The organism is Candidatus Nitrospira nitrificans (assembly GCF_001458775.1).
Classification (GTDB): domain Bacteria; phylum Nitrospirota; class Nitrospiria; order Nitrospirales; family Nitrospiraceae; genus Nitrospira_D; species Nitrospira_D nitrificans.
This window is the reverse complement of sequence record NZ_CZPZ01000002.1, coordinates 56,493-158,411: the sequence shown is the minus strand read 5'-3', so window position 1 is coordinate 158,411 and position 101,919 is coordinate 56,493. Positions and strand designations below refer to the sequence as shown.

The 101,919-nt window shown below is 57.6% G+C and carries 105 protein-coding genes and 2 pseudogenes (1 of these 107 cut by a window edge); 28 read left to right on the top strand and 79 right to left on the bottom strand.

What is annotated here, in order from left to right; genetic code table 11:
• The first annotated feature begins 85 nt into the window (after positions 1–85).
• Positions 86–1,363: an IS256 family transposase gene (locus tag COMA2_RS02940; protein ID WP_175304358.1), complete on the top strand. Its 1,278-nt coding sequence runs from the start codon at positions 86–88 to the stop codon at positions 1,361–1,363.
• A gap of 452 nt (positions 1,364–1,815) precedes the next feature.
• Here COMA2_RS02940 and COMA2_RS02935 read toward each other — a convergent pair whose 3' ends face one another.
• The 13 genes from COMA2_RS02935 to COMA2_RS02880 form a co-directional block, all read right to left on the bottom strand.
• Positions 1,816–2,460: a DNA-3-methyladenine glycosylase family protein gene (locus tag COMA2_RS02935; RefSeq protein WP_090894493.1), complete on the bottom strand. Its 645-nt coding sequence runs from the start codon at positions 2,458–2,460 to the stop codon at positions 1,816–1,818.
• Positions 2,460–3,410 (bottom strand): NmrA/HSCARG family protein, encoded by a 951-nt coding sequence (locus COMA2_RS02930; protein ID WP_090894491.1) that lies wholly within the window; start codon positions 3,408–3,410, stop codon positions 2,460–2,462. Before COMA2_RS02930 ends, COMA2_RS02935 begins: the two co-directional genes overlap by 1 nt.
• Positions 3,411–3,479: 69 nt before the next feature.
• Positions 3,480–4,211: a glucose 1-dehydrogenase gene (locus COMA2_RS02925; RefSeq protein ID WP_090894489.1), complete on the bottom strand. Its 732-nt coding sequence runs from the start codon at positions 4,209–4,211 to the stop codon at positions 3,480–3,482.
• A gap of 317 nt (positions 4,212–4,528) precedes the next feature.
• Positions 4,529–5,125: a nitroreductase family protein gene (locus COMA2_RS02920; RefSeq protein ID WP_090894487.1), complete on the bottom strand. Its 597-nt coding sequence runs from the start codon at positions 5,123–5,125 to the stop codon at positions 4,529–4,531.
• Between the two features lie 5 nt (positions 5,126–5,130).
• The gene (locus COMA2_RS02915) at positions 5,131–6,561 is read right to left on the bottom strand and encodes an efflux transporter outer membrane subunit (RefSeq protein ID WP_090894486.1); all 1,431 of its coding nucleotides are present in this window, start codon (positions 6,559–6,561) and stop codon (positions 5,131–5,133) included.
• Positions 6,561–9,812, bottom strand: coding sequence for a multidrug efflux RND transporter permease subunit (locus tag COMA2_RS02910; protein WP_090894484.1), 3,252 nt, complete (start codon positions 9,810–9,812; stop codon positions 6,561–6,563). The genes COMA2_RS02915 and COMA2_RS02910 overlap by 1 nt, the downstream gene beginning before the upstream one ends.
• Complete coding sequence (locus tag COMA2_RS02905) at positions 9,809–11,053, bottom strand: efflux RND transporter periplasmic adaptor subunit (protein WP_090894482.1); 1,245 nt, start codon at positions 11,051–11,053, stop codon at positions 9,809–9,811. The genes COMA2_RS02910 and COMA2_RS02905 overlap by 4 nt, the downstream gene beginning before the upstream one ends.
• A 181-nt stretch (positions 11,054–11,234) precedes the next feature.
• Entirely contained in the window at positions 11,235–11,540 is a 306-nt protein-coding gene (locus tag COMA2_RS02900; RefSeq protein ID WP_090894480.1) for an STAS domain-containing protein, read from the bottom strand.
• Between the two features lie 10 nt (positions 11,541–11,550).
• On the bottom strand, positions 11,551–11,790 hold the full coding sequence (locus COMA2_RS02895) for a hypothetical protein (RefSeq protein ID WP_090894478.1): 240 nt from the start codon (positions 11,788–11,790) through the stop codon (positions 11,551–11,553).
• A gap of 204 nt (positions 11,791–11,994) precedes the next feature.
• Positions 11,995–12,528, bottom strand: a complete 534-nt coding sequence (locus COMA2_RS02890; protein ID WP_090894477.1) for a hypothetical protein — start codon at positions 12,526–12,528, stop codon at positions 11,995–11,997.
• Between the two features lie 223 nt (positions 12,529–12,751).
• Positions 12,752–13,237 (bottom strand): DoxX family protein, encoded by a 486-nt coding sequence (locus tag COMA2_RS02885; protein WP_090894475.1) that lies wholly within the window; start codon positions 13,235–13,237, stop codon positions 12,752–12,754.
• 10 nt (positions 13,238–13,247) lie between these two features.
• Positions 13,248–13,388, bottom strand: coding sequence for a hypothetical protein (locus COMA2_RS20015; RefSeq protein ID WP_175304357.1), 141 nt, complete (start codon positions 13,386–13,388; stop codon positions 13,248–13,250).
• Between the two features lie 269 nt (positions 13,389–13,657).
• On the bottom strand, positions 13,658–13,990 hold the full coding sequence (locus tag COMA2_RS02880) for a winged helix-turn-helix transcriptional regulator (protein WP_090894473.1): 333 nt from the start codon (positions 13,988–13,990) through the stop codon (positions 13,658–13,660).
• 106 nt (positions 13,991–14,096) lie between these two features.
• Here COMA2_RS02880 and COMA2_RS02875 point away from each other — a divergent pair, with 106 nt between their 5' ends.
• Positions 14,097–14,975: a pirin family protein gene (locus COMA2_RS02875; protein ID WP_090894471.1), complete on the top strand. Its 879-nt coding sequence runs from the start codon at positions 14,097–14,099 to the stop codon at positions 14,973–14,975.
• A 358-nt stretch (positions 14,976–15,333) separates the two neighbouring features.
• Here the strand turns inward: COMA2_RS02875 and COMA2_RS02870 are convergent, their stop codons facing one another.
• The 8 genes and pseudogenes from COMA2_RS02870 to COMA2_RS02835 form a co-directional block, all read right to left on the bottom strand.
• Positions 15,334–16,248 carry a hypothetical protein gene (locus COMA2_RS02870; RefSeq protein WP_090894469.1) on the bottom strand — a complete coding sequence of 305 codons (915 nt, stop codon included), beginning with the start codon at positions 16,246–16,248 and terminating at the stop codon, positions 15,334–15,336.
• 157 nt (positions 16,249–16,405) lie between these two features.
• A pseudogene (locus COMA2_RS21230) lies at positions 16,406–17,317 on the bottom strand (IS30 family transposase).
• 301 nt (positions 17,318–17,618) lie between these two features.
• Complete coding sequence (locus COMA2_RS02860; protein ID WP_090894467.1) at positions 17,619–18,761, bottom strand: ABC transporter permease; 1,143 nt, start codon at positions 18,759–18,761, stop codon at positions 17,619–17,621.
• Positions 18,758–19,699 carry an ABC transporter ATP-binding protein gene (locus COMA2_RS02855; protein WP_090894465.1) on the bottom strand — a complete coding sequence of 314 codons (942 nt, stop codon included), beginning with the start codon at positions 19,697–19,699 and terminating at the stop codon, positions 18,758–18,760. Before COMA2_RS02855 ends, COMA2_RS02860 begins: the two co-directional genes overlap by 4 nt.
• Entirely contained in the window at positions 19,696–20,670 is a 975-nt protein-coding gene (locus COMA2_RS02850) for an HlyD family secretion protein (protein ID WP_090894524.1), read from the bottom strand. The genes COMA2_RS02855 and COMA2_RS02850 overlap by 4 nt, the downstream gene beginning before the upstream one ends.
• A 216-nt stretch (positions 20,671–20,886) precedes the next feature.
• Positions 20,887–21,516: a TetR/AcrR family transcriptional regulator gene (locus COMA2_RS02845; RefSeq protein WP_090894463.1), complete on the bottom strand. Its 630-nt coding sequence runs from the start codon at positions 21,514–21,516 to the stop codon at positions 20,887–20,889.
• Positions 21,517–21,717: 201 nt separating this feature from the next.
• Positions 21,718–23,256: a sigma-54-dependent Fis family transcriptional regulator gene (locus tag COMA2_RS02840; RefSeq protein WP_090894461.1), complete on the bottom strand. Its 1,539-nt coding sequence runs from the start codon at positions 23,254–23,256 to the stop codon at positions 21,718–21,720.
• A gap of 199 nt (positions 23,257–23,455) precedes the next feature.
• On the bottom strand, positions 23,456–23,692 hold the full coding sequence (locus COMA2_RS02835) for a CDGSH iron-sulfur domain-containing protein (protein WP_090894522.1): 237 nt from the start codon (positions 23,690–23,692) through the stop codon (positions 23,456–23,458).
• 248 nt (positions 23,693–23,940) lie between these two features.
• Here COMA2_RS02835 and COMA2_RS02830 point away from each other — a divergent pair, with 248 nt between their 5' ends.
• Positions 23,941–25,641, top strand: a complete 1,701-nt coding sequence (locus COMA2_RS02830) for a cation:proton antiporter (RefSeq protein ID WP_175304356.1) — start codon at positions 23,941–23,943, stop codon at positions 25,639–25,641.
• Positions 25,642–25,709: 68 nt separating this feature from the next.
• Here the strand turns inward: COMA2_RS02830 and COMA2_RS02825 are convergent, their stop codons facing one another.
• The 17 genes from COMA2_RS02825 to COMA2_RS02745 all read right to left on the bottom strand — a co-directional run bounded on the left by COMA2_RS02825 (position 25,710) and on the right by COMA2_RS02745 (position 40,337).
• A complete protein-coding gene (locus COMA2_RS02825; RefSeq protein WP_090894458.1) occupies positions 25,710–26,399 on the bottom strand; it encodes an HAD family hydrolase in 690 nt (229 codons plus the stop codon).
• Between the two features lie 81 nt (positions 26,400–26,480).
• Positions 26,481–26,927 (bottom strand): VOC family protein, encoded by a 447-nt coding sequence (locus COMA2_RS02820; RefSeq protein ID WP_090894456.1) that lies wholly within the window; start codon positions 26,925–26,927, stop codon positions 26,481–26,483.
• Positions 26,924–27,514 (bottom strand): histidine phosphatase family protein, encoded by a 591-nt coding sequence (locus COMA2_RS02815; protein ID WP_090894454.1) that lies wholly within the window; start codon positions 27,512–27,514, stop codon positions 26,924–26,926. Before COMA2_RS02815 ends, COMA2_RS02820 begins: the two co-directional genes overlap by 4 nt.
• Before the next feature lie 265 nt (positions 27,515–27,779).
• Complete coding sequence (locus COMA2_RS02810) at positions 27,780–29,615, bottom strand: glycoside hydrolase family 15 protein (RefSeq protein ID WP_090894452.1); 1,836 nt, start codon at positions 29,613–29,615, stop codon at positions 27,780–27,782.
• 13 nt (positions 29,616–29,628) lie between these two features.
• Positions 29,629–31,665 (bottom strand): FAD-dependent oxidoreductase, encoded by a 2,037-nt coding sequence (locus COMA2_RS02805; RefSeq protein ID WP_175304355.1) that lies wholly within the window; start codon positions 31,663–31,665, stop codon positions 29,629–29,631.
• Positions 31,666–31,769: 104 nt separating this feature from the next.
• Positions 31,770–32,858: a Kelch repeat-containing protein gene (locus tag COMA2_RS02800; RefSeq protein ID WP_139076991.1), complete on the bottom strand. Its 1,089-nt coding sequence runs from the start codon at positions 32,856–32,858 to the stop codon at positions 31,770–31,772.
• A 39-nt stretch (positions 32,859–32,897) separates the two neighbouring features.
• The gene (locus tag COMA2_RS02795) at positions 32,898–33,284 is read right to left on the bottom strand and encodes a DoxX family protein (RefSeq protein ID WP_090894446.1); all 387 of its coding nucleotides are present in this window, start codon (positions 33,282–33,284) and stop codon (positions 32,898–32,900) included.
• A 33-nt stretch (positions 33,285–33,317) separates the two neighbouring features.
• Positions 33,318–33,722 (bottom strand): hypothetical protein, encoded by a 405-nt coding sequence (locus COMA2_RS02790; protein ID WP_090894444.1) that lies wholly within the window; start codon positions 33,720–33,722, stop codon positions 33,318–33,320.
• Between the two features lie 372 nt (positions 33,723–34,094).
• Positions 34,095–34,679, bottom strand: a complete 585-nt coding sequence (locus tag COMA2_RS02785; RefSeq protein WP_090894443.1) for a sugar O-acetyltransferase — start codon at positions 34,677–34,679, stop codon at positions 34,095–34,097.
• A 228-nt stretch (positions 34,680–34,907) separates the two neighbouring features.
• The gene (locus COMA2_RS02780) at positions 34,908–35,630 is read right to left on the bottom strand and encodes a type 1 glutamine amidotransferase domain-containing protein (protein WP_090894441.1); all 723 of its coding nucleotides are present in this window, start codon (positions 35,628–35,630) and stop codon (positions 34,908–34,910) included.
• A 31-nt stretch (positions 35,631–35,661) separates the two neighbouring features.
• The gene (locus tag COMA2_RS02775; RefSeq protein WP_245630832.1) at positions 35,662–36,126 is read right to left on the bottom strand and encodes a DUF5069 domain-containing protein; all 465 of its coding nucleotides are present in this window, start codon (positions 36,124–36,126) and stop codon (positions 35,662–35,664) included.
• A gap of 379 nt (positions 36,127–36,505) precedes the next feature.
• Positions 36,506–36,874 (bottom strand): ester cyclase, encoded by a 369-nt coding sequence (locus tag COMA2_RS02770; RefSeq protein ID WP_090894439.1) that lies wholly within the window; start codon positions 36,872–36,874, stop codon positions 36,506–36,508.
• Positions 36,871–37,305, bottom strand: coding sequence for a VOC family protein (locus tag COMA2_RS02765; protein WP_090894438.1), 435 nt, complete (start codon positions 37,303–37,305; stop codon positions 36,871–36,873). Before COMA2_RS02765 ends, COMA2_RS02770 begins: the two co-directional genes overlap by 4 nt.
• 95 nt (positions 37,306–37,400) lie before the next feature.
• Positions 37,401–37,952, bottom strand: coding sequence for a GlcG/HbpS family heme-binding protein (locus COMA2_RS02760; protein WP_217490593.1), 552 nt, complete (start codon positions 37,950–37,952; stop codon positions 37,401–37,403).
• Positions 37,953–37,998: 46 nt separating this feature from the next.
• Positions 37,999–38,676 carry an ankyrin repeat domain-containing protein gene (locus COMA2_RS02755; protein ID WP_245630831.1) on the bottom strand — a complete coding sequence of 226 codons (678 nt, stop codon included), beginning with the start codon at positions 38,674–38,676 and terminating at the stop codon, positions 37,999–38,001.
• A gap of 58 nt (positions 38,677–38,734) precedes the next feature.
• Positions 38,735–39,400, bottom strand: coding sequence for a DsbA family oxidoreductase (locus tag COMA2_RS02750; RefSeq protein ID WP_175304354.1), 666 nt, complete (start codon positions 39,398–39,400; stop codon positions 38,735–38,737).
• Between the two features lie 79 nt (positions 39,401–39,479).
• Positions 39,480–40,337 (bottom strand): NmrA family NAD(P)-binding protein, encoded by an 858-nt coding sequence (locus COMA2_RS02745; RefSeq protein ID WP_090894432.1) that lies wholly within the window; start codon positions 40,335–40,337, stop codon positions 39,480–39,482.
• 573 nt (positions 40,338–40,910) lie between these two features.
• Between COMA2_RS02745 and COMA2_RS02740 the strand changes: the two genes are divergently transcribed.
• Positions 40,911–41,333, top strand: coding sequence for a hypothetical protein (locus COMA2_RS02740; protein ID WP_217490592.1), 423 nt, complete (start codon positions 40,911–40,913; stop codon positions 41,331–41,333).
• Here the strand turns inward: COMA2_RS02740 and COMA2_RS02735 are convergent.
• From COMA2_RS02735 to COMA2_RS02705, 7 genes are all read right to left on the bottom strand, one after another.
• Positions 41,323–42,555, bottom strand: coding sequence for a DNA-methyltransferase (locus COMA2_RS02735; RefSeq protein ID WP_090894431.1), 1,233 nt, complete (start codon positions 42,553–42,555; stop codon positions 41,323–41,325). The two genes, COMA2_RS02740 and COMA2_RS02735, sit on opposite strands and share 11 nt — an antisense overlap.
• Positions 42,556–42,607: 52 nt before the next feature.
• A complete protein-coding gene (locus COMA2_RS02730) occupies positions 42,608–43,042 on the bottom strand; it encodes a hypothetical protein (protein WP_090894429.1) in 435 nt (144 codons plus the stop codon).
• 373 nt (positions 43,043–43,415) lie between these two features.
• Complete coding sequence (locus tag COMA2_RS02725) at positions 43,416–43,850, bottom strand: glycine zipper family protein (protein WP_090894428.1); 435 nt, start codon at positions 43,848–43,850, stop codon at positions 43,416–43,418.
• Positions 43,847–44,173: a DUF167 domain-containing protein gene (locus tag COMA2_RS02720; protein WP_217490591.1), complete on the bottom strand. Its 327-nt coding sequence runs from the start codon at positions 44,171–44,173 to the stop codon at positions 43,847–43,849. Before COMA2_RS02720 ends, COMA2_RS02725 begins: the two co-directional genes overlap by 4 nt.
• A gap of 14 nt (positions 44,174–44,187) precedes the next feature.
• Positions 44,188–45,003 carry a CbbQ/NirQ/NorQ/GpvN family protein gene (locus tag COMA2_RS02715; protein ID WP_090894426.1) on the bottom strand — a complete coding sequence of 272 codons (816 nt, stop codon included), beginning with the start codon at positions 45,001–45,003 and terminating at the stop codon, positions 44,188–44,190.
• A gap of 123 nt (positions 45,004–45,126) precedes the next feature.
• Positions 45,127–47,439: a PAS domain S-box protein gene (locus tag COMA2_RS02710; RefSeq protein ID WP_090894424.1), complete on the bottom strand. Its 2,313-nt coding sequence runs from the start codon at positions 47,437–47,439 to the stop codon at positions 45,127–45,129.
• A complete protein-coding gene (locus COMA2_RS02705; protein ID WP_175304353.1) occupies positions 47,436–48,926 on the bottom strand; it encodes a phosphatidylglycerol lysyltransferase domain-containing protein in 1,491 nt (496 codons plus the stop codon). Before COMA2_RS02705 ends, COMA2_RS02710 begins: the two co-directional genes overlap by 4 nt.
• 162 nt (positions 48,927–49,088) lie before the next feature.
• Here COMA2_RS02705 and COMA2_RS21005 point away from each other — a divergent pair, with 162 nt between their 5' ends.
• From COMA2_RS21005 to COMA2_RS02655, 10 genes are all read left to right on the top strand, one after another.
• Entirely contained in the window at positions 49,089–49,241 is a 153-nt protein-coding gene (locus COMA2_RS21005) for a type II toxin-antitoxin system VapB family antitoxin (RefSeq protein WP_407919003.1), read from the top strand.
• A 254-nt stretch (positions 49,242–49,495) separates the two neighbouring features.
• Positions 49,496–50,971: an ATP-grasp domain-containing protein gene (locus COMA2_RS02695; protein WP_090894421.1), complete on the top strand. Its 1,476-nt coding sequence runs from the start codon at positions 49,496–49,498 to the stop codon at positions 50,969–50,971.
• A 275-nt stretch (positions 50,972–51,246) separates the two neighbouring features.
• Positions 51,247–51,579: a glutathione S-transferase N-terminal domain-containing protein gene (locus tag COMA2_RS02690; RefSeq protein ID WP_217490590.1), complete on the top strand. Its 333-nt coding sequence runs from the start codon at positions 51,247–51,249 to the stop codon at positions 51,577–51,579.
• Positions 51,580–51,599: 20 nt separating this feature from the next.
• Positions 51,600–52,793, top strand: coding sequence for a KamA family radical SAM protein (locus COMA2_RS02685; protein WP_090894420.1), 1,194 nt, complete (start codon positions 51,600–51,602; stop codon positions 52,791–52,793).
• A complete protein-coding gene (locus COMA2_RS02680; RefSeq protein WP_090894418.1) occupies positions 52,790–53,947 on the top strand; it encodes a 2'-deoxycytidine 5'-triphosphate deaminase in 1,158 nt (385 codons plus the stop codon). The genes COMA2_RS02685 and COMA2_RS02680 overlap by 4 nt, the downstream gene beginning before the upstream one ends.
• Before the next feature lie 2 nt (positions 53,948–53,949).
• Positions 53,950–54,360, top strand: coding sequence for a hypothetical protein (locus tag COMA2_RS02675; protein ID WP_090894417.1), 411 nt, complete (start codon positions 53,950–53,952; stop codon positions 54,358–54,360).
• Positions 54,361–54,366: 6 nt separating this feature from the next.
• Positions 54,367–55,059: a TIGR04283 family arsenosugar biosynthesis glycosyltransferase gene (locus tag COMA2_RS02670; protein ID WP_090894415.1), complete on the top strand. Its 693-nt coding sequence runs from the start codon at positions 54,367–54,369 to the stop codon at positions 55,057–55,059.
• Positions 55,056–55,811 (top strand): TIGR04282 family arsenosugar biosynthesis glycosyltransferase, encoded by a 756-nt coding sequence (locus COMA2_RS02665; RefSeq protein WP_090894414.1) that lies wholly within the window; start codon positions 55,056–55,058, stop codon positions 55,809–55,811. Before COMA2_RS02670 ends, COMA2_RS02665 begins: the two co-directional genes overlap by 4 nt.
• A 34-nt stretch (positions 55,812–55,845) precedes the next feature.
• Positions 55,846–56,580 (top strand): SDR family NAD(P)-dependent oxidoreductase, encoded by a 735-nt coding sequence (locus COMA2_RS02660; protein WP_090894412.1) that lies wholly within the window; start codon positions 55,846–55,848, stop codon positions 56,578–56,580.
• A gap of 204 nt (positions 56,581–56,784) precedes the next feature.
• The gene (locus tag COMA2_RS02655; RefSeq protein ID WP_090894411.1) at positions 56,785–57,189 is read left to right on the top strand and encodes a hypothetical protein; all 405 of its coding nucleotides are present in this window, start codon (positions 56,785–56,787) and stop codon (positions 57,187–57,189) included.
• Between the two features lie 110 nt (positions 57,190–57,299).
• On the opposite strand, the gene COMA2_RS02650 is transcribed toward COMA2_RS02655, so the two are convergent.
• The 5 genes from COMA2_RS02650 to COMA2_RS02630 form a co-directional block, all read right to left on the bottom strand.
• Complete coding sequence (locus COMA2_RS02650) at positions 57,300–58,058, bottom strand: alpha/beta hydrolase (protein ID WP_245630828.1); 759 nt, start codon at positions 58,056–58,058, stop codon at positions 57,300–57,302.
• Between the two features lie 89 nt (positions 58,059–58,147).
• Entirely contained in the window at positions 58,148–58,378 is a 231-nt protein-coding gene (locus tag COMA2_RS21225) for a type II toxin-antitoxin system HicA family toxin (protein ID WP_090894408.1), read from the bottom strand.
• On the bottom strand, positions 58,375–58,650 hold the full coding sequence (locus COMA2_RS02640) for a type II toxin-antitoxin system HicB family antitoxin (RefSeq protein WP_245630826.1): 276 nt from the start codon (positions 58,648–58,650) through the stop codon (positions 58,375–58,377). The genes COMA2_RS21225 and COMA2_RS02640 overlap by 4 nt, the downstream gene beginning before the upstream one ends.
• 104 nt (positions 58,651–58,754) lie before the next feature.
• Complete coding sequence (locus tag COMA2_RS02635; RefSeq protein WP_245630824.1) at positions 58,755–60,662, bottom strand: Lnb N-terminal periplasmic domain-containing protein; 1,908 nt, start codon at positions 60,660–60,662, stop codon at positions 58,755–58,757.
• A gap of 56 nt (positions 60,663–60,718) precedes the next feature.
• A complete protein-coding gene (locus COMA2_RS02630) occupies positions 60,719–61,228 on the bottom strand; it encodes a DUF3015 domain-containing protein (protein WP_090894406.1) in 510 nt (169 codons plus the stop codon).
• Positions 61,229–61,931: 703 nt separating this feature from the next.
• Between COMA2_RS02630 and COMA2_RS02625 the strand changes: the two genes are divergently transcribed.
• Both COMA2_RS02625 and COMA2_RS02620 read left to right on the top strand, forming a co-directional pair.
• The gene (locus COMA2_RS02625) at positions 61,932–62,255 is read left to right on the top strand and encodes a TRL-like family protein (protein ID WP_217490589.1); all 324 of its coding nucleotides are present in this window, start codon (positions 61,932–61,934) and stop codon (positions 62,253–62,255) included.
• 164 nt (positions 62,256–62,419) lie between these two features.
• Positions 62,420–62,992, top strand: coding sequence for an outer membrane protein (locus tag COMA2_RS02620; RefSeq protein WP_217490588.1), 573 nt, complete (start codon positions 62,420–62,422; stop codon positions 62,990–62,992).
• Positions 62,993–63,243: 251 nt separating this feature from the next.
• On the opposite strand, the gene COMA2_RS02610 is transcribed toward COMA2_RS02620, so the two are convergent.
• From COMA2_RS02610 to COMA2_RS02495, 24 genes and pseudogenes are all read right to left on the bottom strand, one after another.
• A complete protein-coding gene (locus COMA2_RS02610) occupies positions 63,244–64,116 on the bottom strand; it encodes a hypothetical protein (protein ID WP_090894401.1) in 873 nt (290 codons plus the stop codon).
• A 118-nt stretch (positions 64,117–64,234) separates the two neighbouring features.
• Positions 64,235–64,654 (bottom strand): thiol-disulfide oxidoreductase DCC family protein, encoded by a 420-nt coding sequence (locus tag COMA2_RS02605; RefSeq protein ID WP_090894399.1) that lies wholly within the window; start codon positions 64,652–64,654, stop codon positions 64,235–64,237.
• 369 nt (positions 64,655–65,023) lie between these two features.
• Entirely contained in the window at positions 65,024–66,091 is a 1,068-nt protein-coding gene (locus COMA2_RS02600) for an SAM-dependent methyltransferase (RefSeq protein ID WP_175304351.1), read from the bottom strand.
• Entirely contained in the window at positions 66,088–66,525 is a 438-nt protein-coding gene (locus COMA2_RS02595; protein WP_090894395.1) for a hypothetical protein, read from the bottom strand. The genes COMA2_RS02600 and COMA2_RS02595 overlap by 4 nt, the downstream gene beginning before the upstream one ends.
• On the bottom strand, positions 66,522–67,349 hold the full coding sequence (locus COMA2_RS02590) for a tetratricopeptide repeat protein (protein ID WP_090894393.1): 828 nt from the start codon (positions 67,347–67,349) through the stop codon (positions 66,522–66,524). The genes COMA2_RS02595 and COMA2_RS02590 overlap by 4 nt, the downstream gene beginning before the upstream one ends.
• A complete protein-coding gene (locus COMA2_RS02585; RefSeq protein ID WP_090894391.1) occupies positions 67,346–67,948 on the bottom strand; it encodes an MBL fold metallo-hydrolase in 603 nt (200 codons plus the stop codon). The genes COMA2_RS02590 and COMA2_RS02585 overlap by 4 nt, the downstream gene beginning before the upstream one ends.
• A gap of 48 nt (positions 67,949–67,996) precedes the next feature.
• The gene (locus COMA2_RS02580) at positions 67,997–68,236 is read right to left on the bottom strand and encodes a hypothetical protein (RefSeq protein WP_090894389.1); all 240 of its coding nucleotides are present in this window, start codon (positions 68,234–68,236) and stop codon (positions 67,997–67,999) included.
• Between the two features lie 157 nt (positions 68,237–68,393).
• On the bottom strand, positions 68,394–68,924 hold the full coding sequence (locus COMA2_RS02575) for a peroxiredoxin family protein (RefSeq protein WP_090894387.1): 531 nt from the start codon (positions 68,922–68,924) through the stop codon (positions 68,394–68,396).
• Between the two features lie 146 nt (positions 68,925–69,070).
• Entirely contained in the window at positions 69,071–69,427 is a 357-nt protein-coding gene (locus COMA2_RS02570; RefSeq protein WP_090894384.1) for a PilZ domain-containing protein, read from the bottom strand.
• Positions 69,428–69,440: 13 nt separating this feature from the next.
• On the bottom strand, positions 69,441–70,871 hold the full coding sequence (gene purF, locus COMA2_RS02565; protein WP_090894382.1) for an amidophosphoribosyltransferase: 1,431 nt from the start codon (positions 70,869–70,871) through the stop codon (positions 69,441–69,443).
• Between the two features lie 21 nt (positions 70,872–70,892).
• A complete protein-coding gene (gene purL / locus COMA2_RS02560) occupies positions 70,893–73,130 on the bottom strand; it encodes a phosphoribosylformylglycinamidine synthase subunit PurL (protein WP_090894381.1) in 2,238 nt (745 codons plus the stop codon).
• Positions 73,131–73,294: 164 nt separating this feature from the next.
• Positions 73,295–73,633, bottom strand: coding sequence for an Ig-like domain-containing protein (locus tag COMA2_RS02555; protein WP_090894379.1), 339 nt, complete (start codon positions 73,631–73,633; stop codon positions 73,295–73,297).
• Between the two features lie 192 nt (positions 73,634–73,825).
• Positions 73,826–74,179, bottom strand: coding sequence for a HepT-like ribonuclease domain-containing protein (locus tag COMA2_RS02550; protein ID WP_090894376.1), 354 nt, complete (start codon positions 74,177–74,179; stop codon positions 73,826–73,828).
• Positions 74,176–74,463, bottom strand: a complete 288-nt coding sequence (locus COMA2_RS02545) for a nucleotidyltransferase family protein (RefSeq protein ID WP_090894374.1) — start codon at positions 74,461–74,463, stop codon at positions 74,176–74,178. Before COMA2_RS02545 ends, COMA2_RS02550 begins: the two co-directional genes overlap by 4 nt.
• Positions 74,464–74,906: 443 nt before the next feature.
• A complete protein-coding gene (gene purQ / locus COMA2_RS02540) occupies positions 74,907–75,617 on the bottom strand; it encodes a phosphoribosylformylglycinamidine synthase subunit PurQ (protein ID WP_090894373.1) in 711 nt (236 codons plus the stop codon).
• Positions 75,618–75,692: 75 nt separating this feature from the next.
• On the bottom strand, positions 75,693–75,932 hold the full coding sequence (purS, locus tag COMA2_RS02535; protein WP_090894370.1) for a phosphoribosylformylglycinamidine synthase subunit PurS: 240 nt from the start codon (positions 75,930–75,932) through the stop codon (positions 75,693–75,695).
• Positions 75,929–76,147: a hypothetical protein gene (locus COMA2_RS02530; RefSeq protein WP_090894368.1), complete on the bottom strand. Its 219-nt coding sequence runs from the start codon at positions 76,145–76,147 to the stop codon at positions 75,929–75,931. The genes purS and COMA2_RS02530 overlap by 4 nt, the downstream gene beginning before the upstream one ends.
• 252 nt (positions 76,148–76,399) lie before the next feature.
• The gene (purC, locus tag COMA2_RS02525; protein ID WP_090894366.1) at positions 76,400–77,104 is read right to left on the bottom strand and encodes a phosphoribosylaminoimidazolesuccinocarboxamide synthase; all 705 of its coding nucleotides are present in this window, start codon (positions 77,102–77,104) and stop codon (positions 76,400–76,402) included.
• Positions 77,105–77,126: 22 nt separating this feature from the next.
• The gene (locus COMA2_RS02520) at positions 77,127–77,924 is read right to left on the bottom strand and encodes a chlorite dismutase family protein (protein WP_090894365.1); all 798 of its coding nucleotides are present in this window, start codon (positions 77,922–77,924) and stop codon (positions 77,127–77,129) included.
• Entirely contained in the window at positions 77,921–79,261 is a 1,341-nt protein-coding gene (gene purB / locus COMA2_RS02515; RefSeq protein ID WP_090894363.1) for an adenylosuccinate lyase, read from the bottom strand. The genes COMA2_RS02520 and purB overlap by 4 nt, the downstream gene beginning before the upstream one ends.
• Positions 79,262–79,399: 138 nt before the next feature.
• Positions 79,400–79,855, bottom strand: a complete 456-nt coding sequence (gene nusB / locus COMA2_RS02510) for a transcription antitermination factor NusB (RefSeq protein ID WP_090894361.1) — start codon at positions 79,853–79,855, stop codon at positions 79,400–79,402.
• A 142-nt stretch (positions 79,856–79,997) separates the two neighbouring features.
• Positions 79,998–80,456 (bottom strand): annotated as a pseudogene (gene ribH, locus COMA2_RS02505) (6,7-dimethyl-8-ribityllumazine synthase); the annotation flags it as partial.
• 71 nt (positions 80,457–80,527) lie between these two features.
• A complete protein-coding gene (locus COMA2_RS02500) occupies positions 80,528–81,739 on the bottom strand; it encodes a bifunctional 3,4-dihydroxy-2-butanone-4-phosphate synthase/GTP cyclohydrolase II (protein WP_090894357.1) in 1,212 nt (403 codons plus the stop codon).
• Positions 81,740–81,813: 74 nt separating this feature from the next.
• The gene (locus COMA2_RS02495) at positions 81,814–83,016 is read right to left on the bottom strand and encodes an MFS transporter (protein ID WP_090894355.1); all 1,203 of its coding nucleotides are present in this window, start codon (positions 83,014–83,016) and stop codon (positions 81,814–81,816) included.
• Positions 83,017–83,209: 193 nt separating this feature from the next.
• On the opposite strand from COMA2_RS02495, the gene COMA2_RS02490 reads away from it, so the two are divergent.
• The 8 genes from COMA2_RS02490 to COMA2_RS02455 all read left to right on the top strand — a co-directional run bounded on the left by COMA2_RS02490 (position 83,210) and on the right by COMA2_RS02455 (position 88,527).
• Positions 83,210–84,214, top strand: a complete 1,005-nt coding sequence (locus tag COMA2_RS02490; RefSeq protein ID WP_090894353.1) for an RNA polymerase factor sigma-32 — start codon at positions 83,210–83,212, stop codon at positions 84,212–84,214.
• Between the two features lie 258 nt (positions 84,215–84,472).
• On the top strand, positions 84,473–84,772 hold the full coding sequence (locus COMA2_RS02485) for a GroES family chaperonin (RefSeq protein ID WP_090894351.1): 300 nt from the start codon (positions 84,473–84,475) through the stop codon (positions 84,770–84,772).
• Between the two features lie 94 nt (positions 84,773–84,866).
• Positions 84,867–86,513, top strand: a complete 1,647-nt coding sequence (gene groL / locus COMA2_RS02480; protein ID WP_090894350.1) for a chaperonin GroEL — start codon at positions 84,867–84,869, stop codon at positions 86,511–86,513.
• A 211-nt stretch (positions 86,514–86,724) separates the two neighbouring features.
• Positions 86,725–86,973, top strand: coding sequence for a hypothetical protein (locus COMA2_RS02475; protein WP_090894348.1), 249 nt, complete (start codon positions 86,725–86,727; stop codon positions 86,971–86,973).
• Positions 86,974–87,261, top strand: a complete 288-nt coding sequence (locus tag COMA2_RS21000; RefSeq protein WP_090894346.1) for a type II toxin-antitoxin system RelE family toxin — start codon at positions 86,974–86,976, stop codon at positions 87,259–87,261. It begins immediately after the preceding gene.
• A 150-nt stretch (positions 87,262–87,411) separates the two neighbouring features.
• Positions 87,412–87,570 carry a hypothetical protein gene (locus COMA2_RS20010; RefSeq protein ID WP_175304350.1) on the top strand — a complete coding sequence of 53 codons (159 nt, stop codon included), beginning with the start codon at positions 87,412–87,414 and terminating at the stop codon, positions 87,568–87,570.
• Positions 87,571–87,853: 283 nt separating this feature from the next.
• Complete coding sequence (locus COMA2_RS02460) at positions 87,854–88,087, top strand: hypothetical protein (protein WP_090894343.1); 234 nt, start codon at positions 87,854–87,856, stop codon at positions 88,085–88,087.
• Positions 88,084–88,527, top strand: coding sequence for a type II toxin-antitoxin system VapC family toxin (locus COMA2_RS02455; protein WP_090894341.1), 444 nt, complete (start codon positions 88,084–88,086; stop codon positions 88,525–88,527). Before COMA2_RS02460 ends, COMA2_RS02455 begins: the two co-directional genes overlap by 4 nt.
• A gap of 84 nt (positions 88,528–88,611) precedes the next feature.
• Here the strand turns inward: COMA2_RS02455 and COMA2_RS02450 are convergent, their stop codons facing one another.
• Positions 88,612–90,351 (bottom strand): [protein-PII] uridylyltransferase family protein, encoded by a 1,740-nt coding sequence (locus COMA2_RS02450; RefSeq protein ID WP_090894340.1) that lies wholly within the window; start codon positions 90,349–90,351, stop codon positions 88,612–88,614.
• A gap of 97 nt (positions 90,352–90,448) precedes the next feature.
• Between COMA2_RS02450 and COMA2_RS02445 the strand changes: the two genes are divergently transcribed.
• Positions 90,449–92,728 (top strand): [protein-PII] uridylyltransferase family protein, encoded by a 2,280-nt coding sequence (locus tag COMA2_RS02445; RefSeq protein ID WP_175304349.1) that lies wholly within the window; start codon positions 90,449–90,451, stop codon positions 92,726–92,728.
• 304 nt (positions 92,729–93,032) lie between these two features.
• Here COMA2_RS02445 and COMA2_RS02440 read toward each other — a convergent pair whose 3' ends face one another.
• Both COMA2_RS02440 and COMA2_RS02435 read right to left on the bottom strand, forming a co-directional pair.
• Positions 93,033–93,407, bottom strand: coding sequence for a hypothetical protein (locus tag COMA2_RS02440; RefSeq protein ID WP_139076989.1), 375 nt, complete (start codon positions 93,405–93,407; stop codon positions 93,033–93,035).
• Positions 93,408–93,802: 395 nt separating this feature from the next.
• Entirely contained in the window at positions 93,803–95,038 is a 1,236-nt protein-coding gene (locus COMA2_RS02435; protein ID WP_217490587.1) for a trypsin-like serine peptidase, read from the bottom strand.
• A 649-nt stretch (positions 95,039–95,687) separates the two neighbouring features.
• Between COMA2_RS02435 and COMA2_RS02430 the strand changes: the two genes are divergently transcribed.
• Entirely contained in the window at positions 95,688–97,232 is a 1,545-nt protein-coding gene (locus COMA2_RS02430; RefSeq protein ID WP_090894333.1) for an HDOD domain-containing protein, read from the top strand.
• Positions 97,233–97,400: 168 nt separating this feature from the next.
• Here COMA2_RS02430 and COMA2_RS02425 read toward each other — a convergent pair whose 3' ends face one another.
• Positions 97,401–98,258, bottom strand: a complete 858-nt coding sequence (locus tag COMA2_RS02425) for an HDOD domain-containing protein (RefSeq protein WP_090894331.1) — start codon at positions 98,256–98,258, stop codon at positions 97,401–97,403.
• A 153-nt stretch (positions 98,259–98,411) separates the two neighbouring features.
• On the bottom strand, positions 98,412–99,836 hold the full coding sequence (locus tag COMA2_RS02420; RefSeq protein ID WP_090894501.1) for a glycosyltransferase: 1,425 nt from the start codon (positions 99,834–99,836) through the stop codon (positions 98,412–98,414).
• Between the two features lie 57 nt (positions 99,837–99,893).
• Here COMA2_RS02420 and COMA2_RS02415 point away from each other — a divergent pair, with 57 nt between their 5' ends.
• Together COMA2_RS02415 and COMA2_RS02410 are read left to right on the top strand one after the other, a co-directional pair.
• A complete protein-coding gene (locus COMA2_RS02415) occupies positions 99,894–101,474 on the top strand; it encodes a hypothetical protein (RefSeq protein WP_139076987.1) in 1,581 nt (526 codons plus the stop codon).
• A gap of 1 nt (position 101,475) precedes the next feature.
• Positions 101,476–101,919: the 5' end (the start) of a tetratricopeptide repeat protein gene (locus COMA2_RS02410; RefSeq protein WP_090894327.1), read on the top strand. Its footprint extends 1,386 nt past the window's final position; 444 of the gene's 1,830 nt are visible here — the first part of the coding sequence; the start codon lies at positions 101,476–101,478; the stop codon falls past the right edge of the window.

The following is a 101,919-nucleotide window of genomic DNA, read 5'->3' as shown; positions in this document are numbered from 1 at the left end:
TGGAGTTATATTGAAGTCCGTTGAATTTTGAATGAGGGGCTCCTGCCGTGGAATACTCTACGGGCACACAGGAAAGGAGCCACCGATGAGGCGGGAGACCAGACAACGGAAACAGGTGTTGGCAGGATTGCGAGCGATGACGGGTGAGGACCGAATGCTGGGGACCCTGGTCCGTGTCATTCACTCCGGGAAACAAGCGTTGGATGCGGTGATGCTGGAGATGGGACGGATGGTGGGTGAGAGTATCATGCTGATGGAGCGCGAGGAGATCGCGGGACCGGACTACCATCCGACGGACCCTGCTCTTCAAAAGTGGGCGCATGAGGACGGCTCGATCTTCCTGGGAGACCAGAAGGTCAAGGTGACGCGCCCCCGCTTGCGGCACGTGACGCAGGGAGAGCTGACCCTGCAGTCCTATGCCCGGATGCGTGCGCCGGGGGCATTTTCGGAGGAACTGTTGGCGAAGATTCTCCGAGGCGTGTCGGCGCAGCGCTACGCGGACACCGTGATCGAGGCCGCAGGGGCGTTCGGCGTGTCCGCCTCCTCGGTCTCTCGCAAGCTCGTGGAGCTGACCGCGACGAAACTGAAGGCGTTCCAACAACGATCTCTGGCCGACGTCACGCCATTTGCCCTCTTCCTCGACACCATCCACCGAGGGGGCGAGGCGTTTCTCGTCGCCCTGGGGGTGGACCAGGGTGGGGAGAAGAAGGCCTTGGGGTTCTGGCAGGGCTCTTCAGAAAATCACGAGATCTGTGAGGCGCTGTTTGTGGACCTGGAGCGTCGCGGGCTGGTCCTCTCCCGCCGAATTCTGTTTGTCACCGATGGCGGCAGTGGGCTGATCAAGGCGCTTCGAGCCCGGTTCGGTAAGAAGCTGGTGCATCAACGCTGTGCTATTCACAAGAGCCGGAATCTACAGCGGCACCTGGCAAAGCCGTATCGGGCAGAGGCGCATCGGCGGCTGATGACGGCGTTGGAGCAGACCAGCTATGCCGACGCGAGGCGGATGCTGCAGGAGTTGGAGGCCTGGCTCCGAACCAAAAACGAATCAGCGGCCACATCGCTCCGGGAAGCCTTTGAGGAATTATTGACCCTGCATCGGCTGAAGGTGCCGCCCCTGCTGCGCAAGACGCTCATATCCACCAATCCAATCGAGAGCATGTTCTCGCTGGTCCGGCACAGTGAGCGGAACCTCAAGCGAATCCGCGGGAGTGTGATGCTTCAGCGGTGGCTGGGGACCGTGCTGCTCTGCTGTGAGCAGCGGTTCCGGAAGGTCAAGGGCTATGCCGAGATTACGCAGATCAGGGCCACAATTGAGACCGAGCAGACAGAGGCGGCCTCTGTGCCGAGCAAGAAGGCAGCCTGACAAGAGCCATAACCATGGAGCGACTCAGAACATTTTCAACGGACATCTTGATAATTCCTTTCAGTTTTTCTATCTCCGATAGAATTTGATCTTTATCCGCACCTTCCCATCTCCAATCCTTGGTACTTGCTGAATGCGACGATGGCTGACCATAGCCTGAGTTAGGCGACCACTCATTGTCGGTCACACTTGTAGAACCTGACTGTAGATACACTGCGAGTCGAAAGGGAAATTTTAGCTGCGGTTTCAATTCAAGCGCCCGCTGAATATCGGGACTTGTGACATGATGGGGTGCATCTTGGGCTAATTGCTGGCGAAGCGCTCCTCGGTCGAAACCTCTGGCTGAAACACATCCTGCCAGGATCAGCACAGCCACTACTATGAAGCCCCGCTTCAACATGTCTCCACCCTCCTCATGAATGATTAACGGCCATACCTTCGCATCCCCTGAATCACAACTGGGCAGGTTTGAAACTCTTTTTCTGATCTGCCGCACGCCAGAGGTACCAAGCGGCAGCCGTACGATACGGCTTCCATCTCTCGCCATACTGTAGCACTTGTTTAGGCGTGGGCATCGCCGGCCGTTGGTACGCAATACGGAATCCGTTGCGCAAGCCGAAATCATCGATCGGCAAGACATCGGGGCGACCCAATTGAAAGATCAGCAGCATCTCGGCCGTCCATCGTCCGATCCCTCGGACTTCGATCAGCCGATCAACGATCGCGTCATCGGCCAATTGCCTGATCAGACGGTTTGTCGGCACCGTCCCGTCCAGGGTCTTTGCAGCCAGATCGCGAAGCGCCAAAATCTTCGGCCGGGAGAATCCGGCTTTCCTGACCGATCTCATGTTCATGGCGAGCAGATCATCCGGGCGGGGAAACCTCCGGCCTGGAAAGAGCGCGATGAAGCGTTGAAGGATGCACTCCGCGGCTCTATCATGGAGTTGTTGATAGGCGATCGCTCGGACCAATGACTCGAACGGCGAACGGCGTATCTTCGGAATCAACGTGCAGGGACCGATTTCCTCGATCAACCGACGCATGACCGGATCGACTTCGGAAAGATAGCCGGTCGGGTCGGAATCGAAGGGACTCATCAAGTCAACGGAATACGGCTCTTGTTCTGCGCAAGCCAAACGTCGAACGTCTGCAATGCCGGATTCAAGCTCTTCGCGACGGCGGGATTGCGCGCCCCGCAAAACTCGCCGTTGAAGTCGCGCTTGAATTGAAACATGTTGCCGAGATCCTCGGCGCCCGTGAACCCAAATGCTCGGTACTGCTCCGGAGTTACGGCATTATAGCGAACCGCCTGACCAAATGCCTTGGTCATCTCCGCCGCCATTTCCTCGCCGGTCAAATGTTCGCCGGCGATCCCGACCGTCTTTCCGATGTGCTCCTGACGTCTCTTGAAAATTCCGAAGGCGCACTTCCCAATGTCCTCGACCGCGATGCCGGGCAACTTTTTGTCTCCCATCGGCAATGTAAACAGGAGCGTGCCATCCGGTCCCTGCTTCGGTCCCATGCCGAAAGAAATCATATTGTCCCAATAAAAGGACGTGAGCAGAAAGGTCACGGGAAGGCCCAGCTTGGTGAACTCCCGTTCAACTTCGCCCTTCGCGTCAAAATGCGGAACTTTGTACTTGCCCATCAACGTCGGCATACGGTTGTCCGACAACGGCACCCATTTGCGTGTATCTTCCAACGTCGACCAAATCACATGTCGCACGCCGGTCTCCTTCGCCGCCTCGGCCTGGTTCTTCGCCTGTGCATATTCTTTCTCCGGCGAGAGGTGTTCCCAAAAATTGGTCAGACAGAAGACGCCGTAGGCGCCGGCGAACGCGCGCTTCAGGCCGGCCACATCATCCAGGTCGGCGGACATCACTTCAGCGCCAAGCTGAGCAAGAGCCTTGGCTTTGTCGGAATTCACGTCTCTCGTCAAAGCTCGTGCCGAAAAGCCGCTGCCCTGATCGTTGGCGATCGCCCGCACGAGTCCTCCGCCCTGCGCTCCGGTCGCGCCCACGACGGCAATGATCTTTCTGTCGGCCATAGAACCCCCCTCATAAGCAGATGTTCAAACGGGCGCTGCGTTTCACGCTTCACGTGTTTCAAAATGTTGCTACATGACGATGCCGCCGCCGACCTGGATCGTCTGCCCCGTAAGCCACCGTGCCTCTTCGCTCACGATGAACGCCACAACGTCGGCTATGTCTTTAGGCACACCGAGCCGTTTCATCGGCGTCAGTTGAATCCCGATCTGCCGATATTCTTCCGTCATCATCCCGGTCTCGGTGAAACCCGGCGAGACGGTATTCACCGTGATTCCCTTCGGAGCCAGTTCTTGAGCCAACCCCTTGGTGTATTGCTCGAGCGCCGCCTTGCTCCCGAGATAGGCCGTGGCTCCGGGAAAATGGAGATGCGTCCCACCGGTTGAGATGTTCACGATACGTCCCCCGTCTTTGAGCATCTTTGAGGCTTCCTGCATGGCAAAGTACGGCCCTTTCGCATTAAGGGCGATGACGCCGTCGAAATCCTCTTCCGTCGTCTCTTCCAGCGGCTTCGGCATGAACTTGCCCGCATTGTTCACGAGAATGTCCAGCCTGTTGAATTGTCTCACGGTGTCGATCACAAGACGGCGCGCGTCCGTCACCTGACTCATGTCGGCTTGGACCGCCAACGCCTTGCCGCCTTTCGCTTGAATGCCCACCACGACCTGTTGAGCTTTTTCCGAACTTTTTGAATAGTTCACCACGACGATGGCGCCCTCGTCCGCCAATCGTTCCGCAATCGCTCGACCGATTCCGTTGGAGGCCCCGGTCACAATCGCCACTTTTCCGCTCAACGATTTCATCGGCAAGACTCCTCTGCTCGACTCATGACAGCGCTATCAGGGGGTTGAACAAGTCCGCCGGCGGCGTTCCCCGCCTTGCCGAAGCGGCTTCGCAAGGCAGGTCGCATCGCTTAGAGGTTCATCATACGGTCCACCCGTCGCCTGTATGAACAGGCGATGAGTGGACCGTATGAAAACTATCTAGGATTCGCCTCTTCGCTCGCTGCGGCCTTGCCGGACGGATTCTTTGACCAGCCTGCGAGCTTTTCCACTGTGATCCGAGATCACTCTAACAGAGTGCCATGCTTGAGCCGCTGAAATTGTTTTCCAACAACTCGTTAGGGGATGGGTGTCCCCCACCGGCCGAAAAATGTCGACTCTCCGATCGGCCGGCGACTTCGAGGCCGCAATTCGCGTTCCCGCAGCCGCTCCGGAAGAACGGCTGGATCACCTGGATAGCCGACGGCGATCATGGCAACCGGCTCGTAGCCCGAAGGAATCTTAAGATCGACACGCGCCTTTTCCACGTCAAAGCCGGCCATCTGATGGGCGACCAGCCCGCTTGCCGTTGCTTGCAGCACGAGATTCTCCACGGCCAATCCCGTATCGTGAAAGGCATGCCGGTTCGGCTTTCCGTCATCCTCGAAATTGAGGCTCGCGATCGAGAGTATCAGCACCGGCGCGCGGATGACCCAGACCCGGTTCCCCTCCGCCAGGCAATCAAACAGCCGCTTCCACTCCATTTCGTGGTCCCGTTTCGTCGCGACGATAAATCGCCAAGGCTGTTCATTGTTCGAAGAAGGCGCCCAGCGGGCCGCTTCGAAAAGGGACCACAGCATGTGAGACTCCACCGGCCTTTCATCGAACGCGCGGGGACTCCACCGACGAAGGAGCAGGTCATGGATCGGAAATTGAGTCTGCGCCGGTTTGTCCATGGTCCCTACCCTTTCTTGCCGGCTTCGGCTGATTGCATGTCGGGCGACCAGCCACCTCCCAGCGCTTTGTACAGTTGGACGACCGATGCCAAGAGAAACCGGCGCGTACTGGTCCAGGCGAGCTCCGCCTCGAACAGGCTTCGTCGGGCCACGAGCACGTCCAGATAGTTCGCCAGCCCGCCCTTGTAGCGGAGTTCCGCCAGCTTCAGGGCCGACTGCAAGGCGGTCACTTGTTGCTGTTGCGCGTCGCTCTGGAGGCGAGCCGTCCGAACGGCGACAAGCGAGTCTTCGACTTCGCGAAACGCCGTCAACACCGCTTGCCTGTACTGGGCCAACGCTTGTTTGCTCTGAGCTTCTATCGCTTCTTGCTGGAAGCCCAGGATTTGGGCATTGAACAGCGGAGCGGCGAGGCCTGCGCCGAACACACCGAAGGAGGAGGCCTCGGTGAAGATCAAGGACAGTTCGGGATGAGCCAGACCGGCCAACCCGGTCAACGTGATGCGGGGGAAGCGTTCGGCCTTGGCGGCCCCGATACGGGCGGTGACCGCAGCCAACTGTTGCTCCGCGACCAGCAGATCTGGCCGCCGCTGCAACAACTCGGAGGGCAAGCCCGCCGGAACGTCCGGGGGAATGATTTGCTTGTCCAACGAACGCCCGCGCGCGACGGCAAACGGTTTACGACCCAGCAATATGCTCAAGTGATTCTCGGCTTGAACCATCTGCCGATGGAGTTCCGCCGTTCGTGCCGCGGCATTGGCTCGTTCCGCTTCAAACTGATCCGCATCCAGTTTCGATGTCATACCTTGACGCAGACGCGCCTGGGCGATCCGCACCGACTCTTCCCACGACTGCAACGTTCGCTCGGCAATATCGAGCTGCACGTCGAACTGGAGCAGATTGAAATAGGCTTCGGCGACCGCGCTGACCAGCTGAATCGTCACCGCTCGGCGGTTCTCTTCCCTCGACAATAGGTCGGCGCGAGCGGCTTCGTTGGTGCGCCGGACGCGCCCCCACAGATCCACTTCCCACGACAGGTTGCCCAACAAGTAATAGTTGAACGGGCTGGCAAAGCCGGGAAACAAAAACACGGCGCTGCGACCGGCGGGCGCGTTCGCGGCTGCCGTGATTTGCGGCAAATAGTCGGTTTGGGCTATGAGGGCCCTCGCTCGAAATTCATCGACGGTCGCGACGGCGCGTTGCAGGTCGTTATTTTCCTCGAGGGCCGACCGAATGAGCTGCTGCAACTGTTCATCTTGCAGGAGATCCCACCAGGGTAAGTTGGCCACCGAGGGGAGATCCGCCGGCCCTTCCGCCATGCGAAACCGATCCTCCACCTCCGTCGGTGGCCGCCGGTAGTCCGGCCCCACGGTGCAGGAAGTGACGATGGCGCCGAGCACCAGCAGTGCCACGCAACGAAAGATCGAGAACGACCGCATCAATGCTCTCCGTCCGTTAAAGTACCGGCGTATTCTTGACGAGCCCGCCCGGGCGGCCTCTCCGACGACTCGGTTCGTTCCGTCACCGGAGCCCATCGCTCGCTGACCTTTCGCAACGTGACGAAGAACAGCGGCACAAAAAAGATCGCCAGAAATGTCGCCGTCAGCATACCGCCTAATACACCGGTTCCGATGGATTGACGACTGGCCGCCCCCGCGCCGTTGGCGATCGCCAGCGGCAACACGCCGCCGATGAAAGCCATGGAGGTCATGATGATCGCGCGAAACCGCAACCGCGCGGCTTCCCGCGCCGCCTGCCGGAGCGGCATGCCCTCGCTTCGGCGGTGATTGGCGAATTCAACGATCAGGATGGCGTTTTTGGCGGCCAATCCGATCAGCGTCACCAAGCCGATCTGAAAATAAATATCATTCGTCATTCCTCGCAACCACACAGTGGACATGGCGCCGAAGACTCCGAAAGGCACCGCGAGGATGACGGCAAGCGGCACGGTCCAACTTTCGAATTGCGCCGCGAGCACGAGAAAGACCATCAACAGGCCGAACCCAAACGCCAATCCGGACTGCCCGCCGACCTTCGCTTCCTGGTAAGAAATGCCGCTCCATTCCAGGGTGTAGCCCTGCGGAACCAACACCTCTTGCGCCGTGCGTTGAAGCGCTTCGAGGGCCTGACCGGAACTGTAGCCGGGGGCCGCGGCTCCCAGCACCCAGGCGGTATTGAAACCGTTGAAATGCGTCACCGGATCGGGACCGCTCCTGAATTCCGTATCAACGACCGTATCGAGGGGGATCATCATATCCCCCAAGCCCGTGCCTCCGAGAGCCGGCGCGCTTCTGCCGCCGAGCGCCGCGGCGGCCGGGCTCAGCGAGCGCACATAGACGTTCCCGATGTCGTCGGGGCTCGACCGGAACTCGGCCTCGGCCTCCGTCTGAACGCGATAGACTCGGCCGAACTTGAGGAAATCGTTGATATAGAAATTACCGAAGTAGGCTTGCATCGTGTCGAAGATCTCGGAAATCGGCACCCCCAGCGCCTTCGCCCGCTCACGGTTGACATGGGCGAATAGCCTGGGCGCGGTGACGCGGAAATTGGAGCCGATCCCGGCGATCGCGGGATTCTCCTTGGCCTTTGCGACGAATTGCTGAGTCACCGCGGCCAATTTCGGGAAATCTCCCCCGCTCGGATCCTGGACTTGCAGCGAAAATCCGCCCGTCGCGCCGATCCCGCGAATCGGAGGGGCGTTGAACGCGAGAATCAAGGCCTCCGGAATTTTCGCGAACTCTCCATAGGCCGCCCCGACCAAGGCCTGCACATGCTCACCCGGCTTGCGCTCGTCCCAGTGGTGCAACGGCACGAACATGGTGGCGGAATTGGGACCCCGCGTATTGAAGACGAAGTTCATGCCGGACATCGCGTCGGTCGAGTGAACGGCCGGGACCGAGAGAAAATACCGTTCGATCTTCTTCAGGACCTCATCGGTCCGTTGCTTGGAGGCGCCGTCGGGCAGTTGCACGATCGTGATGAAATACCCTTGGTCCTCTTCCGGCAAAAAGGCGGGAGGAATCACGCGGAAGAGCCCCAATGCCGCGACCACGATCACCGCAAACACCGCGAAGGATACGGCCCGCCATTCGATCACGAGATCCACCGCCCTGGCATAACGATCCCGTGTCCAGTCGAACATCCTATTGAACAGCGCAAAAAATCCCGTCTCGTGATGTTCGCCGCCCGGCTTCAAGACCAGCGCCGACAACGCGGGGCTGAGCGTCAGCGCGACCATGCCGGAGATCGTCACGGCCATGGCGATCGTGATGGCAAACTGTTTATAGAGTTCGCCGATGATCCCGCCGAGGAATGCGACCGGCACGAACACCGCCACCAAGACGAGGACGATCGCGATCACCGGCCGGGTCACCTCCGCCATGGCTCTCCTGGCGGCTTCCCTGGGCGGCAACATTTCTTCCCTCATGTGCCGTTCGATATTCTCGACGACCACAATGGCGTCGTCCACCACGACCCCGATGGACAACACCATGCCGAACAGCGTGAGCGTATTGATCGAAAACCCCAAGGCCTCCATGCCGGCAAATGTGCCGATCAGGGACACCGGAACGGCCACGGCGGGAATCAAGGTCGCGCGCCAGCTCTGCAAAAACAGATAGACGACGAGGATGACGAGGATCATCGCCTCGGCCAGCGTCTTCAGCACTTCCTTGATCGAGACCTCGATGAACTTGGTCGTGTCATACGGAATGTCGTACATCAGCCCCGGCGGAAACGACTTGGCGAGTTCGTTCATTTCAGCGCGGATGTGTTTGGCCGTGTCGAGCGCATTGGCGCCGGGAGCCAGGAAGGTGATCAGGAACACGTTCGGTTTCCCGTTCCATCGTCCTTGCATCACATAGGATTGGGCTCCCAGTTCGATTCGCGAAACATCTTTTAATCGGACCATCGATCCGTCCGGCATGGCCCGAACGATGAGATTTTCGAAATCGCTCACTTCCGTCAACCGGCCCTGCGCCATGATCGGAATCGTGAGCTCCGTTCCCTTCGGCGCCGGCTCTCGCCCCACTTGTCCGGCCGGGAAGTCCCGATTTTGCTCCCGCACCACGCTGACGATGTCGGTGGGCGTCAGCCCCAACTGAGCCATCCGCACGGGATTCAGGATCAGCCGCATGGAATAATTCTGCTGCCCGAAGACGACGGCCTGTCCGACGCCTCGAATCCGCTTGAGCGGGTCGAGCACGCGCAAGAGCGCATAATTCGAGATAAAGACCGAGTCTTGGGTCGGATCGGTCGAAGTCAGCGCAACGACCACCAGAAGGTCCGGAGAAAATTTCAAGACGCTGATTCCCTGCCGGACAACTTCTGGCGGGAGCTGAGGTTCGGCAAGTTTCACCCGGTTCTGCGTCTGCACCTGCGCGATATCCACGTTGGTGCCGATTTCGAACGTCAATCTGATGCTGACATGACCGTCGTTCGTGCTGGTCGAGTCGTAATAGAGGAGATTGTCGATGCCCGGCAGCTGAACCTCGATCGTCCGGGCCACCGAATCCGCCACGACTTCCGCGCTGGCGCCGGGATAGTCGGCCTCGATCTGGACGACGGGCGGGCTGATGTCAGGAAATTGAGCGATCGGCAAGGTGGCGAGCGCCACCAGTCCGATGACCACGATGACAATGGAGAGAACCGATGCAAAGATCGGCCGTTCGATGAAAAAGCGTGAACTCACTGTGGATCCTTAGAGGCTTCGGGCTTCGCTTCCGCCGCTGGGTCGGCCACGCCGACCGGAGTTCCGTTGTCCGGTTTTCCGTCAGCCGTGGATGTGGCGGCCGGAATCGGTTTGACCGGAGCTCCGGGCGCCACCGTATGAAAGCCGCTCACGATAATCCGCTCGCCGGACTTCACACCCGACTCGATGATCCATTCCTGGTCTTGCCAGCTGCTCGCCTTGATCGGACGAATTTCCACTTTATCCCCGTCGCCCACGACAAACACGATCGGACCTTGCGGACCCTGTTGAACCGCTCGCTGAGGCACCAACAGGGCATGGTCTTTCATCGTTCCCTTGAATCGCACCTTCACAAATTGTCCCGGCAGCAGCATGCCGTCTGGATTGGGGACGACGAATCGAGCCCTTCTCGACCCTGTTTCAGTCCGCAGACCGACATCGGCGAAATCAAGGACGCCCTCATGCGCATAGGCGCTGCCGTCGGCCAAGATGACCGTGCCTTTCAACTGGGAGAGTCCGGGATGTTGAAGCCCCACGGCGATGGCATCTTGCCGCCGCTTGAGCAGAAAGCTTTCCGGCACGTTGATCACCACGTACATCGGATGGATGCGATGAATCATGGTCAGCAAATCGGTTTGAGCCGAGACCAACCGGCCCTCATAATACCGGCTCCGCTCGATGAGCCCGGTGATCGGGGCGACGATCGTCGTGTTGTCGAAGTCGAACTTGGCTTTGATCAAATCGGCCTGCGCCCGTTGCAACGCCGCCTTTGCCGTCAAATCCCCCGCGATCGCATCGTCCACATCCTTTTGACTGACGGCCTGCTCCTCAAGCAGCGGTTTCACACGGGCCAGATCCTGCTTGGCTTGGACCAATCGCGCTTCCGCCTCCGCGATCCTGGCCTGCGCGCTTTTGTAAGCCGCCTCGAACGGCACGGGGTCGATTTGGTAAAGCTTGGCGCCTTTTTTGATCTCTCGCCCTTCCGAAAACAGCACCGCTTTCAGGATACCGGTGACTTGAGGGCGAATTTCAACCGGACGAGACGCTTCCGCCTGCCCGATGAATTCCGGTTCATCCGGCACGGTCCGCGCGATCGCCGTCACGACTTCCACTTGCGGTATAGGAGGAGGAGGGGAAGGAGCCGAGCCTGCATCCTCTTTGCAACCAGGCAGCGCGGCTATTGCGGCTGATACCAGCAGCACCGCGACAGTTCTAAACAGATACGTATCTGAAAAACCCATTCGATCCACCTTGCTCTTTATCGCTCGTCAATGTTCCGCCGCGGACAAAGATGTCATTGTACCGGCGCGCGCGAGACGGCGACAAGTCCAACACAGATAAGATTTCTCGACATTGCACCGACAATGGAGAACCACGCGTCACGTTTCCTCTTGCGTCGCCCTCGAAGCAAACCGGTCATCGTTACTTTGACTGACTCGATGGATCGAGCCTGCCGGCCCCGATGATCTCTTCTACGACACATCTCGTCAAACAGCCGGACGCCCGCAGCTCTGCCCCCTGCCGCCACAGGCGGGCCAATAGCTCTTTCCCCTCCGTATCGATGAACGTCACGCCGGTCAAATCGATCACCGCGCAACGTTCATGGTCCTCGGACATCTTACGGCAATAGGCACTGAGCTCCTCCACCCAGGGGCCGGCAAGACGTCCCTCAATGAGGAGGGAGACGCCCTCCGTCGTTGCCTCTCGCCGACCGGTAATCTTCAACATGAGCTCATCCTTACCGCAGCCCTTCTTCGAAGGTTCGACCTGGATCGATTCCAAGTTTTAAACAGCGATTCGCCAGAATAACCGGGTCAACGACTTCTCCACATTGCACACAACGCCTCGCCAAGGAACCGGCCTGAGTTCCACCGGCACTGGAATCGAACGACTCTTCCGCGACCATAAGTCCCGTGCATCTCGAACAACGTATCGTGCCGCTCAGTTCTTTTTTTGCCGATCCCACCATCGTCGCCATGGTTGACCTCCCTTGTGTAAGGGTTTTGTCTTGATACTGAGCAACATATGTTCCAGGAGAGATTGAAAAGCCTGGCCCATCCAAATTACGGAAATACAGTGAAGATAGGCCGTTGAAAGAGAGTGTTCGTTGAAGGAACCGGGGAGTAACCTGCCGATTCCCCGGCACGCTGCCGAACGGTCGGCGCGTGCCTGGGAATGGAGACTAAGGCAGAGTATAGGTCAAGTTCGGCCAGACCGCATACCCGATTGCTTGGCCGTTTTTCCCTTCCTGCAGTTCAAAGACGATGCTGGTCTGGAAAGGAGTGGTTCCTGACATCCCGGTGAAACCACCGGAACCGCCCGTAAAGGTGAAATCACCCACACACTCTTTCAAATTGCCGGTGCACTTCCAGTGGGCATATCCGACATCCTTGCCTTCATGCGCCACCATCGTGCAGAGGCCTTCTATCGCCTGATAATCTTTGTTTCTGTTGAGATTCACGCGCACCGGACAGGCCAGTTTGGATGAATGGACGATCATCTTGCCACCATCTTTATGACGGGAGATCAGCACCCCTTTCACCATTCCATTGACGACCTGGTCTCCATTTCCAAGTTCCAAGAACTCGCCCGTTCCGCTCCAACTGGAACTGGAGTCTCCTGCCTCAACGGTCTTCCCATACGCCACAGAGCCGGTCCCTTGCCCAAGGAAAAGAACCATTCCAATCACACACACCAGATAACTGAAACTCCTCATGCCCGTCTCCTTTCAATGTGGTCCACCCGAAAGCCCGCTCATGTCTTTCAAGATCGTGATTCATAGCATGTTTAGTCAGATCAGAACAACATCACCCCGTAAGTAGCTTTTCACCGGCTGTTCCAAAGTCGCTTCTTTTTCCTTATGCCGGAACCGAAATCGCGATCACCCCCCGGAAGATGAAGATAATGATCCACCTGCGTCTTCCTTTCCGGCACTGCGGTCACGCTGCTCTCCTTACCGACTGTTCTGAAGCGCCTTCACCTCTCTCAAGCCAACGAGCGATGGCACCGTCCAATGCCCACTTTCCCCCACCGATCACGATAAGCGCGGCGCTCATGGCCATGACCAGCAGGTGATACTCGAAACCCTCTCCCTGCTGTTGGCCGAACCAGTTCATGAAAAACCCCTGAGGCCAGTGCACCGTCGCAATCGCGCCGATCATGATCACGATGAAACTCGCCGCGGTGAACCGTGTCAGAAACCCAAGGATCAATCCCAGACTGCCGAGAGACTCTCCGATGATGACGAGGAAAGCCACGAGCCAGGGCAGCCCCATTTTTTGGGTAAAGAATCCCATCGTCCCCTCGAAGCCGTTTCCACCGAACCAACCCAAGAGTTTCTGCGCGCCGTGCGCAAACATCACCACGCCGAGGCAGACCCGCAGAATAAGACCGGCCCACGAATCATCTGTCTTGAACAACAACATGGGACACCTCCTATTTCCGTCTAACCAGCGCAGGCCGCCGAGAGCGAGCCGTGATCCGCACCATCGCATTCTTGATCAACAGCCTTGTCATGCTCAGCGGTAAGGCTCCGAGCGCGCCGTACCACAAGCTCCATAGAATCACCTCGTTCATGGCGTCTCCTCCCATTCTTCGTGCAATGCTGCCAAGACCTATGGCAAGGGGCGTTCCAGATTCGGGCCGCGCTACAGTCCACCGGACTAACGTCTTGACCTCTCTTGAGAAAGTCGGTTGTTTCGGAATGGATCAGTGCCGCAGACACCGAGAGGGCTGGAACGGAGATGACGAAGGTTCGTCAGGTGCCGAGACCGATCGTCATAGGATGAACGATCTGCGGCCGGCAGAACTGTCGGATAAGGACAGAGGTTCGGTCCACCAACTCTTCACGAGCGTCGGTGTTGTCGCTTGACCTGCGGATGGGCAACCGCCCATTCATGCATCGCAAGCAGGATGGGTTCGAGAGAATGTCCCAGCGCCGACAGGCGATACGCAACGCGCGGTGGTCTCTCCGCAAAATCATGTCGCTCCACCAACCCATCGGTTTCCAGTTCCCGTAACTGTTTCGTCAGTGTCCGGTGTGAGATGCCGCTGAGATCGCGCTGCAACCGGTTAAAGCGCCGATCGCCTTTGAGCAACCAATAGATCACCATCACCTTCCACCGACCGGAAACCAGGTCGAGTGTCTGCTCCGTCGGACAACCGATGCTCTTTGCCAATGGCAGTATCCTCCTGGACCGTACTTGAAAGTTGTTGAGACGAACCTATACTACCTTTCAGCGAGAGATGAAAGGTTCGAGATATCGCATCGAGAAAGGAGCGCCCATGAAAAAGATTGCCGACATTCTGCGGTCAGACGGTAGCCATTGGGTCGGGGACGGGTTCCCCGTGCGATCGCTGTTTTCCTACCATCACGACAGCGCGGCCGTCAGCCCGTTTTTGCTGTTCGATTATGCGGGTCCGCATCGGTTCGATCCCACCGACCGTCCACGAGGCGTGGGGCAGCACCCGCATCGCGGCTTTGAAACCGTGACGATCGTCTATGACGGAGAGGTCGCGCACCGGGATTCGGCCGGGAACGGCGGAGTCATCGGACCGGGTGACGTCCAATGGATGACCGCCGCTCGCGGCATCATCCATGAGGAATTCCACTCGCCGAGCTACAGCAAGACAGGAGGCCCCTTCCGCATGGTCCAACTGTGGGTGAATCTTCCGGCAAAGGACAAAATGAATCCTCCCGGCTACCAGGCTATTACCAGCCGCGACATTCCGGTCGTCCCTTTGGCGGGTGGAACGGCACGGGTCATCGCGGGAGAATTCCACGCGGTCCGTGGACCGGCTCGCACATTCACAGCCGTCAACCTCTGGGATCTGCGCCTCGATCGAGCCACCGATCTCACGCTGAACCTTCCTGAAGGGCATACCGCCATGATGGCGGTGCTCTCCGGAAACGTGCTCATCAACGGCGCGCAGACCGTAGATGAAGCAGAGATTGTTCGGTTTGAGCGCGACGGGAGCGACGTCACTCTCCACGCTGATCGCGAGGCGATCGTGCTCATCTTGACAGGCGAGCCCATCGATGAGCCGGTGGTGGGCTATGGCCCGTTCGTCATGAACAGCGAGGCGGAAATTCGCCAGGCCTCGTACGATTTCAACAACGGCCGCTTCGGGCAAGTGGGCTCGTCCGAGCCACTTGCCCGGTGAGCCGGGCACACCCGTAATCCCTGCGGATTGAATGCGAGGTAAAGATGATTGCCCACGATACCCCGGCATAGCTTAGCCGGGGTATCGGCATCACCGGAATCCCGACCAACTATTCGTGGCAGGATCATTGCTATAGACCGCTACTTCCTATTGGACCATGATCGAGTTTGCCATCAGCCGTTCATTGAGTCTGTTCCTCTATGCCTTTCACGATGTCCCTGATTTGTGGTGTAACCGCGCTTTCCAGCGCTGAGCGGTCGTTGGATAGAGGAAGTCCGACGACCACGGCTACAACATTCCCACTCATGGTATCGAGAACCACGCTGTTCAACGTGCCGACCGTCTGATTCCGTTGATCTTATTGAGCCTTCTTCAGCTCAATGACGGTGCCTTCCTCGTTAAGTTCGACGACGACGTTCGATCCTTCAGGGATGACCTTGGCCTTGACTTCCAGGCGTTCCAACGGAAACACTTTCTCGCCTTCCGGAGTCCGTAATTTGATTTGCTTTTTATCCCTGCCGACATAGACCAACTTGCCGAACACCAGACGGTGGAGACCTGCCTGCCGCTTCTCCCCATGTCCGTCGATGACCAATCCTTCTTCATTGATCCACAGCATGACTTCATCACCGACCGCCGCATTGGATGGCACGAGCTTGCCCGGGACGGTATACCGTCCGGTGGGAGTCTTAATGAAGATGAGACCTGACTGAATCTTCTCGACCGTCCCGTGAGCTTGAATTCGATACCCCGGTCGCGTGCGTGGATTATCACTGACGACCATTTCGACGGTGAATTTATGAATGTCGATCAGTTTTCCCTCTTCATTCAGCTCAATGGTGACTGGCGCACCCTCTTGAAATTGTGCGAGTTTTGAACGGCCTGCCTGCACATCGAAGCTCTTTTCGCCTTCAGGAGTCCAGAGCTTGATTTCTCTCCGGTCGGACGACGTGTAGACCAAGTCCCCAGTGACATACCGATGGAAATGAGCGGGTTCTCCTTTTCGATGAACGTCGATCACGGCATTGTTCTCATTCACCTGCATCTCCACCTCTTCACCGACTTTCAGCTTCTCGGAACCCGGCAATGAAAAGGTCATCGATCCCCAAGATGTTTTCACGTGGATAAGGCCTGATTGCACTTTTGAAACAACGCCGCTGACCTTTGTCGGCGCGGCAACACCATGATTGCCTGTTTCGTCAGCAAACCCGTAGGGGGCCACTATCAACAAGCTCAAGACCATCACGCCGAAACTTATCAACTTTGCCTTCATTATGTTCCTCCTCTGTTCGTTTTAGTTTGACGTTTCCCTAAGTCCCATGCATCTGGGACAACGGATCGAGTCAGTACGGTTCTCCAGGACTTTCAACTTCTTCTGGGATAATCCTATGGTTGCCACGATCACCCTCTCTTATTTAAAGGTGGCGGTTTCAAGTTCCAAGTGCAACGGGTGAATACTGACGCAGTTGCGCGCAGACTTCCACGGGCGTCGAGAAGTCCAGACATGTGCGTGGGCGCGTGTTGAGACGATGGGCAATGGCGTTCAACTCGCGCTGGGTGCAACCCGACGAGTCCGTCCCCTTGGGGAGGTACTGGCGCAACAACCCATTTGTGTTCTCATTGGTGTCGCGTTGCCAGGGGCTGTACGGATCGGCAAAGGAGATTTTGATCGCGAGCCGCTCGGCCAGGCGTTCATGCTCGGCCCTCTCTTTCCCGCGATCATAGGTCAGCGTTTTGCGCAGCATCGCAGGCACATGCCGGAGTTTCTTGGTGAAACCCTGGCGGGCACTCGTGGCATCGGTTCCGTTCATCTTGGCCAGGATGACCAGGCGTGTGATCCGCTCCACCAGGGTGCCGACGGCCGACCCATTGCGCGCACCCTTGATCAAGTCGCCCTCCCAGTGACCGGGCACCGTGCGGGTTGCCACCTCGGCGGGACGCGCCGTGATCGGCGTCCTATTGGGAAGCTGGCCACGGTGGTCTGTCCCTCGCGCCCGAGCTGTTTCCGCATGCTGTCAGGATACGTGGGTCGACGGCGCCCCGCAATCTGTTCGGGCGAGCAGCTCTCGACTAGATGCGTCCTCACGTACTGCCAGAGCCAGGGATCCAGGAGTTTTGCGCGGTCGTCGCGGCTGCCACGCTCGCGCAGTCGCCCGTATCTGTGCTGTACAGGCTCGATAGGGATGGCCTCGCGTGGTGTTGCGAGCCGACTCGCGGCTGATGGTGCTGGGGGCGCGCCCCAACACGCTGGCCATCATCCGCAACGAATGGCCATGGGCCAAGCCCACGCTCAACGTCTCACGGTCTTCCGCACTCATGTGACGATAGGATCTCGTTGACATGGCAACCCCGTAGCCCATCCGGGCCGGTAGTGTCGCACTTGGAGTTAGAATTCAAGGATTCATGTATTGGGATGCGCAACATGTATGCCGGAGCAACTTGAATAGCTGGCACTATCCAAGTAGTGGGAATACTTGTGAAGATACATGGCCGAGGGAGACCCTGAGACTGAAGGAGTTTAAGGTGATCTGCCGATCCCGCAGCACGGTGCCGAAGGAGCGGCACTGTTCAGCTCGCCATCTTCACGGGCTGGGCTGCAGGTATTCCGATGGATTGATTCGTCAGAGAAGACGGTGTCGTGGGTTAATCCAGTGTCTGGCGATACCGCTTGACCCCGATCGCCAACACCACGACCGCGAATAGGGCGATCGGCCAGAGCTGGAGCGCGACCTCCTCCACGCCATTGCCCTTCAGCATGACCCCCCGCACAATCCGCAGAAAGTGCGTGAGAGGCAACACCTCGCCGATCGATTGCGCCCATTGCGGCATGCCTCGAAACGGGAACATGAACCCCGACAACAGGAGGGAGGGCAAAAAGAAAAAAAACGACAGCTGCACGGCCTGCAATTGGTTCTGCGCCAAGGTGGAAAACGTGATGCCCATCGCCAGGTTGGCCACAATGAAGACCAAGGCCGACACGAACAGCATGGGAACATTGCCGTACACCGGCACGCTGAACAGCAGATGAGACGCCAGCAGAATCAGTATCACTTGGATATAGCCCACGAGGACGTACGGCAACACCTTCCCGATCATGACTTCAAACGGCCTCGTCGGCATCGAGAGGAGATTTTCCATCGTGCCCCGTTCCCGTTCCCGCGTGATCGCCAGGCCGGTGATCATCACCATCGTCATGGTCAGCACGACACCCATCAGCCCGGGCACAATGTTGTATTGCGTGATCGCTTCGGGGTTATAGCGCGCGTGGACCCGCAAATCGATCGGGTCGTCGGTTCCCGCAAGATAGGCCAAGGGACCCGTCAGATCCCGTTGGAGCGCGGTCGTCATCAACCGGCGCAATGAGCCGATGGCATTGCTGGTCGCGGCCGGATCGGTTGCGTCGGCCTCAACGAGGATCGCCGGTCGCTCGCCGCGAAGCACGTCGCGCGAAAAGTTCTGGGGAATGTTGACGACAAACTGCGCTTCTCCACGCGCCAACACATTGTCCGCTTCCTGTTGGGTCGCCACCATGCGGACGAACTCGAAGTAGTCGCTGTTGCGAATCGCTTGCAGGATGCTCCGCCCATGAGGGCCGTGGTCGGCCAGCAACACCGCTGTCGGCAGGTGCTTCGGATCCGCGTTGATCGCGAAACCGAAGAGGACGAGCTGGATCAACGGGATGCCGACTATCATCCCGAAGGTCACGCGGTCGCGACGCATCTGAATGAATTCCTTCACGACGATCGCCCAAAAACGGGAACCTGAAAATGCCGAGCGCGCGTTCATGATGCAACGTTATCCGACGCGTGTTGCATAAGATGGATGAACACCTCTTCAAGCCCGGTGTCCACCCGATGCCATTCATAAGGAGTCGCGCGAAACGCCGCCACCGCTGTTTCCAGCGCGTCCGGGTCGTCGCCGCTGACGTGCAGTCGATCCCCGAACGCCACCGCCTGTCGGACCCCGGGCTGTCGACGAATGTTCACGGCCAGTCGATGGAGGTCCGGACCAGTGACCGACCAGGTCGTGAGCCGCGCCTGCTGAATCACGTCGGAGACAGTCCCATCCGCGAGCAGCTTTCCGTAGGCGATATAGGCGAGTCGGTGGCAGCGCTCGGCTTCATCCATGTAATGCGTGGTGATCAGAAACGTGAGCCCGTCGGCGGCCAGTTCGTGGATCTGTTCCCAGAATTCCCGTCTCGCTTTGGGATCGACGCCCGCCGTCGGCTCGTCGAGCAGGAGGAGCCGCGGCTGATGGATCAAGCAAGCGGCCAGCGCCAGTCGCTGCTTCCAGCCCCCGGAGAGTTGACCGGCAAGTTGTTGCCGCCGACCGGCGAGACCCAGCCGTTCGAGGCTCCGTTCCACCGCCTCGCGCCGGTGGGGAATCCCGAACATGCGCCCAACGAAGTCCAGATTCTCGGCGATGCTCAGGTCCTCATAGAAGCTGAACCGCTGGGTCATGTAGCCGACGGCGGCTTTGATCGCTTCGCTCTGGCCGATCACGTCATAGCCCAGACAGGTCCCGCTGCCTTCATCCGCCCGCAGAAGTCCGCAGAGCATCCGGATAAAGGTGGTCTTCCCGCTGCCGTTCGGTCCAAGAAAGCCATAAATCTCTCCTTGACGCACTTGCAACCCGATGTGATCGACGACGACGCGCGAACCGAACCGCTTTGTCATCCCATGCACATCGATGACGAACGGCCCTCCGTTTCGATCCCCTGTCATTGGACAGCCCCGAATCGCACGTCCACCGGTTGACCAGGATGCAAATCGGCCGCCGCAGCCTGGTCGAACAGCACTTCAACCATGAAGACCAATTTCTCACGGCTTCCCTGGCTGTAGATGACGGGTGGCGTATATTCGGCCCGCGGTGAAATGTAGCCGACCTTCCCATGAATCGAGCCCTGCACACCATCGACCATGACCTGCACCGGATCGCCAAGCTTGATCGTCCCAAGCCTCGCTTGAGACACGAATGCCCGCACCTTGATGTGAGCGGGCGGCAGTAGGACAACGACAGGGCGGCCCGCCGGCACCCATTCACCTTCCCGGTACAGGGTGTCGAATACGAACCCGGCTTTCGGCGCAACCTGGCGCTTCTGCGCCAGATCCCACTCCGCCCTGGCCAGCGCCGCTTCCTTGGCGCGGACCTCGGCCTCGGCCGCAACCACTTGATCGGCGCGGGAACCCAAGAGCGCCGTATGTAGATCGGCTTCAAGCTGGGCGACTCGCTGCTGGTTGTGATCCCACGATGATCGCGCGCGATCCACCTCGAGCTCTACCGCCGCGCCGGGCACCGCCGCGAGTCCTTCTTGGCGCGCGACTTCGCGCTGCGACAGCCGCAGCGCGACTTGGGCCTGTTTGAGCTGGGCCCGGAGGGATTCAATCTCGGATGGTCGTTTACCCTTTTTCCTGTCTTCAAGATTCGCCCGTGCTTGGCTCAACTTCCGCGCTGCTTCGTCTCTGGCCGCTTTCTCCGAGACCTCTTCCAGCGCGAACAGGGGATCACCGGCGCCGACCTGCGTTCCGCGCCGGACCGACAGCGAAGCCAAGGCCCCGCCGTGGGGCGAGGCGACATAGATGTACTCTCCTTCGACGTAGCCTTGGACCAGATCAGAGGGAGGCTGACGGCACCCAGGCAACACACTCCCCACCGTCAGCGCGAGAACGACATAGCAGACTGCGGAAAAGTTCATTTTACTCCTGTTGCCGGGACAGGCATCGTGGTTTTGGACGACATCAACTAGCTGCGCAGGATGCTCAAAAAGGCCGTCCAGCAAGGCCGCAGCAAGCGAGGAGGCGAGGCGTACGCTTCGGTACGTTGAGCCTCTGAGCGATGCGAGAACGCCGCTGGCGGACTTTTTGAGCATCCTGATAGAGAATCTGCATGGGGCTCCCTCCGCCATGACGCATCAGTTCACCGCTTTCGGCTTGGCGACAAACGATCCCTCCAAAATGATGCGGATGACGGACGAGTAGCCGGTCTCCAGCGTCAAACCGAGTTCCATCAGCTTGGGCGGATTCATGACGGCTTGGACCGCGCCAAGCAAAATCTCGATGATGAGATGGGTAGGAATGTCCGTTCGAATCATGCCCGCTTTCTTCCCATTCTCGAAAAGCGCCCCGAAATAACGGCGGATCAGCTCGCGTCGCCGTCGCTCGACGAATTGAAACAGTTCCGGTGTCTCACGCCCGATGTCTCTCACAAACGCCGGCTGAATCTCCGCGGTATGCCGTTGAAGACAGCCGAGAAACTGGTGGAGCGCCACTTCGACATCGGAATCTTGCTCTTTCGCCAACTGGCCAAGGTCCGATTCTATCTCCCCGACTTTGTCTTTCAGGACGGCCTCGATGAGCGCCGTCTTGCTCGAAAAACAGGCATACAGAGTCTTCTTGCTCATGGCCAATTCGGCGGCAAGATCATTCATGCTCACCGATCGAAATCCATGCGCAAAGAACTGACGGCGAGCCGCGGCGATCACTCTTCGAGCTGCGGCATGATCGACTGACGTTTCTCGCGGCCTGAATCTACGTGACGACATTACACCTGAAAGATACTATGAAAACTGTATTAGTACTATAAGTTTCCTTGGAGATCTGTCAAGCGCGAGCTCGCGCGGTCATGCTCCGATTTGCGAGTTGCTGACTCTAAGGGAAGTGAAACCTTCTTCAAAGGGCGGAGTAATCCGGCAAGACAGCTGACGGGACAAAGGAATGTGATGAGTGCCGCTGAAGTCTCGACACTACTGAGGGCGAGCGATGCCGAGCTTCTGCATCTTGGACTGGAGGGTGGTTCGCTTGAGTCCTAATCGCGCCGCCGCCCCCCCTGATCCACCGATGACCCACTTGGTTTCGCGCAAGGCGCGCAAGATTTGCTCCCGCTCGGCCTCTTCCAATGTCGGCGTGAGGGAGCCGAGAAGGTGGCTCTCCGGCTGGAGTTCGTCGATGGGGACATGCAAATCCGTTCCTTGAGTGAGGATCACGGAACGTTCCACGAGATTCTCCAGCTCACGAACGTTTCCCGGCCAGGCGTACCGTGAAAGCATATCGAGCGTCTTCGCCGGAACCGTCTGGATATTCTTCTTCATGCGAACCGCATAGTGTTGCGTGAAATAGCGGACTAAGATGGGAATATCCTCTGGCCGTTCGCGCAGCGGCGGAGCCGTGATGGGGAAGACATTCAACCGGTAGTACAAGTCGCTCCGGAACTGCTTGTCCTCCACCAGGCTTTTGAGATCCCGATTGGTGGCGGCAATCAACCGCACGTTCACTCGAATGGTCCTGGTGCTGCCCAGCCGCTCGAATTCCTGCTCCTGCAACACACGCAGCAATTTGGACTGCAGCTCCAACGGAATTTCTCCGACTTCGTCGAGAAAGATCGTGCCTTTATCGGCCAACTCGAATCGGCCGGCTTTCTGGGAGATCGCGCCTGTGAACGCCCCTCGTTCATGCCCGAAGAGCTCGCTCTCCAACAGTCCGGTTGGGATGGCGGCACAGTTCAGCTTGATGAACGTGCGCTCGCTCCGGCCGCTCAGTCGATGGATGGCCCGGGCGATGAGTTCCTTGCCGGTGCCTGTCTCTCCTTGGATGAGGACCGTCGAATCGGTGGGAGCCACGACTTCGACTTGTTTGAGCACCTGTTTGAGGGCTTTGCTGTCGCCGATGATGTCATCAAACCCATGCTCGACGCGAAGCTCCTCTTCGAGATAGAGCTTTTCCTTCGCCAATCTGTCTTTGAGCTCGGCGATCTGTTGGAATGCCAGGGCGTTTTCGACCGCAACAGCTACTTGTTGCGCCACTTGTTGAAGAAACTCTATATCCCGATCGCTATATGCCTCTTCTTTCAAGCTCAAGAATCCCATGGCGCCCAACCGGCCCCTCGCCGTGCTCAGCGGCACGAAACAAAACGACTTCGTCCCGTCCTCCGCCATGGCGCTGATGACCCACGGCCATCGTCGTTCTTCCGTCAGATTGGAGACCAGGAGCGGCTGCTGATTTTCCCATACCGACCCCGCGGGACAGTCTTCAATCGCCACTTCGTGCCCCCCCACCAGGTCCGCCGGCACATTGGCCTGAATCGTATGGAGACGCATCATCTTCTTGACGGGATCATGCAGAGACAAATCGACAAAATTCACCTGCACCACACGAGGGAGTCGATGGGCGAGATCACGAAAGAGTTGATCGAGGTCCCGCTGCGCGGAGATGACCTGCGCCACCTCCAGAAGCGCCTGGTATCGTTCCGCAAGGTCCTCACAGGGCGATAAGCCGGATTTATTCATGGCTGACAGTATGGACCATCGACCGGCAACGGCTCAAGAGGTCAAGAGAGAAGCGGGGCTAAACGCCACGCCTCACGGGATACGCTCGCCTCGCTGAGCGGGCGAAGCGGGCTTCACGCTCTTCAAGCGATGCGACCTGCCTCGCGAAGCCGCTTCGGCAAGGCGGGGAACGCCGCCGGCGGACTTTTTCAACAGCCTGCTACAGCGTCTGGTGCGTCCCGTCGCAATACGGCGGGGTCTTCGTCTGCTTGCACCGGCACAACGCAACCTCTTTCTTTGCATCCACGGTAAACTCAACCGGCTCGAGCCCGGTTCCTTCATGTGACCCATCACAAAATGGTTGGTCCCGCGAGCGCCCGCATGAACACCAGTAGTAGGTGCCCGGCTCTAGCGACATCACGGACGGTTCCTTGGCTGCAATGCGTGGTTGTCCCATGGATGTTCCCTCCTGTCATGGTTGGGTCAGGACTACAGGACGGAAGTATACCGTGTCACTATGCATTTCGCACCGCCTTCCTACGTGATTCCCTTCCATCACCACTTAAATATAGAATCTCGACTATTGTTTGGGGCGGTATTATTCACTTCGTCTATGGTATTTTCGTTCCCCCGGCCTATTGGCCGTACCGTCGATCGGCCATGATCGGCCGACATGGGGATAGCGTTCCTTTACGAGGGTACTGCGTGCATCCAGATTCCGTCTTCTTTCAAGATCTTGCCATCGTATTCCTGGCAGCGGTCGCAGGCGGCATACTCGCCCGGATTGCGGGGCAGCCGTTGATTCTGGGCTATGTCCTGGGCGGCATCGCGATCGGTCCATTTACTCCGGGACCCACCATTTCGGAATCCCATACGTTTGATCTGTTTGCGGAAATCGGTGTCATTCTCCTGATGTTTTCGATCGGGCTCGAGTTTTCCGTGAAGGACCTGATGCGCGTCAAATGGGTCGCGCTCGCCGGCGGACCGCTGGGGATTCTCGTGGCCATCGGATTGGCCGTCATGACGGGGAGCCTGATCGGGTGGTCGACGACCCAAAGCATCGTGATCGGGGCGGTCATTTCCATAGCGAGCACCATGGTGCTCGCCCGCCTGCTTGTCGATCGGGGCGAAATTCGTTCCAAGCACGGACGAGTGATGATCGGCATCGCCCTGGTCGAAGACGTGGCGGTCGTGGCCATGACGGTGCTCATGCCGGCCCTCGGAGAGTTCGACTCGGGGCGAGTGCTGCTGATCGGTCAAGCCTTTGTGAAGGCTCTGCTCATTCTTCTGCCATTGGGGTATTTGGGGGCCAAAGTCATCCCACTGATCATGACCCACGTCGCCAGGACCCAGAACCAAGAACTCTTTCTACTCGTCACACTGGCAATCAGTCTTGGGACCGCCGCCGTCACGCAGATGGTCGGACTCTCCCTCGCCTTGGGCGCATTTCTGGCCGGGCTCCTTATCAGCGCATCCGAATATGGGCACGAAACCTTGGCCCGGCTGCTTTCGCTGCGTGATGCCTTCGTCGCGCTCTTCTTCGTCACTATCGGCATTCTGATCGACCCGCGCGTGATCATCGATAACCTTTCTCTGCTTGCCACCATGATCGGCTTGATCGTCGTCGGGATGTTCATGATTTGGACGACCATCGTGCGGCTGTTCGGCTACTCTTGGACGACGGCCTTCCTGGTGGGAATAGGCCTCACTCAAATCGGCGAATTCTCATTTGTCCTGGTGCAGGTCGCAAAAGGGGCAGGCCATATCGGCAGCGAAGTATACAACGCGACGCTTGCGGCCTCCGTCATCACGATTCTCATCAATGCGGCTCTCGTGAGGTATGTCCCCGACTGGCTCGCCCGGCGGCGCCTCGCCCATGATCAGCATGACATGACGCCTTGGCATCCGGAAAGCGAACCGCTCCAACAACATGTCGTCCTGTGCGGCTTCGGCCGCGTCGGCAGCTCGCTGGGGAGGGCGTTGGACGCGTTCAGTCTTCCCTATGTGGTCATCGACAGAAATCCGGACATCATCCGCCGGTTACAAGGCCGGCACATCGCCTGTATCTTTGGCGACGCCTCCCATCGCGAATTGCTCATGAAGGCCGGAGCGGCGGATGCGTCTCTGATGATCGTGGCACTGCCTGAAATCGAGCCGGCTGCGCTCACGGTGAGCCGCATTCGCGCCATCAATCCGAAAGTTCCGATCTTAGCCCGCGCGCATGGACCGGCGGAAGCGGAACGACTCAGCGCGGGTGGGGCGGCCGAGGTTATCCAGCCTGAAGTCGAGACGGCGGCGACACTGATCCGGCATGTCTTGGCCTGGTTCGGGGTACCGAAGGACCGCATTCTGAACTATGTGGAGCACTATCGGCAGGTCATGGAAACGAAACGGCAACCGAGTTGAATCGGCGCCGCAAAGGTTACAACCGCAATAGCTCGATCGACAATCACGGCTGCCGCCAATCCGTGCGTTCAGTTCAATCGCACTCCCACTTCGTCGAGATGGCGCAAGAGGTCGGCAGGATCTTGATAGACACGGTAGGCACCGGCATGCTGAAGCTCCTCACGCCCATATCCCCCCGACAGTAAACCCACCCCCAAAGCCCAAGCCCGGCGGGCGGCCAACATATCCCAGACACTGTCCCCCACGATCACGCACCGGTTCATCGGTATCTTAAGCCGCTGGGCGGCGGCCAGGAAGAGATCCGGATCCGGTTTGGCGTGCCGCACGTCATCGCGCGTCACGACGGGCACATCCTGGGATAGGTTCAACAGTTTGAGGGTAGGCTGCGCGCTTTGCAAACGCCCGCTGGTGGCAATGGCGTACGGCGCGCCACGCGCTGAAAGCTCCGCCAACAGCTCCAGCGCGCCCGGCAACACGCGCAAAGAACCGGCCTGCCGGCGATAGGCCTCGGCGTGGGTGCGCTGAATACGCTCCACTTCTTCCGGCGAGAGTACTCGTCCGATCTCCCGAAGAAACGCCGACAACATGAGGCCCCCGCTCATGCCGATCTGCCGGTGGATCCGCCACACGGCCAGCTCGATCCCGGCACCTTGCATGGCTTCGCGCCAAGCCAGGACATGCTGATAGACACTATCCACCAGGGTGCCGTCCAGATCGAAGAGAAATGCCAAAGAGTCACGGTCCGATGAGAGTGTCATGGTGTGTGGTCCTGTAGGGTGTCGATTTAGGAACTGATCAAACGATACGGCTACCGAAGGCGATCATGATACACCCTCCACTCATAAGCGCAACGGCTTGATCGGCGACAGGACCGCCGCCGGATCGTTCTTCCACACCGACTCGTCCGCGTCAACATAGAGTTCGACTTCGTTCCCATCGGGATCTTTCAGATACAGACTTTGACTCACCGTGTGATCGCTCATGCCGTCGATCGATACACCGGCCTGTTCAAGTTCGTGCTTGGCCTTGCGGAGTTCATCCAACCTGTCCCCTACTTTAATGCCGATATGATAGAGCCCTCGACGTCGTCCAGTAGAAGGGCCGGGCGCATCGCCTACTTGAATGAGCAACAGCTCATGGTGCGTGCGGCCGGATGTCAGCGCAGCGGCTGCTCCGTTGAAGATCCGCCCCACTTCCTTGAAGCCCAACAAGTCTCGATAGAAGCCGAGCGATCGTTCCAGGTCTTTCACATAGAAGACGACGTGGCCTAAATAATGTGCTTTCATGTCCGCTCCTCTGGTAGCAGATTCCACCGAATGATGACGGGCGTTTCGCGTTCAAAGCCGAGCACGCTGATCGAGGCGGTGCGAAGCACGAACAACCGCCCCGCGTCGGGCTGCAGACCAAGCCAGCAGGCGGTGAGTATGCGCAAGATATGGGCATGGGCGAACAGTACCACGTCGCCGTTGACCGCCTTCGCTCGCTGGATCACCCGTTGGACGCGGCGCCCGACTTGTTCGATCGACTCGCCCTTGGGAACGGTGGTCGTCCAGATCGACCAGTCCGGTTGTTCCAACCTCATTTCCTCCGTCGTTCTTCCTTCATAAATGCCATAGTCCCATTCGAGCAGGTCATCGGTCACACTCGCCGCGTCGCCGTACCCGGCGAGGCGGCAGGTCTCATGCGCCCGACGCAGCGGACTGCTGAGCGCCAAGGCAAACCGTCGGCCGGCCAGAGATTGCCCGAGCGTAACCGACTGGCGCTCACCAGTCGGGGTCAGGGCGATGTCGGTGCGACCCGTGTGCCGTTTGGCCGCGCTCCATTCGGTCTCGCCGTGCCGAATCAGCCACAGTTCCTGACGTGATTCACTCATATGTCACTCTTCTCATCCTACTCGTAAATCAGCAGGATATTGACGACTATTTTGCAAGGCCGCAGCGAGGTCCGCGACGCGAAGAATAATTGCGCGTCACGTCCGCGGACGGGCGCGAGTTGATGAGCGCCCAGTGTCTTGGCGAGGCGTAACTTATTCTCACCCACCCGCCCCGAGCTGCGCTTGCAGCTCGGGGCGGGTGGCACGTTGAGGCCGTGGGCGATGCGATCACGCCGGCGGCGGACTTGTTCAACCGCCTGCCGGACTATGCCTTCTTGCCCAAGGCCCGATCAAGATTGAAGGCGGCGCTGATCAGCGCCAAGTGGGTGAACGCTTGCGGGAAGTTACCGAGCGCTTCCCCGCCGGCTCCGATCTCTTCGGCATAGAGCCCCACATGATTGGCATAGCCCAACATCCGCTCGAACAGCAGGCGCGCTTCATCGAGCTTGGCGCGATCGACGCGTCCGGTCCGAGCCAAGGCTTCCACCAGCCAAAACGTGCACATATTGAAAGTGCCCTCCCGCCCATGCAGGCCGTCTTCCCCCGTCTCGCTGTCATACCGATAGACGAGCCCGTCGGAAACCAATCCTCCGTGTTTCGGCGATCGATTGATGGCCGCCAGGGTGTCGAGCATCCTGGGATCGTTCGGCGAAAGGAAAAACACGAGCGGCATGATGAGATTCGCGGCGTCCAATGAGTCGCTGTCGTAATGTTGCACGAATGCCCGCCGCTCGGCATTCCACCCCCGCTGCATGATGTCTTCATAGATCTGATCGCGAACACGAAACCACCGAGCGCGGTCGGCGGGAAACGAACGTTTGTCGGCCAAACGAAGGCCTCGATCCATCGCCACCCAACACATCAATTTGGAGTAGACGAACTGACGCCGGCCTCCCCTGGTCTCCCAAATACCCTCGTCCGGCTGCTGCCAGTTGTCACAGAGCCAGTCGAGCCGATGCCTGATCCTCACCCAGGTGTCATGACCGATCGGCATCACGTGTTTATTGTACAGGTAGACGGCGTCAAGCAGTTCGCCGTAGATGTCCAACTGCAACTGGTTGTACGCGCCGTTGCCGATCCTCACAGGCTTAGCGCCACGATAGCCGTCCAAGTGATCGAGCGTCTGTTCGGTCAAATCGTGACGGCCATCGATTCCATACACGATTTGCAGCGAGCCGTCCGCCTCGACCTCTTTGGCGCGCGCCGCCAACCATTTCAGGAAGCGGTCCGCTTCCTCGGTAAACCCGATTTTCAGAAAGGCATAGACGGTAAAGGCGGCATCGCGCATCCAGGTGTACCGATAATCCCAATTGCGCACACCGCCGGGGGTTTCGGGCAAGCTGCAGGTCGGCGCGGCTACGATGGCGCCGGTCGGTTCGAACGTGAGGAGCTTTAGGCAAAGAGCGGAGCGGTAGACCATTTCCCGCCACCGACCGGTGTAGGTGCATTGCGAGAGCCACCGGCGCCAATACTTCACGGTATGCTCGAACAATTCATCCGCTTCACCCGGTGACGGCCAGGGACCGCAGCCGTCCCCTGGCCCGATGGGACACAATACGAAGACGGCGGTCTGTTCCTCCCCCAGCCTGAACGTTGTCGAGACGCCGCGATCGTCCATCCTGAGCGGAATGTCGGTGGCCAACCCGAGGCTGAGCTCCGAAGAGTAAAAACCGGCCCCTTGCTTCGTGACGCGCGTCTGGTGAGGTGTTCCGGCGTAGTTGAAGGCCGGATGGCAGCGGACTCGAAACTCCATGTTTCCCTGCGTCACGCGGACTCGGCGGATCAGTTGATGCTGCCATGGCGAGTCGGACTGCAGCCCGGCCGGCATGAAATCCACGATTTCTGCGATGCCGCTCGTCGCATGGAAGCGCGTCACGAGCACGTTGGTATCGGGCCAGTAGAGCTGCTTCGTGGAGAGATCTGTGTCGACGGCGGTGATTTCGAACCGGCCGCCTTTTTCATCGTCCAGAATAGCCGCGAACACGCTGGGGGAGTCAAAATGCGGAAGGCATAGCCAATCAATCGATCCGTTCAGACCGACAAGCGCCGCCGTGCGCATGTTCCCGATGAGGCCGTAGTTTTGGATCGGTTGGTAACTCATCGCTCAACTCGCCTCAATAATCAACGACCGACAAGTTGGGTCGAGACTGTTCCACCAGCCAGCGCAGCATCTTCTCGGATCGGATGATGCCGAGGAGACGCCGGTCCTCCGGACTCTGCACAACCGGCAGCCAGTCGAGATCGTGCCTATTCATCAAATCGCCGGCGGTCAAACTCGTATCATCCGGAGTCACGGCGATGGGATCGGCGCGCATGAACTCCCGAACCAGGGTTGACGGGCTTCTCCCCTGCGCAAAAGCTTCAAATAGTTCATTCCTAGTGACGATGCCTTCCAACTGTCCCTTCTCATCCAAGACGATCAGATACTCCACCGCAAGCAAGTCGAACATACGAACGGTGTCTTCGAACGTATTTTCAGCGGAAAGGTGGTGGGCCGGAGTCGCGTCCATGAATGCGCGCAGCGGTCGGCATTCGAGAGCAGTCCACGCGCGGCTCAAGTGTTGGTTCAATCTGGGTCGACGCCATCTCAGGGCCTGAGCGACGAGATGGCGGAAAGGTGTCAGCGCTCGAGAAATTTGCGAGAAGACCTCTTTACCCATCACCAGCACCTCGACTGCCGTACGGGCGCGAACGCTCCCGATGCGGACCGTCCCGTCAAGAAGCGCAATTTCACCGAAAAACTCTCCCGGCCCAAACCGCGTCATGAGGCGCTGTCGCCCCGTGGCATCGCGCCGTAGGACTTCGACCTCGCCCTGTTCGATCGCGTAAAAACTCATGGCGGGCTCGCCTTCGACAAAGATGAAGTCGCCGGGCCGATAATGAGCCCGTGCGATCCGTTCGGTTTGACTGACCTTCGGATGGGCCAGGTCGCGCGGAAAGAACAGCTCCCAGGTCCAGTCGAACGCGACTTTAATCCGGCGAGACCAAGAGGGAGATTTCAACAGATACACGGTTCGCCACAGCCACCAGGCCGGAAACCCGGAGAGGCGGATACCGAGAATTTCTGCGACCGCCTTCCGCTCTCCGATCCCGCACAGTTGACCCAGTGGTTTGTAGAAGAACGGCCTGGTCGGTTGCCGCTGCAAGACACGAACGATGTTTTCCGCCGCTTGCCGTCCTTGCCGTTCGGCAAACTGGCCGGTCGTCGGTGAAAGACGGCCGTCATAGGCATTGGTGATATGGGCGCAGTCGCCGATCGCCCAGAGGTTCGACGTGCCGCGCACGCGCATATCCGAATCGGTAAGCAGCCGGGCGCCCTCTTTGGGCACATCGAGCCGATGCACCAGAAGCGGCGCCGTGGTGCCGATCGTGCAGACGACTGTGGCGCCATGGAGCATGCGACCGTCATGCAGCTCGACCCCATCGGCCGTCGCCGACATCGCGCGCGCGTTGAGCACCATGCGGATGCCGGCCAGCTCCATCTTCGTTCGGGCGAACTCGCGCAGAGTCGGGCTCACTTCCGGGAGAATCTGGTCACGGCTGTGCACCAGCGTCACAGTCACGTCACCGGCGGTGAAGTTGCCGTAAAACCTCGTGCTGGCTCTGATCAAATCATTGATCTCGCCGGCCGCTTCCACACCGGTAAAGCCGCCGCCGACCACCACGAAGGAAAGATACCATCGTCGCCGCTCCGGGTCGTCGCAGACTTCGGCTTTTTCGAGTTGTTCCATCACATGGAACCGTAAGGCCATGGCATCGCCCACGGACTTGAGCGGGAACGCATGATCGGCCATACCGGGGACCACATTCAGATTGACCGAGGTTCCACAGGCCAGCACGGCATGATCAAACGGCAGACGACCCAGACGCCCGTCGTATCGTTCGTACTCCACCTCGGACGTGGCCAGGTCGATTTGCCTGACCTCTTCGGTTCGACAGCGCACTCCGGGCAGCATCTGACGTAACGGCACTGTGACCGCCCCAGGGTTGATCGCGGCGCCGGCCACCTCCGCCAGCAACGGATAGAAGACCATGTTGTTTTCTTTGCTGAACAACACGATCTCCGCGCGATCTTTGGGCAATTGCTTGCGCAGAGTCCTTGCGCACTTGACCCCGGCAAAGCCACCGCCCACTATCATGATCCGTGTCATGCTCATGACTTTAAATGGTTAACCCGTGCGGCTCCCGTGAACAGACCTATTCAGAGAAAATTCAGCCGCCAAGCCTGCCCAAATTTCAGAACGGTAACGGTTCATCAGTCGCCGAGCTCGAAGATGTCGTGCGAGTCGGTCACCACATGCATGCCGGTGATGCCGGCGGATTGGATATCTCCGCTCGCGAGGTGCAGCCGATCGCCCACGACGGCTCCGGCCAGGCCATGTCGGGGCATCGGCATCATCGGCAGTTCAGACCAGCTGTTGGTCGCCGGATCGTACGCTTCCAACGCGCGAAACGCCGCCATCAGATGGCTGTCTTGATGTTCCCCTCCGGCTACATAGATGCGCCCTTTGAACACAGCCCAGGCTCCGCCGCTCCGCTCGGTCGGCATGCGGGCCTTCACCGAGCCCCACTGGTCGGTGGCCGGATCATATTCTTCGACCACGTTGGTGTTGCTGGCGGTAAAAATGAAGGCGCTGCCGAGCCTGCCGCCGATGACGTAGATCTTGTTGTTCACGGCCCCGATGGCCGCGTGGTTGCGCGCCGTCGGCATGGACGAACGCTCCGACCAGGTGTTGGTCTTGGGGTCATACTCTTCCACGGTGCCCACCGATCGATGAGGCCTTGCCGGGTACAGGGCGGTCTCGCTCGAACCAGGATGGAGGCCCGCGCCGCCGATGACATAGATCTTCCCATTGACCGTGGCGGCGACGGCTGAGCCGCGTCTTGACGGCATCGGAGCCAATGCTTTCCAACGGTCTGCTGTCGGATCGTACTCCCACGCGTGATTGATCGGCACCCAGGCAGGTGGACCGGACTCAGGTGGCACGAAGCCGCCGAACGCATAGAACGTTCCATTGAGCTCGGTGAAGGCGACATGATGCGCCGGCAAGGCCATTGGTTTTTTCTTCATCCACTTGTCGGTCGCCGGATCATACTCGTACACCAGGCCTTGCGGGATCCACCCTGGCCCGAGTCCGCCGAACACATACAACTTGCCACCGACCGAACCACCGACCAGTTCCTCGGACGGCTCAGGAAACGGCGCGCCCTTAGTCCACTTGCCTGCGGCTTGCGCGGGAACGGGAGCGCCGAGCATGAGGACGCTGATCATTGCGATCAATACACACACGTGCATAAGGCCTCCACGTTGATGGCGAACGGACGGACCATCGGATCGTTTCACGTTCAGGTGTCCTTCTTGGGTACCGTCAAAGCATGAACGCTAGACTGCGTTGCGCGCCGCATCCACGCTCCAGATGCCGGACCCCTGGGACGAGATATACAAGAACGTGAAGCAATAGAGGACCGCGAGTTCCCCCATGTTCTGAATCGGCAACAGCGCCTGTGTGCCGTGCGCCATCCAATAGGCGGCGGCCATCAACCCACTACAGAGAAACGCCGCCCAGCCGGTGAAAAGACCGATCATCACGAGCGTGCCGCCGATCAATTCGATCGGACCTGCGACGTAGGTAACAAAGGGAGGAACCGGGTGTGGGGTTCCGGGAAACCCGAACAACTTCTGGGTGCCGTGCCAGAGAAACAGGAAACCGGTGACGATGCGCATCAATGCATAGGTTTGAGCGGAATAGGAACGCATGAACGGCGGCATAAGCTCCTCCCTGGGATAATAATCAGGCAGACATCATTCCACCTCGACCGTGACGACTGCTTCGACACCCAGCGCGTCGTGATCGTGGCTCGCCGCCACAAGCTTGATCTCGTGCGAACCGCGCGTGAGCCCCTTGACCATGCCTTTAAACCCTTTTTGATATTCACCATCCACATAACAATGGATGTGCGTGGCTTCCGTCCCCTTCGACAGCTTGTACCGCACTTCGACGGAGTCCCCCTTTATCACTGCTCCCTGCGCCGGACTCACGATCGTGAGTCGGCTGCCATCGTCATCGGCTGTCCAACCGGTCGTGACAGCCACTAATGACAACAGGCCGATGAGGACCGACATCAGAATGGTCCGAACCATTGCGGGCCTTTCCGATTGATGATCGACATCTATGTTGAGCAACCAAGTTCCCTGTTGACGGATCATGACATCGCCTCCCCATTATCGAGACCAGCATCACCGGTCTTTCATCATTGCCTAACAGGTTGTTGACAAACTATCTGACGACCAAGAGATGAAGCCTCGTTTACTCTCACAGACGAAATCCTCATGCCCCACAGGCTGTTCAGAAAGGCCGTCATTCTCACCCGCCCACCCCAGCGCACCCGGTTCGCCTGCCTGCACGGACTCATCGACGCAGGCACGGCGAAGCCGAGGGCCAAGACGCGCATTTCATCGGCCAAGACGCAGCTTCTGTCCGCTTCACGAGACACGCTCACCGTCACCGCAACTCATCAATGTATTCTTCACCTTCCCTCCCTACGTTCAGTTGGATGTCAACGCTCTTTCCCTATCTCTTCACACCACCGGATCTTTGCTCCCCTCAAGGTCGCGAAGGATGCGAGCCGGGTTACCCGCGACGACCTTGGCCGCGGGGACGTCGCGCACCACCACGCTCCCGGCGCCGATGACGCTGCGGTCGCCGATCGTCACGCCCGGAAGAATGATCGCGCCGCCTCCGATCCACACGTCGTTTCCGATGCGGATCGGGCGAGCATATTCCAGGCCGGATCGTCGTACATCCGTCTCGAGCGGATGCGCCGCCGTGTAGAGTTGCGCGGCCGGTCCCATTTGAAGATTGTCCCCGATCTCGATCGGCGCGCAGTCGAGAAAGACGCAGTTGAAATTGATGAAGGCGTTCCGTCCGAGCCGGATGTTATAGCCATAGTCGCAGGCGAAGAGCGGCCTGATGACCGCACCGTCGCCGAATGAGCCCAAGAGCTCGCGTAAGATCGTCGCTCTCTCGCCCGTCTCCTCGTCCGAAGTCGCGTTGTACCGTGTCAACACACGCTGCGCCCGCCGGGTATCCGCAACAAGTTCGGGATCCGCCGAGCGATAAAGTTCGCCGGCCAGCATCTTTGTCTTTTCAGTTTTTGGGTTCATACAGATCCCATCCCGAGAGGGCAGTTACTCCTGCCGCACGTTCCCGGTCCGATGTGAATAAAAGCGACATATCGGCGCCGTTTCTTCTCGCCGTATCGCTTGAGCCCGCGCAAGCCGACATCATCCTCGGCGGCCCAGCATGCCTTCGATACGCCCCGTGAGACTGCACCCGCTTTCGAAAACACGTCATCCGTTAGCCGCCGTCCACGCCTTCCATTGTCCTGCTTCTCATGATGAGAGGCCGAGAGTCGATGACGCGGACCTGTCAGACCGTCGCAGCGCTGCGATCAGCAAATCGGCCACCGCCCCGCCAGACGCCGGATTCTGTCCGCTGATCAGCCTGTCGTCTTCAACGGCAAACGGCGCCCAGGGCTTGTCGGCTTTCTTGTAGACGGCTCCTCTCGCGGCCAGCTCTGTTTCAGTCAAGAAAGGCACAAACCTGTCGAGCTCGGCCAGCTTCTCCTCTTCATTGGAAAAACCGGTGACTTTCTTATCCTTGATGAGCAACGACCCATCGGACAATTTGATATTCAATAGGCCTGCGGCGCAATGGCAGACCGATGACACATAGCCGCCGCTCTCGTAGATTCTTCGACTGATCGTCTGAAGGGCCTTGTTCTCAGGAAAATCCCAGATCACGCCATGGCCGCCGGTAAAGTAAATCGCCGCATAATCGTTTGGATTGACTTGGCTGGGTTTGAGCGTGGTTCCAAGGCGATTCATGAATGCTTTCTTGTGATACCACTCCCAATCGGTCGGTTCCGCCATCGCAAGGCTATGTGGATCAATCGGCGTATAGCCGCCTTGAGGACTGACGTAATCGACCTCGTAGCCCGCCGATTCGACCTTCTCGACGAAGTGCACGGCTTCGCCCAGCCACAAGCCGGTCGCCCGATTCAAGTTGGGATATTTCTCGACGCTGGTGAGCACCACGAGGATTTTCTTGTTCATGACTTCACTCCTGCGTCCGTCGGTCAAACCGTCACAGCCGCTTCTCCTCAAGATCGTAGACATCGAACCACACATAGACGGGACGATGGGTGGGAACAAACTTGGGAATGTATTCTTCGAGGTACTGCTGAGCCTGGAGACTCATGTCGCTCAATCGTGTATCGCGCATCGCGTTGTTCCACTTCAACACTTCGTCCGGATCCTTGACCTTCGAATGGCCCGCGATCCACGACGCGAGTTCTTCATCGGTTGCTCCCGTCGCGACCACGTCCTTGAACCGTTCGGGCGTGATGCCGGTGAACGCGAACCATTGGCTCGCCAAGGAACAGGGCCAATAGTTGTACTCGCCGTTCATATCCGCGAGAAATGCCCTGCACTTGTCGACGCACCGCGCGGCAATCACATAACCACCCAGCTTTTCTCGAGGACTGCGCGGATAATTCTTGCGGAGATCCTTCGCCAGTTTCTTCACCTTTTCGTGATCCGTGCTCATCATGCTGCCTCCCGCATTTGTTTCCCGTAATTGAGCGCGCGTTGCAACGCACCCTCATACCACCCGCCGAAACCTTCATCTCATTCTGACGGCCTCAGCAGGCTTCGTACCGAATCCAACAGAGTCGCGTCCTCGGCACCGGACGCGGCGGCGCCCTTCGATTGGTTCATCAAGTCGGACTACATGGTGGGAGAACGACCGCAACCAGGCAAACTGGGAGTTCCCCTAGCGCCAATTCTTGAAGAAATTCCCTCTGGACGAGATGCGGCCAGGCATCTCACTCCTTTTCCCATCCATATCTTCGGACGGAGGGTGGTTTTTCCGATGGTTCCGTCCGATCTCCAAATTGTCGACCGGCGCTGAGCATGGTGCATCCCTTCGTTCACTTCTTCCCCATATCATAATAAAACCGCTCGTGGACGATCTTGCCGTTCTTCCACTTGGCCACCGAAACCTGCTCCATGTGAACCGGCTGCCCGGTCGTCGCAATGAAATCAAGGGTACATTCGTAAAACGTGACGTTGTCGCCCGTGCCGCTCGCTTTCACCTCGAACCCCTTCCATTCCTTTACCCCGCTCATAAATTGCTTTTCTCGCTCGATGTTGGCGGCTAACCCCTTCGTGGGCGGATTCGCATTGTCCTGCATCACCGTGTCCTGGTCGTAAAACTCGGCCATGGCGTCGATGATTTTGCCCTGTCGGATATACTCGAAGAGACTGTTCAACCGCTGTTGCAGATTCGTCGTGCTCATGACTTCTTCTCCTTTCGAGGTTTGCTGGCGAATGTTATCCCGACTTTCCGCACTTCCTGATAAGGAAGGAGCCACACCAATGATTCATCGCTGAGATCGCCGACTTGGATACGATTCCCCCAAGGATCTCGAAAATCGCAACGAAAATCCGGATGGAGCTTCAATTTATATTTCTTCGTCAGCTTCTTGCGGACTTCCTTGATCTGTCCGGCATCACGAACCATCAGCCCGAAATGCTTCATGCGGTCCGGTTGCAGCTTCTCGACTTCAAAAATAGCCATGAACTGATGCTCGCCGAGCTTGCACCAAGCAGCCCCTTCGCCGCCACGCAGCATCTTCAAGCCAAACACGTCCTGATAAAATTTCACCGCCTGCTTGGCATCGGTCACTTCGATCACGATATGATTGCAGCCATAGACCCGGACCGACATCGTTCTCCCTGCCTTGCCGTTCCCGTCACGGACCGATTCTCTTCAATCCGCGTTCGCTCATTTGACCCGGCGAGCGGTTGCAATCCCGCCGGTCGTTATTTTGTCGCGGGAAGTTTCGACGCCGATCCGATGCTGTCGAGACCGGCTTGCGCACAAGCCGCGTCGAGATGGCCTCCCGGCGCACCCCCTACTCCGATCCCTCCGACGATTTCAGAGGCGATCTCGATGGGCAATCCTCCGGCCAAAAAGAGAATCCGATCATTCATGTGCTGCAATCCCTGAAGCCCTGGCGTTTTGGCGATAAGCTCAGCCACATTGCCCGTCGGCCCACGCATGCTCGAGGCGGTGTAGGCTTTTTTCTCGCTGCTTTCGACGGTATGAGGCCCGGCTCCGTCCCCCCTCAGAAATGCCCTCAGAATACCGGCCCGATCCACCACCGCCGCACTGACTCGATGGCCCTCTTTCGCGCATTGGTCCACAGCGACTCTCACCGCTGTCGCCGCCAAAGCCACCGGCAAGACCGCCTCGCGCGGCAAGTCTTCCGCTGCCACAGCACCGGAGGGTAATCCGCCGGCGCAGGCCGCGATGATGATCAACCCACGGGCGGACAACCGAATATGAGATTGCCATCGATTCATATATGTCATCGATTCCTCCTTGATTGGACGCACATATCGCACCCATAGGAGCTCGTTACCGAGCTCCTGCCCCCTCCAAAGCACTCACGATTTCTTGATACCCTTTGCGACGGGCATGCTGGAGCGGCGTGACACCGTCTTGATCGGCGATATTCACCGAGGCACCGGCCTTCACGAGCATCCGCACGATCTCTTGGTGTCGTGGCCCTCCGTCGCTCAAGATGATGGCTTCCAGGAGGGCCGTCCAACCGAGATGGTTCACGTGATCCACGTCGATATCCGAATCGAGCAATGCCCTGACGACCTCGACATGTCCGCGCTCGCATGCAGGGATCAGCGCGGTGCCGCCGAAGCGATTATAAATCTTGAAGTTCGGCTTGGCCTTCAGGGCGAGCGTGAGGATCTCCAGGTACCCACTGGCCCCGGACAACAGCAACGGACTGTCACGCTTCTTGTCCTGCGCGTTGACATCAGCCCCGGCCTCTATCAAGAGACGAGCGCTTTCGACATGGTTATGGCTGGTCGCAGCCAGCAGCGCCGTGCGCCCCTGTCCGTCACGAGCCTGGAGATCGGCTCCTGCCTTCAGCAACCGCTGCACGGTTGCCGTGTCATTCATGTCAGCCGCGGAAATCAACCGCTGATCATCGCTCATGTTCTCACTATGACCTTGCGCGACCGACAAGACCAACGTGATCATAAGCAGCATTGCCGTGATTGCCTGTCGCATCCTCATCGCGCCGGCTCCGCCCTGGATTATTGTCCGGATGTGTTCCACTGACCCTGGAGAATGCTCAGGATGACACTCCCGTTCGAATTCGCGCCGACATCTGGTCAACCGCCGACACGAACGTCTCCACCGGCTGGGCGCCGGAGATCGCGTAGGTCCCGTTCACGATGAAATAGGGGACGCCGCGAATCCAAAATTTATGACCGGCCGATTCTTCAGCCCTAACCTCGGCAGTTCCTTCGTCGCTCTGGAGGACGAGCTTCACCGCTTCCCTGTTCATGCCGGCTTGCTCCCCCAGTTGGACAAGCGCGGCGATCGATCCGATATCCGCCGCCTGTTCGAAATAGCCTTTAAACAACCGGTCAACCACCGCATCCTGTCGGCCTTGGAGGCCGGCATACCAAATCAACCGATGGGCCAGAAAGGTGTTCGGCGTCCTGAGGATCTTCTCGAAGGCAAACGGAATCTGTTCGATCGCACCGGCTTCGATCAATCGTTTCTCCATCTCTTTAAATGTTTCCAGACTCCCGAACTTCGCCTCGAGGTAGGCCGTTCGATCCATCCCATCCTTTGGCATCGCCGGATTCAACTGAAACGGTCTCCACGCCACATAAGTCTTCAGAGGGTCGTCCACTTGCCGCAAGGCCCGTTCCAGCCGCCGCTTCCCCACATAGCACCAGGGGCAGATCACATCGGAATAGACGTCAATCGTCAGCACACGTTCATTCATGACAGGTGGTCCATTTGCCGGCCTCATAGGCTCGGGCCACTTCGTCGGGAACCATCGTGCTTGTCATCATGACGCTCTCTCACACCATACTCCGTAATGCCTCCGACAGGGTGACCGTGCCCCGCGCGAGCTTATCAGGATGCTCGTACCCGATCGTCCCTTTCGAGAAGGCGCTGTACATTTCTTCGAACAGGTTCGCCGCTTCATCGGAAAACCCAAATGATTTGAATGTCGGAACCACGGCACTGAGTGGCGCATGTTGGGCGGTCACCGTTTTCCCAAGAATCTGACTGAGTGCCGATGCTGCTTGATCCGGGCTATACTCTTCCGGGCCCGCCATTTCCACGATCTGCTTCCCCCTTCCACCACTCATCAGCCGCTCCGCGCCGATCCGACCGATGTCCTTGGTGGAAATCATCGGAATCTTGGCTTGAGGCGCAATGAACGTCGGAAGGATTCCTTGGGTCTTTGCCGCGCCGATCACAGGTGCCCAGTTGTCCATGAAATAGCAGGGGCGAAGGATGGTGAGACGCTTGGCAATACAGCCAAGGGTTTGTTCGCCATAGCTCGCCGCCCGAATCGGGCCTGTCCCACCATGCAAATGCCCCCCGACCGACGACAGGAACACAACATGTTCGACTCCACTCTTCTGAACGGTTTCCGCAGCGCGATCCATTCTCTGTCGTTGATCCGCCAACCAAGCTTCGGCCCCGTAATTCGGCGGCACCAACAGATACACTCCGTTTGCCCCTTCAAATGCCTTGGTTAACGCCGATACGTCGTCGAGGGACGCCACCGCCACTTCCGCCCCTTTCGTTTTCCAGCGGGCTCCCTTCTCGATTGAACGAACGATCACCCTGACAGGCTGTTTGTTGTTTAGCAGAGTCTCTACGACGGCCGATCCTGTATTCCCTGTAGCACCGAGAACAACGAACATGGTGAACCCTCCTCTTTCTGATGAATAGTCGAGCAGCCGCTGATTATTTCTGCATGATGATAATGCGTCACGGCCTCTTCGCTGTAAAACGCGTCAAAACCCTTGCTTGACTGAAAGTCATAATCATGAATCTTAGGCTTGGCAACTTGCGTTCCAGCAGGAATTATTGAACTTCGATTTCCCATCGCGCTGTAACTAATAGGGTTTCATGGTTGGAACCAGGCTTGGGGGAACCGGGGAAAGCGAGGGTCAAGTGGCGAAGTAACGGCACCGTGCCGAATAGTCGGCTCTGGGACTCTTTGATAGGTCTGACGCATCATGAACGCGATTGACTTGCATCGAGCCACTATCTAGACTCTCGCCGGTCCAGAAAGCGCGTACGAGGGTTTACATGCCAGTGACTCGGATTACCGTCAGACAAGATTGTTTCAACCCGTCAGCAACCCTGCCATATGCACTGCGATTGAAAGATTTTGAGATGGCAATGCAGGATATTTACGACTCTACGACATCAATAAGGGGCTCATTCGGCGCGGGCTCCTTCGGTTGGATGACCTGTTACGTCCCGCAATCATGTCCGGCCTTCTCTCAGACATGCTGACCGCAAGCTTGTCGAAACATTCGAGAAGTCTTACGATCAACCTTTATCACAATGGCCATCCGGATTTGATTGTGAACGGAGTTTATCCGGACAATCGAGTCAAAGCCGGAGAACAAGGGGTAGAAATTAAGACCACGAGAAAGTCAGGCGGCGCGGTGGATACCCACGGAGCTCGCAATCAATGGATGTGCGTGTTTGTGTACGAGGTGGATTGCCGGACTGAACCAGCAAGGAATCGCGTCCCAATGACTTTCCGTGAAGTCTATCTAGGGAAGGTCACGCTGGAAGATTTTCGAAAAAACTCGAGGGGAGAGCTGGGAACTCGTACTGCGACACTTCGCAAGTCAGGAATCGAAAAACTCCGGAAGAATTGGATCTATATGGTCACTGAATAAAGGTGCCATTTTTGTAGTGAGCCAGTCGTGGCAGAGCTGTTTTCGCAATCTCAAAATAATGGGGGTCCTTTTCAATCCCTATACTCGAATATCCCACCGCTTCAGCGGCCGCAAGCGTGGACCCGGTTCCGCAGAATGGATCAAGCACGGTTCCGCTCCCAAGAGGAAGAACGCCCCTTACCAGCGTCCGTAAGAATTGCTGAGGTTTCAAGCTTGGGTGAGACGCAAGTTGCCTTTCTGTTTTGTGCGTGGGAGAAGAAGCAATAACATCCCCGAATGGCTTATGGGGGGATGGCCTTCGAAAGCCACCGGTCCCCCACTTTCTCAAATTATCCTGAACTCTTCCCTCTAGTGGTTTACGGAAAATCAGCCATGGTTCCCACATGGAACGTGGCATGACGCTGACATCGGGAAACTCTTCATGCGCCGCTTTGGGTCTATCTCCTCCCCTCATCGTCATCACAAGACGCACAATTTCTCCACGCCTTTCAAGACCAGCCTTCGCCAAAGCACCCGAGACCACATATGAGAGCAAGGGATTCGTGGCGACAACAACGTTAGCGCCTGGAACCAAAGCCGGGATGAGGACCTGTGCCCACTCAAAGAAGAAAAGCTCTAGTGCGCGTAGGTCTTGTGGCGAAAAGACCGTGAATCTAGGAAGAGGCGACCGTTGAACTCCGTCAAAAGACGGAGGAATACGCCAGACACCGCCCCTGCCATTCCTCAATTTTCTCTGCTGTTCCGCAGTATATTCGAACAATCCATATGGCGGATCAGTCACCACGCCGTGAATGGTATTAACCTGCTGTCGGCGTAGCCAGTTCAGGCAATCAGCTTCAAAAACTTCGGCATTTCCGAAGGAAAACCTTCGATAATACTGAAGGCAACTTTCAGCGGTCTTGCCCGGAAGCGGTTGTGAGGCCGTCTTCAATTCATACTGCCCTCTCGCGGTCCGCACGAAGAGGGACGGCGTGTTCAATCTTAAATACGATCGGACGCTTGACCGCGCTCCATCACCGATGAGATCGACAACGTGCTGTTCAATTGCTTGCAGAGAAGCGCCGCCTGGTCTGGTTGCGAGAACCGAAAAAATGGCGTCCCGAACTTCGCCAGGACGCCGTTTCGGTTGCAAGGTAGGCTGTACACGCGCCAGAGAATAAGACGTCCAGACGTCTTTGTCAACCGTATGGCAACAGTTGTGGAAATAGATATCGTGTCTCATCGCGCGCGGAATAATGGGGTATCGCTTTATCCATTGGAGTCATGCTGTCCCCCTATTCCCACCCTCTGACTTCATAGCCCTTTTCCTTCAGACAATTTGTGACGGCATCGGCATAGGGTGGTTCCGGCTCCAACGGCTTGAACGTGCCTCCGAGTAATCCCACGACCAAGCCGAGTCCACCGCCTGCAGCAGCCCCGATTGCTATTCCGGGCAGTCCTCCGACCACTCCGGCTGATGCGCCAACGGCGCCGCCGAGTGTGAGACCAAGCGCCGCTCCGGTGGCAGCGTTCACGCTTTGGTTGGCTCCATGACGAAGGCCGGCATCCTCGGCTTTCTTTCGACAGGATTCAACCTCCTGTTGAGCCATCTGCTTACCATACAAGTGGAGTTGTTTATTGGATCGTAAGATGGGCTGTGGCCCGGCGCAGGCCGTGACAGTGACAAGAAGCATGATTCCAACCAGCCGCTGCCATGATCGATGGACCACAGACGTCTCCAAAAGTGATTTCTTTGTTTTTCTTCACTTCTCACCCTTTGGAGTAAATGTCGAGATTTTTCCAATTGCGCACAGTTCTCTGTCCCCAGACCGGACGGGTGGACGCTCCATTGCGCGCACTGTCCGAGCACATCCCTTCATGTACTCGCCACTCAGATTGGGCATCGAGGTCGTTTCTATTGCGCGCATTGACCGACCACCACCCACACATCAATCTATTCTTTATCCTTCGCTTTTAGGTTGCGTGAGGGAGGGTTCCCACTGCGCGCATGCATCGAGCGCCGCCCCTAGTTTCAATTCAAATAGCATCCCGTGTGCGCGATGCGCGAGCACAGGAACCTCTCCCACACGCAACCATCTCCCCTCACTGCCACCCTGTCACCTCATACCCTCTTTCCTGCAAACATCGATTGACGTAATTGGTGTACGCGTGGTTGGGCTGAGAAGGACCGACGGCAGCAGAAAATAATCCTGTCAGAAGGCCCCAGACGGCTCCGCTCGCCGCACCGATCATTGATCCGCGACCCACCGCCCCCGAAATCGCTCCTCCAACCGCGCCACTCGCGGCACCGACCCCGGCGCCAACGGCGGTACCTGTGGCGACGCGACCCGCCGCGCTGCCACTCCTTTCGTTCGCCCCGGCGGCTTCCGCCGATTGTTTGCAGTCCTCGATGTCTTGCTCGGCGACTTCTTTTCCCACTGATTGCATATGCGCATTCGGGTAAAGCACCGGGCGGGCGCCGGAACAGCCCGCCAGCAGCATCACCACGAAGACACCGACTATCGCCGTTCTCCTCATATCTTCCCTCTTCCTTTCGATTCTTTTCGCATCAGTCCGGCCAACAGTGACTCTGCCGTGACACCCTTCACAAATAGACGCTTACGCCGCCCCGTCGCTCCGGTGCAAAGCTGCACATCCGCGCGTGGAACAGCACATCGCTCAGCGATGAAGCGAATCAATTCGTCGTTGGCGGCACCGTCAATCGGACGCGCCGCCAGACGGATCTTTATGGCATCGCCATGAATTCCGACACACTCAGTACGTGAAGACCCTGGTTGGACGTGGACGGTCAAGAGCGCCCCGCGCTCATTGTCCCGCGCGATGACAGGAAGAGAGGCCACAGAAATTGAGGAACTCAGAAGATCGCTTTGACGAAATCGAGAATGGCACGTTGCATGTCCGAATCATCAGTGATCGGACGGGCGACGGCGACATCACAGGCCCGCTCGGATGGCACACCTTGCTTTATGAGGGTACCGGCATAGATCAAGAGCCTGGTGCTGACTCCTTCCTCAAGCCCGTGGCTTCTGAGGTTGCGGACTTTTTGGCCGAGCTTGACGAGTTTCCCCGCGATGTCTGAATCGACCCCCGCCTCGCGTTGGACGACGAGTGTCTCGATATCGGGGGCGGGATAATCAAACTCGATCGCGATGAATCGCTGCTTCGTGCTTTGTTTGAGGTCCTTGAGGACACTTTGATAGCCAGGGTTGTAAGAGATCACCAGCATGAACTCGTCGGCGGCTTCCAGAATCTGGCCTTTCTTCTCGATCGGAAGCACTCGCCGGTCATCGCTGAGGGGATGGATGATAACCGTGGTATCCTTCCGGGCTTCCACCACCTCGTCGAGATACACGATGGCTCCATGTTTGACCCCCACGGTCAAGGGCCCATCCATCCATACGGTATCTTGTCCCTTCAGGAGGTAACGGCCCACCAAGTCGGACGCCGTGAGATCTTCGTGACAGGCGACCGTGATCAACGGTCGGCCGAGCTTGTAGGCCATGTATTGAACGAAACGGGTTTTCCCGCAGCCGGTCGGCCCCTTCAGCATCACCGGCAATTGTTTCTCGGCCGCAATGGTGAATAGGCCGGTCTCCCCACAGACCTCCGCGTAAAACGGCTCCTGTCGGATTCGATATTGTGTCATATCGACTTCGCGCGCCTGCTGCATCAAGACGTCGTTCCTTCCCGAGAGATACGATCGATCCGACCGTTTTCAGCCGATCGCAAGGCAAGGCCACAATAAACGGAATAAACGGCGAAGATCAAGTAATGGGGTCCCGGCGCAGCTTCTCTACGCCACCTTCTTCCCATCAAGCACTTCACGAACTTTTTGGGTCAATACATGAGGGGTGAACGGTTTCTGGAGAAAGGCCGTGTCCCGTTTGACCCCACTCTGTTCGAATACCGGATGATCGGGGTAGCCGGACATGTACAGGACCTTGATCGCGGGTCGCACCACCGTCAGTTTTTCCGCGACCTCCGGCCCGCTCATTTGCGGCATGGCGACGTCCGTCAGCAACAAATGGATCGGACCCGGATGTTTCGCGCCGGCCAGGAGCGCTTCGATGCCGTGACGCGCGACCAACACCTCGTAGCCGCTCAGGCGAAGCGCTTCCTGCACAAGCCCGCGCACCGACGGATCGTCCTCGACCACGAGGATCGTTTCTCGCCCGATCGCTCTGCCGACCGTTTCACTGACGATCGGCGCACCCTGTGCGGTCTCCTTCACCTTTGGAAAAAAGATCTTGCATGTGGTTCCCTGTCCCGGCTTGCTCTCGATCCCGATCGTGCCGCCGCTTTGCTTCACGATACCGTACACGGTCGACAACCCGAGACCCGTGCCCTTTCCTTTTTCCTTGGTGGTAAAAAACGGCTCGAATAAGTGCGATTGGGTTTCCTCGCTCATTCCCTGGCCGGTATCCCTGATCGACAAGAGCACGTAGGCTCCTTCGTCGAGCATCATGGTTTCACGCCGAGGGCCTTTCCCGATCGTGACATTGCGAGTCTGGATGGTCAGCTGACCGCCCATCGGCATGGCATCTCGAGCATTCACGGCCAAATTCATGATCACTTGCTCGATCTGCCCCGGATCAACCTTGATCGATCCCAGTTGTGGATCGAGGTCCGCGCACAGTTCAACGATGTCCTCGCCCAACAGCCGCCGCAGCATCCCGTCCATGTTCATGACAAGGGCGTTCAAATCCACGATCTTCGTCGCCACAAATTGCCGGCGGCTGAATGCCAGGAGTTGACCGGTCAGGCCGGCGGCGCGATCGGCGGCCTTTTTGACTTCTTCCATTTCACGCCGCGCGGGATCCGCCGGAGCCAAACGACTCAGGATCAACTCACTGTATCCACGAATCACCGTCAGGAGATTGTTGAAATCATGGGCGACGCCGCCGGCCAGCCGCCCCACAGCCTCCATCTTCTGCGATTGACGCAGTTGCGCTTCCGTCAGGCGCAACGCCTCTTGCGCACTCGTGCGTTCACCGAATTGTCCGATTTTCAGGCCGACATCGGCGATCATACTGAGCAGCTCGCTATCCGGCTCATGGGCCTGATGGCTGAAAAATTCAACAACGCCCTCCACCTCGCCGCCGACACGAATCGGAAACCCGAACGCGCCATGCAGCCCGGCTTTGGCCGCCAACTCCGCGCGGACAAAGGCGGGATCGAGCGTCACGTCTGTAATCCACACCGGTTGCCCGCTTTCCCAAATTCGACCCGGCAATCCCACGCCCGGCTTGAATGTCTGGATCTGCATCTGCGCGATGAACTCATCGGCGACACGCGATGCAACTCGCCAGTAATCGAGGCACCGCAACGTGCCCGATTGTTTATCCAGTCTCCAGAATACCCCGAGATCCCATTCGAGACTCTCGCCGACCGCTTGAATGATTTTCGGCACCGCTTCTTCGAGTCGCACGGCCTCCGACAGCACACGCGTCACCGCATATTGCGAGGCCAGCCGTCGTTCGGCCCGACGGCGATCGGTAATGTCGCGCACAAACGCGCTGAAGATATACGCTTCACCGATGCGAGCCGGCGAGACGGCGAGTTCGACCGGAAACTCGTGGCCTTCCTTATGTCGCGCGGCGATCTCAATGCGACGATTCAACACCGGGCCGACTCCGGTCTTGAGATACTCTCGAATCCCTTGCGCGTGCACCTCTCGATCGCGATCGGGAATGATGGTGTCTGAAAGCAACTTCCCCATCGCCTCTTCGCGGGTCCATCCGAAAATCGCGGCAGCCTGGGCATTCCATTCGGTCACGATTCCGGCTGCATCGATGGTGATGACTCCGTCGAGCGCCGTATCGACGATCGCTCGATTGCGTTCCTGACTTTGCAGCAACGCCGCCTCGGCGGCCCGCGCCCAGGCGCTTTCTTGTTGGGCTTGGCGATACTCCGCCCGTAAGCGAATCGTCGACCACAACAACACCACCAACAGCGGGATCCAGACCGCCGCCACGATACTGCGTTCAACGTGGCCCAGCAGAAAGGTTCCCACGCCCAAGGTAAACAGCGTGATCAACACCATCACGAACGTCAGCCACTCATACCGGCGCGTCGTTGAAGCGGTTCGCTCTTCCGATTGGGTCATGTGGTCATCCTTGTGATCGTCCAGGTGCTCAGAATCGCGGACGGACGGTAGGCCAACTTGGTTGCGCGCAGTCCCGGAAGACCCGCGTCATCCATGGCATTGACGGAAACCGCCCCTTGCGCCATGGCGGTTCGACAGGTTTCGCGGAAGATCCATTGGGCCAGACCGGGAACGGCACGGTCCGCGACCTCCAACAAGATGCACCAGGTTCGAGGGGTCAACCAGTAACCGAAGGTATAGGCGGCGATGTCATCGTTGATTCTCACGACCATGCCCGACAAGCCAATCCGTTCATACTCTTGCAAGGCAAGCAGATGAGCCATTTCCGCGTCCTCCAAAAGCAGCTTTCCCATTTGATCGAGAGTTCCCAGGCGTTTCTGCTCCGCCCATCGCCGATAGAGACGCGCGCATGCGGCGTGGTCCTCGGCTCGATAGGATCCTTTCGTAAGAACCTGTTCTCGCGCCACGCGATTGCAGAGCGCCCGATGGGATTTGTAATGGTCTCCGGCCAAGGCCGCCAGAGCCCCGACGGAATACAGATAGTCTCCCTCTTTCCGGCGGAATTGAATGCCGTCGCAGGCCAATCGATGCCGCTGTGACTCCATCACGTTGTCGATTCGGCTCACCGGCGACGGCCCGTTCCACGACCGCATCAGCGCGAACGCCTGCTCCACGGCCTGATCCAGAGGCCCGGCTCCAAGCGGTGGAAGCGGCATGAACCATCCGTCCGGAGACTGGGCAAAAAGAAACAGCGTGTCATCGAGCTCCATCCACCAATAGGGCAGCAGCGAGGTCCAGATATAATGGTAGGAGAATGCAAACGCGGCCGGCGTCTCACGGCCCGTCACCTGCGCGCGCTCAAGCGCCTTCGCAACACGCGGTGCGTCCGACCACGTCAGTGGACGGAGCCGGGCGTCGACTCGAGCCGGAACAAGGCGCGCCGTGAGGTGCGGAAGCGCCTGGAGCACGATCACATCGTCCTGAAAGCGGCCGATGAGACGAGGGTGAGCCACGAGCCCCTCGACGATCGTCTCATCCGCCAGGGACATCGCCACACGGTCCGCATACTCTCGAATGGCGCGTGAGGGCGCGTCGCGCATGAATGGGCATTTGGAATCCCACCCCAGCAAGACTTCCCGGCCCGATGCATCCCACATCAACGCCAGCGGGTACAGCCGACAGTCCAATGGGCGAACGTCGTAGATTCCACACCGGCCAGACTGCGAGTCAAACGCGGGACAGAGATACCCGTCGTCCGTCGGATTCTTGACCAGATCGACCTGCGAGCCCGACCGGTCGGGGAAACACGACTCGGACACTCCGTGCGCCACGGCATCGTTGATTTCTTCTCGCGTAAAGTATGGGCGGAGAAAACTATCGACTTCCGGGAAGCGGCAACACACATCACACCGAAAACACGCCGAGTCCGGAACCAGCTGAGGCAGAACCCTCATCGTCTGTTTGGAATCCACTGTCTTGAGGTCCATCGCGCCAATCATACGATGCATGCCGGATGGTGGCAAGGAAGGGGCGTGATATGGCATCGCAATCGTTTACCGAATAGGACGTGGTCTCCCTCGGCACAAGCGTAAGCCACCGCCCCCTACTGCCATTCATCCTTGACCATGATGACGCACTAACGCATACTGATGCACATGAGGACGGCGCTGAACAGAGACGATCAGCTCATGAAGCGCGCGGCCCGGCTCACGGGGATACAGGAAGAAACACACCTCGTCCGTTTGGGGCTGGAAGCCACGATCTCGCGTGAAGCTGCCATGCGACTTGCGAAGCTCGGGTGAAACGATCCGCGCGTGAACGCCATCCACAGCCGATCCGCGTAGCGATGTCCACGCTGATGGATAGCTCCGTGTGGATTCAGCACCTTCCGGCGGACCTGCCGGACCTTCATCGCTTGCTCGAACAAGATCTTGCGCTGTGTCACTCCCTTGTCATTGGAGAGCCTCTTGGCGAGCCATGGGTTGCGTGTTAGCATTCGTGTTCTCGTTCGGCACTGCGATTCCATCATCCGACACAAGAGCAAAGGATTCTTTCATTGGCACAGACCGAAGCTTCCTGCCCGACACTCTCGCCTGAGGCGGCACGCGACCGCTGCGCGGCCATTCGCGAGCGGTTGTGTCGCGCGAACTTGTTCGGATCTCCATCCACCTTGCCGCTACAGGGCTCCGCTTCAGACCTGCGGACGGTCACGTCCTGGCGAGTCTGTCCTTGCCCGTTGTACCTGTCATCCGAGCAGCTGCGGTTCTTCACCGATTTAGGGCCACACCTGCTGTCGTTCTATCGAGGATTGAATCGGCTGTACACCGAAAGCGTCAAGGGAATCCAACCGACCTGGATCGCAGGCTACCTCGATCAAGGGAAGCCGGCTGCATTAGTCCAATACAGTCGCATGAAACGGTTTCGAGACGCCCTGCCCGACGTCATCAGGCCCGATATTATTCCTACGCAGGACGGCATGGTGATCACCGAATTGGATTCGGTTCCGGGGGGGATCGGACTCACCGCCTGTCTGTCTCGCATCTATCACGATCTCGACGGCGATCCCGCGCGAATCATCGGTGGGCCAAACGGCGTGATCCACGGATTTGCCCGCATGCTGCGATCTCTCCACGACCGGCAGGGAGGATGCATCGCGATTCTGGTCTCTGACGAATCGAAGGACTATCGGCCGGAAATGTCCTGGTTGGCCGCTCAGCTCCGCGCGGAGGGAATACCCGTTTGGTGTGTCGAACCACGCGAGATTCGGTTTACGGAGGACGGGCTTCGCCTCCATGCCGACGAAAGCGAACAGACTATCGGCGTTCTCTACCGCTTTTATGAGCTGTTCGACTTGTTGAATATTCCCAAAGCTGAACTGGTCCAATATGCCGCGAAGAAAGGTCTGGTCTCCATTACACCTCCCTATAAGCCGGCGTTGGAGGAAAAATCGACCTTCGCGCTGCTCCACCATCCGATCCTCCGCCCGTTTTGGGAAAAAGAACTCGACGCAGACTGCCTGCTGCATTTGAACAGGATCATGCCGAAAACCTGGCTGCTCGACCCGACGCCGCTTCCTGCGATCGCGACGATTCCAGATCTGCATGTCGGGAACCGGCCGGTGGCGAACTGGGCCGAACTTGAAAGGGCGACACAGAAGGAACGCCGGTTTGTCATCAAGCCTTCCGGCTTTTCGGAACTGGCGTGGGGCAGTCGAGGTGTTTCAATCGGCCATGACCTCTCTCAGAGCGATTGGATTGCCGCGCTGAGGAAGGCGCTGGTTTCCTTCCCGACCACTCCCTATATTTTGCAAGAATTTCATAAGGGGCGGCTGTTCGAGATGGACTTCATGGACGAGGATCGGCAGACCATGGTACGTATGTCAGGCCGCGCGCGACTCTCCCCTTACTATTTTGTTTCGGAAGGAAGAGCTGAACTTGCCGGCATCCTGGCTACCATCTGCCCGGCGGACAAGAAGATTCTCCATGGCATGAAGGACGCGATCATGGTCCCTTGCGCCCTGCGACCGGACTAAGTTCCTCAAAAACAAGGAATGACCGTCAGGATGTTCAAAAAGGCCGCTTATCGCATCCGCCCCAACCCCGGCGCGCCGAGACGCGCCTCTCCACGGGCAAGGCCTCAGACGACGTGCACGCTGTTCTGTACGTTGAGCCTCTGAGGCGAAGCCACCTGGCTCGCGAAGCCGCTTCGGCAAGGCGGGGAACGAGGCTGGAGGACTTTTTCAACATCCTGCCAAAATGGGCGTTTCACTTTCTTTCTTTTCCTGGTAGCCTTATACCCATCGTGGCCATGACTCTTTTCCATGTCGACTGGTGCCCTGACTGTCTCGTAGTCCGCCGCAAACTGGCCGACTTGGGGCTGACCTATGACGCTGTCGTCGTGCCGGACAGCAGACGCATGCGCACGCAGGTTCACGCGGTATCCGGCCAATATTATGTACCGGTCCTCAAGGACGGCGAGCTCGTCCTGACGGAAACCGCCGACATTTTGGCCTACCTGGACAAGCGGTATCGTGCCGACCGAGCCGGAGCCGCGGCAGCGACCGAGTTTCAGTCGCAAGCCCGCGCAACGCCCGATGTTCCGAACGAAGACGACGAACACCCTTCTTGTCGGATTCACTGATCAACGAAGGAACGACATCTATGGAAGACTGGAAGCAAGTCCTGGCAAAGAGCATCGTGAAACCCAAGGACTTGGCCGAACGATTCGGCCTCGATGAAAAAGAGATCGAAGCAATCGTCGGCCCCTACCCCATGCGGATCACCCCGACGGTGCTCGAGACCATCAAATCCAAGGATGACGCCATCTGGAAGCAAGTGGTCCCGGATCTGGCGGAGTTGGATGATATTGCGGCCGACGACGATCCCCTTGAAGAAGATCTCATGAGCCCGGTGCCGCACCTCGTTCACCGCTACCCGGACCGGGTGTTGCTCATGGTGACGAATCAATGCCCGATCTATTGTCGGTTTTGCACCAGGAAACGACTGGTCGGGAAACCGGGCTTCCTCAAAAAAGGGGAACTGGACCGGGCGATCCAGTATCTTCGCGAGCACACGGAAGTGCGCGATGTCATCCTTTCGGGAGGGGATCCGCTGCTGCTTCCCGACTACCTCCTCGAACGCGTGTTGAAGGCGCTTCGAACGATCCCTCACTTGGAGCTCATACGGATCGGCACGCGGGTCCCAGGATCGTTGCCGCAACGCATCACGGCTAAACTCTGTGAGATCGTGAAGCAGTATCACCCTATCTATATGAACCTGCATTTCAATCACCCGGACGAATTGACACCTGAGGTGAAAGCTGCATGCGGCATGCTCGCGGACGCCGGCATTCCCTTGGGCGCCCAAACCGTGCTCCTCAAAGGCGTGAACGACGATCCGGAAATCATGAAACGCCTCGTCCATCAGCTGCTCCTTGCTCGGGTGAAACCCTATTATCTGTACCAGGCCGACTTGACCAAGGGGACGAATCATTTCCGGACAACCGTTGCAACGGGGCTGAACATCATCAAGGCGCTCCAAGGGCATACGAGTGGAATGGCCGTGCCCCATTTCGTCATCGATGCGCCGGGGGGCGGCGGCAAGATCCCGTTGCTGCCGGATGACTATCTGGTTCACCTGGACGAGGACGGAGCCATCCTCAGGAATTACGAGAAGAAGACGTTCCGCTATCCTCAGCCGAAGGCCGACAACCGGCGGGAACTGCCGATGGTCGGCGTAGACTCCTCGCTCGAGGATTCCGAAGAAGCCTATGTGACGTGTGGTGACAGCTACCCCGATCGCGACGGCTATGCCGCCTGGGGCAACAGCTGCGGCGGAGATGCGAACGACCTGTGACCACTCATTCATCCCGAACCGGCATCCTTCCCTATCAAGACATCAAGCGCTTGATCGCAAGCCGAGCCATCAGCGCTTCGCCGACCGTCGAGGGCCGGCAGATCCAGCCGGCCAGCCTCGATCTCCGCCTAGGCCGCAAAGCCTATCGGCTGATCAGCAGCTTCTTGCCCGAACTATCGGCCATCTCCTCGCGTCTGGACGTGCTGGATTTTTACCAATCGGACCTCGTGATGTATGAGATGGATCTGACCGACGGAGCGATTCTTGAGAAGGGGCACGTCTACCTCGTTCCATTGCTGGAACAGCTGGCTCTCCCGAAGACCATCCGCGCACGGGCAAATCCAAAGAGCACAACCGGTCGCCTGGATGTCTTTACCCGCGTGGTGACGGACCTCACCTCGGGGTTCGATGAAATCCGCGCCGGCTATCGAGGCCAGCTCTTCCTGGAGGTCGTCCCCCGCTCATTTGCCATCAAAGTTCGCACGGGGCAGTCGTTGAATCAAATCCGGTTCGTGTGCGGCGAGGCCACGGTGCCGGACCGAACGCTTCAGACCCTTCATCGGAACACGCCGTTGCTGTATCACAATGTGGCTTCCCCGAAGGCCGTCGGCAGCCGAGACTTCCGTGTCGAGCGTGGATTGTTCCTCCGCATTGACCTCGCCGGCGCGGATCAGAGAGACTCCCGTATCATCGGGTACCGCGCGAAGAAGAACAGCCACGTCATCGATCTCGAGAAAGTCGGCCATTACGCGGCGGCCGATTTTTGGGAGCCGCTCCATCGCCATCGCCATGACAGCTTGTTATTGGAGCCCGAAGAGTTTTATATCCTGGCCTCGAAGGAGCGCATTCGCGTGCCGGCCGGCTACGCCGCAGAAATGGTGGCCTACGAAGCGGCCTGCGGGGAACTCCGCACTCACTATGCGGGTTTTTTCGACCCCGGATTCGGGTATGGATCGAAGGGAGAGATCACCGGCACACAAGTTGTGCTGGAAGTTCGCCCACACGACGTGCCATTCTTGATCCATGACGGACAGACCTTCTTCAAAGTCGTCTACGATAGGATGATGGGAATGCCGACGCAACTCTATGGATCCTCGTTGGGATCTTCCTATCAACGACAAACCTTATCGCTCAGCAAGCATTTTAAAGTCTAACTATGGCTCCATCCGATCTCCCACCTCACGACGAATCACTCCACCCGGCACGGCCGACCGAACCGGAGGAGCAGGGGACGGGCAACGAACATCAAATCCACGTCATCGGGTTGATGGTCGGAACCGCGCTGATGTTTATCGGCTTTCTCAATGTGTTTCTGTCCATCAGCGGCGGCTTTGAAATCAACATGATGCCCTTTCTTATCTATTTCGGCGGCCTCGCGATATGGGCCAACGCCTCCATTGAAACTCCGATCCTCCGTTATGGGGTCATGGCCCTTGCAATCGCCTTGGCCTTAGCCCTCTTTCAATATGGAGAAGTCCTGTTTTGGCACAAGCAGGTCCTCTTCTGGGTCACCATCATCATCGTCATGTATTTCATGTTCGTCGAGCCTAAGAAGCCTGCGACGTGATCTCTGATGACCATCTCCGTCATCATTCCGACCCTGAACGAAGAAAGGAGCCTCCCTCGCACGCTTGCATGTCTGTCAGCGTCCGCCCTCACCGAAATCATCATCGTCGACGGAGGGAGCACCGACGGCACCGTCAGCCTCGCTCAAGAATTTTGCGCCTGCACGGCCAATGCCTGCATGATCACGTCGCCACGAGGGCGTGCACGCCAAATGAACGAAGGCGCGACAGCCAGCCAGGGTGAAATTCTCTTGTTCTTGCATGCCGACACACAGTTGCCGGCGCAAGCCGGACGGATCATCGAATCGGCCTTGGCCAAGCACACCGCTGTAGGCGGACGGTTCAACGTCCGATTCGACAATCCCTCGATTTGCGGCCGAGTCATCAGTTCCTTCATGAATCGCCGGTCGCGCTTGACGGGCATCGCGACCGGCGACCAAGCTCTCTTTGTCCGCCGCCACATATTCGAACTCCTTGGTGGTTTCTCGGAGATCCCGCTGATGGAAGATATCGAATTCAGCAGGCGGCTTCAGCAAGCGGGTCGAACTGTGGCGCTCCGGGACACTGTCACTACCTCCTTTCGGCGGTGGGACACACAAGGCCCGCTGAGGACCATTCTCTTGATGTGGACCCTTCGCTTCTTGTACTGGGCAGGCGTCAGCCCTCACCGACTCAAAGACTTTTACAGCGCCGTCCGATGAAACCGACAACCCCTCGCTCTTCACCCCTCACCCTTCACCAGGCCGCTCTGGCGATTTTCGCCAAAGCGCCGGTTCCTGGGCAGGTCAAGACACGCCTCTGCCCACCGCTCACCCCCGACGAAGCGGCCACGCTCCATGGGAGCTTTGTCCTCGATACACTGGAGCGAACACAAACCGCCGTCACGAAGTTGAAGTTGCCGATCGATCGCTATCTGGCCTGTGCCCCGTCCGCGACGCACGTCTTCTTCAAGATTTTGGAGGAGCGGCAGGGCGTGAAACTGATCGATCAAGTCGGCAAAGACCTCGGCAGTCGCATGAACCAAGCCTTTCAAACACTGTTCGCGCAAGGGTATCGACAGGTCGCACTCGTCGGAACGGACGTGCCGACGATTCCACCCGATCATTTCAAGCAGGCGCTCGCTTTGCTGGAGAACCATGATCTCGTGCTTGGGCCGGCGCTGGATGGAGGGTACTATCTGATCGGCCTCAAGCGGCCGGCGCCGGAACTCTTCGCCGACATTCCATGGTCGACCGATCAAGTACTCAGGCTCACACAGGAGAAAGCGGCGGCGATCGGATTCAAGGCTTCCGTGATTCAACCGTGGCGCGACGTCGATACTCTGGCCGATCTGGAAGCCCTCATGAAAGATTGCGCCGCCGACACCAAGAAGCAGAAGAATGATCGGGTATTTTCAGGCCGCACGGCCGGCGTGCTTCAGGCGCTCGCCAAACGACTTTCTTCGAGAGGATAATGCTCCCTTAACCGTTCAACTAAAGAGGCCCCACATGGACCAGCACGTCGCGCTCATTACCGGAGGGGCAAAAGGCATCGGGCGGGGGATCGCCCTCGATCTCGCGTCACGGCACTGGAAGATTGCCTTCTGCTATAGAACCAGCGAAGGCGAGGCCAAGACAACGGCGCAGGAGATCATGCAGCGAGAAGGACAAGCGCTGGCCATCCGGTGCGATGTTTCTGACCCAGTGGCGGCCAAGAACATGGTGGCGCAGGTTGAAACGGAATGGGGGCGAGTCGATGTCCTGATCAATGGCGCAGGTCCCTATCATCGAATCAACCTGTTCGACGAAACCGTCGAGGGTTGGAACGAGATGTTTGCCGGCAACCTGCATCCCATCTTCTACCTCGCCCAGGCCGTCGCGCCGGGCATGAAGGCCCGCAAGATCGGCCATATCATCAACTTCAGCATGGCTAACGCCGATCAGATGGAAGCGCAGCCCGACGTCACCGCTCATTACATCGCCAAGGCCGGCGTGCTCATTTTGACGCGCACGTTGGCCAAGTTGCTGGCGCCTTATGGTATTACCGTCAACGCCGTCTCGCCCGGCTTCATCGATTCCGGCAGTGCGCCGCCGCAAGAACTTGCGGCAATGACGAAGCGTATCCCCGCCGGCTACATTGGAACGGTCGACGATACCGTTGCAGCGGTCCGGTATTTACTCAGCGAAGAAGCGCGATACGTAAACGGCGCGAATATCCAAATCAGCGGCGCGTGGGGAATATGAGGATGCGAGGCAAGCGCGCTGCCCTCAGTTGCTCGCGCACCGCGCACACAACCTTGATTGTATGGAGACCAAAGGGCGGTGCTCGGTGCATGCGCGCAGGTGAGGCCACCGCCCTCACCTCGCGGGAGAGGAAGCAAGGCGCAGGGGAACCAACCTGAATGCCGTTCTTTGGAGAAAAGAGAGTTTAAGAAAGGGAGGGGTACGATGAAATCGGAACAGGAACGCGAAGTTCATCGACGGTTTGTTCAAGCCCTTCAGCATGAACATGTGACTTGTGCGAAACCGGGCTGCGGTGGAGCGATGGAAGTGGCCGATCATACGCCTCATAGCGCCCGCATCAAGTCTTACGAAGCCATCTGCGAGCGTTGCCACGCGGTCGAGAAGATCACCGGCAAGGAAGAACACCAGCCTTCATGGGACGTGGCCTCCATCACCTTGATGGCGGAAATGCATCTCCTCCACGAACAGCCGACATGCCCGTACGACGACACGCCCATTACCTTCATTTCCTTGCCTAACCCACGTCGCAAAGCCCGCTACCGCCTCCAATGCTACTACTGCGGCCGGCACACAGAAATGAACTGGCCGCCACGGGAAGCGAAGAGCTGAGGAGATGAGAGCTTACGAGCTCTTTGGCTTGAGCAATGCCCGATCTCGAACTCCCCTGGTCGGATAAGCACACGAATGAATAATCGTGCACAGCGAGAACTGATCCGCAGTCATACGGCCAGCGCTTGTTTGATGAACTCTCCGAGCCGGCGAAAGTAGGCTCGTCCACCCACCAGATACGTGTTGTTATGGTCGGCGCCTTCGATCACATACCATTCCTTGGGCGGCTTGGCCGCGTCGAAGATCTGACGACCAAACTCGATGGGAATAATGTCATCCTTGTCCCCATGAATGATCAGCTTCGGAAGGGAGAGCTGCGGAAGCCGGTCGATCAATCGATGCGCGGCTCCAAGGAGCCAATGCACGGGTAACCCACCATAATAGAATTTCGCCACGGCTTCGATGGAAGGAAACGACGATTCCAGGATGAGAGCCGAGGCCGCGCGTTGCACCGCAAGCTCACCTGCCACGGAAGCTCCAAGCGACCGTCCGAACAAGACGATCCGTTCAGAACTGATTTTTCTCACTCGGGTGAGATAGTCGTAGGCTCCGGACGCATCATCATACATACCTTTTTCACTGGGTCGGACGCTTTGACTCTTTCCATATCCACGATAGTCGAACAAGAAAATCGACAGTCCCATCTGGTACAGGAGCTTGAGATTGTCGAGGCGGTTGATGATATTGCCCGCATTGCCATGGCACCAGAGCATGACCGGACGATCGGCAGCCGCCTCGACATACCAACCGAACAATCTCGCTCCATCGGCAGCTTGAAACCACACATCCTCCAGCGGCAGCCCGCTTAACCGTGCCCACTCTCGGTCTTGCCAAGGTTCAGGATGATAGACGAAGAATTGATCGAGCACGATGATTCCGTTTTCCCGTTTTCAGTGTCACGTCATGAGCGGTAATAGAGCACCAAAGAATTCAGGGCATCACCACCATGGCATATCGGCTAAAGAAACTTAAGAAATTCTTCGATGGAAAGACCGGACTGCTCAACGATCGATTCCAAGGTCCTACGCTTGAGGTCTCTGTTATGAAAGGCAACGGTCACGCGAAGAGTTGGCTGATCGGAATGTTTGAGAATGTAGTGGCTGCCAGATGTGTGATGAACGAAAAACCCGGCTCCTTGCAAAGCGCGAAGGACTTTTTTCGGTGTGAGCGGAGGCAGCCGCCGACTCATGCGGCATCAAGCCCAACGGTCAATTCCTCTTTCACAGGATGGAGTCGGATGTCTTTGTCGGGAGGGATCTGAAGCCCGTCTTTCCGCAAACTTTCCAGATATGCGCGGATGGCGTCTTTTGCCATGACTCGAGCTTCCTCCAAAGTCTCACCCTCCGTCACCATCCCCGGCAAGGCTGGGCAGGTGACAATGTATCCTCCCTCCTCAGCCGGTTCAAAAAAAACCGTGTAACGATATTCACAAGCGTCCATGGTTTCCTCCGTTGGATTCACGTGAAGCTCCATGGCTTCACAGCCGTGGCTTTTTGCGTGGGGGGTGAACTTCGACTAAGTGTAAAAAAGGTCGAAGTTCGATGTCAAATGGAGACAGGTATCGCCTAGAAAAACGCTTGCAGGCTGAAGAGGACATCATTGTCGCGGTCGCGATGATTGTATTCCAATCTGACCGTCCAATTTCTGGCCAAGGTGAAGCGCGACCCGACGTACCATCGGAAATCATCGGACTTGTCGCCCAACGGAAACTTCATATACGTCCCCGTCGCCATAAATTTCCAACGCTCGGTGAGATCGGCCAACAGTCCGATTGTGCCACCACCGCCCACCCGATGCAGCTCATGATATGCCTTGCTGATGTTTGCCTCGGTTTCCGCAAAGGCGAACAGGACTTCCCGATTGAGCAACCGCAATTCCTTCGCCCCTCCGACCCCGGCGTTGAAGAGGCCGTTGCTGCAGAGCTGACAATCGTGATGTCGGATGGTGTTCATCCCAATGTTCAGCTTCCAGGAGGGAGCCAGAAAGACCGAGTCGATCGGCGAGAGGGACAAAAGATTCAGCAACGTCGCTCGTTCTACCCTGGTCTGATCCGCTCGATTGTAGTGCCGCACCGTGATGGAGGCCATTTCAATCTGCGCATCGGGAGTATACCCGACCTCCGGATCGAGCAAATCGTGGTAGCCGCCGCGAACGGTCGCTTCTTCAAACGTATCGTTATTGCGCCAGCCTGCCCCGATGACTGCGCGTGAGGTCTTATGGCCCAGTTCCGGCTGTTTCGCGAATGGGCGCACGGTAAACTCCTCGGATGGAATGCGAAGCTGACTGCGGGTTGTCAGAACCGTCCTATTGCGTTCCTTCCACTCCGGCTTTGAAGAGTCAGTCGTCTCGATTCGATACCGTAGATAGTCTGATGCGAGATCCAGCAGAAAGGCCTGTTTGGCAGGCATCAACCGGGTGAATGCCGGCGACGTCAATTCACCGACATCTTGTGTCATCCGATGAGCCAGATCGCGTTCCGCCGCAGACAAGGATTCTCGCTTCCGTTTGATCACTGTGCTGCGAGAAGGCCTGTAGGTGATATCTGACACCAAGCCGGGTTTTGAGACGACCAATCGAATGGTATCGGCAGGGACCGTCCACCCGATAAACTCATCCGTCAAATGCAAATCCGGATCGGCATAATCCAACAGCGCAAGGATATGGTACGAGCAATTCTCCTTAAAAAAGAAATAATCGAAGTAGGCATTCCCTAATTCCCACGCATGCATCAGAAATCGCCGCAATTGGTTCTCGGTAAGATTCAGGCGATATTCCCAAATATCCCGGTTTTCAATGTCTCGATATTGCTGCACCTTGAGGTAATAGGGAATCGTGGAAAAGTACCCCTTATAGCTTCCAAAGATGCCCCGTATAGGATAAGCAAGACCGGCGTCGGGAGGCACATCCGCCGCATAGTTGATGGTATAGGCGAGAATGCGGGTCTGCTCGGTCTGGCCCTTTTGATCGACACGAAACAGGGTATGACCGAACATGGAGGCCGGGTTGTTCAGAAAGGCGGAGGGGAAGATCAGAGAAATAGATTGGACTTCGAAATCCTCGTACCAGCGATCAAACCGTTCACAGGAGAGCGGCGGAAGTCGGGTCGGATCAAACTGCAGTTGCTCGTTCAGCCAATGATACCGAGCGATGAACGCGCACTGAGCCGGTTGTCGAGAGCGACCGACCAGTTCTGCGGAGAAGAATTGCGCAAGGGTCGCCGCAAGCTCAGCCGACGGATCCGTCTTCCCATTGGGAGACAAGAAAAATCCTGGATCGTCCTGCTCGCTTTCATATCCGCCGAAGAGCCCCTTCCGGTAGTGCAATAAGAGATGCCACTCGCGCTGCCCTGCAAGCTTGGCCTGTTCGGCCCTGTCGATGAGCTGCTTGAGATACAACTCATGTTGGGATTGCTGTGCATGTGAAGAAACGGGAGCGAGTAAACCGGTTAGAAAGGCAAGAAGAAAAACCAGCACGGTGTGACAAGAGACAACAAGGGCCCTGACATTTCTGCCAAGGCCCCTATAATGTCCTAACGTACTGATGCTTGCGCGAGGGCCGGATGGCCCGCGATCGCATCATTGAGGGATTTCACCAATGCGACGGGAGAAGCTTCCCCCGCTTGGACCAGGGACGCATACCGTTCCTGGGTCATGGCAAAAAACGCAGCGTGGCGCTCCGCCGGCACGCCCATCAGCGTCGCAAGCGATGCCAAATGTTCGCCCTGCCCCTGAGCCATTTCAGCGCTGAGCGCATCGAAATTCAGCGAAGCAAACATCGTCGTCTTATGCTCGCTCATGACCTTGCCATCGTTGGTGCATCCGGAGGTTCCAAAGCTGATGCCGAACGTCTGGCTGCCAAAGGTGCCGTTCGTGGTGGCCTGCAGCACTTGAGGAGCGATTTCCTTCTGCCCCTTATACTCACCCCAAGCCAACTTCCCTAATCCACAGCCCGGACCGGTGTCTGGATTTGCCGCCATCGCCAGACCCGCTTGAGCACCAAACAGTACGGCGATCGACAAAAAGAGCACTTTCTTCGACATAAGTCCTCCTCCGTTAGAAATTAGTTAAGCACCCACTTATTTGTTGCCAAAACATCGATCCAAAGTATAACCGAATTCGTTTCCGATGTTTATAGGAAATTTCGGGTTGAAGAATAATTCACATCAATCACACGAGCCAGATGATTATAGACAAATCACAAGTGAGCGCAACAACTTTTTCTTGGCCTAAGGTTGAATCGCTACTCATATGCTTAACCTGACAACGCAATGCCTGATTCAAAGACTCTCGCTGTGACTACGTAGAGCCAGCCGTCGAGACGACGTCATGGCAATCAAACATTGATTGCCGTTCTGACCACTGCTCACTAACTGCTCACTATTGGACTAGGGATGGATATTCCACTGGCGGGGCGCTGTCCGATGAGTGTTGACGACACATTGCTTGAGTGAGGATCGACTCGACGATTTTCCATTCCCCGCCGGCAGAGAATAGTTCCATCGAGAAATACCTTGAAGATCCACTGATGTAGATCTCTATTAAGGATCCCACCCAGTGTTCCCCGCAAGAGCATACTAATAAGCGGCTGTAGAATACCCGCACCGCTACCCCATAATGGATGCAATCCCCAAACGACTAAATTCAAGATTGACGGACACCACGTATATGGCTATACTCCTGCGGGTGATTGCTTACGACACCTAAGCAATCCTGTCAGTATAACTTCAATTTAAGGAGAACCACATGAAGCACGTATCCCGACTCTCTCTCGCAGTTATTGCCCTTGTCGGCCTCAGCTTGAGCGGCTGTCAGATCGTTGCCTCTCCGATGGCTGGTGTTATCTACAATGAAACAAAGTACGGCGATGTCGCAACCGACGAGGCAGGAGCCTCCAAAGAGGGTAAGGCCTGCGGCCAGTCGATTCTCGGATGGGTCGCAACCGGCGATGCAAGCGTCCAGGCTGCAAAGGCTGCCGGAGGCATCACCAAAGTCGCCTCCGTGGACCACTCCGCCAAGAATATCTTGGGCATCCTCGGTGAATGGTGCACGATCGTTCGTGGTAACTAGTCAGCCGTAGCGAATTGAAGAAAGGGGCCTTCGGAATGACTTCCCGAAGGCCCCTTTCCTTTCTGCCTTCATTCCTTCGTGGAATCGTGAGACTCGATTCCCTCGCACTATTTATCTGCCTACCCAGCGTATTGTTCGGCTATCTCTGCATAACCGAGGTGGCGATGCCTGCCGAATTCGGAGATGTCGAACTGAGCGCCTATGCGCTGGGAAGCTGGCCGCGTGATGTGGAGATTTTCAACCAAGAGACGACGGTGCCCGCCACGATTCGAGACGGCTTCGGTGCCGGACTGAAAGTGGGACTCTTCCCGGCGGCGCTACGTCGAATGGTGGGCCTCGAGCTCGATTCCAACATGCACGGTGGAGCGATTTCCTTTCCCAACGTCGCCAATGGGCAGAACCATGGGACCGGCCGCTCCGACCTGCTCATGATCAATACGACATTCAACCTGATCCTGCGTTACCCGGGTGAGACGGTTCGTCCCTATGTCGGCATGGGCATAGGGTGGTCGCACGGCACACTCCTGAACCCGAACATTGCAGGGCGAGACGATAAGGATTTTGATTCAGCTCGCGCCTTCGCGCATCAGTTTCTCGGCGGCGCCCAAGTTCTCCTCAGCTCCAAGATTTTTCTGTTCGGCGAGTACCGCTATTTTTCGTCCAACTATCACTGGGAGGGTCTGGCCATCGATTTTCGCACCCACTATGGATTGGTGGGCGCAGGCTTGCGCTTTTAATCCCCGTCGAGGCCTCTGTCATCCCGCCACAAACCCAGCAAAGCCCATTGTGTTTCAGCATGGACAGGCACGGTGCACCGTTTACGATCGATAACAAGACGGTAGTTCTGACGTAATTGGCCGGAACAGGATGAGCGCGCGAAGAAAATCAGGTCGCGGCGGACCGGAAGGGTCGCTCCGTTCAAGAAACGCGGCTGTCGCCGGCGCAACACAATTCCACGCATTTTATGCCGCTTACTCGAGTCCGGATCCTAGATCGACCCTGCGATGGACTCTTCCTGCGGGAGGTTGGGCCAAGCGGGAAGTAGATCGGCCTGATCGCTGTGCGATTGCTCTGGTCCCTCATCGGACTCTCTCTGAGAAAGCTGATCCTCCCATAGGATTTTTCCTCCGTTTGGATCATACATACGAATTCTGAAGTTGAAGGTATGGGAGCTTGCGAGCGAAATGCTGTTCGGCTGGATCGATGGGCCCGCAATAAGCTGGGCTCGAGGAATTCTTGTCCTGACCGTCGTAAACTCATCCTCCCACACCAGCATGCCGGTCGCCGGGTCCATGGCGCGCAGCAAAAACACCGGCTCCTCGATAGTCGCTTCGACACTCTGCACCTTCGTGATGATCGCTTGTCGTGGCAGCACGGTCGATACGAGCTTCCCCGCCGCCTTCCCCTCAGGTTGCACCAAATTGAGTCGCCCCTCCCATTGGAACACTCCGGTATCGGCGGCGTATACACGCAATACAAAATTAGAGAGATCGGTCGCACCAAGCCCGACGCCCCCGGCAAAAATCCGCGGCCCGCGGCTCGATCTCCCCCCATCACTTTCTTTAACGGATAGTTCATACACGTCATCGGACAAGATGATGCCCGACTCAGCGTCATAGACTTTTACTGCGATCGTCGAGACGGTGCCGATTTGATACCCGAATCCTGCCGCCACAATTGTCCTTTTTTCTTCCGCGCCGGTTTCTCCCCAAGCCTGAGCAATAGAGAATAAGAGACCCAAGACGACTGCAATTAGGCAGCTTACGGCCTTCGAAGGATCACGGTGCGCCCTGTCCTGTGGTCGATCGGTCACATGGCCCAGGCCAGAACAACTCGGCAACACGACCCATCTGTGCAACATAGATTTACCCTCCAAGAAGCTGAGCGCATTCTGAAAGAGGGTAGGTCGTCCGTAAATTCCTTCGCCGTAGGAAGAATCCCCTCGAAAGAGGGGTCTGGAGAGGAAAGGACCTGCTTCGTCAGTCTTGTCGAATGGAGGGATTAGCTTCGCCAAACCATCGATACCGATGGCGCGCGATCATGCGATAGCCCCATTCGGCCAACCGCTTTGCGGAAGGGAACCTTAACCACCACAGCAGGAGTTTTCCACCCGGCAGGGTAGAGACGAGAGGGAGAAACGCGTCGAGCCCCTGGAGCACTTCTCCGGAAGGTCGAATCAAGAAAGCCACGGCAGGACAACCAGGACGATGCTTTCGCCCCAGGGCTATTTGAGCCTCATCGCTCTGATAAGTGAGGAATCTGATATCTGTTCCTGCTTGACCAACTCGTAGTTGCTCAAGTTTCGTTTTCACGAAAATGCAGAGTCGACATTCTCCATCGTACAGCAGAAGACAGGCCTGCCCTGGCGATTGACCATCCGCTGACTGATCGGTACCCATAGTAGAAACAAGCTAACATTGAGATAGTCACGACAACAAGGCACCCATTGCCGAACTTTTCTTCGACGGTCTATAGTAACCGGATGCAACAACGCCCCTTGCTGGCTCTGGTACTCAGCACCCTCATTGTTGAGGCAGGGTTTCTTTTCGTACAGAGCGGCGCTTCCACCCCGCTGGTTATCGATTGGAAGATCGGCTTTTTCATTCTCATACCTCTTGTACTCGCTCTTTTGATTTGGCTCCGACTTCAATGGGTCTCAGTGGTGTGCGTCTTCTACGCCACGGTTGGGTTGGCAATGGACGTCGCCACGATCGTTCAGACGCCGGCAAGGGATGCGGAAGGTATTGTTTCGATGACGGCCAACGGAGTCAGCGGGCTTTTCTATTTCTGCTTGATCCTGTTCGGCGGACGGTCGTTTTTGGGTGGGGACCAGGGACCGACGCCTCCAGAATCCCGCCCTCCCAGTCCTCCGTCCCTTTCTTAAGTGGGACCTGTTTGACACGGACGAATCCGGCTTCCTTCAGCCATCTCGCAGTTTCCAGTACGGAATAGGTATTCCCCCCTCGCGTGAACAACAGCATCGACACAGCAAACAAACTTGCTTCCACTGGGTACAGACCTTCGCGATCGCGCAGAAACGCGTCTTGGATGATGAATCGTCCCCCGGGCCTCAATGCCGCCTGAGCTCGTCGGAAAATAGCCAGGTTCTCTTCCGGCGAATAGATGTGCAGCACATTCGAATACCAGATCACATCATAGGTGCCGGGAATAGTCTCGGTGCAGAAATCAAGCGGGAGATAGGAAAGTCGACGCCGCGCCTTGTGAGTGGCGGCGATTTCTTTCGCTACGTCAATCGCGGCCTCTCGATCGCAGACAGTGGCGCGAAGCATGGAGTGCTTCGCGAGAAATGCCATGGCGTAGGTGCCTGGCCCCCCGCCGAGGTCCAGCAGTGTTTTAGAATCAGCCAACGGAATCTGCGCCGCAATGGCCGGGGCAATTTCCAAGGTCCTGTGGTGCATGGCCCAGGTGAATTGCCGACGGTAGTCCGGACCGTCCGGGACATCATGGTCGATCGGCAAGCCGCTCCGCACGGATTCCAACAACCGGATCCAGTCCCCCCAATGGCTTTTGATCAAATTCAAATAGCCGCCGCGATAGGCGTGATGGTCGGCATTCAGCGCCGTCGCTCCAAGTCGGCTGTTCCTGTAACCGTCTCCTTTTTTCCGCAATACCCCGACCGCTGCGAGGTTACGACACACGATGCTCAAACCCCGTTCACTGACCTTGAGCTCCTTGGCGAGATCGGGGATCGTCCATGCTCGGTCGCCGACGGCCGTAAAGAGATCCAGTTCCAGCGCAACCAGCAATACTCGCGGCAAGCGATAGGCTGAGACGGCCTCCCGAAATTCGTCGAAGGTCGTGATGCGTCGAGTCACGATGCGCGTCCAATTTGCCTGCAACACCATCGGAGGAGATCGTCCAGCTTGGCGCGATTCTGCAGATCCGCATCTCGCGCAAATGTGATCGCCACAAACTCGTCCGTCATCTCGGTCTCCTCAACAAACCCGGATTGAAGAAGGAGCGCCCGGTATTTGGCGACAGCCGGCTGGAGAAAGTACTTGGCCTGTTTCGCGACTTCGTCGGTCCCTAAGTCCTCCGGCGTGCCTTCCGACATGAGCGCCATGACCTCATCCAACGCCATCCCATACTGGCAAAGAACTCTCCCGTCCGGCCTGACTTCTAAGAGCCAGCCGTCTCCACCGAGGTCCATGACGAGCGGACCCTCCGGCTCCAATTCGTAAAATTGGGGGAAAGACCGCTGGAGATCGGCACGTAGCTGGATCCAGGTGGGGGAAACCGGCTCAGTCATGCCTGCATCCCTCGATGATGAGATTGCGACTGATAGGGATCGGCAAGACGGGCGCGGAGTGCGCGTAGACGTTGCGTGTTTTCTTCCAGTTTCGGCAGGCGATACTTGCGATCCATGCGCACCACCTGTTCGAGCAGATCCGCGGCGTCCTGCAAACGCCCCATGTCCTCATAACATTGAACCATCACGTATCGGGCGCCCCCGACACGAAGCTCGTCGCCCAACCGTTCGGCGACCGACTGACTGGTTTGGCAACAGGCGGTCGCCTCATCGTAGCGTTGTTGCATCAGGAATGTGCGGCCTATCATGCGCCAGGCGTCCGCAACACCGCCCAGATTACCCAACCGACGCATCAACTCCAACGACCGTTCGTACAACTGAATGGCTTCCTCGAAGTGACCGGTTTCACGAGCCACCAACCCAAGGTCCGAAAACAAGACTGCTTGGGCCGGCTCATCATGCGTTTTGGTCATGAGATCGAGGGCCTCCAGATAATACGCCCGTGCCCGCTCCCATTCGCCCGCATCGGCCCGAAGGTTCCCCAGGTTTGCCAGCGTCGTCCCGATGCCCTTTTCATCACCGAGGACTTTTTGCAATTCCAAAACCTCCTGATAATTCGCCTGGGCGGCCTCACGCCGTCCGCTGACTGCACAGATGTTTCCCAAGTTGCCGAGCGTGGCGACCAAGGCACGTTGATCACCGGTGAGACGATCATACTCCAACGCCTTGGCGTAACAGGTATAGGCCTCCGTGTAGTACCCTCGTGAGAAATGCTCGTTGCCTTGTCGATTCAATTCTTCGGATAGGCTGTGCCGCACTGTCATGACGCCACCGACAAGAGCTGTTCCACCTGCTGTTTCCCACCGGCAAGGATGGAGACGCCGTCTCCGACAAGAAGGCTATCGAAGTTGTACTTCAAGAGGCGGCAAAGCCCATCCTTGGCCTTTTGGACGTCCGCGTACTTTTCGACAGGAAGCAGGCGTACGGAACCGGGCGGCTTGCCGATCAGCGCATCCCCTACGATCAGCACCCCTCGGCCCCGCTCGATAAACAACGCTGATTCCCCCGGCGACTTCTGATCCTTCAGATGGATCGCCCACATCCCACCGGGTAAGAGCTCACCGTCCTTGTAGGTCTTCGTGGGCGTCACATCCATCTGGGCGGCATCGGCTTCCGGCACTCGCAGCTGACACCTGAACTCTGCTTGATAGACCGCCGCCTCTCGCATGTGATCTCGGTTCGTGATGATGATGTAGTCGATCGGCTCATGTCGGCGGACAACCGCTCTCGCTTCGCCCGTCATCGGGGGTGGATCCACCAGGATCTTATGTTCACCGATCATCAGAAACAGCCCATTGAAATCGAGCTGCTTCTCGTCGGAAAACCACGACCATTGCCAAATGTCGGGCAGGACTTGTTTCATAGCAAGAACCGGCGGCCTATCATCGGAAATTCATGACAATCACGGCCATCACAGGGCCGCGACGGCGTCCTTGATCGTCTTGGTCACTTTCGTCCGGATGCTCGCTTCATGAGGCAAGTCGATAATGTCGTCTTCCGGCACGGTGATGAATTTACGATGGGGCCCCTTCGTCAGCGAGATCAAGAACATGCTGTTGGAAGGCGTGACGGGAATCACGACTTGCACCGACCCGTCAATGTCCCGCACCACTTCTAAAAACTTTTGTTTCCCCTCTTCCATCTCATCCATAACTGCCTCTTTTCCTTTCCACGCCCCTTTTATCATGTACGGGCGAGGACGGACGTGCCTCTCACTGCGCGCATTGAGGGACCGCCGCCATCTTTCTACATTCGATAGAGTCTTGGCGGGCGGTCAGCGCGCACAGAGAAACGTCCGTCCTCGCCCGTTACATTTTACTTCCGCTCGCCAATAGCTTCTCAACTTCTGCCAGAATGACGTCGACTCCCGCCAAGTCCATATTGCCGACTCGCTGCCAGCGGATGACGCCCTGCTGGTCGATCACATACACATTGGGAATAAACTTTCCCCCACCGTACAGCTTATCTGTCACCTTGGCTGGATCTAACAGATAGGGATAGGTGACCTTGACCGGGAAGCCGGACAAGAATTCGCCGACCTCTCGCTTAGAGTTCCCTGACGAATTGACACCCAGCACGGCCACGTTCTTGCCTTGTGTCGACTCATGGACTTTTTGCAAGGCGCTCCCCTGGATCATGCATGGATCACAGATATGAAAGAGTCCCAGCACCACCACTTTCCCTTTATAGGATTCGAGCGACAGGGTTTCACCGGTGAGGGCGGTAAGAGTGAAGGATGGAGCTTTTTCTCCTACTTGGAACAATCCCGCTGCCGAAACCAGTGTCGCGCAGAGTACCGGGAAGACCAGCAGCCCAAACGCCCGTGCAAGCCGTCTCATCACGACCTCCCTTTCAACAGACATCACACGCGCCCGACCATGACCATCGGGGTCCTGGTGCAACCGTGGTCGCTGCGTAAACAAGCAGCGATGCCGCATCCTATCACGGAAATTTTTAGAGCGGCAACCGTGGCGCGGGAGGGAAACTAGTCTTCGTGAGAGCCTTCACGCTGATTCAGCATATCCTTGAGGTGGTCCTTGGCCCTTCCCTCAAATCGAACAAACTCGATTCCGAATCGATCACCTTGCTTCCATCGGACGATGGCAAGGGCAATGATGATCGGAGGGCGAGCGCCTGGAGGCTGCACTTGAAGACGCACACGCGCCTGGATGGGAAGCTGGATACGGCTCTCGACTTCACCTCCGGCGAGTGTCAGGTTCCTCACCACCCCACGGCCCGATCCTCCGTCTTCTCCCGTGAATCGGACGGGATAGTCGACCGGCACTCGTGGTCGACCTCTTGATTGCAGCTCTTTTTCGTCGTCTTGTTCCGGAGGCATCATATCGGAGGAGCGCTCAGCGCGCTGACTCGAACAGACCAAGCTGAAGCTCTTCCGCGCGGGTAAACGGGAGGGGATAGCGTTCCGTGAAACAAGCCGTGCAGTATTGATCCGGCGTCTTCGGCGCGGATTTGAGCATGCCATCGAGACTGAGATAGGCCAAGCTGTCGGCGGTGATGTACTTGCGGATTTCTTCCGTTGAGTGATCGGAAGCGATCAGCTCTTTTTTCGTCGGCGTATCGATTCCATAGAAACAGGGCGAGATGATCGGCGGCGAGCTGATTCGCATGTGGACTTCCTTCGCCCCGGCTTGCCGGATCATCTTGACGATCTTGCGACTCGTCGTGCCGCGAACCAATGAATCGTCGATGACGACGACCCGCTTCCCATCCAACACTTCGGGCACGGCATTCAGCTTGACCTTGACCCCGAAGTGACGAATCGACTGTTCGGGCTCGATGAACGTTCGCCCGACGTAATGGTTGCGGATCAAACCGGTTTCAAAGCGAATCCCGGCCCCTTCGGCATAACCGAGCGCCGCCGGCACGCCGGAGTCCGGAACAGGAATGACGATATCCGCCGGCACCCAGGCCTCCTGAGCCAGCTGCCGCCCCAGCGCCTTACGCGTGGTATAGACGGTGTTCCCCCCGAAGATTCTACTATCAGGCCTGGCAAAATAAACATACTCAAACACACACATGGCCGGATTCTTTTTAGGAAACGGATGGTGACTGTCGAGTCCTTGGTCGGTGATCACGATCAGCTCGCCCGGTTCCACCTCTCGAATATACTCGGCATCGAGCAAGTCCAACGCACAGGTCTCCGACGCCACGATCCAGCTGCTCCGAAGACGTCCGATACACAGCGGCCTGAGCCCATACGGATCACGCGCGGCGATGAGACCGTTGTCGGTCATCAAGACAACCGAAAACGCGCCACGCACCTGACTCAGCGCATCGACGACACGCGCGAGAAAGGAGTCCGCGCGTGAATGGGCGATGAGGTGGATAATGACTTCGCTGTCCGATGTGGACTGGAAGATCGCTCCGTAGGCTTCCAGCTCGTGTCGGAGCATCTGGGCATTGATGAGATTGCCGTTGTGAGCCAGGGCCAAATTGCCCAGCGCGAAATTCACGGTCAGCGGCTGCACATTCTTAAAGTCGTTGCCGCCGGTCGTGGAGTAGCGATTGTGTCCGACGGCCATATGGCCGGGCAATTTCTCCAGCACCGATTTGTGAAAAATGTCGGCGACAAGACCCATGCCTTTCTGCACGAAGACATGCTCTCCGTCTCCCGCGACAATTCCGGATGCCTCTTGCCCGCGATGCTGCAGCGCATACAGACCCAAGTACGTCAGGTTGGCGGCCTCTTCATGACCGAAGACGCCGAAGACGGCGCATTCGTCGTGAAACTTATCGGGCGAGACGATCGGCAGTTCTTTGCGCATGGTCCTCAACGGTTCACGAGATTAGGAGTGGTTCAACGTTCGTTCCAAGGAAAACGCCCACCGATCATAGACTATCGCCGCCGGCTGATCGATCACCTGTTCCATCGAACCGTCCTCTCCCACGGATACAACCAGCCGTTCGCCGGAAACGGCCCCGATCACTTCCACCGGGACACCAAAGCGCCTCGCTTCGGAGAAAATAGCCTGTCGATCGATCGGCTTTGCGGAGACCACCACCCGCGATTGACTTTCGCCGAAGAGAACGGCGTCTTTTCGAAGCCGACCTCTGTTCAATCTTATCACGGCACCGAACGTCCGTTCCGGTCCGGAGATACAGCTTTCAGCCACTGCGACAACGACACCGCCTTCCGAACAATCATGGGCGGATCGCAAGAAACCGTTCTGAATCAGGGACAGCACGCAATCATGGAGCGCCTTTTCCGTGGTCAGACTTAGATAGGGCGGCGATCCCTGTTCACGAGCATGCACGACCTTGAGATACTCCGATCCACCCAAGTCCTCGCGAGAAGAACCAAGCAAGAGGATCTCGTCGCCTTCCTGCTTGAACCACTGAGTCATCGACCGTTCCACGTCATCGATCAGCCCGACCATGCCCAGCATGGGGGTCGGGTAGATGGAGAGTCCATTGGTTTCGTTGTAAAAGCTGACGTTTCCGCTCACGATGGGGATTTGGAAATGCTCGCAAGCGTCTTTCATTCCTTCGATCGCCATCGCGAACTGCCACATGATATCCGGTCGCTCCGGATTGCCGAAATTGAGACAATCCGTCAAACCGATCGGCGCCGCGCCGGAACACACGAGATTCCGCGCCGCCTCGGCCACGGCCAGCCGTGCCCCTTCATAGGGATTCAACAGACAATAGCGGCTGTTGCAATCGACCGTCATCGCCACGGCCTTCTTCGTGCCCTTGATCCGCACCACCGCCGCGTCGGATCCCGGACGAACCATCGTGTTCGTCCGCACCGTATGATCGTACTGTTCGTACACCCACCGCTTGCTGGCGATCGTCGGCGACTCCAATAAGGCCAATAATGCCGCATTCGCATCTTTCACGTCGGGAAGGGCGTCGTAGTTCAGATTCGTCAGCATATCCTGATAGGCCGGCGGTTGAAAGGGCCGCTCATAGCGGGGACCGTCGTCGGCCAAGGCCTTCGCCGGAATCGCCGCAACGACCTTCCCCTGATCCAGGACCCGCAAGATTCCATCGGCCGTCACTTTCCCGACCACCGCGACATCCAGATCCCACTTCCTGCAAATCTCGATGCATTCGTCTTCCTTGCCGGCTTTCGCCACCATCAGCATGCGCTCTTGAGACTCAGACAGCATGATCTCATAGGGCGTCATGCCCGGCTCGCGCCGAGGCACCACGGTCAAGTCCAACTCGATGCCGTTGCCGGCGCGGGACGCCATTTCGCAGGAGGAACTCGTCAGCCCCGCAGCCCCCATGTCTTGAATCCCGACGAGCAGATTGCGCTCCATCAACTCGAGACAGGCCTCTAACAGCAATTTCTCCGTAAAGGGATCGCCGACCTGGACGGTCGGCCGCTTCTGCTCCGATTGATCGTCGAACGAATCGGACGCCATCGTCGCCCCATGAATTCCATCGCGGCCCGTTTTCGAGCCGAAATAGATCACGGGATTCCCCACGCCGGCGGCCGTGCCACGGAAGATCTTGTCCTGATGGGCAATCCCGAGACAAAACACATTGACCAACGGATTGAGCGCGTAGATGTCGTTGAAGACGATCTCGCCTCCCACGGTCGGGACTCCCATACAGTTGCCATAGCCGGAAATCCCGGAGACAACCCCCTTCATGAGATGGCGATTCTTCGACGAGTGCAATTCTCCAAACCGCAGCGAATCGAGCAGCGCAATCGGCCTCGCCCCCATCGTAAAGATGTCGCGCAGAATACCGCCCACTCCCGTGGCGGCGCCCTGATAAGGCTCGATAAACGACGGGTGGTTGTGCGATTCCATCTTGAACACCACGCACAACCCGTCGCCGATATCAACGGCCCCGGCATTTTCCCCTGGCCCCTGGACGACACGAGGCCCGGTCGTCGGCAGCTTCTTTAAGTGCACGCGCGAACTTTTGTAGGAGCAATGCTCCGACCACATGACGGAAAACATACCGAGTTCCGTCATGTTGGGCTCACGCCCAAGAATGTCGATGATTTTTTGATATTCCTCGCCCGTGAGATTGTGCTGAGCGATGAGATCTTTGGTAATAACTGTCATGCGTGCCTACATCATGCCTTTAGCGGTCACGGGGACAAAGCTTCCCATGGGGTCTTCTGAAGGATATACATGACACCGTTGTAGGCACTGCTCCGATCCGACCGGCGAGGCATTCTGGTGCCTCGCCGGTCCCTCGGCCCGAATACTAAGATCTCGAGCTCGTTCTACTGCACTTCCACTTTCACGGCTGATTCAGCGGCTAACGTTTGATGGTCCTTATCCGCCGCCACAACCTTGATCTCATGGGCGCCAGGTGACATCCCCTTGACCATCCCCTTCCATCCTTTCTGATATTCTCCATCCACGAAACAATGGACGTGCGTCGCCTGGCTACCCTTCGTCAGTTCGTATTTCACTTCGACATCACCGCCCTTCAAGACGGCTCCCGCTGCCGGGCTGGTTATCTTAACCTGGCTGCCGTCATCTCCCGCCGCCCAGACATTGACACCGACACTCAAGGTCAACAGACCAACTGCCGCCAACACTGCACCTACACGTCTCATCGGGACCCTCCTCATGTATTATGGAAAAATGTAAGATTGATGCGCACTAACTGACGCAATACTTTACCGCGACCACTTTCCATCTTCAATCCTCCACAGGCTACCGATCATGCTCAACCCGCTGATGATTCTGGTATCGACCGGTTCAGGTAAAAAACAAGTTCCTTAACCTTCTCGATAGGCGATCAGGCATTACCCTTTCTTCTTCGGTCGATTGCTCTTTATAAGCATGGCCCCTACCTGTTCCTTAAGAATAGGTAGCCTTTGCGTAACCACTTTCCATACGATGTCGAGATCAACACCGAAATACTCATGGATCAGCACATTCCGCATTCCCATGATGCTCCGCCATGGCACCTTTGGGTAAGCTTTCCTCAGTTCTGCAGGAAGATTCCTGGCAGCCTCACCGATTATTTCAAGGTTACGGATCACCGAATCCTGGATCATGGTATCTTCCACGAACTTCGCATGACCACCCTTCGTGTACTTCTCTACCTTCTTAATAGCCTCGGCGATATGCCTGAGATAGGCAGACACGTCTTTCATAACGGTTTTGCTGTACGGAGGATGGTGGAGCGAAAATACGGGCTCAACCCCTTTTCAGTCACCACATCAACCTCACAGCCTAATAGGTCCTGAAGATCTAGCTTAAAACCGATGAGGTCCAAAAGGTCGCGATCGGCCTCAAGCGTGACCAACAAATCGACGTCGCTGGTCCGACGCGCACGGCCCACAGCATGCGATCCGAACACCCGTACCCGTGATACCCCATGCGATCTGGCAATCCGGAGGATATCGGGGGTTTTTCCTTTTAACGCCAGTGTCGTCATGGCTCTATTTCACACTGAATCGTATAATCCCAAATGATCTTCTTGTACTCGCCGTCCGCCAGATTGTCCTGCATAGCGAACAACATGTGCCACCAAATATAGAACCACTCGATACGCTTATTATCTCTAAGGACCTCATCGATTCTTGACAATACATCATTGATTGGGACTATCAACGCCCCTTACTGTCATAATGAAGACAACAAGGTCGAACTATATATCTCCGAGGAGAATGTAATAGAGCGGTGCTCAATAGAAATATTCATCAGAAATATTCATCAAATCTATAAAACATTGGGGGCGCGTTGCTCCAGACATCCCTCTACTACTGCTCCACCCCTCTAGGGTGCCTGCCTACTTTGATCACCATTCGTCAATCCTTGTGCGTGCATCGCACGATGCACTAAGTGACAAGCAGATCGGCTGGCTACAGCCTACCTCCGTCATACTCCTACCAACTTCTTCTTTTTCAAAGACTCAATCATTGATTGAAAAATGCACCGCCCGTCTTCATTCCCCAACATCGCCTCGGCGCAACGTTCCGGATGCGGCATCATGCCCAGGACATTGCCTTCCGCGTTGCGGATGCCCGCGATGTTGTCGAGCGAGCCGTTCGGACAGGCATCCGGAGTCACCTTCCCATCCGCCGTGCAATAGCGGAAGATGATCTGCGCGTTGGCTTGAAGCCCGGCCAAGGTCACCGGATCGGTGTAATAGTTCCCATCCGCATGGGCGATCGGGATTTTGAGCACCTGACCGGGCTTGCACGCATTCGTAAACGGCGTCGCCGCGTTCTCCACCTTGACGTGCGTCTCGCGGCAGATAAAGTGTAACGACTTGTTTCGCAACATGGCGCCGGGCAACAAGCCCGCTTCCAGCAGAATCTGAAATCCGTTGCAGATCCCCAGCACCAATTTTCCCTCAGCCGCAAACTGCTTGACCGCCTGCATGACCGGAGAAAACCGCGCAATCGCCCCGGTGCGGAGATAATCGCCGTACGAAAATCCGCCCGGCAGGATCACCGTATCCAAACCGGCCAATGACGGCTCCTTATGCCATACCATCGTCACATCTTGTCCCAGCACATCCCGAAAGACATATCGACAGTCGTGATCGCAATTACTGCCGGGAAACACGACGACCCCAATGTTCATATGTCAGTCCTACCTACTCAGCCGTAGGGCACGTCGATTGAGTTCGAGCGTCCCTGATTTCCTCGGCACGCAACCCTATCCCAACTCGTGCCGATATTCCTCGATAATGGTATTCGCCAAAAGCTTCTCGCACATCGCCTTGACCGCCGCTTCGGCCTTCGCAACATCCGTCTCCTGAAGATCCAACTCGATGTACTTTCCGACGCGCACATTCGCTGCATGCTTAAACCCCAAGGAGTCCAGCGCATGCTCGATGGCCTTGCCCTGTGGATCCAAGATACCTGGCTTCAACGTCACGTGAATTTTGGCTTTCACAACTTACTCTCCTGCTTTTCTTCGGCCTCGTTCAACCGATCCACATATTTCTTGATCCAGAGTATGGCCGCGACAGTCAATCCGCCGGCAAGCACCAGGCCGACGAATGCCCACCGCCAGGGCGATTGGTCCAGCCGGTAGGCCATCACGCCTACAATAGCCGCCCAGACCACCACCGACGCGATCAGACCATAATTCAAGTATGCCCGCAGCATCCTTTTGCTTCTCTCTTCTCTTCCACTCTACTAATTGAAAAGGGTGAGCTGGGATTACCAGGCGCCTTGCACGGAGGCTCGAGCTTCCCGCACTCCACGACCGATGCGCTCCGCAGAGCGGACGGCGAGCACTGCTCGAAGTTCCGCTAGAATTTCATTCGAAGCGGAACAAGTTGCGCAGGCGAGCAGAGGGAGTGGTACGTGCGGTCGAGCCGGAGTGCCGAAGCCTGGAAATTCCAGCTCGCCCTTCGTTTACCCACATACCCTTTTCAACACCTCCTGATACGCCTCCTCGATCTTCCCCATGTCTCTCCGAAACCGATCCTTATCCATCGACTCACCGGTCGTCATGTCCCAGAAACGACAGGTGTCCGGGGAAATCTCGTCCGCCAAGATGAGCTTGTTGTGAAAAACCCCGAACTCCAGCTTGAAATCGACGAGCTGCATCTTCCGTTCGGTGAAGAACGGCTTGAGGACCTTATTGATCGCCTGCCCGAGCTCTCGCAACTCCCGCAAAATGCCTGGGGTCGCGACATTCATCAGCCGCAAATGATCATCATTCACCAGCGGGTCTCCCAGCGCATCGTTCTTATAATAGAACTCAACAACCGCCGGATCGATCCGGTTCCCTTCTTTCAGCCCGAGCCGCTTGGCCAAACTCCCCGCGACGACGTTCCGAACCACGACTTCGATCGGGACGATCCTGACTTTCTTGGTGAGCATTTCCCGATCATTCAATCGCTCCACAAAGTGGGTCCGGATCCCGTTTTGCTCCAAGAGCTGAAACAGTCGCTCGGAGATCTTATTGTTGATGACGCCTTTTTCGAGGATCGTGCCGCGCTTCTGCGCGTTGAAGGCCGTCGCATCGTCTTTAAAATACTGCACGACCTGATCCGGATTTCCCGTCGAAAAGATCTTCTTCGCCTTGCCTTCGTAAAGCAGCTCACCCATCGCCATGATCGGACCTCTGGGGTTCAACTTACTGCGCCAACAGCTCGACGATCTCGTCCAGCGATTTCACCGTGCCGAGTATGGTCGGACTCCCGAATCGCCGCGTATAGCGGAATTCTTGCACGTTCTCGAGCGACAGCACCAGGCTGTGAAAGTCCTCCAGCTCGGCTGTTTCAAAATAGGTGATGAAGTCCAGATCGTCCAGTCCGCTGGAGTGATAGAGCTTCCGCTTGACCGTCTTCAAGTAAGGCAGCGTGGCGGCGGTATGTTCCTGCATCATCGCGGCCCGTTTCTCCTGATCCAATCCCCACCATTCGGCTGACTTCCTGACCGGGATCACGATGACATACGGATGCCGGCCCGGTTCACTGACCACCTTCAAGTCAGCCTTCATCTGCTCGGAAAATCCCCGGACATAATTCGGCTTTTTGGTGAGCCCGTGCATGACCCCGACGGTCTTGAGATGTTTCCCGAATTGGCTGCTTTTCAGATCCAGAAGAAACTCCTGCGTCGCGCGTAGTTCCGTCGCATGAATCCGGAACAAGATGTCGGCGTGATCGGAAAGCCCTCGAAGCAGATACAGATCGATGGCCACATGCTCTCGATGCTGTTCCACCACGCCTTTGAGCGAGGCCAAACGAACGATCCGCATCGCGGGGTCTTGTTTCGCCCACTCCTCATTGAGCGCGAAGAGGGCAAACGTGCCGTAGACACCTGGTTCAGTGAGAAGTTTGTCTCGATCCGCTGCCGCCTGAACGTTCGATAACCAAGGGCCAACCATCAACCCAATCAGCATCATCCCCGTGACGAGTGATCGCGTCATCATTTATGTGCTCCTTTTCCCTTTCTGCCGGGCGAACGTTGTCCATCCCTCCCGAATACCCGCCGATAAATCCGATCGAGATGACGCAGATAGTACTTGGGGTTAAAACAGGCCGCAATCTCACTGCTCTTCAGGTGCCGGGAGATAAAAGGATCTTTACCGACTAATTCTTCCAGCGCGCCTCCGCCCCTCCAGGAGGCCATCGCATTGCGCTGAACCGCTTCGTAGGACTCCTTTCGCTGCGCCCCCTTCTCGACCAAGGCCAAGAGCAGCCGCTGCGAATACACGAGCCCTCCGGTCAATTCGAGGTTTCGCCTCATGCGATCAGGATAGACGACCAACTGTTCGATGAGATCCGCGACTTTGGCGAGCATGTAGTCGATCACGATCGTGCTGTCCGGCATGATCACCCGCTCGACCGACGAATGGCTGATGTCGCGTTCATGCCAGAGCGCGACGTTTTCCATCGCCGCCACACTGTTGGCCCGCACGAGCCGCGCCAAACCACAGAGATTCTCCGAGATGATCGGGTTTCGTTTGTGGGGCATTGCCGACGATCCCTTTTGACCTTCGGAAAAATATTCTTCCGCTTCGAGCACTTCCGTGCGCTGAAGGTGGCGGATCTCGACGGCAAATTTCTCGATGCTTGCCGCAAGCAACGCCAGAGCCGTTGCATACGACGCGTGGCGGTCTCGTTGGACCACCTGGTTCGAGACGGGATCGGCCTTCAGGCCGAGCTTGGCGCACACATACTCTTCAATATCCGGTCCCTGATGGGCGAAGGTCCCCATGGCGCCGGACAGTTTGCCGACCGCGATCTCGGTCCGCACCCGCCGCAACCGCTCCAGATGGCGCCGGACTTCCTCGTACCACAGGGCGAGTTTCAGACCGAATGAGATCGGCTCCCCGTGAATGCCGTGCGACCGACCCACCATGACCTGATCTTTGTACCGGAACGCCTGCCGTTTCAAGATACCCAGCAACCGTTCGACCCCCTCCAGGATGAGGTCCAGCGCCTCGGTCATTTGAACGGCCAGCGAGGTATCGACAATGTCCGAGGACGTGAGTCCCATGTGGAGAAACCGATGCTCCGGTCCCACTGTGTCCATGAGCGATTCGAGAAAGGCGATCACATCATGCTTGGTGACCTTTTCAATTTCGGCGATTCGGTCGACGTCGATCTTGGCCTTTTTCCGGATTTTCGCCGCCGTCCCGCGTGGCGCCTGTTTGGCGCGCTCGAAGGCCGCGCAGGCCTGTAGTTCAACCTCCAGCCAGATCTCATACTTCCGTTTCAAATCCCAGATCGCCTTCATCCGGGGACGTGTATACCGCTCAATCATGATGTTCTCGTCGTTCCTATCCCGTGAAGCCTCGTTCGTTCCTTCGATCCAGAGTTCCAGGTTTCATGTTCAAAGCTGCAAGTAGTGCAGAAACATGAAACTTGAAACCGTTAGCCGATACGCTTCACGCTCGCCTCGCTACGTCGGCGAAGCGGGCTTCACACGCGCCGCGCCGGCGCGTTTGGCGGCCAGCCGCGATTCCGTGGCCAACGCCTTGTCAAGAACCGCGTTCACGAACTTTGAGGCATCTTCGTCGCCGAAACTCTTCGCGAGTTCGATGGCTTCGTCCATCGTGACCTTAGCAGGCACCTCGTCCAGCCACAACAATTCATACAGCCCGGCCCGCAAGATGTTGCGGTCGACGATCGGCATGCGGTTCACGGTCCAATTCGTCGCATACTTGCCGATGGTGGCGTCGAGCTCTTTTTTATGCTCCAAGACACCCTGCACCAACCGTTCCGCGAACGCTTTGGACTCATCCGACGCCGCGCATTCACGCCAAAACTCGTCAAGATGCACACCGGACTTCCCATGAATGTCATGCTGAAACAGGATCTGCAAGGCCCGCTCGCGAGCTTGGTGACGAGTACCCATCGTTATCGAGCCGACAAGACGGCAGGCTGACAAGAGACCAAGCGAGAGGATCGACGAGAATGATTCATCGCCTTCTCCCGTCTCCGCGCACGACCTTCCCGCTCGTCAGCCGGGAACTTGCCGCCCCGTCAGCCTCTCCTTTCAACATCCGCATGACCCTCGCCATCTCGATCGCGGACTTCGCCGCCCCGCCGCCGCGGTTGAATTGCTTCTTATCCGCGCGCTCAACGGCCTGCGCAACCGTCTCAGTGGTCAGCACGCCGAAGATGATCGGCACATCGGTGTCCACGGCCGCTTGCCCGATACCACGGCTGACTTCGGCACAGATATACTCGAAATGTGGGGTGTCCCCACGAATCACCGCCCCTAAGCAAATCACCGCGTCGAACCGTCCTGACTTGGCCATCGTGCGCGCGACCAGCGGAATTTCAAACGCGCCCGGCACCCGCACGGCCGTCACATGCTCTTGAGAAACACCATGGGTTGCCAGTTCCTCGATACAGGCCTGCAGCAACTTGTTCGTGACCTGCGCGTTGAACTTCGCAGCCACGATGCCGAACCTGAATCCAACCGCGCGGCGTGAGCCTTTTCTAAGTTCCATGGGGAATGGGCATGCGTACATGCGTCAAGATCTGTATGTGAGCTGAGTGGGTCCTGACACGTATCAACGTTCTATACCTTTTTGAGGAGATGCCCCAGCTTCGCTTTCTTGGTCCGAAGATACCGAACATTCGCTTCGCGCGGCTGAATTTCGATCGGCACCCGCTCGACCACCTTGAGACCGTATCCCTCGATGCCGATGATCTTCTTTGGATTGTTCGTCATGACCCTAATCGCGCGCAAACCGAGATCCGCCAGGATCTGCGCGCCGACGCCATACGTTCGCAGGTCAGGCTTAAACCCCAACTGGAGATTCGCCTCAACCGTATCGCTGCCTTGATCCTGCAGCCCATAGGCCTTGATTTTGTTCAGCAACCCGATCCCCCGGCCCTCTTGATTGCTCAAATAGAGCAGCACTCCACGTCCTTCTTTTTGAATCATCTCCATCGCTTTATGGAGCTGATCTCGGCAATCACACCGTAGGGATCCCAGCACTTCCGCCGTTAAACAGCCTGAATGCACGCGCACCAGCGTCGGTTCTCCATCGTCCACCCGCCCTTTCACCAACGCGATATGCGTAAGGTTGTCGATCAGGTTCTCGAATGCGACCGCTTCGAACTCGCCGAACATCGTCGGCAAGCGGGCGCTCCCCGCCCTCTTCACGAAAGTTTCGCGCTGCATGCGGTATTCGATCAGAGATTTGATCGTGACCATCTTCAGTTTATGGTGTTTCGCGAACTTGGCGAGTTCCGGCACGCGGGCCATGGTCCCGTCCGAGTTCATGATTTCACAGATGACACCCGCAGGGCGTAGCCCCGCTAACCGCGCGAGATCGACCGATCCCTCCGTTTGCCCGGCGCGTTTGAGTACGCCGCCGGTTTGCGCTTTGAGCGGAAACACGTGTCCGGGCCTGGCGAGATCACCGGGTTTGGATTTCGGGTCGATCGCCACATGAATCGTCGTCGATCGATCGGCGGCTGAGATTCCCGTCGTAATGTCTTTTCGCGCATCGATGGACACGGTGAAGGCGGTCCCGAATGTGGCCGTGTTTTCCGAAGCCTGCGGTGGCAGCTGCAGCTCTTCGACGCGTTCCGATGTCAGGGCCAGGCAAATCAGGCCGCGCGCGTGTTTGGCCATGAAGTTGATGGCCTGTGGAGTGACCTTTTCCGCGGCGATGACAAGGTCCCCTTCATTTTCCCGGTCTTCGTCGTCGACCAGGATAATGAGCTTCCCCTTCTTAATGTCTCGGATGGCGTCTTCGATGTGGTTGAACGGCGTGGGCATAGGGCCACCAATCTAGCATTTCAGACTGAACCTTGAATATGGTTTTTTTAGGGATTGATCGAGAGTCGAAGATCTCAGGAGGACAGTTCGGCCGGCGAGGACCTGCCGGCCCGCAACGCGGCGATCACCGTACCCCAGGCACACATCGTGAACCCGGCTAACAGCCAGAGCCCGGATTCGTAGCTGCCCGAGAGCCCCTTCATCGTCCCGATGAGTATCGGCAGCAGAAATCCGCCGATGGCGCCGGAAGCCCCGACCACACCGGACGCCAACCCGATGTCCTTGGGAAACCATTCGGCGACCAGCTGGAACACCACGCCGTTGCCGAATCCCATCGCCGCCGTGGCCACGACCATCATCACGACCGCCATGGTTTGCGAAGGGCTGATCACCGCCACCACCGCCCCAGCGATCACCGGCAGAACATAATACAGGGTCCGCAGCCCTCCTTGACGATCCGCGACATAGCCGCCGACCGGACGGATCACGCTCCCCATGAGTCCGCACAACGCCGCCACCGCGCCGGCCTCAATCGCGTCGATCCGATAGACATCGTGCAGCACCAGCGGGAGCACACTGCACAGGCCCACGAAACCGCCGAACGTGACCGCATAGAGGAACGAGAGCCAATAGGCCAACCGGCGGTGAATCAACTGCACCGCATGGTGCCACCAGGCCACCGCGCCGGCCTCAGAAACCGGTGCTGTTCGCGGCACCATCAGCACAAATCCCGACAGCGTGACCGCCACCACCCCTGCCATGATGCCGCAGACCTGATGCCAATCCAGCGCGGCAACCCAGCGCGGCGCCAAAAACAAGATCAACACCGTGCCGATATTTCCCGATGCCGCGATGCCGAGCACAAATCCTTGCGCCGGCAGAGGATACGCGCGGCTCGCAATCGGAAGCGCGACCGCGAAACTCGCTCCGGCCACGCCCAGACAGGTCGAAAAGGCCAGCGCTTCTCCGTACCCGGTGACACCGAGCCACCCCCAGCACAACACTAGACATTCCATCACGAGGATGCCCACGGCCGTGGGCCGCGCGCCGAGCCAATCCGTGCTCCATCCGGCTACCATCCGTAACACCGCCCCGCCGAGTAACGGCAAGGAGACGAGCCAGGCGATCTCGGTCTCGCTCAGCTGCAGGGCCACCATGAGCGGAATGCTCATCGCCCCGATGAGCAGCCAGACCATGAAACTGACCGTCAGGTGCAACCACGCCCCAGCCAGCGACGGCCAATGACCGCTTTTCAGAATGTCCCAGATCCCAGACATGCCAGATCTCCGGATGGATAGCGGTCACTATAGGGGAGCCGCTTTCAGCGGCGCAAGCGAACGCCACCGAGGGGAGAAACCGACGCCTCTTTTCCTCCACAGGGACAGAACGGGCGTTATCCATCGCGCCCTCACCGTCCCGCAAGACAGCCTTTGTGCCGCCCATTCATTCTGTTATAGTCACGCACGTATCATGAACGGTCGTGACCATTCAGAGGAGGACGCGGGCGAGGCCCTAGAACCGGAAATCCTCGAACCCTCTGATGATGAGATCGTCGAGGCGGAAGCAGCCCCGGTGGTCCTGGATATCCCGGCCTCCGGCGGACAACAGCCCTCCGACACAATGGCCGTGGCGCCCATCACGGCCTTGCAGCAGTATCTTGCCGAAGTCCGCCGATACCCCTACCTATCGAAGGAAGAGGAACTTCAGCTCTTTCAAGAGTACCGCACGCACGGCAGCCGTGACGCGGCGGTCAAACTCATCATGGCGAATCTGCGCGTGTCGGTTTCGATTGCCGCCGAGTACCTCCATACCGGAGCCGACCACATGGATCTGATTCAGGAAGGGAACGTCGGCCTGATGCAAGCCATCAAGAAATTCGACCCCTCGAAAAACGTGCGCTTCTATGCCTACGCCGCCTGGTGGTCGCGGGCCTATATTCTCCGGTACCTCCTGCACACCTTTCGACTCGTCAAGGTCGGGACGACGCAGGATCAGCGAAAGCTGTTCTATAACCTCAAAAAGGAAAAGGCCAAGCTCGAACGAGAGGGCTTCGCGCCGGACACGAAATTACTCGCGGATCGTCTGAATGTGCGTGAGCGCGATGTGGTCGAAATGGATCAGCGGCTCGGCAACTGGGAGCTCTCGCTCGACCAGCCGATCGGTGAAGATCAGGAACATACCCTGCTGGACGTGTTGCCGTCTCACCAAGAACCGGCGGACGAACAACTCGCCGACCATCAGTTGAAGACCCTCTTCAGGGCCAAGCTTGCCGAGTTCATCAAGACGCTGGAAGAGCGAGACGAAGATATTCTCAGAAATCGCATTCTGTCCGACCAACCCCTGACTTTGGATGATCTGGGCGACAAATACGGCATCACGAAGGAGCGGACCCGTCAACTGGAGGCCCGCATCATCAAACGTCTCCGTGACTACCTCAAAAAAGACATCAAGGATTTTGACCGTTTGCGGACCTGACATTCCCAGGTGATTCGGACCACGCCGGCGCAATTACTCAAAGACCATTGACTTTACAATATGTTACGACGATTTTATTTCCGCAGCTGCCCGGTGTGGCCAGAAATGATAAAAATCCCTGGCAGCCCCTCTTGACTTAGGTGAACCAAGGCCTATCTCAACTGTGAGTCGCAGGCTGCCTGGATCGCGCGAGTTCAGCCCAACTCTTTCAACCGTCAACACCTAACGAGTTCACTTTCATCAGGAGGAGGTTCTGCCATGGGTACAGCTGAGAAGGAAAAGAAGAACGTTGCCAAGGGATTCCAACCCTTGGGTGAGCGAGTGTTCGTCACCTACACCGAGGAGTTGGATCGGACTGCCGGCGGGATTTATGTGCCGGATTCAGCGAAGGAAAAGCCACAAAGGGGAGTGGTTCAGGCGGTCGGCAAAAAAGTGGAGAACGTCAAGGTCGGAGACCAAGTCCTGTTCGACAAGTATTCGGGCAGCAAGCTTCGGATTGAGGACGAAGAGTGCTTGATCCTCAAGGAAGAAGACATCCTGGGCATCTTTACGGCATAAAGACAAATACGGTCCTAACGTCATCAAGTCTCAACAGGAGGCTTGATGGCTTTCAGGCTTGAACAACTTTTAGACTATAACCGGAGGAAAGATAATGGCAAAGCAACTTATGTACGGCGATGCGGCACGGGCGGCCATCCTGAAAGGGGTGAATCAGCTCGCGGACGCCGTGAAGGCAACCCTCGGCCCGAAGGGCCGCAATGCGATCCTCGATAAGAAATTCGGCGCCCCGACCATCACCAAGGACGGCGTGACGGTCGCCAAGGAAGTCGAACTGAAGAACCCCTACGAGAATATGGGCGCCCAGCTGGTCCGCGAAGTAGCCAGCAAGACAAGCGACACCGCGGGTGACGGCACCACCACCGCGACGGTATTAGCCCAGGCTATTTTCCGGGAAGGCGCGAAGAACATCACAGCCGGCGCCAATCCGATGGAGATCAAGCGCGGGATCGACAAGGCCGTCGAAGCCATCACCGCCGAACTCAAGAAGCTCAGCAAGCCCTGTCAAAATAAGACCGAAATCAGCCAGGTCGGCACGATTTCAGCCAACAACGACAAGACCATCGGCGATCTGATCGCCGAAGCCATGGAAAAGGTCGGCAAGGACGGCGTCATCACCGTGGAAGAGGCCAAGTCGATGACCACCTCGCTGGACGTGGTTGAGGGTATGCAGTTCGATCGCGGATATATTTCCCCTTACTTTGTCACCAATGCCGAGCGGATGGAATGTTCCGTGGAAGAACCGCTCATCCTGATCAACGAAAAGAAAATCAGCAGCATGAAGGATCTGCTGCCCTTGCTCGAGCAAGTGGCCAAGATGGGCAAACCGCTCGTCATCCTCGCGGAAGAAGTCGAAGGTGAAGCATTGGCCACCCTCGTGGTCAACAAGTTGCGCGGCACGTTGAACGTGGTGGCAGTGAAAGCGCCGGGCTTCGGCGATCGCCGCAAGGCCATGCTGGAGGACATCGCGATCCTCACGGGCGGCCAGGTGATTTCTGAAGACATCGGCATCAAGCTCGAGAACGTCAAGCTGACCGATCTCGGCCGCGCCAAACGCGTCACGATCGATAAGGACAACACCACGATCGTGGAAGGCTACGGCGATGCCAAGAAGATCGAAGGGCGCGTGAAGCAAATCAAGGCTCAGATCGACGAAACCACCTCGGACTACGATCGCGAAAAGCTGCAAGAGCGGCTGGCCAAGATCGTGGGCGGCGTGGCCGTCATCAATGTCGGCGCCGCAACCGAGACCGAGATGAAGGAGAAGAAGGCCCGCGTCGAGGACGCGCTGCACGCCACCAAGGCGGCAGTGGAAGAGGGCATCGTCCCTGGGGGCGGCACGGCCTACCTCCGCTGCATCAAGGCACTCGATGGGATCAAGGATGTCCCGGCGGAGCAAAAGGTCGGACTCGATATCGTCCGGCGTTCGCTCGAAGAGCCGCTCCGACAGATCGCCGCGAATGCCGGCGCAGAAGCGTCGGTCGTCGTCGGCAAGGTTCGGGAAGACAAGAACGCCAACGGTGGCTATAACGCCGCCACGGATGAATATGTCGATATGATCAAGGCCGGCATCATCGATCCGACCAAGGTGTCGCGCTGCGCGCTGCAGAATGCGGCCAGCGTCGCGGGCTTGATGCTCACGACCGAGGTCATGATCACTGAACTCCCGGAGGAGAAGAAGGAATCAGCCGGCGGCCCAGGCGGACACAGCCACGGCGGCGGCATGGAAGGGATGTACTAACCCTTCGACAAGCTCAGGGCGTGCCCTTCGAGGGCAAACTCGTAGCAGAAGGTTCAAGCGAAGGGCTCGGTGGGCAACCACCGGGCCCTTTGTGTTTCTTGCCCTCTCTCCCCCTCCTAAAAACTGCCCCACGTTCTGCCGATTCCCATACAGGCTTGTCGAGGTGCATCACAAGTGTTACACTGCTTTCAGTTGAAACGCAGGAGGATCCATGCCGACAACTAATCCCCGGGTAAATGTCGTACTCGACGAACCGCTCTATCAAGGCCTCCGCCGGTGGGCAAAACGCGACGGCATCTCGTTATCATTGAAAGTCCGCGACCTCGTGAAGGATGCGTTGGACCTAGAAGAAGATCGGGTGCTGACTGATATTGCCGAGCAGCGGATGGCAACGTTTGATCGAAAGACCGTAAAGACCCATGCGGAGGTGTGGGGCACTTCGAAACGTCCGAGGCGATGAGTGCCGTTCTCCCTCCACTACCACCCCTCTGTCGGCGAGGAAGATATCCCGGACATCCCGCGTAACCTACGCCGTCGGATTGCTGACGCTATTGAATCTCGCCTCACTCTTCAACCCCACCAATACGGAGCACCTCTTCGGAAGACCCTCAAAGGCTATTGGAAACTTCGCGTTGGAGATTACCGAGTGATATACAAGTTAGAGAAGGATGACGTGTTGATTCTTGCAATCCGGCACAGAAAAACGGTCTATGACGACATGCTACGCAGAATCGATCAGGACAACTAGCGCCTGTCACCGTTCGCAGGCTTCGCCAAATCCATAACAAGCAACCGATCGGCAGGGCGTGAAACCAGAACATGATTTTTCACACGCGGTTCCCAGCATGTCTTCCACAAGGGAGCGGAGCTGAATGTTCCCATCTATGTGGACGGCCCCATGTATAAGCGTCTGGAGCGTCTGGCCAAGAGAAAGGGAACGCCGGTGACAGATCTGGTGAATCAATTGCTCAAAAAGGATCTGGAATTGCCGGAAGCTTGTCCTAGCTCCAGGCTATCGGACTTCGTACATGAGGACAGCAGCAGCGCCGCTCAATGACCCACGTCGCGCCGTTCTTCGAGAAACACGAGTTCCCTGAACCTCATGCCCACGGAGGACAGAGATGGAGTACTGCGAGGCACCTGAAGGCCATGGAGATTGATCAACACCCGTACAACCTCGTTCCCAAAGGACTTGCACTCCTAGTCAGTGCCCATGCCGTGCACACTGACTGACGGTCCGGCGGCGATCCCACCGGGGCCTTCGTGTTTTTGCGACGCCTTGACAACATACTGCAAGACTGCCATTTTATTGTTGAATACTTCAACAATGGGAGGGCGTGATGGCCACAGTCAATTTCAGCGTGCCTCAAGACATCAAAGAAGCGTTCGACAAGACGTTCGCGAGACAGAATAAAAGCGCGGTCCTGGCGGACCTGATGCGGCAAGCGGTGGAGGAGCGCCGGCGGCGAAAGCGAGTCGCAAAAGCCATCGACAAAATCCTGACCTTGCGTAAACAAATGCGTCCGGTCGATGACCACACAATCAGCTCAGCACGACGGCAAGGAAGGCCGTGACCCGGTTCGTACTCGATGCCAGCGTCGTGGTCAAGTGGCTGGTCCCTGACCGTCCTGAAGAGTCCGACGCCTTTCATGCGTTGCAGATTCTGCACTTGATCAAGAGCTCTCGCCTACCAGTGATACAGCCACCCCATTGGCTCGCAGAAGTGGCGGCCGTGATCGCGAGGCTGGAGCCCAAGCGGGCGCGTACAGCGGTGTCGCTCTTATTCACGCTGGAGTTTCCAATTTCCAGCGGCATGGACCTGTATTTGAAGGCCTGCGATCTATCCGACTCGCTCAAACAACACCTGTTCGACACCTTATATCATGCCGTAGCCCTCACCGAACCAGACACGATCCTCATCACCGCTGACGATCGGTATTACCGAAAAGCAGCTTCAGCCGGGCACATCGTGCGCTTGAAGAATTTCACGTTGCCATCGGGTAGCAAGAGCTGATGGCGCACTAGCCGATAGCTTGAGTCAGAAGCGAGGGGCCTGGTGGAAACTACCGGGCCCTTTGTGTTGTGGTTCATCTTGCTGCTAATGCTTGAACTCTATGGCCCTGAGCATAGTTTTGAAGACCGGCGAGGTCGCCGGTTCGACAAAAAACGACCGGAAGACACGGTGAACCATCTCCGTATGGCGCTGATGGGCGGCATGAAACAATTCGGCCGCCTTCTTGCGATCTTCCGTGCCGTACCCCATGCGGACCGCGCAGCGCGCCAATTCTTCCGAACTTTCGGGTAACGAATGGGTCTGGAGATCATCGACCATCTGCAATTTATGTTCGACATCGCGCAGGAAGAGATACGCGGCGGTCAGCGCATCGCGGTCTTCGACCGAGAGCAGTTTTTTCCGAGCCAGCCGGTTCAGCGAACCGAGCGTGCTCCGATCCAGAAGCGCCGGCACCTTGCGCCCGGCCAGGACTTGAACGGTCTGCACGAAAAACTCGATCTCGCGAATCCCGCCTGTTCCCAGCTTCACATTGCGCTGCGCGTGGCCACGGTCCGTCATTTTCGCATCGATCATGTCCTTGACGGCGCGGACGTCTTGCACGATCGCCAACGCGTTCCCGCGATCCATCGCGCTCCCGGCCCCCAACACAAACGGCTTCACCAGTTTAAGAAACGCCTGCCCGACATCATGGGAGCCGGCGACCGGCCACGCTTTGAGCAACGCCAACCGCTCCCAGACCTGCCCGCGCGTCGTGTAATATTTGCGATACTCCTCCAGCGAGCGAGCCAACTGGCCGACAGAGCCCTCGGCCCGCAATCGCAGATCGACCCGAAAGACGTATCCCTCCCTGGTGGGTTCGCTCAACACCCTGGTGAGTTCACGGGCGAGAATCTCAAAATATTCTTCATTGGAAATGCCGACGCCGGCCGGGATGGGGGCGCGTCTACTGCTCGGCGCCCTGGTTTCCCCGTCATGCGACTCATAGATGTAGATCAGATCGACGTCGGAGCTGTAATTCAGTTCATGTCCGCCAAGCTTGCCCATCCCGATGACCGTAAACTTGGTCTCCACCCACCGTCGCTGCCGATTCAGGTGCATGGGAGTGCCGTATTGCTGCCGGAGATCGGCATCGACAATCTCATAGGCCGCATGAATCAACAGGCAGGCCAAATCGGACAAGAAGCCGGTCGTCTCCGACACCGTCGAGAGATGAAGGAGATCCCGCACACCGATCCGCAACATCTCTCGCCGCTGGAACCGGCGCAGCGCGTCCAGCTTCGATTCTTTGGAGGTGAGATGCCCGATGCTCGCGTGAAGCGCGCGCTCCATCCCCTTCCGCGCCGGGGGTCGCGCGAGGACATCCTCCTCCCCCAGCCAATACACCACGGTCGGGTCTCGAATGAACGTAAAGGTCAAGGCGTCGCTGTTGCCGAAGACCACGCAGAGGAGGTCGAGCATGCGCGGCCACGTGCGCAGATAGTCGAGGAATGAGGTGCGGGAGACACTCTCCAACATGCGCTCCCAGTGGTTCAGCGCCTGATCGGGATCGGCCGTCCGTGAGATGGATTCCATCATCATCGGCAGAATGTCGGCCAGCCGCCGTCGTTGGATCGGGTCACCGGCCATGGCATTGAGATTACGATCCGCTTGATCGGGATCACGCAGGCCATAGGCCGACAAAATGGCTCGCACCTCCTCGGCATTCCGCTTGGCCGCCAGCAAAATCGGCGTCGGGTCCGGCGCTCTTCTCGCCGTCAGCGAGACCGGTGTTAGCTCTCCCTTCAAGGACCTCGTCAGATCTGCCTTCTCAGACTTTCGTTTCACGCTTCATGTCTCACGTTTCACGGTATCCGCGTATGGCGCGGCATTATACTGACAGGTTCCTCTACGCACAATGAACCTATTCGGGTATACTGACCCTATGCCGATAGGCTCTCCTGACCAATCGCGGCTCCTTGATGCGGTTCGTCCGCTCTGTCCCGACATTCCATCCGAGGTGCTCCAAGATTTTTTCGCCCGCATGGACCCGGAATACTTCCGGCGGTTCGAGCCCCCGACCATTGCCACGCACGTCCGATTGACGGCTCAACTGACGCCGAGCCATCCCTGCACGATTGCCTTTACCGAACAGCACGACAAGCGGGTGGAAGTCACGATCGTCGCGTACGATTATTTTTCAGAATTCGCCACGATTTGTGGTCTGCTCTCGGCGTTCGGCCTCAATATTGAGGAAGGGCATATCTATACGTTTGCCGAGAAGGCCGCGCCGCAGCCCGCCCGCGCCGGTTGGACAGGATACGGACCGCGCGTCCGCGCAACGGGTAGTCCGGGACTGGCCAGAAAAAAGATCGTCGATGTGTTCCGCGTGCTGCCGATACCAGGAGCGGACTTGGGCGAGGTCCAACAGCAACACCTGGCGGATGCGCTCCATGCGGTGATCACCTTGCTCGATAAAGGACAATTTACAGAGGCCCGCCTTGCGGTGAATCGACGGTTGGTCGAACAGCTCGGCAAGCGACGCGGTTCTTTCAGCGGTCTCCTCCATCCGGTGCAGATCACATTCGACAACAGCCAATCTCCCACCGACACGGTCATGGATATCCGGTCGGACGATACTCCGGCCTTCTTGTACGCCTTCGCCAACGCCCTGGCCATGCGCAACGTGTACATTTCCAAAGCGCAGTTCGACGTCGAGAAGGGGAAGATTCACGATCGCTTCTATGTCCGAAACCGCCATGGCCAGAAGCTGACCGACACGACCGATCAACAACAGCTGCGCCTGACGGCGGTGCTCATCAAGCAATTCACCCATGCTCTGACCTGGGCCCCTGATCCGACCAAAGCCCTGGAGGCCTTTGATCAGTTTCTTGATCTGACGGTGCAGCAAACGAAAGGAAAAGCCCAGCAAGAAGCCCTGGCGTTTCTCAGCGACAAGAAAACGTTCCCCCTGCTGGCCCGTCTGCTCGGGGCCAGCGATTTTCTCTGGGAAGACTTTCTGCGCCGTCAACACAGCAACCTGCTGCCGCTCCTCCAGGATTATCGCGATGCGCCCCTCATGACCCCGAAAGCGATGCTTCGCAAGGAGCTCGATCGCCTTGTGAATAAAGCCACAAGCGACGAGACTCGAAAGGCCGCGCTGAATAGCTTCAAGGACCGCGAGCTGTTCCGCATCGATATGAAGCACATCGTCGAGCCGGACACAGCGCTGCCTGATTTCTCCGCCGCCCTGACGCAATTGGCCGAAGTTATCCTCGATCGAAGCTTGAAGGACTGCCAAGCCAAGCTGAATACGGTGCATGGCCCGCCACGCTTGGCCGATAAAAAACCCTGTCCCTTCACCATCCTGGGCTTGGGCAAGTTCGGCGGAAGGGAATTGGGCTACGCCTCAGATATTGAAGTGATGTTCGTGTATGGAGACGCGGGTCGCACAGCCGGCAAGCAGCCGATCGAGAACAGCGAATACTTCGAGCGGTTGGGAGCCGAACTGCTGCAGTGGATCGAGGCCAAACAGGAAGGCATCTTTCACCTCGACGTGCGTCTCCGCCCGCACGGCGGAAAAGGCTCTTTGACCAACCCTTTTGACGAGATCACCAAGTACTACAGTGCCGGCGGCCTCGCCGCGCCGTTCGAGCGACAGTCATTGATCAAGTTGCGACATGTGGCGGGCGACGCGGCCCTTGGCAAGCGCGTCGAGGCCCATCGCGATAGCTACGTCTATAGCGGAAAACCCTGGAATATCCCCGATGCCCTCGCCTTGCGTCGCCAGCAACTCAAGCAGCTGGTGGAGCGAGACACCGTCAACTTGAAGCATAGCCCCGGCGGTATCGTCGATATCGAATATGCCATGCAATACCTCCAAATCATGCATGGCCATCGACTCCCTGTCCTGCGCACTCCCAACACCATGCAGGCGCTGGCCACCCTCGTCGATTGCGGCCTTGTCACGAGGCAAGACGGCGACATTCTCCGCAAGGCCTACTTCTTTATCCGCATGCTCATCGACGGCCTGCGCATGGTCCGTGGCAACGCCAAAGACCGAGTCCTTCCACCGACCGACTCCGACGAATTCATCTTCCTCGCCCGCCGGGTCGGCTACACCACGGATGATTGGCAAGCCGGCGCGCGCCATCTGCAAACGGATATCGCGCAGCATATGAAACTCACCAAAGAATTCTTCGAGCGGACGTTCGGCCGGCTGTAGCCCGATCGGTCTTCCCCCTCTCCCGTGGGTGATCGGAATCCCTTCCATATTTTGGCCGCGCAATACTAACCCAGGTTTCATTAGCAATTGGCGGTCTTTATCCGCTCGGCCTTAACCTGAATCCCGCAGGCGCACTGGACGGCATGCTGATAGACGAGGATCCAGCCCCTACATTCTTGACCAACCAGCCGGACCTGATTTCACCGGTTCACCGGCGACATAGTTCGGAATGAGCAATGTAAGGCTTTGCCTACCACTATGTTCGTTGAATTGGATTTTGAGTAGCACTGCCGACTCCAATCCGTCACGGCCGCTTCAATTTCTTCTGATAGGGCGCAGCTGAGGGTGTTCCCCGCTCACCAGAACCTGTCGTTCCATTGCCTTCAGAACCTGCCTCCACACCTGCGGGCCCGGAGACCACAGGCCGGTTCCGATTGACGAGGTTGTCGATCAAGTCTTTCTCAGCCTGTTCCGCAAGGCTATCCGGCGCAGCCGGGAGGGGGAAGGCTTCGGCATTCTTATAATCGATCGCGTTGTTATTCTCTTCTGAGGGGGCTTTGCTCCCCGTGACCGGTCCCTTATGCATGATTTCTTGAGCCTGGACCGACATAGTCCATGTTGATAGTATAATCCCCAGCAGCGTTGCGAGTCGTATGGAATGACCGATTAGTATGCGCATGGCCCACCTCCCTTGCCCGTACATATGGCACCCTGTTCCTCTTTCCCTTCACATCAGCCATTCTGAGCTCCTTCGAGCAACTGGCACACATCGCTCGCCTGAGTAATTCGATGGGTACAGTTCAATTTATGACGACCCTCGCGGTTCTCGTGTTATTGTCACCCTCACAACAGAATCAGTCAACTAGACCAACTTCCGATGAACCCATGCTGATGAGTCCGAAGTGCGGGTTCCCGCTTCGGGGTAGAAGAACACGGGGGAACAAAACCCTGACATAAATCGGAAGGGGGGCCCCACCACAGTCGGTAAGCCCCCCTTCTTCAGTCTTCACTCGATCCTGTAGTCCTGAATCGCTTACAAGATCCCTCCGCACTCATCGTGCGGCGGACGCTGTCTCACAAACAGCGTGGATCAGAGCCGGCGCAGGCGGCATTCACCAACGGCACAATGTTCGTGCTGGTGAAGGGACTGGCCCCCTGTTCCTTGATGGCAGAACTCACGTAGCCCCAGCTGGTCACTCCCACGACAATGTTTGAATTTGGAGCCGTACCATTGGTGGTCCCGTTAAGCACCGGCCGGATTCCAAAATTGAGAATCCACGGCCCTCCGCTGGACCCTCCTGTCATCAGGGAGCCAATGACGGTGTTGTTCACGAGCGTGGAGGACGCGATAAAGCCCTGTGAGTCATTGCGCTGCATGAGTTGTCCATTATCAAGCCCGACCGGATAGCCTGTTTGGGTAATATGAGTCAGGCCTGCCGACGTAAATCCAAACCGGTTCCATCCATAGCCATACCAACCGGTCACGGTGCCTGGATAGTTGGGAGTGGTGGTCTTTCGTGTCAGTTCGAGTACCGCGACATCATCCTTACAGACCACGCCTGGAGCGGTGGCGGCACATTGCCCTGCCACTCCATTGATATAACTAGTCATGACCCATGCTTGCGAGACCGCCCAGTTTCCAGGCGAGGGAGCGGTATTCCCAACGCCGTTCCGATACCCCGGCACAAAGCGGAAGTTGGTATAAAATCTTGTTCTTGATCCGAACTGAGCCACACAGTGCGCGGCCGTGACAACAACGCCCCGCTTGATCAATGAGGCGGAGCACACAAACGTACTGGAGCCGATATTGAAAAACAGTTTGCCGGTGGGGCTATAGGGATACGTGAAATTCGTCGGATGAACGGTACCGTTGAGATTTCTGAGATCGGCCCTCGCCGTGCTAAAGGGATGATTCGACGTGCCATGCTCCTGTGATTCAAATTCTCCCCCCGCCTGCGGATCGACCGCCTCCGCGGATGCTTCAAGATCAACGGCATTGAGAGCAGACCCATCACCTTCGGAACCGGCCACTTGGCCGCTGTCTGTGGCAGCGGAGGCTTGGAATCGATTGACCAAGTTGCTGATCAAATCCTGTTCCGCCTGCACGGCGACGCTCTCCGGAGCTTGAGGCAGCGCGAGCGCTCTGGCGTTGGCAAAGTCAATTCGATTGCCGTTACCCGGAGCAACCTTGACCCCCGTCACTGCCCCACGATTCATGATTTCTTGCGCCTGCGCGGACGTCGCCAAGACAGCCAGAGTAAACCCAACCGCTGTTGCGAGTCGTATGGAATGCGATACACATGTACCCACTGGGCACCTCCTTATGATGGTCTGAACTCGTTTTTTCTTCCGCTCTCCCTGCTCACACCGACTTGTTCTCTCCTTTCCTCCGTACAAAGCCGGGGTTTGATTCATGGGTGGACTGCACCAGAATCCCGTACGAATCGTCTCCCCGCCAGATTCCCTCGTGTGCGCGTCTGCCTGGTCCTAAAGCAAGCACGATGCCGGAACCATCGAGCGCAGACGGCAGAGGTCACTACATAGGTATTTCCTCCATACTGGAGTCTTCCTACCGAACCATACAGATAGGAGCAACTCGGCGAATCGCGGATAGGTGTATCAAATTCGATACGAGATCTGTATCGAATTTGATTCATCCCCATGAGTGGCCGGTGACCAATGGTCGTATCGTGGCTTGCTATTCCAGCTATCGGCAAAGATGAGAGGCTGTGCGTCTCTATGTATATGAACGTAGATGGCCTATGTAGGGCGTAATGGCTCTATTTTGCATTGATCGTGAGGAGCGGCGGCTCCAGCCTCGTCTCGTCTCTGTCAACGAGCTGGTCTAACGGTGCAGCGCATGGCCCAGGGATTTTGTGTTCGCCATCAAATATTCCCACGCTTAAGCTCGCTTAGGTTCTGACCGATAGAGCTTCTGCCCCTCAACCAGGAATCTCTTATGACCTCATCACGCGAGGGCACGGAATCGTCCCTTATCGACTCAATCCGCTCTCGCCTCCATCAGAAGCTCGGACTTCTCTTCGAGGAATCCAGCCGCTGCCTTCCGATCTTGCAATCAACCTGTCAGCAAATCCTGAGTCATATGGGCCCCCAATCCAACGCCGAGGCTTTGGCCCGGGTGATCAGCCGAGACCATGGGCTGACATGCAAAGTGCTGCAGGTGGCGAACAGCATCGCCTACAGCCCACAGCAGACGATCGTGGCGGTCCCTCATGCCGTCAGCTGGCTCGGGCTCGACACCGTCCGGTCCCTTGTGGCCGCGGCCCATCTCGTCGAACAGCTGCAACATTGGCCGGTTCGGCAACAGGAATTCCGTTCCTTGATCGCCAAATCCCTCCTGTCCGCAACCTATGCCAGCGAATTGGGAACAGCCGTTGGATACCCACAACCCGGACAATTGTTCACCGGAGCCCTGCTGTACTCGATCGGAGACTTGGCCATTGCCTATCAGGACCCGGATCTCTTTCTGGCGCTCCAGGCCATTGCCAAGACAACCAAGCGCCCGTCGGAATGCGTGCTCCAAGAGACGCGCCTCATCGGTGTGCCACGGCTGACCTTGGCTCAAGCCCTGGCCCAGATGTGGAAGTTGCCGGACGATATCATCGAGCTCTTTCGCCATCCGGAGGAGCTGCCGAGGGAACGTTGGCAAGGCGGGTTCCAGACCTACCGCGGTATCGTGGTGGGCTCCATCCGGTTGGTCGAAGTCCTGATGTGCTCCGCGCCACAGCCTTCCATTGAGGAAGCCAAGCGAACACTCCAACTTGGCTGCGGCTTCTCTTCGGGCCCGTTTGCAGATTTGATGATTCAGGCCATGGATCGGGGGCGCCAACTCATCCGTTCAATGGGATTGGCAATTGACTCCTCCGATGAAACCACGTCACCATCAAAGGAGCAGGACCCCGCCGAATGGATCCCGCGCTCGCCTTCTGTCACAGCGCCGACCGGCGAGAAACAGGCTGCGCCCATTCGAACCAAACCGCTGGAAACACTCCAAGCCTTTCAAGACTTGCTGCAAGCCGCAAAAGATCTCGACGGCCTCCTCGGAACATTCGTACAATCCCTCCATCGAGATGCCGGATTCGACCGTGTCGGCCTGGCGCTTCTCAACCAAAACGACAGTGACCTGCTTGTCGGAAGACTGGTATTTGGCGTGACTCCTCCCGCGCCCTACCTCCGGTCCCTGTCAGGCTCACTCAGCCGGGAACACCGGTTTTTTCTCACGATCCTCAAGCGAGTCGATCCACTCCTGGTTCCCAACTTTTCAGACCAGATGGCCGGGACTCTGAAACAGGACTTCCTCGATGTCTGGAAATCGACGTCGGCGATCGTGGCGCCGTTGCGGGTGGGAGCGAAACCGATTGGGCTCATCTACTGCGATCGAGCGACAAGCAACCAGCCGCTGATTTCTCAAGACTACCAGGCGTTCCAGCTGTTTTTCGCCCAAACGACGCTGGGTCTCAATCGACTGGCCGGCATCCTGTAGGCATTGAGGATGCCGCAAACGTCTCAGGTTGGCGTCGGCGAACAGTACCGTTCACTCCCGGCTGTCGCCTCGCCCTAGTTCGACCGACCAAGCCCACCGAATCAGAGAATGTTTTACAATCTCCTGCGATGACAATCGTTGCCGGATCTTCGACCACGTTTGGAAGTGTTAGGCGGCCATGGCGTGAGGTTGGATAAGCGCCAGCGTATCATGAAGCTGGGCGCGGGCATCCGCGAGCAGTGCCGGGAGGTTGGCCGGCACAAACCGCGTGGCGGCAACGGCATGGAGGCTGAACGGCAATGCCGCAGGCCGCCGACTCGGCTCGAGCTCTTCATAGTCGACGACGACACCGGCCAGATGAACGACGGACGCATGGATGATGAATTCACCGGCATCGTTCGGGCTCAGTTGACAGCGAATGGCCTGTTCGATCTGCGCGGGCATCCCCCAGGACCGGATGAGTTCGGCTCCCACTTCCGCGAAGTCGCACCCGATACTGGACTGTTCCACCTCGGCCAAGGAGGTTTCAAGGTAGCCGGCTTCGATAAGCGCGGACTGAACTCGCCGGGGAATGGTCTGGTAGAGCACGAGGTGGCCGATGTCGCGCAACAATCCCGCGATAAAAAACCGCTCGCCATCTTTCAGACCGCAGGATTTGGCGATCTTTCCGGCGAGCAAGGCGCACAGCGCGCTTTTCCGCCAGAACATAGAGACGTCCATGAGCTGAATCGGCATGCCGGAGAAGGTCCGTCCGACGGTCGTCGCGGTCACGAGATCGTTAATAGCCTGTGTGCCGAGGAGCGTGACGGCGCGTGTGACGGTGTCGATCTGCTTGGGAAACCCATAGAGCGGGCTGTTAACGATGCGGAGAAGCCTGGCCGAGATGGCCGGATCCAGCTTCAGGACTTCGGCAAGGTCGTCCATCGTCGATGCGGGATCATCCACCACGTTCCGAATACGGAAGTAGATTTCCGGCAACGTGAAGACCGTGGTGCAGGACTGGACCAATTCGTTGGCCGATGGCATGGTGGAAGCTCCTCCAAGTTGTCCGCAAACACAGACCGGTTCTTCACCTACGTTATCGGCCACCAGGTGATAAAACTGGAGAGGGGTGGTCGGCCAAGAGGCAGCCACTCTTCTGCGCCCAGCTGTGCCGGCGCTCAATCCTCCGCAAACAGGTCAGCCGTTTCGCGGCGGGATCTGCGAGGATTGCCACGAGGCTGATCGAATCATATTGCCCCACTCCGCTTTTGTCCCGCGGAGCCATCGCCAGAGGCCGATCAGTTTCCAGTAGGAATTCAACTGCCGATATCCGAAATTTTCGACGATGGACACGCACAGCAATTTCCAGAACTCCGAAGGACGCTGATACAGATGAAACGTCATTTCTTCCATGAGGAGGGCGCTTAACGAGAGCATAATGCCGAGCCCAATGATACTCAGCATATAGACGATCCATACTTGCAACGACAGGACCCCCAGCGCCAACCCGCCGAACAGGAAGATATACCCGACCATCTGGAATACAGGCTCGACCCATTCAAATATCGCCATGAACGGAAAGGCAAGCCAGCCGACCGTACCCCCCTTTCGGTGACAGCACAACTCGAAGTGGCCCGCCAGACTGTCGCATAAGCCACGCTGCCAGCGGATGCGCTGATTCCTGAGAGTGCGAACGTCCTCCGGCACCTCGGTCCAACAGACCGGATCCGGCACATAGGTAATGCGATAGGGCTGGCCATTCAGGCGGTAATGGTGATGCAACCGCACCACCAATTCCATGTCTTCGCCGATCGTGTTGGTTCGATACCCTCCGACTTTCAGCACAGCTTCTTTTCGAAATAATCCAAAGGCGCCGGAAATAATCAGCATCGCATTCATCGGAGACCAACCCTGCCGCCCGGATAGGAACGCGCGCAAATATTCGACCGTTTGCAACAGCGCCAGAAAGTTAGACGGCAGGCCTACCGTCTTCAAGAACCCATGTTCCACAAAACAGCCATTGGCCACACGGACGGTGCCGCCCGCCGCGATGGTACGGGGTTCGAGCAAGAACGGCTGGACCACGCGATACAAACTGTCCTGCGCCAAGATGGAGTCGGCATCGATACAACAAAATAATGGGTACACGGACAGATTGATTCCGGCATTGAGGGAATCCGCCTTCCCTCCATTCTCTTTATCGATGACACGGACGTTCCCGTAGGTCGACGAATGATACGTGGCGCGCACCGGCTGAGTCAGTAGATCGTGGCCGTAGGCTTCAGGAAACGGCCTCAATCCGAACTCTTGCCGCAGGACGTCAACGGTGTCGTCGGTCGAGCCGTCACTGACCACGATGATTTCATACTCGGGATAATTCAGCTGCAACAAAGAGCGAATAGAATTCACGACCGTGGCCGCTTCGTTGTATGCTGGCACAATGATGCTGATCTGCGGCTCATATCCGGTAAATGCGCCTGGAAATCGTTCGCCCATTCGCTCTTCGAAGTACTGCCGGAGGGAGAAGATTGACACGATATTGAGCGCCAAGTAGCCCCCGGTCAGGGCGGCTAAGTACAGCAAGAACCCCGACTGAACAATGTTAAAGATGGTTTCAGGCATCATGCGTTCTGCTTGGATGCATCGTGGTTCGTTCCTGAACTTCAGGCGTTTCCCCGCATGAACCTCTTCGCTTGGACCGCGGCGATCACGATGGGACTTGCGCTCTGCCTATGGTCGCCCTCGGCCATGTCTCAGGAACTCGTTGTTCCTGGACGGACGCCTCCGCCTGAAATCCAAGAAATCGAATTGACCTATGTCGGCGACCAGTCTGTTCCAAAAATTATAGTGCGCCGCCGACAACCAGCAAATCCTTTTGTGCTTTCTTCCTCTCGGCCTTCCGACACGCGCCTGCCTCTTTCGGCGACGCCCGACGCCGGCCACCCGGTCGATTTCTGCCAGGCGCGACAAGAAAGCACGGCCCCTCCTCTCCGAATCCGCTTTGTCCGCCAGGGGACATCCCCCGGCGAGTTTACGTGGTCTCTCCGGACCACGAATAACAGTTTGGATGCATTGTCCTTCCAGGCTCTCCGACTGCGCGGAAGGACCTCCAGTCCCTTGACGATCATGCTGGTCGCCGAATCTGCCGATCAACGGCAGAGCAGCGCGGTGGTCGGACGCGTCGCCGGCCAATTTGATGTCGAGCTCCCTCTCGCACCGATTGCGCGGCAACTCGATCTTCGACGCCTCACGCAGGTGAGGCTGCTTGTCGAGGACAATGCGGACGTCGTGCTGGAAGAATGCGCCTGGATGAATCGGGAGCCGGCCGTTTCGCCGATCCCCTCCGTGGGCTTTTGGCATTGGGACTATCGAACAGCGATACGCGACCCCGCCGGCATGCTCTCCGCTTGTCGGCGGCATCACTGCCGGCGGTTGTTGCTCCAAATTCCTGACTTGCGAGACTCCGATCAGGTGTGGGCCGCCTATGCCGCCCTGTTCGTCTCGGCAAAGGCAGCGGGTGTCGAGCTGTTTGCGATCGACGGAGCCCCGGACGTGATCGATACCCCGACGATCCTGACCGATAAGCTCACCAGGCTGCTCACGCTCGTCGGCAACAGCGGTCTGCCCGGGATGCAGTTGGACATTGAGCCCTACCTCCTGGATGGTTTTCCCGATGATGTCACGATCCTCGACCGTTACCTCACGACTATTGAGCGCGTGAAAACGGCCCTCGGCAGTCGTGGTCGATTATCAGTCGTCATTCCGTTCTGGTTCGCCTCGACAATTCATCGGAACCGACCGCTCGCATTTGCCGTGATGGATCGGGTCGAGGAGGTCGCCGTGATGAGCTATCGAACAGACGTTGAAGAATTGACGACGATCAGCGAAGACACCCTGCGCTACGGCGGGCTCCAAGGCATCCCGGTCTGGCTTGCCATGGAAACGACGCGCCTCCTTCCGGAACGGCACGTCATCTTGAAACGCGAGGACGATCCTGCCCTCGCAGACGGGATGCTTGATCCCGTGCGGAGGGTTTTGACATTGGGGCACATACCCGCTGCCGATGCGCACAGGCAGGACCGGATAGGATTTCGCATCCATCACGACACAACCGTGCTCCCCGAGCGCCTGTCCTTTGCGGGTCGCACTCAACGCGACGTCCGTCACGCGATCAGCCGCGTGTTCGCTCGAATCCATTCGCCGAGCTTTTCCGGGCTGTTGATCCACGATCTACCGGGCTATCTGGGGTTGCAAGAATAACGTGCGCGCTGTATCCATCTTAGAACGACCATTCCTGAACGCACGCATTCCGCTGTTGTTCTGCTGCGCGCTGTCCGCCCTTGGCGGAGTCGGCAACGCGCAGACGCAGAACAGTGACGCGCTTTCCACGCGAGCGCTGTTCGAACAGGCGAAACACCTCGAATCCGCTCAGCGTTATCCCGATGCGATCCCCCTCTACCGAGAGGTGCTCCGGCGCGAGCCGGAGAATGATGACGCGCGAGCAACCCTAGCTCGGCTGTTGTCATGGCAAGGCGCGTATGCGGAAGCCGCGGACTTATATCGAGAGATTCTTCGACGGCACCCGGTCGACCTCGATATACGGACCGCCCTCGCACGGGTGTTATCGTGGCAGAAACACCTGGACGAAGCGCGAACCCTCTACGAGGGCGTGCTGCGGGAAAACTCCCGCCATCCCGAGGCGCTG

Coding starts and splice junctions, on each gene's coding strand:
- COMA2_RS02610 (WP_090894401.1), bottom strand. CDS start 64,116: ATGTTGCACAGATGGGTCGTGTTGCCGAGTTGTTCTGGCCTGGGCCAT.
- COMA2_RS02780 (WP_090894441.1), bottom strand. CDS start 35,630: ATGAACAAGAAAATCCTCGTGGTGCTCACCAGCGTCGAGAAATATCCC.
- COMA2_RS02810 (WP_090894452.1), bottom strand. CDS start 29,615: ATGAGTTACCAACCGATCCAAAACTACGGCCTCATCGGGAACATGCGC.
- COMA2_RS02750 (WP_175304354.1), bottom strand. CDS start 39,400: ATGAATGAACGTGTGCTGACGATTGACGTCTATTCCGATGTGATCTGC.
- COMA2_RS02425 (WP_090894331.1), bottom strand. CDS start 98,258: ATGCCATCGGCCAACGAATTGGTCCAGTCCTGCACCACGGTCTTCACG.
- COMA2_RS20015 (WP_175304357.1), bottom strand. CDS start 13,388: ATGAACGAGGTGATTCTATGGAGCTTGTGGTACGGCGCGCTCGGAGCC.
- COMA2_RS02765 (WP_090894438.1), bottom strand. CDS start 37,305: ATGTCGGTCCGGGTCTATGGCTGCAATCATATCGTGATCGAAGTGACC.
- COMA2_RS02805 (WP_175304355.1), bottom strand. CDS start 31,665: ATGACACGGATCATGATAGTGGGCGGTGGCTTTGCCGGGGTCAAGTGC.
- COMA2_RS02665 (WP_090894414.1), top strand. CDS start 55,056: ATGAAACCGACAACCCCTCGCTCTTCACCCCTCACCCTTCACCAGGCC.
- COMA2_RS02855 (WP_090894465.1), bottom strand. CDS start 19,699: ATGACAGGGGATCGAAACGGAGGGCCGTTCGTCATCGATGTGCATGGG.
- COMA2_RS02725 (WP_090894428.1), bottom strand. CDS start 43,850: ATGAGGAGAACGGCGATAGTCGGTGTCTTCGTGGTGATGCTGCTGGCG.
- COMA2_RS02660 (WP_090894412.1), top strand. CDS start 55,846: ATGGACCAGCACGTCGCGCTCATTACCGGAGGGGCAAAAGGCATCGGG.
- COMA2_RS02785 (WP_090894443.1), bottom strand. CDS start 34,679: ATGAACCCAAAAACTGAAAAGACAAAGATGCTGGCCGGCGAACTTTAT.
- COMA2_RS02835 (WP_090894522.1), bottom strand. CDS start 23,692: ATGGGACAACCACGCATTGCAGCCAAGGAACCGTCCGTGATGTCGCTA.
- COMA2_RS02840 (WP_090894461.1), bottom strand. CDS start 23,256: ATGAATAAATCCGGCTTATCGCCCTGTGAGGACCTTGCGGAACGATAC.
- COMA2_RS02445 (WP_175304349.1), top strand. CDS start 90,449: ATGCCGATAGGCTCTCCTGACCAATCGCGGCTCCTTGATGCGGTTCGT.
- COMA2_RS02595 (WP_090894395.1), bottom strand. CDS start 66,525: ATGACTGAGCCGGTTTCCCCCACCTGGATCCAGCTACGTGCCGATCTC.
- COMA2_RS02630 (WP_090894406.1), bottom strand. CDS start 61,228: ATGTCGAAGAAAGTGCTCTTTTTGTCGATCGCCGTACTGTTTGGTGCT.
- COMA2_RS20010 (WP_175304350.1), top strand. CDS start 87,412: ATGTATAAGCGTCTGGAGCGTCTGGCCAAGAGAAAGGGAACGCCGGTG.
- purQ (WP_090894373.1), bottom strand. CDS start 75,617: ATGAACATTGGGGTCGTCGTGTTTCCCGGCAGTAATTGCGATCACGAC.
- COMA2_RS02550 (WP_090894376.1), bottom strand. CDS start 74,179: ATGAAAGACGTGTCTGCCTATCTCAGGCATATCGCCGAGGCTATTAAG.
- COMA2_RS02825 (WP_090894458.1), bottom strand. CDS start 26,399: ATGACACTCTCATCGGACCGTGACTCTTTGGCATTTCTCTTCGATCTG.
- COMA2_RS02620 (WP_217490588.1), top strand. CDS start 62,420: ATGCCTGCCGAATTCGGAGATGTCGAACTGAGCGCCTATGCGCTGGGA.
- COMA2_RS02930 (WP_090894491.1), bottom strand. CDS start 3,410: ATGGCCGACAGAAAGATCATTGCCGTCGTGGGCGCGACCGGAGCGCAG.
- COMA2_RS02900 (WP_090894480.1), bottom strand. CDS start 11,540: ATGTTGAAGATTACCGGTCGGCGAGAGGCAACGACGGAGGGCGTCTCC.
- COMA2_RS02755 (WP_245630831.1), bottom strand. CDS start 38,676: ATGAGGATGCGACAGGCAATCACGGCAATGCTGCTTATGATCACGTTG.
- COMA2_RS02740 (WP_217490592.1), top strand. CDS start 40,911: ATGTCCGGCCTTCTCTCAGACATGCTGACCGCAAGCTTGTCGAAACAT.
- COMA2_RS02545 (WP_090894374.1), bottom strand. CDS start 74,463: ATGACGACACTGGCGTTAAAAGGAAAAACCCCCGATATCCTCCGGATT.
- COMA2_RS02575 (WP_090894387.1), bottom strand. CDS start 68,924: ATGAGACGGCTTGCACGGGCGTTTGGGCTGCTGGTCTTCCCGGTACTC.
- COMA2_RS02885 (WP_090894475.1), bottom strand. CDS start 13,237: ATGTTGTTGTTCAAGACAGATGATTCGTGGGCCGGTCTTATTCTGCGG.
- COMA2_RS02495 (WP_090894355.1), bottom strand. CDS start 83,016: ATGTCTGGGATCTGGGACATTCTGAAAAGCGGTCATTGGCCGTCGCTG.
- COMA2_RS02905 (WP_090894482.1), bottom strand. CDS start 11,053: ATGGGTTTTTCAGATACGTATCTGTTTAGAACTGTCGCGGTGCTGCTG.
- COMA2_RS02690 (WP_217490590.1), top strand. CDS start 51,247: ATGACTCTTTTCCATGTCGACTGGTGCCCTGACTGTCTCGTAGTCCGC.
- COMA2_RS02775 (WP_245630832.1), bottom strand. CDS start 36,126: ATGATGAGCACGGATCACGAAAAGGTGAAGAAACTGGCGAAGGATCTC.
- COMA2_RS02530 (WP_090894368.1), bottom strand. CDS start 76,147: ATGCTGCGGGCATACTTGAATTATGGTCTGATCGCGTCGGTGGTGGTC.
- COMA2_RS02760 (WP_217490593.1), bottom strand. CDS start 37,952: ATGACATATATGAATCGATGGCAATCTCATATTCGGTTGTCCGCCCGT.
- COMA2_RS02850 (WP_090894524.1), bottom strand. CDS start 20,670: ATGAACTTTTCCGCAGTCTGCTATGTCGTTCTCGCGCTGACGGTGGGG.
- COMA2_RS02715 (WP_090894426.1), bottom strand. CDS start 45,003: ATGCAGCAGGCGCGCGAAGTCGATATGACACAATATCGAATCCGACAG.
- COMA2_RS02500 (WP_090894357.1), bottom strand. CDS start 81,739: ATGCCCACGCCGTTCAACCACATCGAAGACGCCATCCGAGACATTAAG.
- COMA2_RS02925 (WP_090894489.1), bottom strand. CDS start 4,211: ATGAAATCGTTGAGCGGAAAAGTGGCGATTGTGACCGGGGCCTCCAAC.
- COMA2_RS02440 (WP_139076989.1), bottom strand. CDS start 93,407: ATGCGCATACTAATCGGTCATTCCATACGACTCGCAACGCTGCTGGGG.
- COMA2_RS02585 (WP_090894391.1), bottom strand. CDS start 67,948: ATGAAACAAGTCCTGCCCGACATTTGGCAATGGTCGTGGTTTTCCGAC.
- COMA2_RS02940 (WP_175304358.1), top strand. CDS start 86: ATGAGGCGGGAGACCAGACAACGGAAACAGGTGTTGGCAGGATTGCGA.
- groL (WP_090894350.1), top strand. CDS start 84,867: ATGGCAAAGCAACTTATGTACGGCGATGCGGCACGGGCGGCCATCCTG.
- COMA2_RS02655 (WP_090894411.1), top strand. CDS start 56,785: ATGAAATCGGAACAGGAACGCGAAGTTCATCGACGGTTTGTTCAAGCC.
- COMA2_RS02705 (WP_175304353.1), bottom strand. CDS start 48,926: ATGGACCTCAAGACAGTGGATTCCAAACAGACGATGAGGGTTCTGCCT.
- COMA2_RS02475 (WP_090894348.1), top strand. CDS start 86,725: ATGCCGACAACTAATCCCCGGGTAAATGTCGTACTCGACGAACCGCTC.
- COMA2_RS02460 (WP_090894343.1), top strand. CDS start 87,854: ATGGCCACAGTCAATTTCAGCGTGCCTCAAGACATCAAAGAAGCGTTC.
- COMA2_RS02625 (WP_217490589.1), top strand. CDS start 61,932: ATGAAGCACGTATCCCGACTCTCTCTCGCAGTTATTGCCCTTGTCGGC.
- COMA2_RS02845 (WP_090894463.1), bottom strand. CDS start 21,516: ATGTCGTCACGTAGATTCAGGCCGCGAGAAACGTCAGTCGATCATGCC.
- COMA2_RS02890 (WP_090894477.1), bottom strand. CDS start 12,528: ATGAGGAGTTTCAGTTATCTGGTGTGTGTGATTGGAATGGTTCTTTTC.
- purC (WP_090894366.1), bottom strand. CDS start 77,104: ATGGCGATGGGTGAGCTGCTTTACGAAGGCAAGGCGAAGAAGATCTTT.
- COMA2_RS02685 (WP_090894420.1), top strand. CDS start 51,600: ATGGAAGACTGGAAGCAAGTCCTGGCAAAGAGCATCGTGAAACCCAAG.
- COMA2_RS02870 (WP_090894469.1), bottom strand. CDS start 16,248: ATGAAGGCAAAGTTGATAAGTTTCGGCGTGATGGTCTTGAGCTTGTTG.
- COMA2_RS02415 (WP_139076987.1), top strand. CDS start 99,894: ATGAACCTCTTCGCTTGGACCGCGGCGATCACGATGGGACTTGCGCTC.
- COMA2_RS02520 (WP_090894365.1), bottom strand. CDS start 77,924: ATGATGACGCGATCACTCGTCACGGGGATGATGCTGATTGGGTTGATG.
- COMA2_RS02570 (WP_090894384.1), bottom strand. CDS start 69,427: ATGATGCCTCCGGAACAAGACGACGAAAAAGAGCTGCAATCAAGAGGT.
- COMA2_RS02815 (WP_090894454.1), bottom strand. CDS start 27,514: ATGAGTGAATCACGTCAGGAACTGTGGCTGATTCGGCACGGCGAGACC.
- COMA2_RS02710 (WP_090894424.1), bottom strand. CDS start 47,439: ATGACCCAATCGGAAGAGCGAACCGCTTCAACGACGCGCCGGTATGAG.
- COMA2_RS02590 (WP_090894393.1), bottom strand. CDS start 67,349: ATGACAGTGCGGCACAGCCTATCCGAAGAATTGAATCGACAAGGCAAC.
- COMA2_RS02875 (WP_090894471.1), top strand. CDS start 14,097: ATGAAAAAGATTGCCGACATTCTGCGGTCAGACGGTAGCCATTGGGTC.
- COMA2_RS02485 (WP_090894351.1), top strand. CDS start 84,473: ATGGGTACAGCTGAGAAGGAAAAGAAGAACGTTGCCAAGGGATTCCAA.
- COMA2_RS21225 (WP_090894408.1), bottom strand. CDS start 58,378: ATGAGTCGGCGGCTGCCTCCGCTCACACCGAAAAAAGTCCTTCGCGCT.
- COMA2_RS02935 (WP_090894493.1), bottom strand. CDS start 2,460: ATGAGTCCCTTCGATTCCGACCCGACCGGCTATCTTTCCGAAGTCGAT.
- nusB (WP_090894361.1), bottom strand. CDS start 79,855: ATGGGTACTCGTCACCAAGCTCGCGAGCGGGCCTTGCAGATCCTGTTT.
- purL (WP_090894381.1), bottom strand. CDS start 73,130: ATGACAGTTATTACCAAAGATCTCATCGCTCAGCACAATCTCACGGGC.
- COMA2_RS02795 (WP_090894446.1), bottom strand. CDS start 33,284: ATGCCGCCGTTCATGCGTTCCTATTCCGCTCAAACCTATGCATTGATG.
- COMA2_RS02555 (WP_090894379.1), bottom strand. CDS start 73,633: ATGAGACGTGTAGGTGCAGTGTTGGCGGCAGTTGGTCTGTTGACCTTG.
- COMA2_RS02670 (WP_090894415.1), top strand. CDS start 54,367: ATGACCATCTCCGTCATCATTCCGACCCTGAACGAAGAAAGGAGCCTC.
- COMA2_RS02920 (WP_090894487.1), bottom strand. CDS start 5,125: ATGGACAAACCGGCGCAGACTCAATTTCCGATCCATGACCTGCTCCTT.
- COMA2_RS02790 (WP_090894444.1), bottom strand. CDS start 33,722: ATGATCCGTCAACAGGGAACTTGGTTGCTCAACATAGATGTCGATCAT.
- COMA2_RS02420 (WP_090894501.1), bottom strand. CDS start 99,836: ATGCCTGAAACCATCTTTAACATTGTTCAGTCGGGGTTCTTGCTGTAC.
- COMA2_RS02820 (WP_090894456.1), bottom strand. CDS start 26,927: ATGAAAGCACATTATTTAGGCCACGTCGTCTTCTATGTGAAAGACCTG.
- COMA2_RS02735 (WP_090894431.1), bottom strand. CDS start 42,555: ATGAGACACGATATCTATTTCCACAACTGTTGCCATACGGTTGACAAA.
- purF (WP_090894382.1), bottom strand. CDS start 70,871: ATGCGCAAAGAACTGCCGATCGTCTCGCCCGATAAGTTTCACGACGAA.
- COMA2_RS02745 (WP_090894432.1), bottom strand. CDS start 40,337: ATGTTCGTTGTTCTCGGTGCTACAGGGAATACAGGATCGGCCGTCGTA.
- COMA2_RS21005 (WP_407919003.1), top strand. CDS start 49,089: ATGCACATGAGGACGGCGCTGAACAGAGACGATCAGCTCATGAAGCGC.
- COMA2_RS02580 (WP_090894389.1), bottom strand. CDS start 68,236: ATGGATGAGATGGAAGAGGGGAAACAAAAGTTTTTAGAAGTGGTGCGG.
- COMA2_RS02675 (WP_090894417.1), top strand. CDS start 53,950: ATGGCTCCATCCGATCTCCCACCTCACGACGAATCACTCCACCCGGCA.
- COMA2_RS02430 (WP_090894333.1), top strand. CDS start 95,688: ATGACCTCATCACGCGAGGGCACGGAATCGTCCCTTATCGACTCAATC.
- COMA2_RS02895 (WP_090894478.1), bottom strand. CDS start 11,790: ATGGCGACGATGGTGGGATCGGCAAAAAAAGAACTGAGCGGCACGATA.
- COMA2_RS02915 (WP_090894486.1), bottom strand. CDS start 6,561: ATGCGGTCGTTCTCGATCTTTCGTTGCGTGGCACTGCTGGTGCTCGGC.
- COMA2_RS02490 (WP_090894353.1), top strand. CDS start 83,210: ATGAACGGTCGTGACCATTCAGAGGAGGACGCGGGCGAGGCCCTAGAA.
- COMA2_RS02605 (WP_090894399.1), bottom strand. CDS start 64,654: ATGGGTACCGATCAGTCAGCGGATGGTCAATCGCCAGGGCAGGCCTGT.
- COMA2_RS02860 (WP_090894467.1), bottom strand. CDS start 18,761: ATGAACGCGCGCTCGGCATTTTCAGGTTCCCGTTTTTGGGCGATCGTC.
- purB (WP_090894363.1), bottom strand. CDS start 79,261: ATGATTGAGCGGTATACACGTCCCCGGATGAAGGCGATCTGGGATTTG.
- COMA2_RS02770 (WP_090894439.1), bottom strand. CDS start 36,874: ATGAGCACGACGAATCTGCAACAGCGGTTGAACAGTCTCTTCGAGTAT.